The organism is Symbiopectobacterium purcellii (genome assembly GCF_019797845.1).
Taxonomy (GTDB): domain Bacteria; phylum Pseudomonadota; class Gammaproteobacteria; order Enterobacterales; family Enterobacteriaceae; genus Symbiopectobacterium; species Symbiopectobacterium purcellii.
The window spans coordinates 4660129-4775471 of sequence record NZ_CP081864.1 but is presented as its reverse complement, the minus strand read 5'-3'; the positions used below and the strand labels follow the sequence as shown (position 1 = coordinate 4775471).

The following is a 115343-nucleotide window of genomic DNA, read 5'->3' as shown; positions in this document are numbered from 1 at the left end:
CGCCGTTGCCAACAATGGCTGGAACACTATTCTGGCAGCAAGAAAGTGTTGTTAACCCCCTCCTGTACCGCATCATTGGAGATGGCGGCCATCCTGCTGGATATTCAGCCGGGTGATGAAGTGATCATGCCCAGCTACACTTTCGTTTCCACCGCCAATGCCTTTGTCCTGCGTGGCGCAACCATCGTTTATGTCGATGTGCGCCCGGATACGCTGAACATCGATGAAACCAAGATTGAAGCGGCGATTACCGACAAGACCCGTGCCATCGTGCCAGTGCACTATGCCGGTGTGGCGTGCGAGATGGATGCCATTATGGCGCTGGCAGAAAAGCACGACCTGTGGGTGGTGGAGGATGCCGCGCAAGGGGTGATGGCTCGCTATAAAGGGCGTCCGTTGGGGGCGATTGGTCATATTGGCTGCTTCAGCTTTCATGAAACCAAGAACTACACCTCCGGTGGTGAAGGCGGTGCCACACTGATCAACGACCCCGCATTGGTCGAGCGAGCGGAAATCATCCGCGAGAAAGGCACCAACCGTAGCCAGTTTTTCCGTGGTCAGGCCGATAAATATACCTGGCGCGATATCGGCTCCAGCTACCTGATGGCAGATATTCAAGCTGCCTACCTGTGGGGGCAGTTGGAAGCCGCTGGGCGCATCAACGAACGACGTTTACGCCTGTGGCATAACTATTATGATGCCTTCCGCCCACTGGCGGAGGCCGGGCGCGTTACGCTGCCCACGCTGCCCACGCTGCCGGCGCACTGCCAGCACAATGCACACCTGTTTTACCTCAAGCTGCGCGATATTGACGATCGCGCTGCGTTTATTCGCGACATGAAGGATGCGGAAATCCTGACGGTGTTTCACTATATTCCTCTGCATACGTCACCTGCGGGACTGCGCTTCGGGCGTTTTTCCGGGGAGGATCGTTACACCACGCGGGAAAGTGAGCGACTGGTCCGCTTGCCGCTGTTTTATAATTTGTCTGACGTGAATCAGCGCACGGTGATCAACACCATCCTGAGCTTCTTTTCCTGATATGTCATTGGCAAAAGCGTCCTTATGGACGGCGGGTTCGACGCTGGTCAAAATCGCCATTGGTCTGGTGGTTATCAAATTGCTGGCGGTGGCCTTCGGTCCGAGCGGCGTGGGGCTGGCGGGGAATTACCGCCAACTGATCACCGTGTTGGGCGTGCTGTCAGGTGTGGGAATATTTAATGGCGTGATCATGCTGGTGGCGCGCCATCAGCAGCAGCCTGAGTCATTGCAACAGGTTTTGGGGACGTCAGCGACGCTGATTGCGCTCTTTTCATCGGCGTTAGCGCTCCTGTTTGTGCTGGCGGCGGGGCCGATAGCCACGGTGCTGTTTGGCGACGATCGCTATCGTGATGTGATACGCCTGCTGGCGTTGCTGCAAATGGGTATTGCCTGCGCCAACTTCTTTTTGGCTATCCTGAAAGGGTATCGGGACGCACAGGGCAATGCGCTGGCGATGGTCGGGGGCAGCCTGATTGGGCTGGTGGCGTTTGTTGCCTGCTTTTTGCTGGGAGGCTACGCCGGTGCGCTGGTGGGATTGGCACTGGTACCGGCGTTGATTGCGCTGCCCGCCGGTATGTTGTTGTGGCGGCGCACCCCTGTGCGCTGGCAGCATTTGCGTCCGGTATGGGACCGCGCATTCGCCACGCAGTTAGGTAAATTTACGTTGATGGCGGTGATGACGGCGGTAACGGTGCCCGTCGCCTATATCATGATGCGTAACGTGCTCGCGGCGCATGCCGGGTGGGACGCGGTTGGCTTGTGGCAGGGAGTAAGTTCGATATCCGATGCTTACCTGCAATTTATCACCGCCGCATTTTCGGTCTATTTGCTGCCGACGTTGGCGCGATTGCAGGAAAAGCCGTCGATTGCGCGAGAGATCGGCCGCGCATTGCGGTTTGTTATCCCTGCGGTGGCGGCGGTCAGCCTCGCGATTTGGTTACTGCGCGATGTGGCTATCTGGCTGTTGTTTTCCCCGCAGTTTGTGCCGATGCGCGATCTCTTCGCCTGGCAACTGGTGGGTGATGTGATGAAAGTGGGGGCCTATGTCTTTGGTTATCTGGTGATTGCCAAAGCGGCGCTGCGCTTTTATCTACTGGCGGAACTGAGCCAGTTTCTGTTGCTGAGTGGTTTCTCCCAGTGGTTGATTCCGCGCCACGGTGCATTGGGGGCCACGCAAGCTTATATGCTGACCTATGTGGTTTACTTTTTACTGTGCTGTTGTGTTTTTCTTATTTACCGTAGGCGACCATGACGACACTGATTCACGTGCTGGGATCGGATATCCCGCATCATAACCAGACGCTGCTGCGCTTCTTCCACGATGTGCTGGCAACGCAACTGCCTGCGCCTGTGGTCACGCATTTTATGGTGGTCTCCGGTGATGAGGGATTGCCGCAGGCTTTTCCTGGGTTGACGTTAACCTGCTATGCCGATAAACGTGCGCTGGCGCAGGCGGTGGTGACGCGGGCAAGGGCCAATCGACAGACGCGGTTCTTTTTCCACGGGCAGTTCAACCCGTGGATTTGGCTGGCGCTGCTGGGTCGGCGTATCAAACCGGCCCAGGCCTATTGGCATGTGTGGGGCGCGGATCTGTATGAAGAGGCCACGCAGTGGAAGCATCGCCTGTTTTACCTGCTGCGTCGCATGGCGCAGGGGCGTATCGGTCATGTCTTTGCCACACGCGGCGATTTGGATTTCTATCGGCAGCGGTATGCTGATGTACCCGCTTCGTTGCTTTACTTCCCCACCAAAATGAACCCGGCGCTGACGGAAGAGACCGTAACCAAACCGCTGGCTGGGCCAATGACGGTGCTGGTGGGTAATTCCGGTGATAAGAGCAATCGGCATATCGAAGCGCTGCGGGCTATTCATCAGCATTTGGGGCCACAGGTTCGGGTGATTGTCCCCATGGGTTATCCCGCGCACAATGACGATTACATCAATCAGGTGGCGCAGGAAGGTGAAACACTGTTTGGCACGAAACAGTTTCAGTTGCTGCGCGAACAGTTGGCGTTCGACGATTACCTGAACATGCTGCGCAGCTGCGATCTCGGCGTCTTTATCTTCCCGCGTCAGCAAGGCATTGGCACGCTTTGCCTGCTGATTCAGTGCGGCGTGCCCTTTGTTATCAGCCGACAGAACCCCTTCTGGCAGGATCTGGCCGAACAGCATTTACCGGTGCTATTTTACGGCGATACGTTGACGGAAGCGGTGGTTCGTGAAGCGCAACGCCAGATCGCGAGCGTGGATCAGCGCCGCATCGCGTTCTTCCAGCCCAACTACCAGCGAGGATGGCTCGATGCTTTGACGTTGGCGGCGGAGACGAAGCGATGACACAGGGTGAATTCGGCGGCTTGGTGGTGGTGTATCTGTTTGCCGTCTCCTTTATTCTTTTTTTGACCTGGAAAGAGTTTCGTCGTGTACGCTTTAACTTTAACGTACTGTTCTCGATACTTTTTCTGCTGACGTTCTATTTCGGTTTTCCCTTTACCTGCCTGTTGGCGTTTAAATTCAATGTGGCGGTAGTGCCCGCGACTTATTTACTTCAGGCGCTGCTGTCGGCAACCGCGTTTTACGCCATCTATTACGTGACATATAAGACTCGCCTGCGAGCACAACGCCGGTCGACTGGCGAACCCTGGCTTGTGATGAATCGTGTTGAAACGCATCTGACGTGGCTATTGTTGGCGCTGGTGGCCGTGGTGACTGTGGCTATCTTCTTTATCAACAATGGTTTTTTGCTGTTCAAACTGCGCTCCTACAGCCAGATCTTTTCCAGCGAGGTCTCGGGCGTTGCCCTGAAGCGTTTCTTCTATTTTTTTATTCCCGCCATGCTGGTGGTTTATTTCCTGTACCAGACGCGCCGAGCCTGGTTGCTGTTTCTGGTGGGCACCGTTGGGTTCGGAATACTGACTTACCTGATTGTCGGCGGTACGCGGGCAAATATCATTATCGCTTTTGCCCTGTTCTTGTTTATTGGCATCCAGCGCGGTTGGATCACGCTGTGGATGTTGGTCGCTGCGGGGGCGGTGAGCGTTACTGCCATGTTCTGGCTGGCGTTAAAGCGCTACAGTCTGGACGTTAGCGGTGCGGAAGCGTTTTACACCTTCCTTTATCTGACGCGCGATACCTTCTCTCCGTGGGAAAATTTAGCGCTGCTGTGGCAACACTACGGTGACATCGACTTTAAGGGGTTGGCCCCCATCGCGCGTGATTTTTATGTCTTTATCCCGTCCTGGTTGTGGCCAGCACGTCCCAATCTGGTGCTCAACAGCGCTAACTATTTCACCTGGGAAGTGCTCAATAACCACTCTGGGTTGGCGATTTCACCTACGCTGCTGGGGTCGCTGGTGGTGATGGGCGGTGTGTTGTTTATCCCGCTCGGCGCCATTGTGGTGGGCCTCATCATCAAGTGGTTTGATGCCCTGTATGAATCGGGCCGTCGTAGCCAGAATCGCTATAGCGCGGCGGTTCTGCAAAGTTTCTGCTTTGGTGCCATCTTTAACCTGATAGTACTGGTGCGAGAAGGCGGCGATACTTTTGTGTCGCGCGTGGTGTTTTTTATCCTGGTGTTTGGGCTGTGCGTGCTGGCCGCGAAGTTGCTCTACTGGCTGTTAGAAGGTGCGGGCCTGATCCGCCAGCGTTGGGCTCGTTCGCCTACGGCACCGGCGACCTTGACGCCACATACTCCGGATACACCATAAGGAACCCCGATGGAAAATCCTGTTTCTGTCCCGCTTTATCGCATTCGTAATATCCCGCTGCATGGGTTTGCGGATCAAGCCGCCTGTCTGACGTACCTTTTCGCTGAGGGAGAGGTCAAAACCGGTACGTTAGTGGCAATCAACGCCGAGAAAGTGTTGACCGCCGAGCAGGATAAGTCGCTGTGGGACTTGATTGCCGAGGCTGAATACAAGTATGCCGACGGCATCAGTATTGTGCGCGCCATCAGGCGTAAATATCCGCAGGCGAAGGTGGCGCGTGTCGCCGGGGCTGATTTGTGGGAAGCGCTGATGCAAAAAGCCGGTGCGGAAGGCACCCCGGTTTTTTTGCTGGGCGGAAAACCGGCGATACTGCGCCAAACGGAAGAGAAACTGCGGGCGCAGTGGCAGGTGAATATCGTCGGCAGCCAGGATGGCTATTTCTCACCGGAACAGCGCGATGCGGTGTTTGAACGCGTGCGTGCCAGTGGGGCACGTATTGTTACGGTGGCGATGGGCTCTCCTCGCCAGGAGATACTGATGCGTGATTGCCGTCGTTACCATCCTCAGGCGCTGTATATGGGCGTGGGAGGCACTTACGACGTTTTCACCGGGCACGTGAAACGTGCGCCGCTGGCGTGGCAGCGCTTAGGGCTTGAATGGCTTTACCGCCTGTTGAGCCAACCCAGCCGCATTACGCGTCAGATTAAGCTATTAAAATTCCTTGCCTACTACTTCAGTGGACGCCTGTAACGGCGTTCCCCTTCTGTGTAGCCATCGTTATTTATTATGACAATTGGCTCTTAAAACAAAATTGTTATTCTCATTTGATTTTAAATGACTATTTGCTAATCAGGAAAAAATGCAGAAGGATATGCTGCCTAAAATGCACTAACCCGCTCGAAAGCGGGATGGGCACCATAAAACCCGGTATGAAACCGGGAGGAAAACACAACATTTAAGACTGAGGATCTATGGCAAACGAGGAAACGCAAGGCAAGCTCCACCGTGGGCTTGAGGCGCGTCACATTGAGCTGATCGCGCTTGGCGGAACGATTGGCGTTGGGTTGTTTATGGGCGCGGCGAGCGCATTGAAGTGGGCCGGGCCGTCTGTACTACTGGCGTATATCGTCGCCGGGATATTCGTCTTCTTTATCATGCGCTCAATGGGCGAAATGCTCTATATGGAACCGGTCACCGGTTCCTTTGCCGTGTATGCGCATAAATACATGAGCCCGTTCTTTGGCTATCTCACCGCGTGGGGCTACTGGTTTATGTGGATGGCGGTCGGGATCTCCGAAATCACCGCCATCGGCGTTTACGTGCAGTACTGGTTCCCAGAATTGCCGCAGTGGATCCCGGCTATCGTGTGCGTGGCGATGGTGGCGCTGGCCAACCTGGCCGCTGTGCGCCTGTACGGTGAAATCGAGTTCTGGTTTGCCATGATTAAAATCACCACCATTATTGTGATGATTGTGGTCGGTGTCGGCATTATCTTTTTTGGTATTGGTAACCACGGTCAGGCGACGGGCTTTGCCAATTTGACCGAGCACGGCGGCTTCCTGGCGGGTGGCTGGAAAGGGCTGTTGTTTGCGCTGTGTCTGGTGGTGGCCTCTTATCAGGGCGTGGAACTGGTTGGGATCACTGCGGGTGAAGCCAAGAACCCTAAAATTACCCTGCGGCGTGCAATTAATAACATACTGTGGCGTATTCTGATTTTCTACGTGGGTGCCATTTTTATCATCGTCACCATTTTCCCATGGAATGAAATTGGCACGGCTGGCAGCCCGTTTGTGCTGACCTTTGCTAAAATTGGGATTACTGCGGCGGCGGGTATTATCAACTTTGTGGTGTTGACCGCCGCGCTTTCCGGCTGCAATAGCGGGATGTACAGCTGCGGTCGTATGCTTTATTCACTGGCAAACAACCGTCAGCTGCCTGCCTGGATCGGTAAAGTCACGGCCAGCGGCGTGCCCGCGGCAGGTGTTGCCGTCTCTATCTTTTGTCTGCTGTTAGGTTCGGCGCTAAACTACGTTATTCCAAACCCGGAAAAAGTGTTCGTCTATGTCTACAGCGCCAGCGTGCTGCCGGGCATGGTGCCGTGGTTTGTCGTGCTGATAAGCCAAATACGTTTTCGTCAGCAGCATCAGGCACAATTAGCGGGACACCCGTTCAAGTCCGTGCTGTTTCCGTGGGTGAACTACCTGACCATGGCCTTCCTGCTGTGCGTATTGGTGGGCATGTACATTAATGAAGACACGCGGATGTCCTTGTTGGTGGGGATGGGGTTTCTTGCCGTGGTTAGCGTGATTTATGCTGTGTTGGAAGGGCGTAAAAAACAGGCATTAACCGCACCTGAAGCCTGATTAATGGGTGGGGATCGTCGCTGACTGTGTGTTTTCGGTACGAAATGCGCAAAGCATAAGCAAACGCATCATTTCGATAAAAAAAGCACTAGACAGGCAGAGATTAAATCCGTAATATCCCCACCCGCAACGGCGCTATGCGCCCGTAGCTCAGCTGGATAGAGCGCTGCCCTCCGGAGGCAGAGGTCTCAGGTTCGAATCCTGTCGGGCGCACCAATAACTTTGTTTTATAAGAATTGTGTGCAAGAGCTGCGGTGGTACAATTCACCGTAAGGGACGTACCGGTTTTATCGTTAGTTGTAAGCAGTACATTGGTGGCTATAGCTCAGTTGGTAGAGCCCTGGATTGTGATTCCAGTTGTCGTGGGTTCGAGTCCCATTAGCCACCCCAGATTCAGATGTTCGTGAATGTATGCGAAGGTGGCGGAATTGGTAGACGCGCTAGCTTCAGGTGTTAGTGTCCTTCGGACGTGAGGGTTCAAGTCCCTCTCTTCGCACCAACGAACGTCAGCAACAGTCAGTGTGATACACTGATAATGTTGAAAAAGTATTTCGGCGAGTAGCGCAGCTTGGTAGCGCAACTGGTTTGGGACCAGTGGGTCGGAGGTTCGAATCCTCTCTCGCCGACCACTTTCTGTGAAAAGCGGCTGTTCCTCAGGAACAGCCGCTTTTTGCTTTCTGGCATCCGTCTTTCCGGTATCCGCATCGCCTGTTTTGTGGAAAAACGCCCCCGCTGTGCAAGGGCGAAATCGTTTATTCCGCTTTACCGCCTTCCAGCACCTTATCACTACCGAAATACTTCTCTGCCAAGGCTTTTAATTGACCATTTTGACGCAGTTGTTGCAGCTTCTGATTGAATTCTGCCAGCAACTTATCGCCATCCGCCGTTTTGGCAAACGGGAAGGTGACCTGCTCGTTGGAGATGGGTTCGCCTACCAGCTTCAGCGGCAGATGGCGTTTATTAATCTCCGCCAGCAGGATGGGACGTGAATTGACATAGCCTTGAACGCGATTGTTAATCACATCATTCATCGCCCCGTCGCGGGTTTCATAGGTGCGAATGGTGACGTCATTGTTGGGAAAGGCGTTGCGCAGGTTGGTCACGTGGGTCGAGCCTAAAACGCCGGATACGGTTTTACCCTTGAGATCGTCCAGCGATTGAATGTCTTTATTCTCAACGCTGGTGACGATTTGCGTTGCATAAGTGAGGTAAGTGTCGGTGAAGTTGTATTTTTTCTGACGCTCGGTGGTTTTCACGAAATTATTGGCTACGGTATCCAGTTTCCCGGCCTCCAACTGGCCCATCAGGCCGCTAAAATCAGCCGTGGTCCAGGTGACCTGATAACCCAGTTCGCGGGCGATGGTTTCCACAACCTCGACATCGTAGCCGACCAGCGTGCCGTTCTCTTTATAGGAACCCGGGAAGCTTTGGCCCGTCGTGCCCACGCGCAATACCTTACTCTGTGTTTCCGCACTCTTGTTATTATCGCAGCCAGCCAGCGTCACGGCGGCAAGCAGGGTCAGCAGCGCGGCACTGACGTGGCGGGTCAATTGGATTTTCATCATGGGGTTCCTGTTTCAACATTCCTGGTTTATACCCGTGCAACTTCACGTTGCAGATGTGTTGGCTACGCTCGCTCACCCGAATCACTTACTTGAGTAAGCGCATCCGGCTTCCCTCACTTGCCGCCTTCCTGCAACTCGAATTATTTAGGGTTTAGAACGAAATCGGGTTAACGCTTTGCAACGCGCTCATCAGCTCCGAGGATAATGGCAGGCTAACAACAATGGGATGCGCATTGGGGGGACGTGAAGGAGCGTTGTTTGTTTGAAAACTATATCATTCAAAACAAACAGGAAATTATACCTTCCCGTTATATCTTATGACCATTTGCTCGGTTACAACCTGCTGGCAGGCTTTTATTATTGCACGTTATAGCCTGTGCATATGGGGTGGCGCAGCGTAAAGAAATCAAGGAATTACCGTGTTTGCTATCAAATCGCCCGGTGTCTATCACCACCAGTCTGGCCTGCTTTCACGTGTGGGTGAACGGATTGCCCCGTTTTCTCGTCACATTGCCGTGTTAACCAGCCCACGCGCCTGGGCAGCGGTAGAAAATGCACTTTCCACCAGTTTGACACAGTCCGACGTGCAGTTTGATGTGTACCTGTTGGAAGGGGAATGCACGCGCGAGGCCATTGCACACCATCGACGTGAAATTGCTCAACGCGGTGTGCATGTTGTCCTTGGTGTTGGCGGTGGACGTGTGATGGACTGCGCCAAAGCGGTCGCCGACGGGCTGGAGAACGGCCAGGCAATCACCTTACCGACCATTGCGGCTACCTGCGCGGCTTGGTCCCCGATCAGTATTCTGTATGATGAGCAGGGGGGACATCAGGGAACGCAGGTATTGCAACACATGCCGGTGATGGTGCTGGTTGACAGCGACGTGATTGCGCGCAGCGATGTGCGCTATCTGAAAGCCGGGATCGTCGATGCACTGGCTAAATGGTATGAATTTCAGCCCTATCTGGCGAAGAACGGGGATAATTTGGCGCTGAACCTCAAGGTTCAGGTGGCAACGCTCGCCCGCGATACCTTTGTACAGTGGGGCGAACAGGCATTAAGAGACAATGCCGAACAGCGGGTGACTGTGGCGCTGCAAAAGGTGATTGATGCCAATATCGCGCTGGCCGGATTGGCAAACAGCATGCGTGATGATTCCCCTTCACCCGGCGTGGCCCATGCGATTCATAATCGTATGACGCACGTTCCTGAACTGCATGACTGGTTGCACGGTGAGAAAGTGGGCTACGGCTTGCGGGTGCAGTCGCTAGTGGCGCGCGACGACGGATCGGTCGATCCCGATTTGTTGGCGCAGTTGCAGCGCTATGACGCCCCTGCGCGCTTACCGGTGTCGGAAGCCCGCTATGCCGAACTGGCCAATACGCTGTCCCAAACGTTTAAATTTCCTGCTGCCAGCGCCGCGCTGCTGCCATTTTCTCTGGCACCCGAGGCGATTCAACGGGCTGTATTGACAACGCAATACAGCAAGTGATGCGGTTTTACGGAATGTGATGGATATCAATATAGCGTTACGTCTGGATGTGTGGTAAACGATCTATCTTCTGAATATATACCCGTCATACTTCAAGTTGCTGGTGCGTTGGCTGCGTTCGCTCACCCGAATCACTTACCTGAGTAAGTTCATCGGGATTCGCGCACTTGCCGCCTTCCTGCAACTCGAATTATTTAGGGTATAAGATAGATCCAGAAGATATATGGGGGCCGATTTGTCGCATGCTATATTCCCAAGATTAGAACGACGACAAAAATCCCGCCTGACACATCCAACGAACGAGTAAGCTATGGCATCACATCTCATTGATTTTCTCCTCATCGGGAACAACTTTGGCACGCCCGAAATGCGTGCTGTCTGGTCAGAACATAACCGCCTGACGAAACAGGTTGACGTTGAAGTTGCGCTGGCGCTGGCCGAAGGCGAACTGGGTGTTATCCCGGCCGACGCCGCACAAACCATTGCCGCGAAAGCAGATGCAAGCGCACTGAATGTGGAAGAGATCGCGCAGGACGCGGTCCGTATGAAGCACTCCCTGATGCCCACCATCACCGCGATTCAGAAGCAGTGTGGCGACGCGGGCGAATACATTCACTATGGTGTGACCACGCAAGATATCGTGGATACCGCCACGGTACTGCAATTACAGCAGGCCTTCGCCATTGTCGAACGCGACACGCAATTGATGGCGGTTGAGTTGAAACGCCTGGCGAAAAAATATCAGCATACGCCGATGACGGGGCGCACTCACGGCATGCAGGCGTTGCCGACCACGTTTGGCTTTAAACTGGCTGTATGGCTGGATGAATTTGTTCGTCACCTGGAGCGTCTGAAAGAGATCAAAGCCCGCGTACTGGTGGGTAACGTGAACGGCGCGATTGGCACCTATGCCTCCTTTGGCGAACTGGGGCCGCAGATTGAGCGCCTGACGCTGGATAAATTGGGACTGGGTACGCCAAACATCGGCTGGCAGTCCGCGCGCGATCGTTTCTCCGAATATGCTTCCGTGGTGGTGCTGATCAGCGGTACGCTCGGCAAGATCGGCAACGAACTGTATAACCTGATGCGCACGGAAATCAACGAGGTTGAAGAACCCTTCTCAGCGGGAAAAATTGGCTCCACCACCATGCCGCACAAACGTAACCCGGCGGCATTGGAAGGGCTGGCTAGCCTGACCGCACCCATTTTCAAAAGCGCATCGCTGATTCATGAGTCCATGAAAGTGGAACATGAGCGTGACGCCATGAGCTGGCGCGCTGAGTGGATCGCTCTGCCGGAAGTGAACATTTACCTCTCTGCACAGTTGCAGAATGCGCTGGGTATCCTGCGTGGTATGTCGGTGAATGAAAAACAGATGCTGGCGAACCTGGAACTGCAAAACGGCCTGTTGCTCTCTGAGAAAGTGATGTTTGAAATTGGCAAACGTATGGGCAAACAAACCGCGCACCATTTGGTGTACGAGTGCTCCATGAAAGCGTTTGAACAGAACCGTCATTTCAAAGAGGTACTGCTGGAAGATCCGGTGCTGTCAGCGCAGGTTACCGCACAGGAGCTTGACGCGTGGCTGAACCCGGTCAACTATTTGGGTTGTGCACCGCAGAAAGTGGATGAAGTGATTCGTTATGCCGACAACTCCGGCCTGCTGCCAGCGTAAGTGAGCGTCAAACATGAGTACGGTTTTTCGCCAGCTCACGCTGGAAGATGACGAAGCGTTTCTGGTGTTGGCATTGGCGGCCTACGAACCAATTCGTCAACTGGGCATTCACTTTGCTGCGGCTGAGGCGGATATCAATATGGTGCGTCGCCATATTACGCGCCACGGTGTTTATGTGCTGGAAAAAGACGGTGTGATGGTGTCATCTTTTAGCATCCGTTACCCTTGGGGACCGGAGCCTGGCCCGTATGGTTTGCCGCATTTGGGCTGGTTCGCCACCCACCCAGATTACAAAGGTCAGGGGTTTGGCCGCCAGATGATGCAGTGGCTGGAAGAAACCGTGCTGATTGGACAACTCAAGGCACCCGCGGTTTCTTTGGGCACGGCACAGAGCCACCCCTGGCTTATCGAGATGTATAAGCATTACGGTTTTAACGAAGTCGGGCAGGCGAATCTGGGTAAAGGCCACCTGACGATTTATATGGAAAAAGTGTTAGACCAGGATGGTTATCACCAGTGGAAGAAGAAAAATTCCCAATGAGAGGCATGAACATGATAATGAAAAAACTGACTTTGTCTGCGTTAGCGCTTACCACTGCCTTTCTGATGGCGGGTTGTGACTCTCAGGACAAAAAAGCGGCGGCGGGCGGAGAAGCCAGCACAGTGCTGCGCGTAGGTTCTACCGGACAAAGCTACCCGAGCGGCTTTAAGCAAGATAACAAGCTGGTGGGTTTTGACGTTGAAGTCACGGAAACCATCGCGAAAGATCTGAATTACAAAATTGAGTGGGTTACCGCCGATTTCAGCGGCCTGATGGGGCAGTTGGAAGCGAACAAACTTGATACCGTGGCCAACGTTGTGGCGATCACGCCGGCGCGCAAAGAAAAGTATAACTTTGCCGATGTGTACAGCTACTACGGCAGCCAGATTGTTACGCACAAAGATAACACCAACATCAACACGCTGGATGATCTGAAAGGCAAAACCGTGGCGGGCGTATTGGGCTCTAACCACTTGAATAACCTGAAGAAAGCCTTTGCTGACGGCAGTGTGACCATCCGTACCTATGAAACCCGCGATGGCGCAATGAACGATGCATTGTCCAAGCGCGTGGAAGGTTATGTAAACTCCCGCCCAATTCTGTTGGCTGAAATCAACAAGCGTAACCTGCCGTTCAAACTGGTTGGCGATCCGCTGGTGATTGAAGAAGTCAGTTTCCCGTTCCACAAAGATGAAAAGGGCGACAAACTGCGTGAGCAGTTCAATGCCGAGCTGACGAAAATGCGTGCTGACGGCCGTCTGAAAGAGATCTCCGTGAAATATTTCGGTGAGGACATTACCGCCGCACCGCAAGCACACTAACCGACGCGCTTTTTGTTATCTCTTTTCCACCGGTGCTTGCGCCGGTGGAAGCATTAATGGTACTGCTCATGAATATCGATTTTGCTTACCTGCTGAAGGTGTTTCCTCAGGTTTTGCTCTATTTACCGACCACGCTGCTGTTAGCCGTGGTATCCATGATTTTCGCCATGATACTGGGTCTGGTGCTAGCGCTGCTGCGGGAAAGCAAGATCACGGTATTGGTGAAAGTGATCGAATTTTATATCTCGCTGTTTCGCGGCATTCCATCGCTGGTTCAGTTGTTTATTATCTACTTCGGTTTGCCGCAGCTGTTCCCGGCGCTCAGCGATCTGACCGCGATGTCGGCGGCGATTATCGGCTTTAGCCTGAAAACCTCGGCGTACATGGCGGAGATTTTCCGCGCTGCGCTGGCCTCGGTCGATTGGGGACAAACGGAAGCTGGGCTGTCGATCGGCATGAATCGTTCACAGATTTATCGCCGTATCGTACTGCCGCAGGCGATGCTTAACGCGCTGCCTGCCACAGGTAACACCTTTATCTCGCTGATCAAAGACACCTCGGTAGCCTTTGCGCTTGGCGTATCTGAACTGTTTGCTGAAGGTAAAATGATCGCCGCAGAATCGCTGCGTTTCTTTGAAACCTTCTTGGTGGTAGGGCTGATTTATTGGCTGGTCATCATCGTTTATTCCAGACTGCAAAACTGGCTGGAAAAGAAACTGAACCACTCATTACAGCGCTAAGGAGACGCCGCCATGATCAGTGTAAAAAACCTCTCAAAACGCTTTGGCGACAAAGTGGTGCTGGACAATATCAGTCTGGATATCGCACAGGGCGAAGTGGTGGCGATTATCGGCCCCTCAGGGTCAGGTAAATCCACCCTGCTGCGCTGCCTTAACCTGCTGGAAAAACCGGAGTCCGGCACGATTGAAATTGGCGATCGCGTATTGGATACGCGCCGGTATAGCACCAAGGAAGCCTACGCACTGCGTCAGCAGACCGCGATGGTGTTCCAGAACTACAACCTGTTCAAGAATAAAACCGCGCTGGAAAACATCACGGAAGCGTTGATCGTGGTGAAAAAAATGCCGAAGAAGCAGACGCAGGAGATCGGACTAAGGCTTATCGAGCAGGTTGGCCTGCTGCCGGAAGCCCATCAGTATCCGGTGACCTTGTCCGGCGGGCAGCAGCAGCGCGTGGGCATCGCGCGGGCGCTGGCCGTGGATCCGAAAGCCATTCTGTTTGATGAACCTACCTCGGCGCTGGATCCGGAGCGCGTGCACGAAGTGCTGCAAGTGATTCAAAATCTGGCGAAAAACAGTACCACTATGGTTATCGTGACCCATGAAATGCAGTTTGCCAAAGAGGTTGCTGACCGGGTGATTTTCATGGCCGACGGGCATATCGTCGAGCAGGGGCCGGCCGAGCAGGTGATCAGTTTCTCTGACAACCCGCAGACACAGCGTTTCTTACGTCAGATGACCAAGATGCCGGAACATACGGAATACGACATCTGACGATGCAGTGATAACAAGCTATTTGTACCCTAAATACTTCGAGTTGCAGGAGAGCGGCAAGCGAATGAATTCCGATGAGCTTACTCCGGTAAGTGATTCGGGTGAGTGAGCGCAGCCAACGCATCTGCAACGTGAAGTATGACGGGGATAGATAAAATACCCTGCGCGCCGCGGGTTTATGCTGCGGCGTTAAGCACGGACAGTGTGGAGAATACATCGTGAAAACAGCACCTCAGCATGCGCCGTTAGCGCAATTTATTCAGGCGTTCCGGCACGAATTGCACCAGAACCCCGAATTATCCAACCAGGAATTTGAAACCACCAAGAAAATCCGCGCCGCGCTGGAGAAGGAAGGCATTCGCATTCTGGATCTGCCGTTGAAAACCGGTCTGGTTGCCGAAGTCGGCGGCGTGCAGGATGGCCCGTTGGTTATCGTACGTTCAGATATCGACGCACTGCCGATTGAAGAAGAATCCGGCGTGGAGTTCACCTCTCTCAGCGTCAGGGCGTGATGCACGCTTGCGGGCACGACTTTCACTCATCTGCCGCGTTGGGTGCCGCCATTTTGCTCAAAGGCATCGAGTCAGAGCTAAAGGGCACGGTGCGCATTCTGTTCCAGGCGGCAGAAGAAACTGGGCTGGGCGCGCCAGAAGTGATCGCGACCGGTGCACTGGATAACGCGGCAGCCATCTTTGGCATTCACAACGACCCAACGCTGCCGGTTGGCGTGGTCGGTGGTAAAGATGGTGCGCTGACGGCAGGCGTGGATCGTTTTGAAATCAAGATCGCTGCCAAAGGCTGCCATGCGGCCAAACCCCATGAAGGTAACGATCCCATTATCATTCTCGGCCAGTTGATTAGTGCGGTGCAGACCATTATCAGCCGCACAGTGCCTGCGGATGATACCGCTGTGGTGTCAATCACTCAGGTACACAGTGGCAGTACCTGGAACGTGATCCCGGATACCGCCTACGTGGAAGGCACGGTACGCACCTTTAGTCAGGCAGCGCGCGATCTGATTGAACAGCGCTTTCGCCAGATTGTGGCAGGTATTGCCAGCACCTTTGGCGCTGAACTCGAGTTTATCTGGCACGCCGGGCCGCCGTCCGTGGTCAATACGCCGGAATGGGTGGATTTTGCCCTGCGCGTTGCCGATGAAGAAGGTTTTGAAGCGCGCCGCGTGGACGCCAGCCCGATTGGCGAGGATTTTGCCTTCTATCAGCAAAAACTGCCGGGTACCTTCATGATGGTCGGTTCGGGCGGGCCTTATGCACTGCATCATCCAAAATTCCGGGTTGATGACAGCGCACTGTTCCCTACCGCGCACTACCTCCATCAGTTGGCAAAGCAGAGTCTGGAACAACTGGCTTCTCGCTGATGTTTCCATCCGCGCCGCGATCACGGCGCGGATAATTCATTGATATATCCCTCATCTTTCATGTTGCGTTCGCTGGTGCGGTTCAATGCGTTAACGTGTTGTCTTGTACTGTAAGTTATTAAGGCTATCTCCCTGTTTTTATTTAGACAAAACAGCCAAATACTTTTCATTTTTTTTCGATATTTCTCTTTTTAATATTAAACACAAGTTAAATGATGTGTCATTGATCGTATAAATTGCTACGCAAGAAATGAACCAATAATATAATTTTATGCTGAAGGTAAGAAATCTGTATTAAAAGGAATCGAAATGAATATTAAGTTTACATTATTGTTTGCCACACTTCTGCTTTCTGGTTGTACGACGCAATGGGTGAAAAGCAGCGCAAACGCTGAGGATTTCACTATCTCGAAAGGTGCTTGTGAAACGCTGAGCGAAGAAAAATTCCCTGTGAAAAATGAAGTGGCGCAGCGAACGCAATATACGTCTTACTATTTGCCGTGTGGGAAAAAGGACGACTGTAAAAATGAAAAATATATCAGTGGGCAACGACCAGAAACACAAAGTTATGTGATGGATGTTAATAGTGGTAGCCGCCAGGCCCTTTTCAATCAGTGCATGAAATTGAGGGGATGGACATCGGAAACGAAATGGTTCCCATAAGGATGGTAATGTAAAAGGAATACCATGAATAACTTGCAACGTTTTGTTTTTATAATGATGTCTTTATGCTTAAGCTCCGCGTTTGCCATGGCATCACCGCCGTCAGTACCGGAACAGGCTCCGGCACCGAGTGATGTGATGGTGAGTGAAGGGCAAGTGAAACTTAACCAGGGTCTCCTTAATTATCGTGCCGAAGTGGGCGCATTAGCACTGAATACGGCCGATCCCGATGAACCCATCGCGACCTTGTCCTACGTAGCCTACTTCAAGTCAGTGAAGAAGACGGAGAAACCGGAGAATCGGCCGATCACGTTTATCTATAACGGTGGACCGGGTTCTTCTTCCGTGTGGCTGCATATGGGCGGCTTAGGGCCAAAACGGGTGGTCACCAGCACGCCAGATAAACCGGCATTGCCGCCTTATCCGGTTATCGATAATGCCTATTCTCTGCTTGATGTCAGCGATCTGGTCTTTATTGATGCGCCGGGCACCGGGTTTGGTCAGTTTATCAGCAATGCGGCCAATGCTCAGGAGCGGCAGGCGCAGAAGCGTCAAAAGGAGAATGACACCTACAGCATTAATGGAGACGCACACGCGTTTGCGCAATTTATCACGCAGTTTCTGAGCCGCTATCAGCGCTGGAATGCACCGCGTTACCTGCTTGGTGAGAGCTACGGCACGACGCGTACGGTGGCGCTGGCAAACCAACTGAAGGTGCAGCACAACGTTGATGTTAACGGTATTATTTTGCTGTCGCAGTATTTGAGCCAGGACATTGATATCGATCGTCCCGAATCCAACCCCGGCATCGATCAACCCTATTATCTGGCGCTGCCAACCTATGCGGCAATCGCCCATTATTATCAGCATCCGGAAAAGGTCGCAGAAAATCTGGATCATTTGCTGACTGAGGTTGAACAGTTTTCCCTGGGTCCTTATGCACAGGCGTTGGCTCAGGGCAATCTCTTGCCAGACGCGCAGAAAGCAGAGCTTGCTGAGCAACTCGCCCGCTACACCGGTATACCCGCACGGGAATGGGTTAAGGCCGATTTGCGCGTTTCAGGCCCGCTGTTTGTTAAAAAACTGCTGACAGAGCAGGGGGATACGGTCAGCCGTGCTGACGGCCGTTATCGAGGCGCCTCGTTGGATAAAATGGCTGCGCGCAGCGATTACGATCCGGTTATGACCATCGGCTCCGGGTTTATTTCCGCGTACCGCGACTACCTGGCAAAAGCATTGAACGTGAATACGGTGCAAGATTATGTTTCTGACTCGAATGCCATTTACTATTGGAATATGACGCCAGAAAACCGTTCTTTCAATCTGCTGCCTACATTGTCCGAAACCATGAAAATGAATCCGCGCATGAAAGTGATGGTGCTCGGGGGGATCTACGATCTGGCGACGCCTTACTTTGTCGCGCAATATCACCTCAACCACCTCTCTTTGCCTGAAAAACTGCGAGCTAATCTGCAATTTCATCGGTATGAGTCGGGGCATTTGCCTTATCTTGATGAAAAATCACTGCAACAGTTACATCAGGATCTGCGTGGCTTTATCGCGGGATAGTTCAGCAGACTGTTGGAAAATGGCGACAGAAGCCCTGTTTACATGTCTCCAAATGGAGACATGTAACTAACTGAAATAAATCATAAAAAAATTAAAGTCAATATTGTGTCTCTTTGTGGAGACAGTCAGAGCATTTCTGCCAGGCACTGGTTGTTAGCCGGGAGAAGGAATTGTGAAATGTATTTTTTTAAATTGTATAATTTTCAATGAATTATATTGTTTTTATTCTTTTGTTTTCAATGTAAGGACGATTTGGCACGGTTCCTGCTAATCTAACCCCGTAGATGCTCATTCCGCTTTCTATGTTTGCTTCGGCTTCATAATCCTGGGAATGATGCAGAGCCGTTTACAGGTGCCTATCGTCCACCTTCAGATGACGTTGTGAGTAGCCGTTTCACTGCGATTCATAACACCATCGGACTTTTCGGACATTACGTTGAGTGAGGCACTCTACTGTAGTCTTTTATGACCTGATCTTATTCAACGCTTGCCGTTTATTGGCAAGCGTTTTTTTTGCGCCATGTTTAGAGCGCAAGATCTTCGCCGTGGGTGGCAATGACCTTTTGATACCATGAGAAGGATTTTTTCTTGTGGCGATCGCCGCTGCCAGAGAGGGTGTCATCGAGATCGACATAGATAAACCCGTAGCGCTTGGACATTTCGCCCGTCGACATGCTGACCAGATCGATACAGCCCCAAGGGGTATAGCCCATCAGCGTCACACCGTCAGCAATGGCATCGGCCATCGCCTCAATATGTTGGCGCAGATAATTGATGCGGTAATCGTCCGCCACGTAGAGGTTGCTGTCGGGTTTATCGATGGCACCCAATCCGTTTTCGACCACAAACAGGGGCTTACCGTATCGGTCGTAAAGTTGGTTCAGTGCGATGCGCAGGCCGGTCGGGTCTATCTCCCATCCCCATTCACTGGCCTCGAGGAACGGGTTGCGCGTTCCGCCCAGTAAATTGCCTTCGGTATCTTCACCTTCAGCGTGGGTTTCGTTCACGGTGGTCAACATGTAGTAGCTGAAACCGATGTAATCGACGGTATTATTCGCCAGCAGTTCAAGATCGCAGGGTTCGATCGCCAGCGTGACGCCGAGTGAGTCCCACAATCGTGGCGCATAGTAGGGATATTTGCCGTTGGCTTGTACATCGGCACAATAGAAATTGAAGGATTGTGTACGTTGCATTGCCGCCAACTGATTCACCGGATTGCTGTCGTAGGCGTAGGTGGTGGCATAAATAATCATGCAGCCCATCTGGATGTTCGGATTAACCTCGCGGGCAATTTTGGTTGCCAGACTGCTGGCGACAAACTGGTGATGCCATGCCTGAAATTTCGCCTGTGCGTCCCGGGCGTCGGTTTTGACGACGAGCCCCTGGCTCATGATCGGAAAATGCGCCGCGCTGTTGATCTCGTTGAAGGTCATCCAATATTTGACCTTGTGCCCGAAACGCTCGAGCACCGTGCGAGAGAAACGCTCGAAAAAACCGACCAGTGCGCGATTTTTCCAGCCGCCATAAACGGTGGCCAGATGCAGCGGCATTTCGTAGTGAGAAAGGGTGATAACCGGTTCAATACCGTGGGCGAGGCAGGTATCAATTACCGCATCGTAGTGTGCCAGACCTGCTTCATTGGGCGTTTGTTCCACGCCGTTAGGGTAGATACGGGTCCAGGCGATAGAAAAGCGGTAACACTTGAAACCCATTTCAGCGAACAGCGCGATATCTTCCTTGAAGCGGTGATAGTGGTCGATGCCCTTGTGGTTTGGGTAAGTATAACGCGCGGTATCCAGCGAAAAATCGAAAGACTCAGACGCGACGATGGCTAAGCGTGCTTTGCCGCCTGGGAGGGTGTCCACAATCGACAGTCCCTTGCCCGCTTCATCGTATGCGCCTTCCACCTGATTGGCAGCGGTGGCCCCGCCCCAAAGGAATTCGCGAGGAAATCGTGTACTCATAGGCTGCTCCTTTTAGTATCCAAAATGAAACCGGTTTCATTTCTGCTTCTGGCAGAGTTGTCACTCTCTTGACGCCTTCCTGCCACTCGGATTATTTAGGGTATAGTGCGTAACGGTATAAAAGTGTGTCTCTTTCGCTGATGGGATAGCGCTGCCCCAGAATGTGGGGCAGCGGGGAGTGCGATTAAGACGGGGTTTGTAGTGTGAGTAACAGCCCTTCGCGACGCATCTGTGCCGCTTCTTCCGGTTGGCGCAGATGGTCAAAGGCATCGGCGCGCCACGCGTAATCAAAGGCATCCGGGCGCAGCGCCAACGCTGCCGCAAACGCATCGCAGGCCTGCTGCCACTCTCCTTGTTTCAGCATTAACTGTCCCAAGGTACTGTGCAGCAATGCGCTGTTATCGTGCTGTTTTAGCAACTGGCGCAGGAGTTTTTCCAATGAAGCCGGTTCGCCTGCGGCCAGACGCGGCATTAGCAGTACCAGACGTTCATCGTAGTGCCGTTTCAATCCGTCGATTACGATCTGCTGGGCGGTGTGGTGATCGTCACAGGCGATAAGGTGCTCCACCATCGCTACTTGCAAGGGCAAATCTTGTCGCACTTTGCGACTTTGTTCCTTCCACCACTGCTTCAGGCCGTCACTGCCGCCTTCTTCCATCGCTTGTTCCATCAGACCGAGCAGGGCGGATTGGCGCAATGCCTCCAACTCTTCCTCGGTACGAATCTGGGTTTTGCGCATGGCGGGCAGAATATCTAACAGCGCACTGTAAGCGTGGGTGCGCTGGAACGCCAGCTCCGCTAACCGTAATACTTCAGGATGGCGCGGTGCGTATGCCAGCAAACGATCGACGCCGTGGCGTGCGGCGTGATCCTCATTGCGTGCCAGTTGGATGCGCACGCGGGTGATGTCTACCGGTAACTGATCGGTGTCAGCCATTTCAGCCGCTCGCTCCAGATACTGCCGGGTGCGAAATTCATCACCGCGCTGCTGTGCGGCTTCGGCGGCCAGCAGATAGTTCACCACCGGTTGCTCTGCGTGATCCGCGTTACGCGTCAGGAGTTTTTCAACCTGAAGATAATCGCCTTCGGCCAGCTTAAGCAGAGCTGCTTTGGTCTGTTTTCTGGCACGGGTGCGTTTACGACCCAGGAACCAGCCGCGGGTGCGCGCGCCAGTACGAAATACGCGACGCAACAGCCACTCCAGCGCAAACAGCACGACCAACAGCAGTACCAGCATGATAACTAACCCGGTAACGCTGGTTTCGATATTGTAGGTGTCGGTTTGCACCAGTACATAGCCCTGACGCCCTGCGAGCATTGGGCCAAGCACTACGCCAGCAATAAGGATCAGGAACAAGAACAGCACTTTCAGCATGATCAGCCCTCCTGTTGCTGCGCAGGCGATTGCGCCAGCAGATTACGCACTCGCGTTTGCATCAGCTTTTCCAGCAGCGGCTGGCTTTGCAGCGTAGTAGGAACGTCCAGAGAGACGGGCTGCTGACTTAAGCTGTCAACCTGCTCCAAAAAGGCTTTAGTGCCGGGATCGCTGGTATCAAAATAGGCCCGCACCCAGGTGGATACCGCTTCCAGCGACTGTTTGAAGGTCTCGTTCTGATGACGCGGCACGGCCTGTGCGGCGGTCAGCAGGCGCGCTCGGATGTTTTCACGCAGGTAGAAATCCTGATTCGGCGCCAGCAGAGGTTCGGCATTGCTGTCCCGCCGGCGAATGGTAATAAAATCGGACATGAAGTTGTGCCAGCTTTTACTCAGATTCTGTCGCCATTCGCTGAGTGTGGCTGAAAGCTCGCCATCGGTTTCATCCATTGGCGCGTCATCGTCCTGAGTGTTATCGGCCAGACGCAGATTGTCGACCTGATCGGTTAACTGATTCACCCGCAAAATAATGCCGTCGAAATCCACCTGACCGACGGACGCCAGCGCGCTGATATCATTGGCAATGGCGCGGCGCAGCTCGAGCAGACTCGGGTCGTTCATGTCAGCCAGACTGCCATCGGCGCTTTTCAGCAACGCGCCCGCGGTCAGCACATCTTTATCACTCCACAGCTTGCGACCGGCCAGTTTGACCAGAAAATCCGCCTGCGCCAGTAGCCAGGTGCTGGTGTCGTGATTGGACAGCGCGGCCAGTTTCTGGCTGAGTTCGCTGGATTCACGCGTGACCCCGTTCAACTGGTGTGCGGTGCTGTCCTGCCACTGTTTTTGTTGTGCCAGTGCAGCCTGCCACGCCGTTTTATCCTGCTGGTACTGTTGCTGTAGCGCCGCCAACTCGCCCTTCATTTGCGCCATGGACGCGGCGTTTTGTTTCTCCTGCTGCTGTCCGAGGTAGTACACGCCCCCGCTTAACAGCAGCGCAATAGCAATAGCAACGCCACCCAGCACGCGGCCATGTCCCGCACGGTTCTGGCGCGGTTCATCCGCTGACGCGGTGTCAGAGGACGAAAACGTGGCATCAGGGCGTTCTGTCACCGTTTCCGATGGGGTTGAAGGGGTATGGTGTTCCGTCATAATGGGTCATCCCATGGTCTGGTTTGTTGTACGGTTGGCCGTGCAGTCACGATAGCAGACGCACAAGCGCGTCGTTATCGGCATTGTCCGCGATAAGCACGTCACGCCAGCCAAGCTGGCGCGCCTCTAGCGCCAACCGTTCGCTAACAACGATAACCTGGCAGTGGAGCAGCCAGGATTCGCGATAATAATGTGGCACCAGCGCATACAGCTGATGCAGCATATCGCCGCTGGTGATCACCAGACGATCGATACCGAGTTGTTGCCAATGTCGGCTCTGTTCCGGCCCATCATAATAGACTGGACTGCGCTGATAACATTCACAATAACTGACCTGTGCGCCGCGCTCTGCGAGCGTTGTTGCCAGCAGCTCTCTGCCGCCATTCCCCCGTAATAATAGCGCGTTTTTGCCACTAATATTTTGTAATTCTGGCAGTTGCAGCAGCATTTCGCTGGTTTCCCGCTCAGGAGGATAGGCAACGGCGCGAGAGGTCGCCTGATGCAGCGCCAGGGCGGTGGTGCGTCCGATGGCGTAATAGCGCGGGATGACGGGCCAGGATAAACCCGCTTGTGTGAGTGCGGCGGCGGCATAGCGCACGGCGTGCTGCGACAGCGCGAACAGCATATCGCCTTCGCGCAGCGCCGCCAGCCGTACTGGCAGGGAAGGCAATTCACTGCCAGGGGAAAAATCGATAAGCGGGCTGTGGCAAGCCGCGTGGCCGAGCTTACGCAGCCGTTCCACCAGGGCCTCTCCCGCGGGTGACGGGCGGGTCACCAGAATGGTCATGATGAGCCTGCGCCCTGATAAACGGCGTGCAGAATAGCGTTTGCGCCGTTGGCTAACAGCTCTTCAGCCAGATCGATGCCCATGCGTTCCGCCTCGCTGGCGGGGCCGATGCGCTCACCGCGAATCATCTTGCTGCCATCCGGTGCACCAACCAAGGCTCTTAGCCAGAGTTGTCCCGCATTGAGTTCTGCATAGCTGCCGATCGGGACTTGGCAGCCACCGTCGAGGCGAAGATTCATGGCGCGTTCAGCAAGAACGCGGCAGGCGGTCTGTTCATGGTTGAGCGGTGCCAGCAGTGCGCGCACGCGGACGTCATTTTCCCGACATTCGATACCAATCGCGCCCTGACCAACGGCGGGCAGCGACTCTTCCGGAGTGAGCGGCGTGCGAATGCGTTCTGACAGGTTCAGACGTGACAGCCCGGCGACGGCTAAAATAATGGCGTCATAGTCGCCGTTGTCCAACTTGCTCAGACGCGTTCCAACGTTACCGCGCAAATCACGGATAATCAGATCGGGTCGGCGAGCGCGCAATTGGCACTGGCGGCGCAGGCTGGAGGTGCCGACGCAGCTTTCGAACGGGAGATCGGCCACACTGGCATACTGGTTCGACACAAAGGCATCGCGCGGATCGTCACGCTCACAAATGGTATACAGGCCCAGGCCGTCGGGGAACGATACCGGCACATCTTTCATCGAATGCACGGCGATATCCGCACGGCCTTCCAGCAAAGCGCGTTCCAGTTCTTTAACAAACAGTCCTTTACCACCCACTTTCGCCAGCGGCGTGTCCAGAATGATGTCGCCGCGCGTCACCATGGGAACCAGTTCAACCTGCAACGTGGGGAAGTAATGCTGCAACTGTTGTTGCACATAACGCACTTGCCACAGAGCAAGTGGGCTTTGTCGGGTGGCAATTCTAAGGGTGTTGTCTACCATGCTTATTACCGTTTTTATCATTTCGCGCCATCGTATCACTGAGACGCTCAAGTGTCAGCGTTCTGGCGCTGAAGGTGCTGGATAGCGACGGGAAGGTGCGTGTTTTCACCATGAGGTGGGAGGATCGCGGCGTAATCATGCCAGAGAGCAAGGGGCAATAAGAGAAAGTAAGCTAATCGTGGCTAACTTTCTTTAGTTTCTTTACGCTCAATGAGCAAGGTGTTAAATTGATCACGTTTCCAGCACTATCTTATCAGTCACTCCTCTAATTCTATTGCTGATGAGTTTGGAACACGGGGTTTTTTCTAGGCACTGGGATAATCAGGCGGACCGTCTTGTACTTCTACATCGAGACTTTGAAGCAGAGACTGGACGCGATCAACCAACTGCGAGTTGACCGCGCTCTGGAAGCAATGAAACCCGCTTTTCAGCAGGTTTATCGCCTTCTGCCCGTATTATTGCACCACCATCATCCGCTCATGCCGGGCTACCTTGAAGGTAAGGTTCCGCACGGTGTGTGTACTTTTACGCCTGATGAAAACCAACAGCGCTACATCGACAGCATCGAACTGCGCTGGGGGGAGATCCCCGCCATCAATTCGCAGGGTGAACTGCCGATCACCGGCGTTTACTCTATGGGCAGCACCTCGTCCATCGGCCAGAGCTGCTCTTCCGATCTGGATATCTGGGTGTGCCACCAATCCTGGCTAGACCACGAAGAGCACCAGCGTTTACAGCAGAAATGTACCCTGCTGGAGCAATGGGCGGCGGCACAAGGGGTGGATGTCAGCTTCTTCCTGATTGACGAGAACCGTTTTCGCCACAATGAAAGTGGCAGCCTGGGCGGCGAAGATTGCGGTTCGACGCAGCATATTCTGTTGTTGGACGAATTTTATCGCACCGCTGTGCGCATGGCCGGTAAACGCCTGCTGTGGCATATGGTGCCGGTTGAAGAAGAAGAGCATTACGACGAATACGTTCTGTCGCTTTACGCGCAGGGCGCGCTTGCGCCCAACGAGTGGCTGGATCTGGGCGGATTGAGTTCGCTCTCGGCGGAAGAGTATTTCGGTGCCAGTCTGTGGCAACTGTATAAAAGTATCGATTCCCCGTACAAAGCGGTATTGAAAACCCTGCTGCTCGAAGCCTACTCCTGGCAATACCCTGACACGCGCTTGCTGTCGATGGATATCAAAGCCCGGCTGCACAAAGGCGAGATCGTCGCGTTTGGGCTCGACCCTTATTGTATGATGCTGGATCGGGTAACCGATTACCTCACGCAAATTGAAGACCCGACGCGCCTCGATCTGGCGCGGCGTTGTTTTTATCTCAAAGTCTGCGAAAAACTGTCGCGCGATAAAGCCTGCGTTGGCTGGCGGCGCCAGATCCTAAGTCAACTGGTGCAAGAGTGGGGCTGGAGCAGCGAACACCTTGCTATGCTGGATAATCGCGCCAACTGGAAAATCGAGCGCGTGCGTGAAGCGCACAATGAATTGCTCGATGCGATGATGCAAACCTATCGTAACCTGATCCGCTTTGCGCGACGCAACAACCTGAGCGTGAGCGCCAGCCCGCAGGATATCGGCGTACTGACGCGTAAGCTGTATGCCGCCTTTGAAGCGCTGCCGGGTAAAGTGACGCTGCTCAATCCACAGATTTCGCCGGACCTGTCCGAAGCGGATCTGACCTTTATCTACGTTCCAGCGGGCCGCGCCAACCGCTCTGGCTGGTATCTGTACAATCAGGCACCGTCTATGGATGCCATCATCAGCCATCAGCCGCTGGAATATAACCGCTACCTGAACAAGCTGGTGGCGTGGGCCTACTTCAACGGACTGCTGACGCCGAACACGCGTTTGTACATCAAAGGCAGCGAGCAGATCGATATTGCCCGCCTGCGCGAGTTGGTGGATGACGTCTCTTGCCATTTCCCGCTGCGTTTACCGGCACCCACGCCGAAGGCGCTGTACAGCCCGTGCGAAATTCGGCATCTGGCGATTATCGTCAATCTGGAGCACGATCCAACGGCGGCATTCCGCAATCAGGTGGTGCATTTTGATTTCCGCCACCTGGACGTGTTCAGTTTTGGCGAGCAGCAGCAGTGTCTGGTGGGCAGCATTGACCTGCTGTACCGCAACTCGTGGAATGAAGTACGAACCCTTCATTTCAACGGCGAACAGTCAGTGCTGGAAGCGCTGAAAACCATTTTGGGTAAAATGCATCAGGATGCGGCGCTGCCGGAATCGCTGGAAGTATTCTGCTACAGCCAGCACTTGCGCGGTTTGATCCGCACGCGCGTGCAGCAGTTGGTGTCCGAGTGCATTGAGCTGCGCCTGTCCAGCACCCGACAAGAGCCGGGCCGCTTCAAAGCGGTAAAAGTGGCAGGGCAGACCTGGGGCCTGTTCTTCGAACGCCTGAGCGTATCGGTGCAGAAGCTGGAAAATGCGGTGGAGTTCTATGGCGCGATTTCCAACAACAAACTGCAAGGGTTGCCCACGCAGGTGGAGACCAACCATATCCATCTGCCAGCGGTCATCGACGGCGTGGCGAGTGAAGGGATTATTCAGTTCTTCTTTGAGGATCTGTCGGAAGAGCAAGGGTTTAATATCTTTATTCTGGATGAGTCGAACCGCGTTGAGGTTTATCACCACTGTGAAGGCAGCAAGGAAGAGTTGGTGCGTGACGTGAGCCGTTTTTACTCCTCGTCCCATGACCGCTTTACCTACGGCTCCAGCTTTATCAATTTCAACCTGCCGCAGTTCTACCAGATTGTGCAGTTGGATGGCCGGGCGCAGGTGATCCCTTTTCGTAGCACGACGCTATCTCATTTGAACATATCGCCGGGCAAAGAAAGCGCCTCGCCCGCGATCAAACAGCGGCTGCACATGCTGTAACGCTCTGGTTGTCACTGGTGACAACAGAGCGTTTTCCCGCGTTAACCGAAAGAGACGGCCTCTCCGGCCTGTGCACTGCATGCCTGTGACAGCAGCGCAAAAAAGGCTTCGCCGCTGCGATCGCAGATCCACTGTTGGTGCTGACCCTTGTCTGGCTGATAGGTAAAGTGGTAGCCACCCGCTTTGGTCGCCAACCATACCTGATGCAGCGGTTCCTGACGGTTGATGACAATCTTGCTGCCATTTTCGAAACTCAGTGTCATCACGCCGCCGTTGGTTTCGTAATCGATATCGGCATCACCGTCGAAGTCGTCCAACGCTTCTTCGATCGTCAACATTAACGCATCCGCTAATTGATGAAACTCACTGTCGTTCATTTTCGATTCCTATTGCTTTTCATGATCCACCTGCGATTATAGAGAGCATGCATAGATGATTGACAGGTCTTAATGAGATGAAGCAGGTATTTCGTTCATTTTCTCTGGCGCTGACGCTGCTGGGATTGGTGGGTTGCGGGCTGAAAGGGCCGCTGTATATGCCGAACGGTGAGCCGACCAACGTTCCAGACTCACAGAAAAATACGCATCAAAAGCCGTCGATGCGTCCGTAACCGGCACAGTTGCCTTTTAATCACGGATAACAGGTCACGATAGTAATTACCGCGCCCGGTTACATGAGCGGAGTCAGTATAATGCAGTTCGCTAAAATGCACGGTTTGGGCAATGATTTTATGGTTGTCGATGCCGTTACACAAAATGTCTATTTCTCGCCGGAGTTGATCCGCCGTTTGTCGGATCGCCATCGCGGGGTGGGGTTTGATCAACTGCTGGTGGTTGAGCCACCCTACGATCCTGAGCTGGATTTTCACTACCGCATTTTCAATGCGGATGGCAGTGAAGTGGCCCAGTGCGGTAACGGCGCGCGCTGTTTCGCCCGTTTCGTGCGAATCAAAGGGCTGACCAACAAGCGCGAGATTGCGGTGAGTACCCATACCGGGCGCATGGTGCTCAGCGTCACGGATGATGAGCTGGTGCGGGTGAACATGGGCGAGCCGGATTTTGAACCGCAGCGCGTGCCGTTTCGGGCCGCCAAAGCGGAGAAAACCTATATCCTGCGCGCTAACGATCATACGGTGCTGTGCGGCGTGGTCTCAATGGGCAACCCCCACTGTGTGATTCAGGTTGACGATGTTGATACCGCCAATGTGGACACCCTTGGCCCGGTGCTGGAAAGCCACGAGCGTTTTCCTGAGCGCGTCAACGTCGGGTTTATGCAGATTGTTGATCGTAGCCACATACGCCTTCGGGTATATGAGCGCGGCGCGGGTGAAACGCAGGCCTGTGGCAGCGGTGCCTGTGCCGCCGTGGCGGTGGGCATTCAGCAAGGACTATTGGCGGATGAGGTTCGCGTCTCGTTACCGGGGGGCGATCTGGATATCCATTGGAAAGGAGTCGGGCATCCGCTTTATATGACCGGTCCTGCCACCCATGTCTATGATGGACTTATTCATTTATGAAGCAGGTCGAGGAACAGGCAGAACGCCAGAACGCACTGAGTGACGAACTGATTTTGCAGTTCCTGCAACAGAACCCTGATTTCTTTATCCGCAATGCGCGGCAGGTTGAGCAAATGCACATTCCGCACCCGGTGCGGGGAACTGTCTCGCTGGTTGAGTGGCAGTTAGCGCGTCAACGGCACCACATCGCGCAGTTGGAAGAAGAGATCACCTTGCTGATGGAGCAGGCGCGTGGCAACGAAGTGTTGTTCCGTCGTCTGCTGGCGTTACAGACCGATTTGTCTGCGGCTACCGGCCTGCATGACTTGCTTGAACGCCTACAGCACTGGGCGCGCCAACAAGAGTTGGTTGGCGCGGATATCCGCCTGTTCAGTGACAAATGGCGCATCAGCGCGCCTTCGCGTTTTACGCATTTGGCGCTGTCGCGTTCGTTGTTTGAACCGTTGCGCATACAACGTCTGCGTGACCGTAACCACTATCTTGGTAGCCTGAACGGGCCCGAGTTGCTGTTACTGCTGCCGCAGGCGCGGCAGGTGGGTTCTGTGGCGCTGTCGCTTCTGGGAAAACACGACGCGCTGGGCGTGGTGATTTTCAGCAGTCGTGACAGCCATCACTATCAAGACGGCATGGGCACCGTGCTGCTGCAACACTTGGCCAACCTGCTGCCGGATATGCTGGCACGCTGGGTTGAACGGGTATGAGCGCCCCCGCGCTGCCTTCGCCACTGTTGACCTCGGTCGCCGCGTTTTTACGTTATTTGAAAGCGGAACGCCAACTCAGCCCGCTGACGCAGGAAAATTACTGCCGCCAACTGGGCGCCATTGCCGCCATGCTGGATGAAATGGGCATCACCGAATGGCGTTCACTGGATGCCGCGGGCGTGCGCTCGGTGGCCGCTCGCAGCAAACGCGGCGGGTTGCAAGCGGCAAGTCTGGCGCTGCGTCTTTCGGCACTACGCAGTTTTCTTGATTGGCAGGTCGCGCAAGGGGCGTTAACCGCCAACCCGGCTCGCGGCATTTCTGCGCCCAAAGCGGGTCGGCATTTGCCGAAAAACATGGATGTGGATGAAGTAAATCGCCTGCTGGAGATCGATCTTAACGATCCGCTTGCGGTGCGCGATCGTGCCATGCTGGAAGTGATGTACGGTGCCGGTTTGCGTTTGGCAGAATTGGTCGGCATGGAGTGTCGTCACGTCGATTTGGACGGCGGCGAAGTGTGGGTCGTGGGTAAGGGCAGCAAAGAGCGCAAGCTGCCGCTGGGACGCACCGCCGTGCACTGGCTGCGCGAGTGGCTGGAACGGCGTGAGCTGTTTGGCCCGGAAGATGATGCCATCTTCATTACCCGGCAGGGCAAACGTATTTCGATGCGCAACGTGCAAAAGCGTTTTGCCGAATGGGGGATCAAGCAGGGGCTGAACAGCCACGTCCATCCGCATAAGCTACGTCACTCTTTTGCCACCCATATGTTGGAATCGAGTGGTGACCTGCGCGCGGTGCAGGAGCTGCTGGGGCATGCCAATCTTTCTACCACGCAAATTTATACCCATTTGGATTTTCAGCATTTGGCGACGGTGTACGATGCCGCACATCCGCGTGCCAAACGAGGGAAGACATGATGCATTTTTACCGTCCACTGGCACCGATAGCCGCCATGACGTTTGATTTAGACGATACGCTGTACGATAAACGTGAAGTGATTCAACGCACACAGCTGGAATCGGTGCGCTTTCTGCAAGCCTTTCACCCGGCGCTGGGCGCGGTGCAGTCAAGCGATTTACAGCGTATTCGTGAAGCACTGCGTGAGCAAGAGCCCGAGATATACCATGATGTTACGGAGTGGCGTCGGCGGGCGGTAGAGCAACTGCTGCGTGAGGCGGGGCTTGATGCGGTGACGGCCAGCCGCGGAGCCGCGCAAGCGATGGCGAATTTTGCCCACTGGCGTAGCCAGATTACCCCGACGCAAGAAACCCATGATACGTTGCACGCCTTATCCGAGCGCTGGCCGCTGGTGGCGATTACCAATGGCAATGCCGATCCCAGCCGCTTCGGGTTGGATCGCTACTTTCGGTTTATCCTGCGCGCGGGGCCGGACGGTCGTGCCAAACCCTTTGGTGATATGTACCATCGGGCGGCGCAGGCGCTGGACGTAGCGCCGGAGCAGATTCTGCATGTGGGTGACGACTTGACCACCGACGTGGCCGGTGCGGTGCGTAATGGCTTGCAAGCGTGCTGGATTAACCTGCATCAAGGCAACCTGATGAAGATTGACGATGCGCGGTTATTGCCGCATGTGGAAATTTCACGGTTGGCATTGCTCACAACGCTGCTATAATTCTGCTAATTTAGCTGTATAAATCACCAGTGAAGTAAGTGCCCCTGGGGTTACTGCTTGTCTGTTAACGGATAACTGTACCGATGGACGTTTCTCAACTTCTTGATGGCCTGAACAATAAACAGCGCGATGTGGTTGCCGCGCCGCGCGGAAATCTTCTGGTACTGGCGGGCGCCGGAAGTGGCAAAACGCGGGTGCTGGTGCACCGTATCGCCTGGTTGACGTCCGTTGAGCAGTGTTCGCCCTATTCCATCATGGCGGTGACGTTCACCAATAAGGCGGCGGCGGAGATGCGCCACCGCATCGAGCATTTGATCGGCACCAGCCAGGGTGGCATGTGGATCGGTACTTTCCATGGTCTGGCGCACCGTCTGCTGCGAGCGCACCATCTTGATGCCGGTTTGCCGCAGGATTTTCAGATTTTGGACAGTGAAGATCAACTGCGTTTGCTCAAGCGCCTGATTCGGGCGCTGAATCTGGATGAGAAACAGTGGCCTGCGCGCCAGGCGATGTGGTACATCAACGGCAAGAAAGACGAAGGGCTACGCCCACAGCATATCGAAAGCTATGGCAATCCCGTTGAGCAGACCTGGCTCAAGGTGTATCAGGCCTATCAGGAAGCGTGCGATCGCGCCGGACTGGTCGATTTTGCCGAACTGCTGCTGCGCGCCCACGAACTGTGGTTGAACAAACCCCATATTCTCAGTCACTACCGCGAGCGCTTTACCAATATTCTGGTGGACGAATTTCAGGATACCAACCGTATTCAGTACGCCTGGATCCGCATGCTGGCGGGAGACAGCGCTAGCGTGATGATCGTCGGTGATGACGATCAGTCAATTTATGGCTGGCGCGGGGCGCAGGTGGAAAACATCCAGCTGTTTTTAAATGACTTCCCCAAAGCCGAAACCATTCGTCTGGAGCAGAACTATCGCTCCACCGGCACTATTCTTACCGCAGCCAATGCGCTGATTGCGCATAACGGCGGGCGGTTGGGTAAAAACCTGTGGACGGATGATGCGCAGGGGGACCCCATCTCCCTGTACTGCGCGTTTAACGAATTGGATGAAGCCCGTTTTGTGGTTAATCGCATCAAGGTGTGGCAGGAAAATGGCGGTGCACTCAAGGAAAACGCCATCCTGTATCGCAGCAACGCCCAATCGCGCGTGCTGGAAGAGGCCTTGCTGCAACAGAGCATGCCGTACCGGATTTATGGCGGCATGCGCTTCTTCGAGCGTCAGGAAATCAAAGACGCGCTTGCCTATTTGCGCCTGATTGCCAACCGCAATGATGATGCGGCGTTCGAGCGCGTGGTGAATACCCCAACGCGCGGTATCGGCGATCGCACCTTGGACGTGGTACGTCAGACCGCGCGCGATCGGCAGGTGACGCTGTGGCAATCCAGCCGCGTGCTGTTGCAGGAAAAAGCGCTGGCAGGGCGTGCTGCTTCTGCGTTGCAGCGCTTCATCGAGTTGGTGGAAGCACTGGCTTATGAAACGGCCGATCTGCCGCTGCACGTGCAAACCGATCGCGCTATCAAAGATTCCGGCTTGTGGCAGATGTACGAGCAGGAAAACGGCGAGAAAGGGCAAGCGCGGGTTGAAAACCTGGAGGAACTGGTGACGGCGACGCGCCAGTTCAGCTATCAGGAAGAGGATATGGACCTGATGCCGTTGCAGGCATTTCTCTCTCACGCGGCGCTGGAAGCGGGTGAAGGACAGGCCGATGCTTATCAGGATGCGGTACAACTGATGACGCTGCACTCCGCTAAAGGGCTGGAGTTTCCTCAGGTGTTTATCGTTGGCATGGAAGAGGGCATGTTCCCGAGCCAAATGTCGCTGGATGAGGGTGGACGTCTTGAAGAAGAGCGCCGTCTGGCCTATGTCGGCGTAACGCGCGCCATGCAGAAACTCACCCTGACCTATGCCGAAAGCCGGCGGTTGTACGGCAAAGAAACCTATCATCGCCCATCGCGTTTTGTTGGTGAACTGCCTGTTGAGTGCGTGGAGGAAGTGCGACTGCGTGCCAGCGTGTCTCGCCCGGTCAACCACCAACGCTTGGGGACACCGGTGAGCCAAAGTGATAGCGGCTATGCCTTGGGCCAGCGGGTGCGCCACGAGAAATTTGGTGAAGGGACCATCATCAATCTGGAAGGCAGCGGTGAGCATTGCCGTTTGCAGGTTGCTTTTCAGGGACAGGGTATCAAGTGGCTGGTCGCCGCCTATGCGCGGTTGGAGACGGTATAACACAGGCATCAACACTGTCGCATTCATGGAAAAGGAGAGCAACCGGGATGACGTTAGACGAGATAATCACGGCCCTGCGTGGCAAGAAATGGGTAGACCTGACGCACAGCGTAACGGAATCGATCCCGATCTTCAGCGCGTTTCCCGGTGTGCAGCGCAACACGCTGTATACGGTTGAGCAGGATGGTTTTTTTGCCCAGCAGCTCACCTTTGTGACCCAGACGGGGACGCACATTGATGCCCCTGCGCATTTTTCTCTGGGCAAACGCTGTCTGGAGGGGCTTGCCAACAAGGAGTTGCTGTTGCCGCTGCGCGTGATCCACAAGCAGGAGGCAGTGGCTCAGGATGCGGACTACCGTCTCGGCGTGCAGGACATTGTGGATTTCGAGCAACAATACGGTCAGATCCCATCGGGTTGCTTTGTGGCGTTCGCCAGCGGTTGGAGCACGCGCTGGCCGGATGCGCAGGCCTTTGCCAACAACGATACGCAAGGCAATAGCCACACGCCGGGCTGGTCCATCGAGGCATTGCGCTTTTTGTTTGAACAGCGCCAGATTGCTGCCGTCGGCCATGAAACGCTGGATACCGATGCCGCCGTCGATTTTCGTCGCAACAATGGGCTGATTGGCGAATTCTATGTGCTCGATCGCGATGCCTGGCAGGTCGAGGTGATGAACAATCTTGATCAGGTGCCTGCGGTTGGGGCGTATCTTCAGGTCAGCTTTCCCAATTTCGCCGGTACGCCGGGCTTTCCGGTACGGGCGATTGCTTACCTGCTCGACGATGAACGCTAAACGGCATTAAGGCGGCGTGGGAAAGTCATCTTCGCCGCATGAGCTTATCGTTCGACGCAGAATTGAACAATTCGTGCATCTTTTAACTGTCACAGTTTAAAAGTTGACAGGCTTTTTCATCTCGGCGTAAGATGCGCCCATCATTATTCCCGGAGGGCCCCGCCTTGGACACACCCAGTCGATACTGGCTCATTAATCAATTGATTACTAACCATTTCTAAGGCTCTCCGCTGTTATATCGGTAGCCCTGGTGGTTATCGGTGATGTTGTATCCCTCCGTCATCATATTGAGTCAGCACCGTCGGTTCGAAACCTGTTGGTGCCCTGTCATCACCGTTTCTGTGCTTCATCGCGTCCGTCTTTCTCTGTTATCGCACTAGGAGCACATGGCCTATGCTGAGCGCATTTAAACTGGATAACTGCCGTTTATCCCGTCTGGAACTGGACGACACCGATGATATCGCCGCCTCTGTGTGGGTGGATTTGGTCGAGCCTGAAGATGAAGAGCGTGAACTGGTGCAAAACCGGTTGGGGCAGAGCCTGGCAACGCGCCCTGAACTGGAAGATATCGAAGCATCGGCTCGTTTCTTCGAAGACGAAGACGGCCTGCATATCCACTCCTTTTTCTTCTTCGAAGACGCGGACGACCACGCTGGAAACTCCACTGTGGCATTCACCATTCGCGACGGGCGTTTGTATACGCTGCGTGAGCGCGAGTTACCGGCCTTTCGTCTGTACCGGATGCGTGCGCGCAACCAGACGTTGGTGGACGGTAACGCCTACGAACTGTTGCTCGATCTGTTTGAAACCAAGATTGAACAGCTGGCCGATGAAATCGAAAACATCTACAGCGATTTGGAATCACTCAGCCGCGTGATCATGGAAGGGCGTCAGGGTGAAGAGTACGACGAAGCACTCTCGACGCTGGCAGAATTGGAAGACGTGGGTTGGAAGGTGCGCCTGTGTTTGATGGATACCCAGCGTGCGTTGAATTTCCTGGTACGTCGCGCGCGCCTGCCAGGCGGGCAACTGGAACAGGCACGCGAGATCCTGCGCGATATCGAATCCCTGTTGCCGCACAATGAATCTCTGTTTCAGAAGGTCAACTTCCTGATGCAGGCGGCGATGGGCTTTATCAATATCGAGCAGAGCCGCATTATCAAGATCTTCTCGGTGGTATCCGTGGTGTTCCTGCCGCCGACGTTGGTGGCATCCAGCTATGGGATGAACTTTGAGTTTATGCCGGAACTGCACTGGTCGTTTGGTTATCCGGGGGCTATCGTGCTGATGATCCTGGCGGGATTGGCACCGTACCTCTACTTCAAGCGCAAAAACTGGCTGTAACCCTGGCGCTTGCGCTGGCCCGAAGGGTGAATCTCAGGAATGAGATTCATGAATCCCGATAAGCTGACTCAGGTAAGCGATTCGGGTGAAAAATCTGCCGGGAGCAGATTTTAACGCCGCGTGCGGTGACCTCGTAAGAGGTGAGGCCCAGGGATGGGCCGAATAACGAGTGCAGCCAACGCACAGGCCGCTCGAAGTATGACGGGTATGCGATCATTTCCATATTCAATAGTCCCCCTTCTGTTTAGAATGAAACCTCTACAGGTATTGTCATATCAGGTTGTCGCTATGGGAAGGGTTTCGCCCTTGGCGCAGTGGGGAGTGCTGCTGGTTGCTTCTCTGCTGCTGGGGTTGGTATTGCAGTGGTTCCATGTTCCGGCCGCGTTTCTGCTAGGGCCGATGATGGTGGGTGTCGTCATGGGGCTGAAAGGGGCGACGATCCGTATGCCTCCTGCCTATTTTTGGGCCGCTAATGCCATCCTTGGCTGTCTGGTAGCGCAAAGCCTTTCCCTCTCTATTTTAAGTCCGCTGTTACAGGAATGGCCGTTAGTGCTGGGCATTCTGGTAGCGACCCTTGCCGCCAGCGGTTTTTCTGGTTGGTTACTGGTCAAATTCAGCGCCTTGCCCGGCACCACCGGAGCCTGGGGCGCCTCACCCGGCGGAGCCTCGGCCATGGTCGCCATGTCGAGCGAATTTGGTGCCGACGTACGTCTGGTGGCGTTTATGCAATACCTGCGCGTGCTGATGGTGACAGCTGCCGCCGCCTTTGTGGCGCGCTTGAGCCTTGGCGAAACGGCCGCGCATAACACCGCCGCGCTGATCTGGTTTCCTGCTCTCGACTGGCGTTTTTTTGCCACACTCGGTGTGGCATGCTGCGGCATGCTGTTCGGGCGCTGGCTGCGCCTGCCGTCCGGTGCACTGCTGGGGCCGATGATCCTCGGCGCCGCGCTGCACTCGACGGGGACGCTGACGCTGCAAACGCCGGAATGGATACTGGCATTGGCCTATGCGTTCATCGGTTGGAGTGTGGGCTTAAGTTTTACCCGCCCGATTTTCCTGCTGGCGATTCGCACCTTGCCACAGATGATGGCCTCTATCGTCGGCCTGATGGTGCTGTGCGGAGGGATGGCTTACGGGGTAACGCTGTTGCTACCGGTGGATATCCTTACCGCCTATCTGGCGACCAGCCCCGGCGGACTGGACTCCATTGCGGTTATAGCAGCGGGTAGCAACGTTGACATGGCCTTTGTGATTGCGATGCAAACCCTGAGGCTGTTTTCGACGCTGCTGTTTAGTCCGGTGTTGTCACGCTACATCTCACGCCACACGGCGCTGAACGCGACGTAATTTCCGCTGGGCGATGAGGGCATCGATGATAAACAGCGCCAGCGCCGCCCAGATAAAGCCAAATGCCACCATTTTGTCGCTGCCGAGCGGTTCGCCATAGAGCGTAACCGCGATGATAAACATCAGCGTTGGGCCGAGGTACTGGAAGAATCCGAGTGTAGACAGGCGCATTCTTACGGCGGCAGCGGTGAAAAACAGCAGCGGCACGGTGGTCACGATGCCTGCGCTGACCAGCAGCAGATTGAGCGTCGTACTGTTATTACCAAGGTGGCTGCTCGGGGTATCAGCGATAAAAAACAGATAGATAATTGCCGCAGGCAGCAGCCACAGGGTTTCAATCAGCATACCGGTCTGGCCGTCTACGCCGAGTTTTTTGCGCAACAGGCCATAGACAGCGAAGCTAAAGGCCAGCGCCAAAGCAATCACTGGCACCGAGCCAAACTGCCAGAGCTGAATCAACACGCCGCTGAAAGCCAACAGTACCGCACACCATTGCAGGCGGCGGAAACGCTCGCCGAGAAAAATCATTCCCAGCATCACGTTAACCAATGGGTTAATAAAATAGCCCAGGCTGGCTTCCAGAATGTGATTGTGGTTTACCGCCCAAATGTAGAGCAGCCAGTTACCCCCCACCAGCACGGCGGTCAGCGCCAGCAACAACAGCGTTTTGGGTGATCCCATGACGTGCTGTACCTGACGCCATTTGCGACTGACACTCACCAACACCAGCATAAAGAGAAACGACCAGATAATCCGGTGTGTAAGAATTTCTGTGGCAGGCACCGCGCCAATCAGCTTGAAGTAGACGGGGGCAATACCCCAAATGAAATAGGCACCAAGGGCGAATAACACACCCTGGCGTGATTGCTGTTCATTCATGTGGAAGGCTTACTCAACGGACTGAAGAGGGAGTACTGTACGCGAAACCGCAGTGACTTTCATCTTCTCCTCCCGTTTTGGTGCTTCGTTGGGGTAAATTCGGATTTCTCGTTTTTATATATCGTGATCCTGCGAATAATTCGCCGTTATCCGACAATATAAGTGGCTGTAGCGGTGGCGATATGTACCTGTGCCTCATTGTGCAACTCGGCGCGCGCCACGGCAATTTTATTGCCGCCACGCAGCAGCGTGCTGGTCAGCGTAAAGTGCTCGCCGCGGCCCGGGCGCAGATAGTCCACGCGCAGATCGATGGTGCCCATGCGCGCCAGCCGCTGGTGAAATTCCTGAGCGCTGATGCTATTGTGCCGTAACAGCGCGCTGCCGACGCAGACCAGTCCGGCGGCCACATCCAGCCCGGCGGCGATCACACCGCCGTGGAGAATTTTTTGCAGCGCATTACCCACCAATCGCTCCTGACGATCAAACACCAGAATGGCATGGTCGGCCTCAAACTCACGCAGCTCAAGCCCCAGTTCCCGGTTGAAGGGCATCTGATAGATGAAAATGTCGCTGACGCGCTGGCGCACGCTCCCTTGCGGCAGCATGGCATCAGGGGGAAGTGTGTCATCCTGTTGTACCCGCGGTAGTGACATAGCGATCGGCCCTCAGTAACGTTCGGAACAGAGAATAAGGATAGTTTAACGTTAAATTTTTGTTTTTTTTATGAGGTGTTTCTGTTTCTTTTCAGAAAAGCATGAATAAGTAGGAAGTGGATGATTCAATTACAGATTATGAAGCTAGAATAATAACGAGCGTGTCTATATCCGTCATACTTCACGTTGCTGATGCGTTGGCTGCACTCATCCACCCGAATCACTTACCTGAGTAAGCTCATCGGGATTCATTCGATTGCCGCCTTTCCGTAACTCGAATTATTTAGGGTATACATTTTTCCTTACTTTCATGTTGGTTGGAGATACCGTATGCGCAAAATTGCGGGCGTAGTGGCGCTCTTGTTGGCGGCACAAGTTCAGGCAGAAGAAGCAAAGGTTCAGGTTGTACACGACAGACCCGCAGTGCGTGGCAGCATTATTGCCAATTTGCTGCAAGACCACGATAACCCTTTTATCCTTTATCCTTACGAAAGCAACTATCTGCTTTATACCTATACCACCAACATCAACAAGCAGGCGATCAGCAGTTACGACTGGGCTAAGGAAGCGCGCAAGGATGAAGTGAATTTCCAGTTGAGTCTGGCCTTCCCCATCTGGCGCGGTATCATGGGCGAGAATTAGCTGTTGGGCGTGTCTTATACTCAGCAATCCTGGTGGCAGATGTCGAATGCCGATGAATCCTCACCGTTTCGTGAAACCAACTATGAACCGCAGATATTTCTTGGCTGGGCGACCGATTACAGCCTGGGCGGATGGACATTGCGTGATGTGGAAGTGGGGCTGAATCACCAATCCAACGGCAAGGCAGATCCAACCTCACGCAGTTGGGATCGCGCCTATATGCGCCTGATGGCGCAAAACGGCAACTGGAAGGCCGACCTCAAACCTTGGTTCCTGATCCCCGACCGCAAGGATGACAACCCGGATATCACCAAATACCTGGGGTATTATCGGGTTCGTGTCGGCTACGTGTGGGGCGACAGCATTTTCAGTGTCGCGGGTCATTACAACTGGAACAGCGGTTACGGCAACGCAGAGTTGGGGTGGAGCTACCCGATAACCAAGCATGTTCGCTTCTATACCAAGGTGTTTAGCGGCTACGGCGAGTCAATGATCGACTATAACCACCGGCAGACGCGTTACGGTGTCGGTGTGATGTTGAACGATATCTTTTGAGGCGCGTTTTCAGAAAAAATAATTCTCGTGGTCAAAAGATTGCAGTTTTTATCACAGGCGCTGAAAATAGCGCCTGTTTGATTTTATCGGCCACGGGCTGATGTGATGCAAAGAGGATCGGGGAACGCGTGTCTACGGCGGAAGTGTTAAATAAGGAAGCGTTAGCGGCTCAGGTTCTACGCGATACGTTCGGTTATCAGCAATTCCGTCCCGGTCAGGATGCGGTCATTCAGGCTGCGGTTAACGGTCAGGATTGTCTGGTGATCATGCCGACCGGGGGCGGGAAATCGCTGTGCTACCAGATTCCGGCATTGGTGTTGGATGGCCTGACGCTGGTGGTGTCTCCGCTGATCTCTTTGATGAAAGACCAGGTGGATCAGCTTCTTGCCTACGGCGTGACGGCCGCCTGCCTGAACTCGACCCAGACCCGTGAGCAGCAGTGGGACGTGATGACCCGCTGTCGCAGCGGTGACATCAAGCTGCTGTATATCGCGCCGGAGCGTTTAACCACGGACAGCTTTTTTGACCAGCTTGCCCAGTGGAATCCGGCACTGATTGCCATCGACGAAGCGCACTGTATCTCCCAGTGGGGGCATGATTTCCGCCCAGAATACCGCGCCCTTGGGCAAATCAAACAGCGTTTCCCCACGCTGCCAGTGGTTGCCTTAACGGCCACCGCCGACGACGCGACGCGCAGTGATATTGTGCGTCTGCTTGATCTGCGCGAACCGCATATTCATCTGAGCAGCTTCGATCGGCCCAATATCCGCTACACGCTGGTGGAAAAATTCAAACCGCTCGATCAACTGTGGATGTTTGTGCAGGGGCAGCGGGGTAAAAGCGGCATTATTTATTGTAACAGCCGGGCGAAGGTCGAGGATATCAGCGCGCGTCTGCAAAACCGTGGTCTCAGCGTGGCGGCCTATCATGCCGGTTTGGACAACGAGCGGCGCGCGCAGGTACAGGAAGCGTTCTTGCGTGACGATTTGCAGGTGGTGGTAGCCACTGTCGCCTTTGGGATGGGCATCAACAAACCCAACGTGCGCTTTGTGGTGCACTTTGATATCCCGCGCACGATCGAATCCTACTATCAAGAGACCGGGCGCGCCGGGCGTGATGGCCTGCCTGCGGAAGCCGCGCTGTTTTACGATCCTGCCGACATGGCGTGGTTGCGCCGCTGTCTTGAGGAAAAACCGCCGGGCCCACAGCAAGAAATTGAACGGCACAAGTTGAACGCGATGGGGGCGTTCGCGGAGGCGCAAACCTGCCGGCGCTTGGTGCTGCTTAACTATTTTGGTGAAGGGCGACACGCCCCCTGCGGTAACTGTGACATCTGCCTCGATCCGCCTAAGCGTTATGATGGTCTGGTGGATGCGCAAAAGGCGCTCTCCTGCGTATACCGAGTGGGGCAGCGCTTCGGCCTGGGCTATGTGGTGGAGGTGCTGCGCGGAGCCAATAACCAGCGTATTCGCGAATGGGGTCACGACAAGTTGCCAGTATACGGCATTGGCCGTGAGCAATCGCATGAGCATTGGGTCAGCGTGCTGCGCCAACTGATTCACCTGGGGTTCCTCACGCAAAATATTGCATTGCACTCAGCGGTACAGCTTACCGAATCGGCCCGTCCGGTGCTGCGCGGTGAGATACCGTTACAGTTGGCGGTGCCGCGCGTGGTTAACCTGAAACCGAAAGCGAACCAAAAATCGTATACTGGGCTTTACGATCGCAAGCTGTTTGCCAAACTGCGCAAATTACGCAAAGCCATTGCTGATGAGGGCGATATCCCGCCTTATGTGGTGTTCAGTGATGCCACGCTGCTGGAAATGGCCGATCGCTTGCCGGTGACAGCAAGCGAATTACTGACGATTAACGGCGTCGGGCAGCGTAAACTGGAGCGGTTTGGTACGCCATTTATGTCGCTGATCCGTGAGCATCTGGACGATGGCGAGGATGTGCGCTGATTGGACTTGAATTTCTAGACTCTGTGGTAAAAAAGGAAAATATCATGATGTTGTTTTTGACCGTGGCGATGGTGCATTTCGTGGCATTGATGAGCCCGGGGCCGGATTTCTTCTTTGTTTCCCAGACGGCGGCGAGTCGCTCGCGCAAAGAAGCGATGATGGGCGTGCTGGGGGTTTCTCTGGGTGTCATGGTGTGGGCGGCCATTGCGTTGATGGGTTTGCACCTGTTACTGCAAAAAATGGCGTGGTTGCATGATGCCATTACCATCGGCGGTGGATTGTATCTGTGCTGGATGGTATGGCACATGTTGCGTGCAGCGCGCCGCAAAGGGGAGGCGCAAACGGTTGAAACGGTAGAACTGCCTTCGAAAGGGAAAACCTTTATGCGCGGTCTGCTGACCAATCTGGCCAACCCGAAAGCGCTGATCTATTTCGGCAGCGTATTCTCTCTGTTTGTCGGCGACAGCGTAGGCACCAGCGAGCGCTGGGGGCTGTTTACGTTAATCTCACTGGAAACGCTGCTGTGGTTTAGCCTGGTGGCAATGGTGTTTGCTTTGCCTGCGATGCGTCGCGGCTATCAGCGTTTGGCTAAGTGGATCGACGGTCTGGCTGGGGTGCTGTTTACCGGTTTTGGGCTGCATCTGATTATTTCGCGTTAAGCCCGTGGTGTAGCACGTCCGCTGTTTTTTCCTCGCCGCCGGTTGGCGGCGAGTGACGGATTATACCTTACGCGCCGTTGCCAGTAGCGCGCCGACCAGCATAAACAACGAGCCAAACAGCCGGTTGAGCAGGCGGATTTGGCGCGGTCCTTTCAGCCATACCGCAATACGAGTGGCGAGCGTGGCATAACCGATCATCACCACGATATCGACCGCCACGGTGGTCACGCCTAAAATCAGATACTGAGCGACCTGCGGTTGGTGCGGCACGATAAACTGTGGGAACAGCGCCGCCAGAAAAACAATACTTTTCGGGTTGGTGAGGTTGACCAGCACGGCGCGACGAAACAGTTGGCGGCGTGGCAGGGTACCCGCCAGCGCATGCAGATCGAGTGAACCAGCGGCGCGCCATTGCTGGATGCCGAGCCAGATCAGATAAGCGGCACCGAGCCATTTCAGAATGTCAAAAGCCAGCAGCGATTGCGATAGCAGCGCGCCAAGACCGATACCCACCAATACGATATGGATAGCCAGCCCGACTTGCAGCCCGGCGATGGATGCCGCCGCTCCGCGATAGCCGTGACTGATGGCGGTACTCATGGTGTTAATCGCCCCCGACCCCGGAGAAAGGCTGAGAATAAGCGTTGTGAGAAGATAGGTTAACCACCAGTCGAGGGTCATAGCTGCTTCCTGATTGCATGTTGTTGCGTTGTTTGCGATGGCATTGCTGACGACGGTATTGTTTGCCGATGTGTTACGTGGTTAAACATTACGACCGAATGTGCCACAATACGCCATTGCTGATTGTTGTGCCAGCGATCACAAAACTCTCTTGTGGACACCTGCATTGCAGGTGTTTAGCGCGGTGCCGTGCATCAAGGAGAAACGCGATGTCACCCGAAATTTCCGGTCTTTTGTTAAGAGAAAAACAGTTTTCTGCTTTTGTCACCGGCACGCTGTTGGATTTCTGGCGTCAGCGTGAGGAGGGCGAATTTCCCGGCGTTGACGATGTGCCGATCCGCTTTGTGCGCTTTACCGCGCCACAGCACTCGCGTTTGGTGGTGGTGTTTCCTGGCCGCATTGAAAGCTATGTAAAGTATGGTGAAGTCGCCTACTATTTGTTCCAGGCGGGTTATGATGTGCTGATCATGGATCATCGCGGCCAAGGGCGCTCCGGGCGGATGCTTGAAGACGGCAATCGTGGCCATGTGGTACGCTTTGGCGATTACGTCGACGATGTCGAACAATTCTGGTTGCACCATGTGGATGCGGTGAAAACGGCCGAACCTGAGCGTTACAAGCGCTGTTTTGCGCTTGCCCACTCAATGGGCGGTGCGATCCTGGGGCATTTTTTGGCACGTCGGCCGGATGCATTCGATGCCGCGGTTCTATGTGCACCCATGTGTGGCATTAAATTGCCGATGCCGGGCTGGCTGGCCTCACGCATTGTTGCCTGGGCGGAGCTGCATCCGCGCATTCGCGATTATTATGCTATCGGCACCGGTCAATGGCGTCCGCTGCCTTATTTGATCAACGTGTTAACGCACAGCCGCGAGCGTTACCGCCGCAGCGTGCGCGCCTATGCTGATGAACCTGGCCTGCGCGTTGGTGGCCCGACCTATCATTGGATGCGGGAATCGATGGCCGCCGGGCGCGAACTGATGGCCTTGGCGGCGCACATTACCACCCCCTTGCTGCTGCTTCAGGCGCAGGAAGATATCGTGGTGGATAATCACAGTCAGGATGCGTTTTGTCAGGCGTTGGCTGAAGCGGGACACCCCTGTGCTGGCGGTACTCCGGTAGTGATAGCGGGGGCTCGCCATGAACTGTTATTCGAAGAAGATGGGATTCGGGCGCAGGTGTTTACCCATATTCTCAATCATTTTGCACAATATCCGTAAATGTTGCGGCCGACGCCGCGCCATTCCCCTTAAAGGTGAGAGTTCTCTGTTATGTATCACGTCGTTGCTTCCGATTTAGATGGCACGCTGCTGTCGCCAGACCACACGCTGTCTCCGTTAGCCAAAGAGACCCTGAAACTGCTGACTGCACAGGGCATCCACTTTGTGTTTGCCACCGGGCGGCATCATCTGGATGTGGCGCAGATTCGTGACGGACTGGGCATCAGCGCCTTTATGATCACCTCTAACGGCGCGCGCGTGCACAACACCCAGGGAGCGTTGATTTTCAGCCACAATCTGGATCAGGACATCGCACACGATCTCTACGGTATGGTGTACCACAACCCGGAGATGCTGACGCACGTCTACCGCGACGATGAATGGTTTATGAGCCGCTCCCGCCCGGAAGAGGAACGCTTTTTTCAGGAGTCGGTATTCAAATACAAACTGTTCGAACCGGGTCTGCTCGGCACCGACGGTGTGAGCAAAGTGTTCTTCACCTGTGACAGTCACGAGAAGCTGCTGCCGTTGGAAGAGGCAATCAATGCGCGCTGGGGCGATCGGGTTAACGTGAGCTTTTCCACGCTGAGCTGCCTGGAAGTGATGGCGGGCGGCGTATCAAAAGGCCATGCGTTGGAGCAAGTCGCCAAGCTGATGGGCCATACTCTGACATCGTGCATTGCGTTTGGCGATGGCATGAACGATTTTGAAATGCTGTCGATGGCCGGTAAAGGATGCATTATGCGCAATGCGCATCAGCGCCTGAAAGATTTACTGCCGCAGTTGGAGGTTATTGGCAGCAACGCAGAGGATGCGGTAGCGCAGGTGCTGCGTCGTTTGTTTCTCTCTGCGGAGTGACGGTGTTGCTGGCGGCCAAGGCCGCCAGCAGACAGAGGAATCTCGCGATTAGGCGCGTTTTTCCATTTCTGCCTTATGTTTCTTCTCATTAACCATGACAATAAACAGCAGCAGCACTGCGATGACGCTGCCGCCGATCATCACCATAAAGCCGCCGTCCCAGCCGAAGAAATCAACGGTGTAGCCAACAATGGCGCTGGCCGCAACGGACCCGCCGAGGTAACCGAACAGGCCGGTAAAGCCTGCTGCCGTGCCCGCCGCTTTTTTCGGTGCCAATTCCAACGCATGCAGACCGATCAGCATGACTGGGCCGTAAATCAGGAAGCCGATCACGATCATACAGGCCATATCGATGCCAGGGTTGCCGGCAGGGTTCAGCCAGTAAACCACGGTGGCGATGGTGACCAGTGTCATAAAGAACACCCCAGTGGCACCACGGTTGCCCTTGAACACCTTGTCAGACATCCAACCGCAAATCAGCGTGCCGGGGATCCCTGCATATTCGTACAGGAAGTAAGCCCAAGAGGATTTGTCCAACGCGAAGTGCTTCACTTCTTTCAGGTAGGTCGGTGACCAGTCGAGAATACCGTAACGCAGCAGGTAGACGAACACGTTAGCGATCGCGATATACCATAGCAGTTTGTTCGGGAACACGTACTGCATGAAGATCTCTTTTGCCGTCAGCTCCTTTTCTGAGGTTTCGGTGTAATCCGCAGGATAGTCATTTTTGTATTCTTCAATCGGCAGCAGGCCGCAGGATTGCGGGGTATCGCGCATCATCACGAAGGCAAACACCGCAATCAGGATCGCACCGAATGCCGGCATGTAGAGTGCCGCTCTCCAGTCATGGAACCAGGCCATCCCCAGCAGGAACAGTAACGGCGGGATGCCGCCCCCCACGTTGTGGGCGCAGTTCCAGACAGAAACAATACCGCCGCGCTCTTTCTGCGACCACCAGTGCACCATGGTACGTCCGCACGGCGGCCACCCCATGCCCTGGAACCAGCCGCACAGGAACAGCAGCACAAACATGATGGCGATGCTTGACGTTGCCCAAGGCACAAAGCCCATAAACAGCATCACTGCCGCGGCCAGAATCAACCCAGCGGGTAAGAATACGCGCGGGTTGGAACGGTCGGAGATGGAGCCCATGATAAATTTGGAAAAACCATAGGCGATAGAAATCCCTGACAACGCAAAGCCAAGGTCGCCGCGAGAGAACCCCTGTTCAATCAGGTACGGCATGGCGAGTGCGAAGTTTTTTCTTACCAGATAGTAAGCGGCATAACCGAAAAAGATCCCAAAAAAAATCTGCCAGCGCAGACGACGGTATAGCGGGTCGACCCGATCGTCGCTCACTCTGGGCTGGTGCTGGGCGGGTTTAAAGATACTCAGCATAACGTTCTCCAATACGCTTAAAAGCGATAATTATTTTGTGCTAAATCGCGCGTATGGTACCGAAATGGCGCAGGGTTTCAATGTGAGCCACCGCTAAAATGTTACATTTTTATGATGGTCGTGCAATTATTGTGCTTTGCTTAACAAAATGCTCCCCTATAGACCTCATATTGGTGTGACTTTTATCGCGAAACGGTTACATACTCGGTTCGTTATTTTCGTTTTTTGCTCGAATTTGCTCTTTATCAATCATTTTTTTTCTTTTCTGTGTCTGAATACCCTTAATGAAGATCCGGAAAGGTGACACCATCATGGAAAACAGCACAGCCTACCGCGAAACCGACGTTATCGTGATTGGCGGCGGCGCAACTGGCGCGGGAACCTTGCGTGACCTGGCACTCAGGGGACTGCGTTGCCTGCTGCTGGAGCGCTTTGACATCGCAACAGGGGCGACCGGGCGTAACCACGGGTTGCTGCACAGCGGGTCGCGTTATGCGGTAACCGACAGTGAATCCGCACGCGAATGTATTGAAGAAAACCAGATTTTACGCCGTATCGCCCGGCACTGTGTGGAACCTACTGACGGCCTGTTCCTGACATTGCCCGAAGACGATCTGGCCTATCAATCCCAGTTTATCGCGGCCTGCCATCAGGCGGGTATCAATGCGCAGGCGATTGATCCGCAGGAAGCGCTGCGCCTCGAGCCTGCTGCCAACCCGCAGCTGATTGGAGCGGTACGCGTGCCGGATGGCTCCGTTGATCCCTTTCGCCTCACCACTGCCAATATGGTGGATGCCTGTGAACACGGGGCGGAAGTATTGACCTATCACGAAGTGCTGGGACTGATACGGCAGGGCGATCGTGTCACCGGCGTGCGCGTTTTCGACCATAAACAACAACGCACTCTCGATCTCTACGCACAAGTGGTGATTAACGCCGCCGGCATTTGGGGACAGCGCATTGCCGAATATGTGGATCTGCGCGTGCGCATGTTCCCTGCCAAAGGCGCATTGCTGATTCTCGGCCACCGTATCAACAATATGGTGATCAACCGCTGCCGTAAGCCTGCCGATGCCGACATTTTGGTGCCAGGTGACACCATTTCGCTGATCGGCACTACCTCAACCCGCGTGGACTATGACCAGATAGACAACATGTCCGTCACGCCGCAAGAAGTCGAGATCCTGATGCGTGAAGGGGCGAAACTGGCTCCGATGATGGCGCAAACGCGCATTTTGCGTGCCTATGCGGGCGTGCGTCCGCTGGTGGCCAGCGACAATGACCCGAGTGGGCGCAGCGTAAGCCGCGGCATTGTGCTGCTTGACCACGCCAGCCGTGATGGGCTGGAAGGGTTTGTCACCATCACTGGCGGCAAATTAATGACGTATCGCCTGATTGCGGAGTGGGTCACCGACAAGGTGTGTGAAAAGCTGGGGCACAGTGCGCGCTGTACCACCGCAGAGCGGCCACTGCCCGGTTCAGCCAGTGAATCGGCGGCGCAACCCGCAACCGCAATGTCAGGCACACGCGCGTTTTCTGCGCCGCTGCGCGGCTCCGCCATTTATCGCCATGGCGACCGCGCTGCGCGCGTGTTGTCTGGTGAGTACGCCGATAGCAGTCTGGTGTGTGAATGCGAAGCGGTGACGGCGGGTGAAGTGCGCTATGCCGTGGACGCACTCAAGGTCAACAACCTGATCGATCTGCGGCGGCGTACCCGTGTCGGAATGGGAACCTGCCAGGGCGAGCTTTGTGCGTGCCGTGCCGCCGGATTGCTGTGCAAGCTGGGGCAATCGACACCGCCGCAAGCGTTGGCACAGTTGAGCCAGTTTTTAAACGAGCGCTGGAAAGGCGTTCGCCCCATCGCATGGGGTAACGCGCTGCGTGAAAGCGAATTCACCAGTTGGGTGTATCAAGGCTTGTGTGGGCTGAGTATTGAAGATCAGCAGGAGGAACAACATGCGGTATGACGTCGTCATTATCGGTGGCGGGTTAGCCGGGCTCACCTGCGGTATTCGTTTATCAGAGCAAGGAAAACACTGCGCCATTGTCAGTTCAGGGCAAAGCGCCCTGCATTTTTCTTCAGGATCGCTGGATCTGCTGTCTTTTCTGCCGGATGGTGAGCCGGTTCACCAGCCCCTTGAAGCGCTGTCAGCGCTGGCAAGTCAGGCTCCTGAGCATCCCTATTCGCTAATGGGGGAAGCCGCCGTACGCCGTTGGGTGCCAGAAGCAGAGGCTTTATTGGCGCGCTGTGGCGCGACCATGACGGGCAGCCATCAGCATAACCACCTACGCTTGACGCCGCTCGGCAAATATCGCCCATGCTGGCTGAGTCCACCGGAAATTGTTACGCGGGAACAGGGTAAACCGCTGGCGTGGCGCGCCCCGCTGATTGTGGGCATTGAAGGCTTTCTGGATTTCCAATCCTCTATCGTAGCGGATGCGCTGCAAGCGCAGGGCATTGCGGCAAAGAGTGCCGATTTACGCCTGCCCGCGTTGGATCGTCTGCGCGGTAACCCCAGCGAGTTCCGCGCGATAAATATCGCCCGCGTGTTGGATCTGCCGGAAAACGCCAGCGCATTGCTGGCGGAATTGACGCGGTTGAGCGCTGATCACGATGCCGTCATTTTACCGGCTTGCCTGGGATTGGACACGCCGGATGCTGTGGCGATGCTGCAAAGCGCCTTGGGCAAACCCGTCAGTCTGTTGCCGACGCTCCCGCCGTCGTTACCGGGCGTTCGCTTGCATCAGGCGATGGTGCGCCGTTTTCGCCAATTGGGTGGCATGGTGATGCCGGGTGATAAAGTCGAGCGTGCCGTTCTGGGGGAAACAGAAAAGGCACTTTATACCCGTAATCACGTCGATATCCCGCTGCGGGCTCAGCAGGTGGTACTTGCCAGCGGCAGTTTCTTTAACAATGGGTTGGTGGCAGAGTTTGATCGCGTTGTAGAACCGGTATTTGGTCTTGATGTGCACTATGCCGCTCTACGTAGCGACTGGAGCCGGGAACAGGTGCTGGCACCTCAGCCGTATCGCCTGTTCGGTGTGGAAACCGACGAGAAGCTGCGTCCGCGTATCAAGGGCGTTACGGTGCCCGGTGTCTATGCGATTGGCGCGGTATTGGCAGGGTTTGACCCTCTGGCGCAGGGCTGTGGCGCGGGGGTATCTTTATTGAGCGCGTTGTCGGTTGCCGATACGTTGCTGCAAGGGGAGGTCGCATGAGCCTGCTCAATGACACCAGTTTTGATAACTGTATCAAGTGTACCGTGTGTACCACTTACTGCCCGGTTTCCCGGGTGAATCCGCTTTATCCGGGGCCGAAGCAGGCTGGGCCAGACGGTGAACGTCTGCGTCTGAAAGATCCGGCGCTGTATGACGAGGCGCTGAAATATTGCACCAACTGCAAACGCTGCGAAGTGGCCTGTCCGTCGGATGTAAAAATTGGCGATATCATTCAGCGCGCCAAAGCACGTTATAGTCCGCATCGCCCTTCGCTGCGTGACACCATCCTTAGTCATACCGACCTGATGGGAACGGTATCCACGCCGTTTGCGCCGTTAGTGAACGCGGCGACCGGGCTGAAACCGGTGCGCCAGTTGTTGGATAAAGCACTGAAAATTGACCACCGCCGTCAGCTGCCAAAATACTCGTTCGGCACTTTTCGTCGTTGGTATCGTCAACAAGCCGAAGCGCAAAAACAGTTTAGCGAGCAAATCGCCTATTTCCACGGCTGCTACGTTAACTACAACCATCCACAGTTGGGCAAAGATCTGATCCGTGTATTCAATGCGATGGGGATTGGTGTGCAACTGTTGGAGAAAGAGAAGTGCTGCGGCGTGCCGCTGATTGCTAACGGTTTTCATGCCAAGGCGAGAAAGCAGGCGCAACAAAACGTGGGCTATCTGGAAGGCGCGGTTCAGGGTAAAAATCTCACGGTGGTGGCGACGTCATCAAGCTGCACGGCGACGCTACGTGACGAATACCCGCATTTGCTGGGGGTCGATAACCATGCGGTGCGCGATAGCATTACGCTGGTGACGCGTGAGCTGTATCGCCTGTTAGAGCAAGGTAAAACGCTGCCGCTTAATCCGTTGCGTGTGGCTTATCACACGCCGTGCCATATGGAGAAAATGGGATGGACTTCCTACACGCTGGATTTACTGCGCCGCATTCCTGGATTGGAGCTGGTGGTGCTGGAATCCCAGTGCTGTGGTATCGCCGGAACCTACGGATTTAAAAAGGAAAACTACACCACTTCGCAGGGAATTGGCGCGCCGCTGTTCCGCCAGATAGAGGAGAGTGGGGTGGACATGGTGATCACGGACTGTGAAACCTGCAAATGGCAGGTAGAGATGTCGACCAGTAAACCGTGTGAGCACCCGATCACGTTATTAGCACGCGCTCTGGCGACGGAAAAATAATCCTTTACAGACGCGAATGATAATGATTATTATTGTCATGCATTCCAGAGAGACGCACGCATGTGTTTTCATGCGCTGACTGACTCGCTGTGAAGGCACGACATTGCTCACATTGCTTCCAGTGTTTATTTAGCCAGCTCGGGTGCTGGCTTTTTTTTGCCCCATCCTCACCACCTCTTTTAAATTTTTTGAACTGAGCGATGAGTTTTTTACGCTTTCTTATTCGCCGCCTCCCGGTAGACTTAACATAACGACAACATTTGTGGAGGCGATATGATTTATTTACGACAGGCGCAGGCGCGTGGCCATGCAAACCACGGTTGGCTGGATAGCTGGCACAGTTTCTCCTTTGCAGACTATTACGATCCCAACTTTATGGGGTTCTCAGCGTTACGCGTGATCAACGAGGACCGCATTGAAGGTGGGCAAGGGTTTGGTACTCACCCGCATAAAGACATGGAAATCCTGACGTATGTGCTGTCCGGCACGGTGGAACATCAGGACAGCATGGGAAACAAGGAGCAGATTCCGGCGGGTGAATTTCAGATCATGAGCGCAGGCACCGGGATCCGCCATTCGGAATACAATGCCAGTCAGGATGCGCTGTTGCATCTGTATCAGATTTGGATCATTCCGGAAAAAGCGGGTATCACGCCGCGTTATGAGCAACGACGCTTTGACGCACCGCAGGGCCGTCAACTGGTGTTATCACCCGATGCGCGCGACGGTTCGTTGAAGGTGTATCAGGACATGACGCTGTCGCGTTGGGCGCTGGAAGCGCAAGAACAGTCGGTATATCAGGTGCCGGCGGGCCGTCGCGTGTGGATTCAGGTGGTACGGGGCGAGGTGGAAATCAACGGTCAGGCAGCTGGCGAAAGCGATGCGCTGGCGGTATGGGACGAAGAAACCCTCTCGATACGCGCCACGCAACAGAGTGAAATCTTGCTGTTCGATCTGCCGCCGGTATAACGAATAACGGTGCGTACCCGTGACGCACCGTTTTTTGCGCTTCTCAGGGGGCCTCTGCGGGGAGCAACGTGCAGAGCGCCGTACTGTCGGTCAACACGCTATCGACATCTTCATAGGATTGCGTAGTGACAACGGTTTTCTCTTCATGCCAGGTATAGAGCGGCACACCGGGGTCGTCGAGGCTTTCCTGCAACACGTAACGTTGCAGTTTAACCGGTTGTATATCGGTTAAATCCTCTCCCACCTTCTACGCGGTGATTAAACGCACCCCTTGCGGATAGCGCACCAGTTGAAAATCGAAAATCTTCTGCCGCGATCCGGCAATGCGATAATCAAACCAGATAAAGGCGTCGCTGTTGGGGACGGGGACTAATGAATAACCGTCCGGGGTTTTGATGTAAAAGCTCAAGCTTCGGTTGGGGTGTGAGGTGTTGTTTTCGAAGGTGGCGAGTACCGCGAAATCCGCTGAGGTCGAGTGTGCCAGCGCCAGATTATTCACACCCGGTTGCAGAGGCACCAGACTTAACCCCGTGGGGCTTGAACCCGCCGTAGTCGGACAGGCGGCTATCGTTGTACCGCTGTAAAACAGCAGAGCGGCGAGGAGGCGCCGAGCGTTGGTAAGCAAAAACATAGCGGTGATTATCCCTTTCATGCCCACACTGGGCGAAAACCGGTTAGTAACCGTCTTATTTCATCAGGTAAGTGCGGATGCCATCGAGGAACATCTGGGTCGACAGCATGACCAGAATCAGTCCCATCAGTCGCTCCAACGCGGCAACGCCTTTCTCACCCAGCAAGCGTAAAAAGAGATCCGACATCAGCAAGATGATAAATGAAATCCCCCAGGCGATACCGAGTGCGAGTGTTAAATGCGGCAACTGATCCGGATATTGATGCGATAACAGCATCAGCGCGGCCAGAATAGACGGTCCGGCGACCAGTGGGATCGCCATCGGTACTAGAAAGGGTTCTTCCCCAGCGGGCAGCCCACTGCTGTTGCTTTCCTGCGATGGGAATATCATACGGATAGCGATTAAAAACAGCACAATGCCACCAGAAATCGAGACGGTTTCGGTACGCAGATTGAGGAACGCCAGAATACGTTCGCCCGCAAACAGAAAAATCAGCATCAGCCCAAGGGCGATCACCATCTCACGAATCAGCACCACGCGTCGGCGTTTCGGATCCAGATGTTTCAGTACCGACATAAAGATGGGCAAATTGCCCAATGGATCCATAATTAACAGCAACAGAATGGTTGCTGAGATCATTTCGCTCATGGTGGTGGTGGACTCCTGTTATCCCTTAAATAATGGCACCGCATTAGCCTCATTGCTGAAAAAGCCGGTGTCATCGAATAAATTCACTTGCGGCTTCTGATACATTTTGTAAGGTTGATATATCCGTCATACTTCTCGTTGCATGTGCGTTGGCTGCTGTCAGTCACCCGAATCACTTACCTGAGTAAGCGCATCGGGACGCCTTCTTTTGCCGCGTTACGAGACTCATGAATGAGTCTCGTCCGAAAGGGCCAGCGCAAGCGCTGTTCAAAACGTAAACGTTTTGTCCCGCAACGCGAATTATTTAGGGTATAGTCATCACGTTATGTAATATTTGCTGAGTTTGGTGATAAACCGATTTTTATTACCCCTCGCTCTGCCGTCATGATAGTCCTGCCGCCACGGTTTGCACGCGTTTGCGTGTGATAAACCTATTGTTCTGCAAGACATTCACTTGACGACAACAGGGTAACAGAGTGTGTGTCGGCCGTCAGTACTGCCTGTGTGGCAGTCCAAATTCTTTGTGTCATCCCAAGGCAGGATTGTTACCATGAAAAATGTTGGTTTTATCGGCTGGCGCGGTATGGTGGGTTCCGTTCTGATGCAGCGTATGCAGGAAGAGCGTGATTTTGACCTGATTCGTCCGGTGTTCTTTTCCACGTCACAACACGGCCAAGCTGCTCCGGTGCTGGGTGGACAGCAGGGCACGTTACAGGATGCCTACAATCTGGATGCACTGCGCGCGCTGGATATTATCATCACTTGCCAGGGCGGCGATTACACCAATGAGGTTTACCCGAAGCTGCGTGAAAGCGGCTGGCAGGGGTATTGGATCGATGCGGCTTCCTCGCTGCGTATGCGTGATGACGCCATCATCATCCTCGATCCGGTCAACCATGCGGTGATTAAACAGGGTTTGGACAGCGGCATTAAAACGTTCGTTGGCGGCAACTGTACCGTCAGCTTGATGCTGATGTCGCTGGGTGGCCTGTTTGCACACGATCTGGTGGAATGGGCCTCTGTGGCGACCTATCAGGCGGCATCTGGCGGCGGTGCGCGTCATATGCGCGAATTGTTGGTACAAATGGGTCTGCTGCACAATGATGTGGCGAAAGAGTTGCAGGACCCCGCCTCTGCTATTTTGGATATCGAGCGCAAAGTCACCGCGCTGACGCGCAGTGGCACGCTGCCGACCGACAATTTCGGTGTGCCGTTGGCGGGCAGTTTGATCCCGTGGATCGATAAACAACTGGATAACGGCCAGAGCCGCGAAGAGTGGAAAGGCCAGGCAGAAACCAACAAGATTCTCGGCACCCAGTCCGTGATCCCGGTGGATGGTTTGTGCGTCCGCGTCGGGGCGTTACGCTGCCACAGCCAGGCGTTCACGCTGAAACTGAAGAAAGATGTTCCGGTATCTGAAATCGAACAACTGCTGGCAACCCATAACGATTGGGTGAAAGTGGTGCCAAACGATCGCGAGATCTCCATGCGTGAATTGACGCCTGCCGCAGTAACCGGCACGCTTTCCACGCCGGTGGGGCGTCTGCGTAAACTGAACATGGGGCCGCAGTATCTCTCCGCCTTTACGGTTGGTGACCAACTGTTGTGGGGCGCGGCAGAACCGCTGCGCCGTATGCTGCGCATCCTGCTGTAGTCCTTGCTGGATTGAATGCCCCGCGCGGTGCGGGGCATGTTCCCTTTCACTTCCTGCCGTTACTTTTTTGCGCTAGTGTCGCTTGTTACGCTCCCCCTCTTTTTAGCGGCATGCGGCATCAATTCCGTTGACCTTTCCTGTAACGTTTTGCCTGAGCATGTTTTCGATGTGGTGGGCAAAGTCATTTAATGTTAACCAGTGCCGCGTGAGTGCCTGGCGATTTCCTGCCATGAGTTGTATGCGTAGCGTCTCTTCTTCTTGCGCCAGCTGGGAGGCATGTTCAAGCAGGGAGGAAGCGAAGCCACAGTCGGAAAAATAATCGATAGCCTCGTTTCGGTGAGCGGGGTAGTGAAGGCTTTGCCACTGCTGCAGGGGGCGAAGGCAGCCGTGATCGGCCAGCTTTACCATCAGGCTCAACTGATAATGTGCCCGCTGGCCATAGCATCCGCTTACCAGATAGCTGCGTGCGACCTGGCGGATGCTATAGAGATTATTCAATATGGTGCTCACGGTATCTGACGGGCCGCTGGTCTGTGCAAAACAGAAGGGGCCGGCGAGGTGGCGCGCACCGTTGAGCAAGCCATGGCGGCGGAATGTGGGGTATTGTCGGATTGTGTTGAGGCTATAGACGGAGAGCGAGAGTTTCTCGAAGCGGTGCTGGATACGCCGGACCTGCTCCAGCGTGGGATGGTCGACACTGTCGAACACCGCCATAAGGTCAATATCCGAATCCGGTCTCATATCGCCGCGTGCCGCGCTGCCATACAGATAAAGCGATAGCAGACGGTCACCGAAGGCGGCGTTTAGCGCATTGACGATAGGTGCTGTCATGCCGTGAATCGCCGCAGGTGCTGTTTCCGCGCGTTGAGCGATCACGCTCTGTGTGTCTGGGTAGCCTGCGGCAATGTGTTGGGCATAACACTCGACGATAGCACTCAGTCGTGCGGCGGCGGTGCGAAAGGTATTCGCGTTTTCTAACAGTGAGCGTTCAAAGGGTTGCCAATGGCTGTTGGTATAGGTTAACCAGCGTAGGTCTTCTTTATTCATTCCCGCCACTGACAGCGGGCTATGATGACGCGTTTCCAACTGCCCCAGCAATTTGCTGAGTCCCTGCTCTGCATAGCGCATCGCCCAGCCCAATTGACGTACGCCCCAGGCATGCGTCTTTGCGGGCAAATCACGCAAATAGTAGAGGCGAGCGATATGGGTTGTGGCAAAAGCCGCCTGTCGCAGCGCATCCGGGTAATCGGGCTTGCAGGCGGCCAGCGCGTGTTCTATCGACGCGTTACGGTAGGGCCAGTGACAGGTGTGGAACGGCCAACGACCGTGAGCAGGATAGTCGGCCAATTCTCTTTCTGTAAGGTAATTCAGTGACAACTCGGGAAACTCGGCGTGCAGATACTGTGCTGCAAATGCCATTTTTTCTCCGCCGTCTTCGTGCACGATCAAATAATAATGGCCAACAGCACGTGATGAATAATCAGGCTGCCGTAAAAAGGCATCGGTCTCTGCAATGCCAGACAGGTTATCGCCAAACAGATATTTGGCAGTGATGCAGAAGTGCTGTGTACGGGCATCTGTTTTTTGATTCATGATGGCTATAGATCCATGTGTTTTATGTTGTTGACTAAAAAAGAGGGGCCTGTATTTACCTCGGTGATGTTTTTCATTCTCGGTAAATATATCTGTCGTACTTCACGTTGCAGGTGCGTTGGCGACACCCGTTCACCCAAATCACTTACTTGAGTACGCGCATTGGGATAAATGAACCTCATCCCTGAGCTTCACCCTAGGGACCCGCGCAGGTGCTGTTAAATTTTTCCGTCGTCCTGCAATTCGCATTATTTAGGGTATACATGCTTAACCCTGTTTTCAGTTTTTCGTTTCAATAATAATTGATGTCATTCGCTCTGAGAATTTGCTTGGCATTTCAGCGGGAATGGTGTTTGTGATAATTAGCCTGAGTCATTGAGTGTCATTTTTTCTAAAATAAGTGGATGTCTTGTTTAGTGATGACAGTCAATTGCTGTTTCGGCGATATGCGGTAAAAGGGTGTTATCATATTTTACGGGCATCTCTATTAAATGGGGTTGGTGTGTCTGGAATGCTTTCTCGAGCACATCAGGGAAATCGGCAATATCCAAAATTTTTGTCGCAGATACGCCATTGGCGCGAGCCAGCAGGGTGAAATCAACTGGGCCAAATTCGGTCAGATGACGCTGTGGGTCAGCATCATTGAGATGCGGGTAATACGTGATAAGGCCAAACGCTGAATCCGCCACAACAACGATAACCACCGGTAGCGAATACCGGACAAGGGTTTCAAGTTCCTGGCTGGTGGCGTGAAATCCGCCATCGCCGCAAAAGGCAAGCACGCGCGTTTCAGGATGGCATATCTGTGCCGCTATTGCCGCAGGCAGGCCAAAGCCGAAACTGCCGCAGACGTTGGAACACAAGAAGTGGTTTGAGTGGTATGTGGTGGCCAGCAGTCCGGCATACTGCGTGTGCAGTCCGACGTCGCTACAGAATATACCGTCACGCCCCAGCGCGGTGCTCACGGCAGCCACAATGCGTGGAATATCAGTGACGGCGTCTGGCTGTGCGGCGGGCTGGCGCTTGTCAAAAAAACGCTTCAATCGCTGGTGAGATGCCAGCCATTCCTGCTGAGGCAACCCGTGGTGGGCAAGTTGATCAAGGCTACGTGTCATATCGCCCAGGCAGAGAATATCCGGTTGGAAAATATCCCCCATGGGGACATCTACGCTGTTTATCACCAGCGTGGGTTTATCGTTGCCCCACAATGCCGGCTTCAGATCTTCACCGAAATCGTAGCCGATCAAAATCATCAAATCGACGCCCTCAAACAGCGGATGCAGAACGGAAGTGCGGTATACGCTATCCAGATATTGGTTGGCAGCAGTGAGAAACTGCGGGTGATCGTCGGGTACGGCACCTTTGGCCGCAAGGGAACAGATAATTGGCGCATTGATCTGTTTAGCGAAACGACACACGCTCGCCTGTGCGTTGTCGCGGATAACCTGATTACCAATGACAATCATCGGATGGGTTGCATCGGTAATGCTCTGGGCGGCGCGGATAATATCGGCGCGCGCAGGCTTGGTTTTCTTTCTCCGGGTAAGGGGCTGCACGGCTTGCAAGATTGCCAGTGCCTCCCGATCCGGCACCTCGGTTTTCAGCAGATCCAGCGGAATACTGAGATAGGCGGGGCCCGGCAAGCCATCCAGCGTGCGCTGCAATGCGGTTTGAACGTGAGAACCCAGTGCTTCCGCCTTTTCGAGTTGCAGGCTGGATTTAGTGATACCTGCCATCAATCCGACGTTATCAATACATTGGTGCGTCAGGTTAAACCTGATCTGTGGGCGCGGAATTTGCGCGGAGCAGGCGACCATGGGCGAGCGGTCCAACATGGCGGAACACACGCCCGTAGCCATATTGGTTAATCCAGGGCCAAATGTGGCCCAGCACATATGGGGGATTCCGGTGAGTCGCCCTGCGACGTCTGCCATAATGCCTGCCGCAAATTCATGTCGGGTTAAATAAAAAGTAATACCAAGCGCTTTATCAAAGCGTATCGCTTCCGCTTCACTGCCAATAATGCCGAAACACGTTGTTATGCCCATGCTGGACATCGCCCTAAGAAAAAGTGCATCAAATTGCATGTTCATCTCCTGTCCGTGAAGTGCGGTCAATAATTACGGCCCCGGATGTGCTAAATAGAGTAAATAACCCTGTGGAATGATTTCTGTTATCAGAATATGTATTTTTATCGTTTTATTTGTGAAAGCCACAGATTGTTATCTCTGTGAATGGCAGTGAGTGAAAGTACGAAGCTTGATGGGATGAAGTATAAAGGTTTTACATCAATAAAAAATAAACGTCAGGTGAAAAGAAAATAGTCAATAGCAATGCCAGGGTAAGTTTCGGTATTATTATTTTTTACGTTGTTACCGAGCTGTTTTACTGAATCGTTTGATTTCCTACATTAAATATATTCGACATGATGATGGTGTTCAATAGGTGTGTATGTTCAACGAATATGAAACTCACACGTTTCTCTCTGCAACTGAAGAAGAAAGATATCACTTAAGTCAACATCCTATTATAATGCTTTCATTATTAGTCCCAAAATGGGTTTTTCGAAACGAGAGCAACATGCAACGACTGACCATCTCTATGGATGACGAACTGGCACAGGACTTTGACGAGCTGATGCGTCGCAAAGGGTATGCCAACCGCTCTGAGGCGTTTCGCGATATGTTGCGGCGTGAGCTCGGCGAAATGACGCTGGAACAGGATAAGCAAGGCCCGTGTGTCGCGATATTGAGCTATATATACGACCATCATGAACGTCAGCTTTCCAGTCGTCTGGCGGAGATGCAGCACGACCACCATGGATTGACCGTGTCTACCATGCATGCTCACCTCAGCCACGATGAGTGCGTGGAAACGCTGATTCTGCGCGGCACTACGGCCCAGGTAGAAGTGTTTGCCGAATCGGTGATGGCGCAAACCGGCGTAAGACACGGCCGGCTCAACCTGATACCGTGCTGATATTCATTCGCTAATGTGGGCAGGAATTAAGCAAGATCAAGGAAGTATGATTTTTTTATAAAACTTCATACTCTGCGGTTAAACTGCCTGCATCAATCTGCTATAAATCGCCTCACAATAATAACCTCTTCCCCTTTGGGCTCGGTGCACCAAGCACGCTAGTCGACATCGTGTTGCCGCATTCGGCCTGAACGGTATTGAACAGGAATGACCGAGTGAGCTCGATACTTGCTGAAGATAATGACCTTGTCGTTAATGAAAACACCGCATTAAATCAGGACGTCCAACGTTATTGGACGCACCGCGCCGCCGAATATAGCCATATCAATGCCACCGAACTGGCGAATGCCAAGCGTGCCCGTTGGCTGAAAAAAATCATGGAATATGCCCCTGATGCGCCCTTGCTGCGCGTGTTGGATATTGGCACCGGTCCCGGTTTTTTTGCCGTAACCCTGGCGCTGGCCGGGCATCGGGTAACTGCTGTGGATATGACGGAAGCGATGCTCACCGAGGCTCGTGCCAATGCCGCGCATTACGCTGTTCACGTCGATTTTGTCTCCGCTGATGTGCATGCGATGCCGCTGGCGGACAACCAGTTCGACCTGATCGTCACGCGCAACGTAACCTGGAATCTGGCCGAACCGCTGCGCGCCTATCGGGAGTGGCACCGTCTGCTGGCCCCCGGCGGTCGCCTGCTTAATTTCGATGCCAACTGGTATCTGCAACTGTTTGATGAATCCTCACGTCTCGGCTATCTGGACGATCGTGCCAATGCGCGCTATCTCGGGCTGGACGATCACTACGTGAATACGGACACCAGCGCCATGGAGGCGATAGCACGCCAACTGCCGCTCAGCCGTGAGCACCGCCCTGAGTGGGATACCCAGGCGCTGCTTCAATGTGGCTACCATAAAATCATGCTGGATACCCGTGTTGGCGACACGCTGTGGGATGAGACCGAAAAAGTTAACTATGCCTCGACGCCGATGTTTATGGTGTGTGCAGAGAAATAGGGACATTGTATGCGAGCGATAGCAGGATTTTTTCTGGCAGCGCTGATGTTGCTGGGCGTGGCAAGTGCGACGGCGCAAACGTCCACGACGCTCAATTACGCCAGCACCAAGGAAATTCGTGATATCAACCCGAATCTCTACAGTGGTGAGATGGCGGCGCAGAATATGGTCTTTGAGTCTCTGGTGGTGAACACCGACAGCGGGGTACAACCCTGGCTGGCGGATCGTTGGGTGATTTCACCGGATGGCAAAACCTATACCTTCCATCTGCGACAAGGCGTCACCTTCAGCGACGGCGAACCGTTCAATGCCCAGGCGGTAAAACTGAATATCGATGCGGTGTTGGCTAATTATCAACGCCATGCCTGGCTGGAACTGGTGCGGCAGATCGAACGCGTTGAGGTTATTGACGATGCTACCGTCGTGCTGCATTTACGCCATCCCTACTACCCGACTTTGGTGGAACTGGGACTGACGCGGCCGTTTCGTTTTATCTCTCCGAAAAACTTTATCAACGGCCAAACCAAAGAGGGGGTGAGCGACTATGCGGGCACGGGGCCGTGGCTGCTCAGCGAACAGGTAAAAAATCAATATGCGATTTTCACTGCAAACCCGCACTACTGGGGCAAAGCGCCAGCGTTGCAGCGCGTGGTCTGGCGGGTGATCCCTGACAGGCAAAGCATGTTGATGGCCTTCGAGAAGGGCGATATTCAACTGATTTTCGGTGCCGATGGCGACATGCTGGACGGTGATAACTTTGCTGCACTGCAAGCGGCAGGTCGCTTTAACACGCTGCTCAGTGCGCCTATTGCCTCGCGCGCCTTGGTGTTGAATAGCAGTCGTCCTGCGTTATCTGACAGGCAGGTGCGCATCGCGTTGCAATATGCGGTGGACAAACAGGCGATTGCGCAAGGGGTGATGTCTGGCAGTGAAAGCGTGGCCGACACGCTGCTGGCGCGCACGGTGCCTTACGCTAATATTGCCGATTTGCCGATGTATACCTTTGACAGCGCACGGGCAGCGGCGCAGTTGGACGCCGCTGGCTGGGTGCTGCCTAAAGGTGCGGCGCAGCGAGAAAAGCAGGGCGTTGCGTTACGTCTGGTGTTCTCCTACAACAGCAATAACGCGGGTGAACGGCAGATTGCCGAGGTGGTGCAGAGTGATTTAAGACAGATAGGCGTCACTGTCGATCTGTTGGGCGAGGAAAAACAGGCGTATCTGGACAGGCAGAAGTCTGGCGATTTTGATATTCAGTATTCGCTTTCTTGGGGCACGCCTTACGATCCGCAATCCTATGTGTCGTCGTTTCGTATTCCGGCGCACGCAGATTATCAGGGGCAAAAAGGGCTACCGAATAAAGCGGAGATCGATACTGACATCGGTGCTGTGTTGATAGAGCCCGATGAGGTGAAACGCCAGGCGTTGTATCGCCAGATCTTTTTAACGCTGGCGCAGGAAGGGGTGTATATCCCACTGACCTACTCGCGTACCAAAGCGGTGTTTAGTCCTGCGTTACAGGGGGGGTCCTTTAATCCGTCGCAGTATGAAATCCCCTTTGAAAAGATGTACTTTCGATAGGTCTGGGCGAGCGTAATGGGGCGTTATGTGTTGCATCGGCTGCTGTTGATGGTGCCGCTGATGCTCCTGATTACCGTTGTCACTTTTTTGCTTATCCAATTATCACCTTCCGATCCGGCGGAGGTGGCCTTACGCGTCAATATGATCGTTCCGACGCCGGAGGCCATTGCTGCGCTACGTCTGGAGCTGGGGTTGGATGCACCGTTGTGGCAACAGTATCTGCGCTGGCTGGCGCGCTGTGTACAATTGGATTGGGGCACATCGTTTGTGACGCGTACGGCAGTCAGCCATGAATTGGCGCAGGCGCTGCCCGCAACGCTGTGGCTGGCGGCAACGGCGCTGGCGATGATTGTTACCTTATCGCTGGCGATTGCCTCACTGTGTGTGGTGAGCGCCGGGCATTGGCCAGACAAGCTGCTGCGCGCTGGCTTGTTTTTTCTGACAGCGATGCCGAATTACTGGGTGGGACTGCTGCTGCTCTGGCTGCTGGCGGTGAAATGGCAGTGGCTGCCCGTGGGGGGCATTGATGCACCGGGGGCGGTTATCCTGCCGGCATTAACGCTGGCATTGGGCTATCTGGGTACCTATGTACGGCTGCTGCGTGCCAATATGTTGGCTCACCTGCATCAACCTTATGTTGATTATGCGCGCGCGCGTGGTTTGAGTGCAGGCCGTATTTTGTGGCGTCACGTCCTGGTCAATGCACTGTACTCGCCGTTGGTCGCGCTCGGTATGAGTATTCCGAAGCTGTTTGCAGGTACGCTGATTATTGAGAACATTTTTTCCTGGCCGGGGTTAGGGCGTCTGTGTGTTTCGGCGATTTTTCAGCGTGATTACCCGATAATTCAAGCCTATGTGTTGCTAATGGCGTTGCTGTTTGTGGTGGGCAATTTTCTCATCGATATCCTACTGATGTGGCTCGATCCCCGTTTGCGTCGCGGGGTTGCGCTATGATTCGCCGCCTGTTGCGCAGTATTGCACACGATCCGCTGGCGCTGCTCAGTCTGGTTTTTCTGCTGGTTGTAGCGGCGGCGGGCCTATTCGCTCCCTGGCTGGCACCCCACGATCCGTTGCTGGTTTCCTGGCGCGATAAATATCACGGCATCAGTCTGAATTACCCGCTGGGGGCCGATCACCTTGGCCGCTGCGTCTTGTCGCGCTTGCTGTTTGGTATCCGGAATACCCTGTTTGTTGCCCTGTTGGCGATGTCCGTCACCATGCTGACCGGCACCGTGCTCGGCATGCTGGCGGGTTACCTGCGTGGGCGGATTGATGCGGCACTAATGCGTTTGTGCGATCTGATGCTCTCTTTTCCCGGTGAGGTGATGATCTTTGCGCTGGTCGGCATTTTGGGGCCGGGGCTGCAAAATATCCTGCTGGCGGTGGTGCTGGTGAAGTGGGCGTGGTATGCCCGCATGGTGCGTGGCATTGTGCTTCAGTATAGCGATAAACACTATATCCACTATGCTCGCCTGCTGGGGGCTTCTCCCGGCTATTTGATTCGGCGCCACCTGTTGCCCGTGACGGCGGCAGAACTGATTGTGCTGGCAACCACCGACAGCGGTGCGGTTATCCTGCTGCTCTCGGCACTTTCTTTTCTCGGGCTGGGCGTGCAGCCCCCTACCCCGGAGTGGGGGGCGATGCTGGGGGAAGCGAAAAACGTGATGATGGTGCACCCGGAACAGATGCTGCCTGCCGGGATCGCCATCGTGCTGGTGGTTGCTGCCTGCCAGTACCTCGGGGATAGCTTACGCGATGCGTTGGACGTTACCGGCGGGGAGGACGGCCGCGCGGCGTTTCCTGATACGTGAAATAGCCGAACAATCCCCTACGCCGCCCGCTCGATATCTGCCAGCGTCTTTTTCGGTTGAATCAGCGGAATCCGCACTTCCACGCGAGTAAAGGTATCGGGCTTGCTCTCAACGGTAATGCCGTAGCGGTTGCCGTAGCGCGCCTTGATGCGACGGTCGACCAGATTCATGCCCAGACCGTCACCCCCTGTCGGTGGCTGATAGGTGCCTGCATTATCCTCGACCATCAGTTCCAGCGTGTTGGCGCGGTAGCGGCCGCTGATGTGGATATGGCCGCTCTCTATCATCTGCGAAATACCGTGTTTAATGGCGTTCTCCACGATGGGTTGCAGCGAAAACGCAGGCAAACGCGCATCCATTAGTTCTTCCGGCAGCGTAATCTCTACCGTCATGTGGTCAGCAAAACGCGCCTTCTCGATTTCCAGATAGGCGTTAACGTGTTCCATCTCATCGCGCAGCGACACTTCATCGTTGCTGCGTTTCAGGTTTTTGCGAAAGAAGGTGGAAAGTGAGAGCACCAGTTGCCGCGCATGATCCGGGTTGCGCCGGATGACGGCGGAAAGCGTGTTGAGCGCGTTAAACAGAAAGTGCGGATTGACCTGTGCGTGCAACAGCTTGATTTCTGACTGTGCCAGCAGTTGTTTCTGCTGCTCGAAACGCCCGGCCAGAATCTGCGCTGACAGCAGATGCGCAATACCTTCTCCCAGCGTGCGGTTGATGCTGGAAAACAGCTTGTTCTTAGGCTCATACAGCTTGATGGTGCCAATCACCCGCTGCTCTTCGCCGCGCAGTGGGATCACCAGGGTCGAACCGAGCTTGCAGTGGGCCGAGACGGAACAGGTATAGGGCACTTCATTGCCGTCGGCGTACACCACCTGATTATTGTCGATGGCTCGGTGAGTGTGCAGCGAGGTAATCGGCGAGCCCACCTTGTGGTGATCGTCACCCAGGCCGATAAACGCCAGCAGCTTATCGCGATCGGTAATGGCAACGGCACCGACGCCCAGTTCCTCGTAAAGAATGCGCGCTACGCGCATGCTGTTTTGCTGATCGAACCCTTGGCGTAGCGCCCCCTCCGCGCGCGCGGCAATTTGCAGCGCCTTGGCAGAAAACGCCGAGGTGTATTTTTCAAAAATGGCGAGCCTGTCGAGCAGGATGCGCATAAACATGGCGGAGCCTACGGTGTTGGTGATCATCATCGGCAACGCAATGTCTTTGACCAGTTCAACCGCGCTGTCGAACGGGCGCGCCAGCAGCAGAATGATGATCATTTGCAGCAGTTCGGCGACCAGCGCCGTCAGCCCTACCACCAGCGGCTGGAACAGCATATCGATACGGTTACGCCGTAGCAGATAACGGTGCAGCAGGCCGCCGATCAACCCTTCCGTAATGGTTGACACCATGCAAGCCAGCGCCGTCATTCCCCCCATGGAATAACGGTGCAGTCCACCGGTCAAACCGACCAGAAAACCGACCGATGGTCCGCCTAGCATCCCGCCCAGCACGGCACCGGTGGCGCGCGTATTGGCGATGGAATCATCAATATGCAGGCCGAAATAGGTACCCATGATGCAAAACATGGAAAACACCAGATAGCACACCAGCTTGTGCGGCAAACGAATGGTGACCTGCATCAGCGGAATAAACAGCGGCGTTTTACTCAGCAAATAGGCAATCACCAGATAGACACACATCTGCTGGAGTAACGAGAGAATCAAATCGATTTGGCTGACCATGCAAAAAATACCTCACTGCGCATGCAAGGGGGACATGCATCGGCAATTGTAACGCGAACGACGCTGGATAAGCACGGACTGCGCAGAGAATTTGCACGTTTTTTCTGCCATTTCAGCCAGATTATCGCGCCGTATTGCAAAAAGCATTGGCGCACCGTGAAGAGAGGCAGAATAGAATCTTTAACAACTGTGTCATAACTTATTCATATAAAAAATAAAGGAAAATTTTAAGTTTCGGCCCGTGCTTTTTGTTTTATTGACTAGACTTATAAATAACGGCGTATGTGTTGTTGCCTTTCTCTTTACGTGATTACACCTCATTAGGGAATCTTGTGGATTTCCTATTAACATATTGTTTTTTTTATATATTTATACGAGGTGGTAAAAATACGGTATCGGACTGATAACGTGTTTGCATAATAAATTCAATCGGTTAATTAGAGGATGGATGCCATGTCGGAATTATCCGGTGCGATCAACTCGCTGATTGCTGGTCACTACGCCGATCCTTTCTCCCTGTTGGGTATGCATGAAACCGAAAACGGGCTCGAAGTGCGTGCGTTGCTGCCTGATGCGCTGGATGTTTGGGTGCTGGATGGTGCGACCGGACGTAAAGTCGGGCAGTTGCCGCGCATTGACGATCGCGGTTTTTTCTGCGCAACCCTGCCGCGTCGTAAGCGTCCTTTTCATTATCAACTGGCCGTCACCTGGGCGCATGCCGCTTTGGTTATCGACGATCCCTATCGGTTTGGTCCGCTGCTGGATGCCATGGATATCTGGCTGCTGGCGGAGGGGACCCACCTGCGCCCCTTCGAACGCCTTGGTGCGCATCTGGTCACGTTGGATGGCGTTGAAGGCACGCGATTTGCAGTGTGGGCTCCGAATGCGCGCCGGGTTTCTGTGGTGGGAGAATTCAATTTCTGGGACGGACGCCGCCACCCGATGCGCTTGCTGCGTGAAAACGGCATCTGGGAGATTTTTCTGCCGGCGGTGCATGCCGGGCAGCTTTACAAGTATGAAGTGGTCGATGTGCACGGCAATGTGCAGCTTAAAGCTGACCCTTACGCGTTTGAAGCGCAGATGCGCCCGGAAACCGCCTCCTGCGTGGTCCGGTTGCCGCCTAAAGTTGAACCCAACGCACAACGGCGACAGGCGAACAACTTCGATGCACCCATTTCGATTTATGAAGTCCATCTCGCCTCCTGGCGACGTCACACCGACAATAATTTTTGGCTGAGTTATCAGGATCTGGCAACCCAGTTGGCGGAATATGCCAATGAAATGGGGTTCACCCATATTGAGCTATTGCCCATCAACGAGCATCCGTTTGACGGTAGCTGGGGTTATCAGCCGCTCGGCCTTTATGCACCGACGCTACGCTTTGGCACGCCGCAGGATTTCCGCTGTTTTGTCGACACCCTGCACGAGGCTGGCATTAACGTGTTGCTGGATTGGGTGCCGGGGCATTTCCCGACCGATGCCTATGGTTTGGCACAGTTTGATGGCACCGCGCTGTATGAATATGCCGACCCGAAAGAGGGGTTTCATCAGGATTGGAACACCCTGATTTACAACTACGGCCGCCATGAGGTGCGTAACTATCTGGCGGGTAATGCGCTGTTTTGGATGGAACATTACGGTATCGACGGTCTGCGGGTAGACGCGGTTGCCTCGATGATTTACCGCGATTACAGCCGGGCACAGGGCGAATGGGTGCCCAATTATTACGGTGGTAAAGAGAATCTGGAGGCCATCGCCTTCCTGCGTTACACCAATAACATGTTGGGGCATGCGCGTCCCGATGCCATTACCGTGGCCGAAGAGTCTACCGACTATCCGGGGGTAACGCTGCCGCCGGGCTGCAACGGTTTAGGCTTCCATTACAAGTGGAACATGGGTTGGATGCACGACACGCTGAACTATATGCAGCAGGATCCGGTGCATCGCAAATACCACCACGACAAGATGACGTTTGGCATGCTCTACGCCTACAGCGAGAATTTTATTCTGCCGTTGTCACACGATGAAGTGGTACACGGCAAGCGTTCGCTGCTCGATCGTATGCCAGGCGATGTGTGGCAAAAATTTGCCAATCTGCGCGCTTATTACGGCTTTATGTGGGCATTCCCCGGAAAAAAACTGCTGTTTATGGGCGGTGAGTTCGCGCAGGGACGGGAATGGAATCACGATACCAGCCTGGACTGGCACCTGTTGGATGAGCCGGAAGGATGGCACCGTGGTGTACAGCAGCTTGTGAAGGATTTGAACCACTGCTATCGCGACCAGCCGCCGCTGTATCAGTTGGATTTTCAGCCGGAAGGTTTTGAATGGCGGGTGGTGGATGATCGGGAAAACTCGGTGTTCGCCTTTATACGCCGAGACAGGCAAGGCAATGAGGTGTTGGTGGTCAGCAATTTCACGCCAGTGCCACGCCAAGGTTACCGTATCGGTATCAATCAACCGGGGTGCTGGCGCGAAATCCTCAACACCGACTCCTGGCATTATCACGGCGGTAATCTGGGTAATGGCGGTGGACTGGAGAGCGAGGCCATCGGCAGCCACGGTCGCGCCCATTCGCTGGTATTGACGCTGCCGCCGTTGGCGACGCTCTATCTGGCGAAGGAGGTGCCATGACTGCACTGCTGCCGGGCAAGCCCGCGCCATTGGGCGCCAGCGTCGATCAACAGGGCATTAATTTTGCGCTGTTTTCCGCCCATGCCGAGCGGGTCGAACTGTGCCTGTTTGATGCGCACCAGCAGGAGCACCGTTTTACTCTGCCATCCCGTACGGGCGATATCTGGCACGGCTATTTGCCGCTTTCCGAGCAGGAGCCCATTGCGCGTCCTGGGCTACGCTATGGCTACCGTGTCTATGGCCCGTTCGCACCGCAACAGGGTCACCGTTTTAACCCGAATAAGCTGCTGCTCGATCCCTGTGCTCGCCAGTTAGATGGCTGGGTCGTTGATGACGAAAGTCTACAGGGCGGTGTCGATACGCCTGACGAGCGCGACAATGCTCAGGTGATGCCAAAAGCCGTGGTGGTGGATGAACGCTACGACTGGGACGATGATGTTCTCCCAGCCACCCCATGGGGGGAGAGCGTGATCTATGAGGCCCACGTGCGTGGGCTGACCCAGCTACACCCTGAGATTCCCGCTGAACTGCGCGGGACATACAGCGGTGTGGCACACCCGGTCATGATCAACTACCTGAAAAATCTGGGTATCACCGCCATTGAACTGTTGCCGGTGCAGCAGCACGCCGATGAGCCGCGCTTGCAAAAACTCGGGCTGCGCAACTATTGGGGCTACAACGTGCTGTTGCCGTTTGCCGTTGAAACCAGCCTGGCGGCACGTGATGACGCGCTTAATGAATTTCGCGATATGGTCAAGGCGCTGCATCGCGCGGGTATCGAAGTGATCCTTGATGTGGTGTTTAACCATTCGGCCGAGCTGGATGTTGAAGGGCCGACGCTGTCGCTGCGCGGTATCGACAATCAGAGCTATTACTGGCTGACCGAACAGGGCGAATACCACAACTGGACCGGCTGCGGTAATGCGCTGCGTCTCAACCACCCTGCGGTGATCGACTGGGTGATGCAGTCCCTGATTTTCTGGCGCGAAGCATGCCACGTGGATGGTTTCCGTTTCGATCTGGCCACCGTGTTGGGTAGAACACCGGCGTTTGACCCCGCTGCGCCGCTGCTCACCGCGCTGCGTGAGGCGCCGCGTTTGCACGGCGTGAAACTGATCGCCGAGCCTTGGGATATTGGTGACGGTGGCTATCAGCTCGGCCGTTTCCCTGCGCCCTTTGCTGAATGGAGTGACCGCTACCGCGATGATATGCGTCGTTTCTGGCTGTGCGGCGATATTTCCCTGGGCGGTTTTGCCCGCCGCTTTGCCGCCTCGAGCGATATCTTTCAACACCCTCCTCGTTTGCCGCATGCGTCGGTAAACAAGCTCACCGCGCACGACGGCTTTACGCTGCGCGATTTGGTCAGCTTCAACCATAAGCACAACCACGCCAACGGGGAAGATAACCGCGACGGCACCGACAGTAATTTCAGCAACAACCACGGCACCGAAGGTTTGGACGCGGATGAGGCTACGCTTGTACGCCGCGCGGCCAGTCAACGCGCGTTGCTGGCGACATTGCTGCTGTCGCAGGGCACGCCCATGCTGCTGGCGGGGGATGAACATAGCCATAGCCAGCAGGGGAATAACAACGCTTACTGTCAGGATAATGACTTGACCTGGCTTAACTGGGAAACGGCGGATACCGCCTTGAGTGCTTTTACCGCCGGGCTGATTCGGCTGCGACGCGCCATCCCAGCGTTACAGCAGGATGCCTGGTGGCAAGAAGGGGATGGCCGTGTGCAGTGGCTGAATGAACAGGCGCAGCCGCTCACGCCGTCGGCATGGGAGCAGGGAGCGCGCCGTTTACAAATCGTCCTGTCATCTGATTGGTTACTGCTGATTAATGCGAGTGCGTCGCCGTGCGAGATGTCGCTGCCCGCAGGAGATTGGCTGGTGTCGCCGCCGTTCGAGGCCTCGAAAGCGCTGCGCGGCGGTTGTTGGCAAGGGAATGCCCAATCGGTGTGTGTCTGTACACGCCGCAGTAAGGAGTAGGCCATGGTAAATAATGAGAAGCATGATCCCTTGATGCTCGCACGGCAGCTTCCACTGAAATCAGTGGCGCTGATTTTGGCAGCAAATTCCGCATCATCGATTTCGCCCTGTCGAACTGTCTGAATTCGGGGATTCGCCGCATCGGTGTGATCACCCAATATCAATCCCACACGTTGGTGCAGCACATCCAGCGTGGCTGGTCTTTCCTCAATGCTGAGATGAATGAATTTGTCGATCTGCTGCCTGCTCAGCAGCGGCAGGAGACCGATCACTGGTATCGCGGCACGGCGGATGCCGTCTGTCAAAACCTCGACATTATTCGGCGCTACCGTGCGGAGTATGTGGTGATCCTGGCGGGCGATCACATCTATAAAATGGACTATTCGCGTTTGCTCATCGATCACGTCGACAAACAGGCGCAGTGCACCGTGGCGTGCTTGCCGGTGCCGCTCAAAGAAGCGAATGCATTCGGCATCATGAGTGTGGATAAACAGCGGCGCATTTTGAGCTTTGATGAGAAGCCGGAACAGCCTACGCCGATGCCGGATGACCCCGAAATGGCGCTCGCCAGCATGGGCATCTATGTTTTTAATGCGGACTACCTCTATCGGTTATTGCAAGAGGACGTCAACCAGCCGGGCTCTTCACACGATTTCGGCAAAGATCTGATCCCGAAAATTGTTGCGCAACGCGATGCCTGGGCGCATCCGTTTTCGCTCTCCTGCGTTACTTCGGGTCAGGATGATTGCCATTACTGGCGCGACGTGGGAACGCTTGAGGCCTATTGGCGGGCTAACCTCGATTTGGCCTCGGTCACGCCCGATCTGGATATGTACGACAGAAACTGGCCAATACGCTCCGCCATGGATCAACTGCCACCGGCCAAGTTCGTACAGGATCGCTCGGGCAGCCACGGTATGACCATGAATTCGCTGGTGTCCGGCGGTTGTATCGTGTCGGGATCGGTGGTGACGCATTCGGTGCTGTTTCCGCGGGTGCGGGTGAACTCGTTTTGCAGCATCGATTCATCCGTGTTGCTGCCGGATGTGAACGTGGGGCGTTCGTGTCGCTTGCGGCGCTGCGTCATCGACCGTGCGTGTGTTCTGCCTGAAGGGACGGTGATCGGTGAAAATGCTGCTGAAGACAGCCGCCGTTTCTACCGCTCGGAAGAGGGGATTGTGCTGGTGACACGCGCCATGTTGGCGAAGCTGTAGTTCAAGAGGCCGTGGTTCACGATGATGTGGTGCACGACATCGCAGGTGAGGGGAAGGTGGGAGTAAGAATGCGGGTATTACATGTATGTTCAGAGCTGTTTCCGCTGCTGAAAACCGGCGGTTTGGCGGATACCGTTGCGGATTGCTCGCTGGAGAATCTGGCCGATGGTCTTGCCACGGGTTTTTCCTGCAGCGATTGCAATGTCGGCGCGCTTTCCCGAGCGATTCGCCGCGTGTTTGTGTTGTGGTCTCGTCCCACGCTGTGGCGTTATGTGCAACGTCAGGCGATGGCGATGGACTTTAGCTGGCAGGTAGCTGCGCAGGCATATCGTGCACTTTACCAGCGCTTATGACCCTGAATAATTCGAGTTGCGGGACAAAACGTTTACGTTTTGAACAGCGCTTGCGCTGGCCCCTTAGGGCGAGACGCATTTATGCGTCTCGTAACGCGGCAAGTGAAGGCATCCCGATGAACTTACACCGGTAAGTGATTCGGGTGAGAGAACGTAGCCAACGTCCCTGTAACTTGAAGGATGACGGGTATGACCGTGCGTTGCATGGTGAGGACAACATGCAGGGGCGTTAGCGATCTCGGTCAAACAACGCTTGTCGTAACACTCATGATTGGGAATAAACGTAATGAACTCTCCGTTTATCTACAACTCACCCACGCTTAGCGTGGACGCGCTAAAGCATTCCATTGCCTATAAGTTGATGTTCAGCATAGGTAAAGATCCCTCTATTGCCAACAAGCACGAGTGGCTGAACGCCACGCTGCTCGCGGTGCGCGACCGCATGGTGGAACGCTGGTTACGCTCCAACCGGGCGCAGCTCTCGCAGGATGTGCGACAGGTCTACTATCTCTCGATGGAGTTCCTACTGGGCCGAACGCTGTCGAATGCGCTGCTGGCGATGGGGCTGTACGACGATCTAAAGCAGGCGCTGGACGACATGGGGCTGGATCTGGATGAGCTGATCGAGGAAGAGAACGATCCTGGGCTGGGCAACGGTGGCCTCGGGCGTTTGGCGGCCTGCTTCCTGGATTCGCTGGCGACGATGGCGCTGCCCGGCCGCGGTTATGGCATTCGCTATGAATACGGCATGTTTGCGCAAAAGATTGTCAACGGTCAGCAGGCGGAATCCCCGGACTATTGGCTGGAATACGGTAACGCCTGGGAATTCCCGCGTCACAGTACGCGCTATACGGTGCGTTTTGGTGGGCGCGTACAGCAGGAAGGAAGCAAAGCGCGCTGGGTGGAAACCGAGGAGATCATTGCCAGCGCCTGCGACCAGATAATCCCCGGTTACGACACTGATGCGACCAACACGCTGCGGCTGTGGGGGGCGCAGGCCAGCAGTGAAATCAATCTGGGCAAGTTTAATCAGGGTGACTACTTTGCTGCGGTGGAAGACAAGAACCACTCGGAGAACGTGTCGCGGGTGCTTTATCCCGATGACTCCACCTACTCTGGGCGCGAGTTGCGCCTGCGTCAGGAGTACTTTCTGGTGTCTGCCACGGTGCAGGATATCCTCAGTCGTCACTGGATGATGCACAACACCTATGACAACCTGGCGGATAAATTTGCCATTCACCTTAACGACACCCATCCGGTGTTGGCGATCCCCGAATTGATGCGTTTGCTGATCGATGAACATAAATTTAAATGGCTGGATGCCTGGCAGGTGGTGACGAGCGTCTTCTCTTACACTAACCACACGCTGATGCAGGAAGCGCTGGAAACCTGGCCGGTGGAGATGTTGGGCAAGATTTTGCCACGCCATCTGCAACTGATTTTTGAAATCAACGAGCACTTTCTCGAAGAAGTGCAGAAAAAATTCCCGAAAGACAACGGCTTGCTGTCGCGTGTTTCCATCATTGATGAAACCAACGGCCGCCGGGTGCGTATGGCGTGGTTAGCGGTGGTGGCAAGCCACAAGGTGAATGGTGTGTCGGAATTGCACTCCGATTTGATGGTGCACTCACTGTTTGCGGATTTTGCGCGCATTTATACCGATCGTTTTTGCAACAAGACCAACGGTGTCACACCGCGACGCTGGCTGGCGCTGGCGAACCCGTCGTTGTCGAAAGTGCTGGATGACGCGATTGGTAAGAACTGGCGTACCAACCTCAGCCAGTTGGAAGATATCAAGCCACAGGCGGATTTCCCGGCGTTTGTGCAGAAGGTGCGTAAGGCGAAGCTGGCGAACAAGCAGCGTCTGGCGGAGTACGTGGCCGAGCATCTGGATGTGGTGATCGATCCTGAGGCGTTGTTCGATGTGCAGATCAAGCGCATTCATGAGTACAAACGGCAACTGCTCAATCTGCTACACATTATCACACTGTATAACCGCATTAAGGATGAACCCAAGGTCAAGCGCGTGCCGCGCGTGGCGATTTTTGCGGGCAAAGCGGCGTCGGCGTATTACATGGCGAAGCACATCATCAACCTGATCAACGATGTCGCAGCGGTGATCAACCACGATCCTGACATGCATGACAAGTTGAAGGTGGTGTTTATTCCCAACTACAGCGTCAGTCTGGCGCAGGTAATCATTCCTGCTGCCGATCTGTCTGAGCAGATCTCGCTGGCGGGAACCGAAGCCTCCGGCACCAGTAACATGAAATTTGCGCTCAATGGGGCACTGACCATCGGCACGCTCGATGGGGCCAACGTGGAAATGTTGGAGCACATTGGCGAAGAGAACATGTTTATTTTTGGCAACACCACGGAACAGGTCGAGGCGCTGCGAAAGAACGGTTACAACCCGCGTGAAATTTACGAGAAGGATGAGGAACTACGTCGGGTGCTGACACAGATTGCCACCGGTGTTTTCAGTCCGAACGATCCCAGACGCTACGGCGATCTGTTCGACTCGTTGGTGAATTTTGGTGACCACTGGCAACTGTTGGCGGATTATCGCAGCTATGTGGATACCCATGACCGGGTGGATGAGCTGTATCGCAACCCCGATGAATGGGCGCGCAGAAGCATCATTAATATCGCCAATATGGGTAACTTCTCATCTGACCGGACTATTCAGGAGTATGCCGACGATATCTGGGATATCAAACCGATACGGTTGTAGCTTCCCCACGTTATCCTCGGCGAAAGCCGGGGATCTCCGGCAGAAAGAACGCGTTTCCTCTGTAGGAGATTCCCGCTTTCGCGCTGAGGAATCCCCACAAATCCAGGCCAAGCCTTTTTGTTGGTGCAGTGGATGTTTCGTGCGCATTAACCAACACGGATTTCTGAAACCGTTGCAGCACGCGCCCGACACGAGGCGCTCAATCGCCGCCGCCTCGTGACTCCAGGCTTTTCGCGATAAATCACGCCGCTACGCGGTGCCTTCGGGGCCCGAGCCCACTGACGGGCCGCCAGCGACGCGTTCCCGACGCGGCGCTGACTTTCGCGGCGTCCTGCCGCTCACCCTGTGGTCTCGTTCCCCTCAGCGTTATTTTTTACGCGATATAACGTCAAATAATTCAACGCATTAAAACCATGCCGCTTTACGCTATTTGCTCTGGGGATTCCCGCTTTCGCGGGAATGACAGGTAGAGTACGCGATCACCCGTGTGATGACTCCCCAGTACCGTAATACAGTTTCCCGATTTTAATCAGCGGTCTGCCTTGCGATTTGCGGTGCAGATTGCTGTCGCGCAGGGAATACACGCAACCGCAGTATTCTTGCTGATAAAACTGCTCCCGCTTGCTGATCTCGATCATGCGCGCCGAGCCGCCCCCTTTCCGCCAGTTGTAATCCCAGTACACCATGCCCGGATAATGCGAGGCAGCCCGCTGGCCGCAATCATTAATTTGCTGCATGTTTTTCCAGCGCGAGATGCCGAGCGAACTGCTGATCACCGTAAAGCCGTTTTCTGCCGCGTACAGTGCGGTACGCTCGAAGCGCATATCAAAGCACATGGTGCAGCGCACGCCGCGCTCTGGCTCCCACTCCATCCCTTTTGCCCGTTCAAACCAGTTATTCATGTCGTAATCGGCATCAATAAAGGGCACCCCATGCTTCTGGGCGAAGCGAATATTCTCTTCCTTGCGGATGAGATACTCCTTCTGCGGGTGAATGTTAGGGTTGTAGAAGAAAATGGTGTAGTGAATCCCTGCTGCCTGAATGGCTTCCATCACCTCCCCTGAACACGGTGCGCAGCACGAATGCAGCAGGAGTTTGTTCGCCCCGTTAGGGAGCGTCAGTATCGGGCGTTTCAACGCTGTGTTGGTCATATATTCTGTTATGTGGCTGGCTACACTTGCCTGAAGTGTAGCATTGCAAACGCGCAAGATGGCTAACGGCCTCACCCGGTGCGTTTTCTTGCAATATCGATGCGCGTTTTTTGCACAAGGCAATTTTCATGATCTGTCTCATTTCCTGTGTAAATTCCCCCCCTTTTTCTGTGGAAATCGGTAGAATTTCCGGCCCTGATAATCCCCTGTGTTGAAGAGTTAACCGTGTCCACAAGCCTGATTGTTCCTGAACGTCATCTGTTTTCTTACCCTCGCTACTGGGCCGAGTGCTACGGCACAGCGCCATTTTTGCCCATGAGCCGCGCTGAGATGGATGAACTGGGCTGGGACAGCTGTGACATTGTGTTGGTGACAGGGGATGCCTATGTGGATCACCCTAGCTTCGGTATGGCGATCGTTGGCAGGATGCTAGAGTCTCAGGGATTTCGGGTTGGGATATTATTGCCCAGCCGGATTGGACGCAGAAAAACGACTTTATGCGTCTGGGCAAACCGAATCTGTTTTACGGCGTGACGGCGGGCAATATGGACTCGATGATCAACCATTACACCGCCGATCGCAAAGCGCGCCATGATGATGCGTATACGCCGGATAATGTTGCCGGTAAGCGCCCGGACCGCGCCACGCTGGTCTATACCCAGCGCTGCAAGGAAGCTTTTAGTGATGTGCCGGTGGTGCTGGGTGGCATTGAAGCCAGCCTGCGCCGCATCGCCCATTACGACTATTGGTCAGACAAGGTGCGCCGTTCGGTGCTGGTGGACGCCAAAGCCGATCTGTTGATCTATGGCAACGGTGAACGCCCGCTGGTGGAGATTGCACACCGCTTAGCGGCTGGAGAGCCCATTAGTTCGATTGTGGATGTGCGCAATACTGCCGTGCTGCGTAAAACCGCGCTGCCCGGTTGGACGGGCGTTGACTCTACGCGGCTGGATAGCCCCGGTCGCATCGAACCTATCCTTAATCCCTACGGTGAAGACTTGCCCTGTGTGGCGCATACGGTAAAAGGCTCCACCAGCGGCAAGCCCATTACCGTCCAGGCGCACAAGCCGAAGCCGTGGGAAAAAACCTACGTGTTGTTACCCTCGTTCGAGAAGGTGAATAACGACAAGGTGATGTACGCACACGCCTCGCGCATCCTGCACCACGAAACCAACCCGGGTAGCGCCCGTGCGTTGATGCAAAAACACGGCGATCGCTATGTGTGGATTAACCCACCGGCTATTCCGTTGCAAACGGATGAGATGGACGCAGTCTATGCCTTGCCGTATCAACGGGTGCCGCACCCCTCCTATGGCACATCGCGTATTCCGGCTTACGACATGATTCGCTTTTCCATCAACATTATGCGCGGCTGTTTTGGCGGATGTGCATTCTGTTCGATCACGGAGCATGAAGGACGCATCATTCAAAGCCGTTCGCAAGAGTCGATTGTGCAAGAGATTGAAGCGATCCGTGATGAAGTACCGGGATTTACCGGCATTATCTCCGATCTGGGTGGGCCCACGGCCAACATGTACATGCTGCGCTGCCAGTCGCCCAAAGCGGAGCAAACCTGCCGCCGCGCGTCTTGCGTCTACCCGGAAATTTGCGCGCACATGGATACCAACCATGAGCCGACCATTCAGCTCTATCGCCGTGCCAGAGCCCTTAAAGGCGTCAAGAAGGTGTTGATCGCTTCTGGGGTACGCTACGATCTGGCGGTAGAGGATCCGCGCTATATCAAGGAATTGGCCGAACACCACGTGGGTGGCTACTTGAAAATTGCCCCGGAGCACACGGAGCAGGGGCCGCTATCGAAGATGATGAAACCCGGCATGGGCAGCTATCACCGCTTCAAAGAGCTGTTTGACACCTATTCGCGTCAGGCGGGCAAAGAGCAGTATCTGATCCCGTACTTTATTGCCGCTCACCCCGGCACGCGCGATGAGGATATGGTCAACCTGGCGCTGTGGCTGAAAAAGAACCGCTTTCGGCTGGATCAGGTGCAAAATTTCTATCCTTCACCGCTCGCCAGTTCTACCACCATGTATTACAGCGGGAAAAATCCGCTCAGCAAGGTGGATTATCACAGTGAAGAGGTGGTGGTGCCGCGTGGCGATCGCCAGCGCCGTTTGCATAAGGCGCTGCTGCGCTATCACGATCCGGCTAACTGGGGGCTGATCCGCGAGGCGTTAACCGCGATGGGCATGAAGCACCTGATCGGTAATCGCCGTGAATGTCTGGTGCCAGTGGCAACGGTCGATGAGCGCCGCAATGCCAAACCCTATAACAAAAGAAATACGGCGCAGGATAAAACCGCGCAGCCTGCGCTCACCCGTTTCACCGGGGAAGGCCGGCGGCCAGCGGTGAAGAAAAGCGTTGGAAAAGCAAGCAATAAGCAGGGGCAGACCGGTAAGCGGTGAGTGGGCTGCCGCCTCAGGCTTGTGTCACGGCCTGAATAAAGCCACTGTAGCCGGACGCGCAGAAACTGCACGGCCTGATGCTTACGTGACAGCAGGGTTTCCACGGGGATGCCGGTTTCCTGCGCCAGTTGTTTGAAGCTGTAACCCTGCAACTCGGTTTTCTCAAAGGCTTCTCGTTGCAGCGCGGGCATCTCTTCCAGCGCTGCCGCCAACTCTTCCCACACCAGGTGGTACAGATAGGCATCTTCTGCGCTGTCAGGCGGACTGAACAAAATATCGGCCAGTTCATCGCCTTCCGGCCAGTTCTCCGTTGCCATTTCCGTGAGCGAGATGTCGCGCGGTTTGCGCGAGCGATCGACCAACTCGTTGCGCGCAGCGCGAAATAGCCAGGCAGAGACGTGCTCTATCGGATCAAGGTAGCTGTCGGCTTTGAGCAGCCGATAGCTGATTTCCTGAAAGATGTCTTCCGCCTCAGCCGTGCTGCGCGTGCGCCGAGAGATAAACGCACGCAGTCGTCGTTGACAGGCTTCCAGCGCGGTGAGCAGAACGTTTTGCCTTTGCATGGCGTCAGCCATTACTCCGTTTTTCCGCTTTGGTCGGCGGGTTTATCGCTTGCCACCGAGGTATCATGCTGCTGGTCATGGCACGCCTGATGCTTACCACGACGGTGCGCGAAAGGGCCGCGATGAAAACGGTGGCCGCAGTGGTCTCCGTGTGGACCAAATCCCCGCTGATGGAAAAAGGCATCGCGCTGTTCCTGACTCATGGATAACCAACGCTCACGCATTTCGCGCCCGTGCCGGCCAAAAAATCCGCGATAGCCGATGCCACCGAACAGTATCTTACACAGGATCAGCAGCCCCAGCGCCTGGAAAAAACCAATGCTTTGGACGCCAAAAATGGCGGGCAGCAAGGCATTCCACAGCAGCATGACCAGTGTGGCAATCGCCACCACCGCCAGCAAGCCAATACCCAGCATTTTAAATTTACGATCGTGCATGTCATCTACTCCGTGTTGTTCTGATAATGAGGTAGACGAATCAGGCAGAGAAATATTTGCCTCAGGCGGCAAATTTTTTAAAAAAAGGTGATAGCACCGAAAGCTGTGCGCCTCAGTAGTGAACTGATACCGCGACGGCGAGAGGCTTAGTCGTTGACGCAGTGGGCGGGAGTGAGGCGTTGATTTTCTGTGTTATCCGCGAGCGGCTCTATCTTGCCGTGCTCTGTCAGGCGATAGGGGACACCAGCAACAATGCCGTTTTCTCCTTCATAGACGGTGACAAAACGCAGGCGTTTACCGTCATGGTAGCTGAGTGCCGCACAGCCACCGACGCCCAGCGTGAACTGTTGCACACTGCCGCTAGAGCAAAACACGCTGTCGCTACCGCTGGCCTGTAGCGTGACGTTATCGCCACTGTTGGTGATACGGCTGCCCACGCCCTGCGTGTAGATGTGACTGCCGTCGCCGGCATTTGCCACGCGCGTTGAGGCGCCTTGGCTGGCGAGGTAATTGCGTCTGCCGCTGTTGGTGATGTGGGTGCCACGACCGGCACTGCTGATTTTTGTCGCATTGCCGCAGTTGGCAATGCGCGCGCGATCGCCCAACGCACTGATGCGGCAGTTCTGCCCGGTATTGCTCATTTTGGCGGCAAAGCCGCTGCTCACCAACTGGCAGCCGTAGCCTGCGCTGGCGATGCTGCCGTTATCGCCGGATTGACCGATAAAGTTGCCGTTACCGGTGGCAGCCAAATGGCTCTGAAAGCCGGAACAGCCGATATTCAACGCGTGATCGCCGCTGGCAAACTGCAAGGTGCACGACAGCACTGGCGTGAAGCGGCCACTGGCGTTGCCGCGCGGGGTGATGTGTAACTGCTCTGCCTGACAGCGTGTCAGCTGTGCGGCCAGGGTTCGCGCGCTGCCGATCTCCTGTTCCAGAAACGGCCGTGCGCCAAAGCTGTGTGCGTAAGCATAATCCACCAGGCTTTCCAGCCAGGCGCTGTGACCATCGCCAATCAGCGCCTCGTGAATTGCCTGATAGCTGCCGCCCGTTGGAAAATGTCGCAGGAACCAGCGATACAAGTCGCGGCTAACGTGCAGCGCGCGTAACTGTTCACGAGTGATGTGCGGTTCTCCGTGGGTCGGCATCATGGGCTCTCCGTCAGTGCCTGTGGTAGCCATCGACCATACTGCGGAAGGTCTGGGTCGGCGTGCGCCCGGTGGTGCACAGATAGAGATGCCCACAGATAAAGAACACGCTGAGTACCGCCAGCATAAAATGCACCGGCAGCAGCCAGGCTTTCACCAAGACCCATCCGGCGGGCAGCCACAGTGGGTTATGCAATACTACCCCTGAGAGCAGCAGTAGCGGCACCAGGCTGTACATCACCCCCAGATAAGCCACCTGCTGTAGCGGGTTGAACTTGGCGCGCGGCGTGGCCGGGAACGGATGGTCTTCACCCTTGATAATGCCGTAAAGATAAAAGCGCACTTGCAGAAAAGCCCGCTGACCCCATCCCTGTCGCTCGATAACGTAGTGGTGCCCGTTGCCGCCCAGCGCATTAATCAGCACAAACGCCAGCCAGCACACCAGCAACAGATAGAGTAGCCGCACAGGCTGTGCAGCGATACCAGCAGCGCGGTATCGTGCGTACCAAGCAGCGCAAAGTGGTTGATGAAACCGCTCGCCAGCAACAGGATAAGCAGCAGCGCGTTGCTCCAGTGCCACAAGCGTACCGCCCGTGAGTAGAGATACACCTTCTCCTCATGTCCGGCAGCATGCGGCGCGGCGAAGCGGTAACGCAGGAAACCGTGCAGCGCCAACACGCCCAGCATGCCGACAAACGCCACGCCAGCCAGAATCAGCCAGATAGGCCAATAGTCGGGGGTGTAGAGATAAACATACTGATACAGCTGGGACTGAAATTGCTCAGCGTTAGGCATGATATTCATGCGTTCACCTTCTTCACTTCATGGGGTCCCGGCCGACGATAGAGGTGCGGTTTACCCACATTTGGCAACTGATACTCATAGTAGTCGTGTGTTTTCAGCCAGTTCTGCACCACATCGCTGTCCTCTCGTCCGAAGATCAGCGCATTCTGTGGGCAGGCACTGACGCAAATGGGCGTGAATCCTTTCATCAGACGCGATTCCAGACAGAAGTCGCATTTATCCGCCACATGGGTAACCGGGTTCAGGTAGCGCACCTGATACGGGCACGCGGAGATGCAGTAGCTGCACCCAATGCACTTGGGCTTATCCACCCGCACGATCCCGTTGCTGTCGTCGCGGTAGGACGCGCCCGTCGGGCAGACGGTAATGCACGGTGCATCTTCGCACTGCTGGCAAGAGTGACGGAAAAAGTGATAGGTGTTACCGGATTCAGGCGGCGTCATCGCAATGTGCGCAATGCTCATGCGCGCCGCGCCGGTAGGTACCTTATTGACCTTATGACAGGCAACGGTACAGATATTACAGCCGTTGCACTTCACTTCATCATGGATCATGGCATAGCGCACGGGGGCGCCTTTTTCCGCTTTACCCAATGCCGAGAAAACCGGTGCGCTGAAAAAAATCACCGACCCCATGCCGAGGACAAATTTACGGCGTGAGCATGTCATCTTCCATGCCTCCCAGAAAGTACGTTATTCATTGTGATCCACGCATACCGGGCGCGCGGGCTAGGGGTTCTCATATTGTTCCACCTCAATCCATTCACAGAGCCCTTGGGCTTTGCCGACACTCATGTAGCGGTCGCTGTACAGATAGATGGCGCCGTTGGAGGCTTCCACCGGGTGAATATCCTGATAAGCCTCGGTGTCGGCGAGAAAGCGCAACGTGCTTGCTATCTTGTCGTCATCAAATCCATACGGGTGCAGCGCCAACATGCCGGCCTTGAACGGACGCGGATAGGTTTCACACTCAAAGCGGACGGTCTGCGCCAACGTCGCGCAGGCGTCCTGCTCATGCGTGAAGATCAAAATCCGCGCGTAGTTATGGCTCATGTAACGGTCGGAATAGTAGAAACAGGTGTCCTGCTGCGCTATCTCAACGATATCGCTGCCTTGTTCTTCGGCACGAATCTGCATTAACAGGACATCCAGTTCCTCTTCGGTTAACGCGTAGGGCGGCGCTAACAGGTCGCGCCGATCCACCACCGTGCCGTTGGCAGAGCAGCCACGCAGGTAATCCGCCAGAACCAGGTAAGGGGCTTTGGGCGCTTCCTCTGTCGGCGCGGTTTCCTGCGCTGCCGGTGCATCGCGCAGTGCGACGCTTAGCGGCAGCAACAACCTGCGTCGGCGCATATCCGGTGCATCGCTGTCTGCAACGCCCTCTGCGGCGGCAAGCGCCGCAGAGGGCAATTCATCAGGCGGCGTTGTTTGGTTATCCACAACAGTTTTCATGATTGATGCCTTGTACTCAGGCCGGCAACAGGTTGTGCGCCGCCAAATCGTCTGCCACCTCTTTCAGGTCAAGACGTTCCAAAACGGCACGCGTCGGGCAGCCCAGTTCAGGGTCCCAACCCATGGCGCTGTAGAACATCGTCAACGATTTCTGCACATCGTCGCGATCCATCTTGTCGGTGCCTTCACTGAACGCGGGCAGTTTCGGGTCCTTATCGAACACCCAGTCACAGATCTGATCGTGCTCACGGCGCATATCCATGGTGTTCATCAGCTTCACGGTGTAGGCGCGGTGTAACGTGAAGATACGCTCTGCCGCCAGATCGAGGCTGGCTTCGGTGGTATCTTCGCCGGTGACGGCAGCAAAGAATTTCGCTTCCATTGCCAGATCGCCGCGGTAGTTACGGCTTTTGTGCGGTGATACAGTCATCGGCCACACCCAGTTACACAGCGTCACGGCATCGTGCAGGCAGCTTCTCAGCAGCGTCCACTTGGCGTAATCAATCTTGTAGCGGTTGATTGGGGTGTAGCTTTTGGTTTCGTCAAAAGCGTCAGCAGAGCCGAACAGCTCAGCGGCGATCTCTTTTTGCAGCTTGAGCGGCAGGCCGCTGCCAATGTAGTTAATGTGGGTGTGCGTCATGGCATCACGGTTGAACATGCAGTTGACGATCGTCCCCACCTGCGCCGAGGCTTCGTTGGCATGGTGCACCGGGAAGCCCATGGGCGACCACAGCTTGTTCTTGGCGTAATTCCAATATTCTGGTCCCAGATTCCAGCGCTCTGCGATGAAGTAGGAGCCGTCGGACAAATGGCTGAATTCGCCGATACGGTGGGCCAGACGATGGTAGATGTCCTTGATAAAGTTAGGATCGCCTTCTTCCATCAGTTTCCAGGGAATAGACGCATACTCTTCGGCGGGCAAAACGCGTTTGAACACGCCGTGGGTATGGCAGTAGGTGAAGTCCCGGTGCAATTGACCGTAGTTACACCACAATCCCATGTCGTCGAAGATACTCAGACCGACCAGGTTTCCGACCACGTTGCCATCGCCTTTTTCAGCGATATCTTTGGGGCCGTTGGGGAAGATGGTGGTGTGCACAAAGTTGGCGACACAGGTGTTGCCGCCGGTGGTCGGTCCGCCAAACTGCTTGGCCTGCGGCACGTTAAGCTGCGACATACAGTGGATCGGGCAGGAGTGGCATCCGCCCATTTTCACCGTGTATTTTTCCGCGGCGGGTCCCAGATCGAAGGTGGATTTCATGGTGCGGAAACCAACGGTGTTCTGGTTGCCCGGCGGGATTTCGCCGGTTTCAATCGGGCCGCCTTCCGCCGCCTGCCAGTACAGGCCCTTGCGCGCGGTCCAGCGTGATTTCGGGTCAGAATATTCAGCCCATGCCTGCGGCGTGCTCGGGACAACGTGGTTATTGTTGGCACCGATGAGCTGCGTCATCATGTATTCGTTGAGCGCTTTGAGTTCTTCGCGGTTAGCGACGTTAACGCCGTGGCTACCCCACACCGCGATGGCTTTGAGATTTTTGGAACCAAGCACGGCCCCGACGCCCGCACCGCCGCTGTGGTTGCGGCTATTTAGAATGCCTGAGAGCGGTACCAGATTTTCCCCGGCCGGGCCGATAGCCGCGACGCAGGTTTCTTCACTGGTGGCGCGACAAATTTCTTCGGTGGTGGCTCGCGTGCTTTTTCCCCATAGGAAAGCGGCATTTTCAATTTTGACTTCATCGTTCTGAATATTAATCCAGACCGGTTTTTCTGCTTTGCCTTCAATAATAATGGCGTCGTAGCCCGCATATTTCATGTAGGCGGCAAAGAACCCCCCCATATTCGCATCAACAACCAGATGGCCCCGGGTAAAGGTCGACAGTGAGGTAATATTGACGCGCGAACTGCACGGTGCACCGGAGCCGGTCAGCGACCCGACGGCGAAAACAACTTTATTGCCCTCATCGAAAGGTTTGGTTCCGGCTGGCACCTCGTCATACATGATTTTATAGCCAAAGCCCATTCCGCCAACCATCTTTTTATATTGGCTGGAATCCTCTTTGCTGATGGTGCCGGTGCTCAAGTTGATACGTAATATATTACCTGTCCAACCGTTAATCATAATTTTTCTTCCTGCGTATGAAACGCCGCGTGAATAAGGGGATAAGGCCCATCGCCGTTATCAGACGGTAATCTCTTTCCATTCGATAATGGATAATGCCCCGGTCGGGCACGCCGTCGCGCATTCACCGCACAGAATGCATTTGCCCGATTTTTTGGTCTGCGGGTTAACGGTCGCCATCATCCAGGGACAGGCGGCGCAGCCGATGCAGCGCTTGGTGTCCACGGCGATGCTGCCATGCTCTTCATTGAAGGCGATCGCCTTGATAGGGCAGGCTTTCATGCATTCGGGATCTTTACACTGCCGACAGGTGTCAGTGGTGAAATTGAGATCGCCGTACAGGCCGCCGCCGGAGCCAAGTCCACCGTCGCCGTAGTAGAAATGGCGATGGATTTTGACGCGTGAGAAATAGGAACCAACGCTGCCGTCATTAAACGACGTACAGGCGGTTTCGCAGCGATGGCACCCGGTGCAGCGGGCGCGGTTTGTCACCAGCACGCCTTTGGGGGTGGTCGTCAGCCCGATAACGCCGCTGTCGATCTGTTCCTGTCGGCACCCCAACAGTGAAAGCAGCGCTGGCGCAATAGTGATCCCTGCCAGGCCTTTGCCTGAAATCCGCAGGAATTCGAGTCTTGTTAGTCCCAGATCCAATAAAGGACGCTCAACCTGATTAGGCATTTAATTTTCATCCTCCGCATACCCGAATACATGAGCACGGAAATCAACGCAGTACAAAACACGCAACAAGGCGGCAAGAAATAACGTGACAGTAAACACTAACCGTTGTATAAAATAGTTAATAACGATATCTCATCACAACGGCTTATTACCCGCGTCTGTTTTGCGAACTGACTTACGATGCAATGTTGAATAGGACGGAGGTCATGATTGGCTATCAGTACTAATAATAGAGTACTTGATATGCAATTTATTACTCCGTTAATCATTAATAAGAATGGGTATTTTATTATATTTATTCTGTGAGCTATATCGTAGAAAAATAAATAGCCATTTATTTTTTGTGGGTATTGATTATTATTCTTATTTACATCCTGCCTGATATTTATTTAATCCATCGTTTTCCTTCTTGATATAAATATATTCCTCGATTTTAAATTCCATTAACATAATAAATAACATTGTGCGCAATGTTTATTATCATTCGTTTATTATTTACTGTTACTGGCCCGGTTTATTTTCTTGAGATGACGCTGCTTTGACTTGCGTCTGTGAGAGCAGATTAGCCTGAAGAGGGGAAAAATGATTAACCATATTTTTTGAGTGGGTAATGGGCGTTGTATTCCGCGAAATGTTAACGTTTCTTTCGTGTAAAAAACGAACAGGTTACCTTTCGGCAACCTGTCGTGGGGGGAGCGGTCTGGCAGAAAAATTACTGTGCGGTAACTTTGGATTGGCGATAGGCACTCAGCCAGTCAGCGACGCGCTGTTTTTGCTCATCATTCAGCCACATGCCCAGCTTGGTACGACGCCAGATAGCATCCTCCACGCTGACAACCCACTCTTTGTCGGCCAGATAGCGCAATTCTGCTTCGTAGAGGTCGTGTCCGAAGTTTTCGCCGAGGTCATGAATGCCTGTGGCGTTCGTCAGGATCAGTTCGCTGTGGGAACCGTAGGTGCGGGCATAGCGACGCGCCAGAGATTCCGGCAGATTGAAACGACGGCGCAGCGCAGCGGCGTATTCGTCGCGCGTACCGGCCAAATCGCCGCCGGGCAGCACCGCGTTTTGCGTCCAGGCCTGACCGCTGTGCGGATAGTATTTTGCCAGTTTCTCCATCGCATGCTCTGCCAGCTTGCGGTAGGTGGTCAGCTTGCCGCCAAACACCGACAGCAGAGGCGCTTTACCGTGCTCGTCCGCCACCGACAGCGTGTAATCACGGGTAATGGCCTGCGGAGAATCCGACTCATCATCGCACAGCGGGCGCACGCCGGAATAGGTCCATACGATATCGTCTCGTGTCAGCGTCTTTTTGAAGTGATCGTTGTAGACATCCAGCAAGTAGGCCGTTTCTTTGTCGTCGATCTTCACGTCATGCGGATCGCCGTGGTATTCCACGTCGGTGGTGCCGATGATCGAGAACTCATCCTGCCACGGAATCACAAACACAATGCGGTTATCTTTGTTTTGCAGAATGTAGGACTGTGGTTCGTCGTGTACGCGAGGCACAACAATGTGGCTGCCTTTGATCAGACGAATGCCATAAGGGGATTTCAGCTCCAGCCCATGATCGAAGAACTCTTTCACCCAAGGGCCCGTGGCGTTGACCAGTCCTTTCGCCTGCCAGGTATGGGTTTCTCCGGTAACGCTGTCGACGGCATCGATGATCCACAGATCGCCTTCGCGACGCGCCCGCGTCACTTTGGTGCGGGTGCGCACTTCGCCGCCGCGTTTCACCACTTCCTGCGCGTTCAATACCACCAGACGCGCATCGTCTACCCAGCAGTCGGAATATTCGAAACCGCGCGTTAATTCGGGTTTCAGCACCGAGTCCTTGCCGAATTTCAGGCCGTGACTGGCGGGCAGGCTGACGCGTTTGCCCAGATTGTCATACATAAATAACCCGATACGAATCATCCAGGCCGGGCGCAGGTGCGGCTGATGGGGCAAACGGAAGCGCATTGGGAAGATGATGTGCGGTGCCATCTTCAGCAATTTTTCACGCTCGGAGAGCGCTTCGCTCACCAAACGAAACTCGTAATGTTCCAGGTAGCGCAGGCCGCCGTGGATCAATTTTGAACTGGCAGAGGAGGTCGCGCTGGCAAGATCCTGTGCTTCTAACAGCAGCACCGACAAGCCACGGCCCGCGGCATCGGCTGCAATGCCTGCGCCGTTGATGCCCCCACCGATCACGATAAGGTCTTTGGTTTCCACGCGTTCTCCTCCGTGTCCAAAAAAAGGTCAAAATGTTCGTTTTCGAGCATTATCATAATCGAAAACAAACACCACAGCCAAGGATTAACCAAATAAAAACATTTAGGCGTGATGCAGGTAACATATTGTTGAAGGTTGTCACATAAAGTATAGGGGATTGGTGCGAAGAAGGGCGCGTAATTGGCAGAGAATACGGTCATTTCTCGCGTTGGCAAGGAATGACCGTCGAGGCGTTATTTTTGCCCGTAGTAGGCGTTCGGGCCGTGTTTGCGATTAAAATGCTTGTGCTGCAATGCGCTGTCGAGCGCGCGCAGATGAGGGTTCAGCGTGCAAGCGAGCCAGGCCATGCGCGCCACTTCTTCCAGCACCACCGCATTGTGTACCGCTTCTTCCGCATCTTTGCCCCAGCAGAACGGCCCATGCTGGTAGGCAATCATGCCGGGGGTGTGCAGCGGATTGCGATCTCCCAACGTCTGGGCAATGACCACACCGGTATTTTTTTCGTACTCATGCTCCACTTCGTGCGCCGTCAGTGGACGGGTGCAGGGAATGTCGCCAAAAAAATAGTCGGCGTGCGTGGTGCCGAGCGCAGGAATGTCTAACCCGGCCTGTGCCCAGGCGGTGGCGTGGGTGGAGTGCGTGTGCACAATCCCCCCCATTTGCGGATAGCGGCGATACAGCTCCAGATGTGTGGGGGTATCTGAGGAAGGGCGATAATGCCCTTCAACCAGATTGCCCTGTACATCGACCACCACCATATCCTCGGCCCGCATCACTTCATAGGCGACGCCGCTGGGTTTGATAACCACCAGACCGCGTTCGCGGTCGATAGCACTCACATTCCCCCAGGTGTACGTCACCAGACCGTGCTGAGGCAGGGCCATATTGGCTTCAAAGACGCGTTGTTTCAGTTGCGCTATCATGCGGCTTCCTCCACGGGCAAACCGGCGCGTTCCATGCGCTGTTTCACCCAGTCGCGCGCTGCGAGCACTTCTTTGATCGGGTCGGGGGCATTCTCGCTCCACATCTCAATCAGATAAGGACCACGGTAGCCGCTCTCTTTCAGCGTGGTAAAACAGCGTTCGAAATCCACGACGCCAGTGCCGAAGGGCACGTTTTTGAAGACGCCGGGGCGGGTATCTTTCACGTGCACCGCGACAATGTGGCCTTGGCCTGCGCGCAACTCCATCTGCACATCATTATCCCAGGCCGAGAGGTTACCGATATCGGGATAGAGCTGGAACCACGGGTTGTTGAGGTAGTTGGCATAGCCTAGCGCTTTGCTGATGGAGTTCATCAGGGGGTAATCCATGATCTCCATCGCCAGTGTGACCTGTGCGCGGCTTGCCATTTCTACCGCGTGTTGCAGGCCGTCGCGAAAACGTTCACGTGTTATCTCATTGGCTTCCTGATAATAGACATCGTAACCGGCCAACTGAATCACGCGAATCCCCACATCCTGCGCCAGCGCAATCGCTTTATGCATGATGGTGAGTCCCTGCTCGCGAATGGCGTCATCCTGTGAGCCCAGTGGGAAGCGGCGGTGCGCGCTCAGGCACATGGAAGGCACCCGAATACCGGTAGCCGCAATGGCATTGACTAACGCCAGACGCTGTTCCCGATCCCAATCCAGCCGGGCTAAGCGCTCGTCGGTTTCATCCAGCGACATTTCGACGAAATCAAAGCCCAGTTCGCGCGCCAGTTGTAAGCGTGCCAGCCAATCCTCGCCGGGAGGTAACGCTTTTTCGTAGATGCCCAGCGGCACCGCTTTTGTCAGCATGTGACTTCCCTTAGCCCCACAGTTGGGCAATACGGCGTTTAAACTCACGGGCAGCATCGACCGTGCTTGCCGCATCGCGGATACTGCGTCCGGCGATAAAGACGTGAATCGGGATGCCCTGAAATAGCGGCAGATCGTCCAGCGCCAGACCACCGGTGACGGTGACTTTAAAGCCCATTTCTGCCAGGCGCTTGATGGCGCTGATGTCGGTTTCGCTCCAGGCGACGCCCGCGGCCTGTGCATCCCGGCTGCGGTGATACACCACTTGCTGAATCCCAGCCGCACGCCAGGCTTCCGCTTGCTCCCAGGTCCAAAAGCCGGTCAATTCGATCTGTACATCGCCGTCGAATTCGCGCGCTACCGCCAGGGCGCCGGCGGCAGTGTTAATGTCCGCGCAGCAGATCACCGTGACCCAGTCGGCATTGGCTTCAAAACACATGCGTGACAGGATTTTCCCCGCGTCGGCAATCTTGGCATCGGCCAGCACGATCTTGTGCGGATAGAGCGCTTTCAGATCGCGCACGGCACGCACCCCTTCGCCCACGCATAGAATGGTGCCGACTTCGATAATGTCCACCTCTTCGGCGATCAGACGTGTGGTGTTGTAGGCATCGGACAGCGTCTGGTTATCCAGCGCAACTTGTAACATCGGTAACTGTGGCATTGGGGACTCCTTATTCCGTCGCAGCCAGCGTGGCGCGATCAATCAGATCTAAAACATCCTGCTCGGTGCGGCAGGCGCGCAGGCGATCGAAATTCGCCTCATCTTCAAACAGATTAACGATCTGCATAATGCCCACCTCTTGGTGTGCGGTAGCATCTTCGGCGGCCAGCGTGATCAGCAGATCTACCGGATCGTTATCTTCATGGTTGAACGGCAGTGGGGTTTTTAGTGTTACCAGCGCGAAGCCGGTTTTTTTCACCCCTTCCTCCGGGCGGCCATGGGGCATGGCAAGCCCGGGCGCTATCACAAAGTAGGTACCAAAACGTTCTACGCCATCGAGAATCGCCTGGTAGTAGCGCGGCTCGACCACATCAGCGGCTACCAACAGATCGACACCGATTTTGACCGCTTCTTGCCAGGTGGCGGCCTCCGCTTGCAGGCGGATTGACCGGTTTTCCAGTAGAGAATCGCGCAGCTTCATGGAAACTCCTTACGCTTTAGCATCCTGAGGGAAGTGGGCATTGATCACCTCCATCAGCTTGGGACCAAACTCAGCGGCAGAGAGCATATTGCGCACGCCGACGACATATTTGTTGCCGCTTACGGTTATCTCATCCGCCACGTGGGTTGAGGCGATAATGATGTCCGCGCCGCTCAGCTCTGCTTTGTATTCTCCGACGGCACAGCTGTTGACGGTGTGTGCCACCCCTTGTTGGGTCAGGAATTGATCCACCTTCATCTTCATGATCATGGAACTGCCTTGCCCACAGCCGCATACGGCCAGAATCCGAACTGTCATGGTGCTTTCTCCAGCGTCATTGCGCGGTGGTTTGCGCGAGTTGTTTTTCTGCATCTTCTTCAGCCCGCAAGGTGCGGCTGGCAAAGTACATGTAGGCCACCGCGATGAGGATCACCACGCCCATAAACCACAGACCCAGCGTCATGCCTTGCATCAGTGGCGGAGCCAGAATTGACCAGTCCGCCATGCCCATCCAGGCCGACAGTCCGGTGAGTTTTACCGCCCATACGCAGCCAAAAATCTCAATCATCCCCATCACCAGACAAATTTTCAGCGCTGCGCGCCAGCCGCCAAAGTGGTTGGCAAACACGCCGATGGTGGCGTTGGAGAAGAACATCGGGATAAAGCCGGGGATGATCATGATGGGCGAGCCGATCCCAATCAAAATGCCAACGGCGATCAGTTGGCCGATAGTGCCCCACATAAAGCCCCATACCACGGCATTCGGGGCAAAGCTGTAGATGGCGGCGCAGTCGATCGCCAGCACGGCACCGGGGATAAGACGTTGAGAGATGCCGTTAAAGGCTTCGGACAGCTCGGCAACGAACATGCGCACGCCCTGCACGATGATGAAAATGGCAACGGCGAACTGGAAACCGGTTTGCAGGATATAGACGGTCCAGTGGGTTTTTCCTGCCATCTTCTGCACCGTATCGATACCGAATGACAGTAGGATTGCGCCAAAGAACACGGTCATCACGATGGCAGTAGAGACAATGTTGTCATGGAAGATATTAAGCCAGCCGGGCAGCTTCAGATCTTCGACGCTCTCTTCTTTTTTACCCAGATAGGGGGCGAGTTTGTAGGCTAACCATGAGGCGAACTGCTGCTGGTGGCCGATGGAAAAACCACAGCCGTCGGTCACTTCTTGCGTCGGTTTGTACATCATGTTGGAGGTAATCCCCCATTAGAGCGACACCAGCACAGCGCTGCACAGGATGGTGGTCCACATTGGGTAACCGAGAATATAGAAGAACACCGCCAGCAAACCCGCCTGCTGAAACATGATATGGCCGGTGAGCATAATGGTGCGAATGCCGGTAATACGGCGCAGCAGGACATAAACAATGTTCAGCGCCAGCGCCAGCAGCACCGCATAGCCGACCCAACTGTAGGCGTCTCCCATGCGTTCGATAGTGGCCATCATCGAGGCGTAAGTGTCAGAGATAGCACCATTAATCTGATACACCTCGGACATCTTGGCGACCACGGGTTTGAAGGTGCCGGTCAGGATGCCGGAGCCCGCCTGCAACAGCATAAAGCCGATGATCGTCTTGATGGTGCCTTTGATGATCACCGTTGCGCTTTTGCGCAACAGCAGGTAGCCGAGAAAGGTCACAATGCCCAGCAGCAAGGGGGCATTGGTCATGACCTGATTAAAGAAAATGGTGAAGATGTTGTAGAGAGTTTCCATGGAACACTCCAATCGATTTTTATTGTTACCGTTTTACTGCTCTTGCCTGCCATCACGGCGGCTTACAGGGAGTGACGCGATGGCTGACATAACCGGGCGTAGAGACTTCAGTAATCACTAGTAATCGTATTGAGATTTTTTTTGATTTTTTGTGATTAAACTCACAATTCTCATGGTGCTTAAGATCATTCAACAAGTATGTTTTATTTTTTACATATTATTCAATGCATTGTGTTTTTTGTGTTTCGCGTTATTTGATCTCTATGTGAATTTTCATGATTTTTTTATCACTTCAAGTGATTGTCAGTGCGATTTAACGGTGATAGATTGACATAAAGTTATCGTTTTTAATCTTTTTATGATTACTTGTGATTTTTTAATTGCCGATTAATGATGAGGTCACGCCATGAGCAAGATAGAAACCATTACCCGCGAATCCTGGATCCTGAGTACCTTCCCGGAATGGGGCACCTGGTTGAATGAAGAGATCGAACAAGAGCAGGTTGCCGCTGGCACCTTCGCCATGTGGTGGCTGGGTTGTACCGGGATTTGGTTGAAATCAGAGGGGGGTGCCAATATTTGTGTCGATTTCTGGTGCGGCACCGGCAAGCAGAGTCACGGTAACCCTTTGATGAAAAACGGGCACCAGATGCAGCGCATGGCGGGGGTGAAAAAATTGCAACCTAACTTGCGCACCACGCCGTTTGTGCTGGATCCGTTCGCTATCCGCCAGGTGGATGCTATTTTGGCGACGCACGACCACAACGACCACATTGACGTCAATGTCGCCGCTGCGGTGCTGAAAAATTGCAGCGCAGAAGTGCCCTTTATTGGTCCACAGAGCTGCGTGGATCTCTGGGTGGGCTGGGGGGTGCCGCGCGAGCGTTGCATTGTGGTGAAACCGGGCTCGGTGATCCGCATTAAAGATATTGAAATCCATGCGTTAGATGCGTTCGACCGCACCGCATTGATCACCTTACCGGTGGAGCAAAAAGCGGCAGGCGTGTTGCCGGATGGCATGGATCTGCGCGCGGTGAACTACCTGTTCAAAACCCCGGGTGGCAATTTGTATCACAGCGGTGATTCCCACTACTCCAACTACTACGCGAAACACGGCAATGAGTATGACATTGACGTGGCGTTGGGCTCATACGGAGAAAACCCGCGTGGTATTACCGACAAGATGACCAGTGCGGATATGCTACGCATGGCCGAGGCGTTGAATGCCAAGGTGGTTATTCCCTTCCACCATGATATCTGGTCGAATTTTCAAGCCGATCCGCAGGAAATTCGCGTGCTGTGGGAGATGAAAAAAGACCGTCTGCAATACGGCTTTAAACCCTTTATCTGGCAAGTCGGTGGCAAGTTTACCTGGCCGTTGGACAAAGATAATCTGGAATATCACTATCCGCGCGGCTTTGACGACTGCTTTACCACGGAACCCGATCTGCCGTTCAAATCTTTCCTGTAGTTCGTTATGTAGCTTGCGATGTAGTACGCGACGTGGCAAACACGTCGCGCTATGCCTGTCATACTTCGACGCGAATTATTGCGGGCATATGATGATTGATGCGCATTTATGATAAATTATGATGTAAACTTTTCACGTCGACGCCATGACGCGCCGCTTCTTGTTACCGGACGACCTATGACTGAATCTCAGCGCCATCATGCCATCATTGATTTTCTGCAACGTCAGGGGCAACTCACCGTCTCCGATCTGATCGTGAATTTTGACGTTTCTCCCGCCACTGCGCGACGCGACATCAACAAACTCAATGAATTGGGCAAACTGCGCAAAGTGCGCAACGGCGCTGAGGCCGTTAACCTGCCGCGCCCGGCCTGGACGCCCCTTAATATCTATCAGGCGCAGAATCTGGATGAGAAGATGCGCATCGCGCAGGCGGCTGCCGCGCTGTGCAACCCCGGTGAAAGCGTGGTGATTAACTGTGGGTCAACGGCGTTTTTGCTGGGGCGGGAGATTGTCGGGCGTGATATTCAGGTGATCACCAACTATCTGCCATTGGCGAATTTCCTGATTGAGCAAGAGCACGAAAGCGTAGTGATCATGGGCGGGCAGTACAACAAGAGCCAGTCGATCACCTTGGCACCTCAGGAAGGGGATGCAAGCTTGTATGCCGGTCACTGGATGTTCACCAGCGGTAAAGGGCTGACGACGGAAGGACTGTATAAAACCGATATGCTGACGGCGATGGCGGAACAAAAGATTCTGAGCTACGTCGGCAAACTGGCGGTAGTCGTGGACAGCAGCAAAGTGGGTCAACGTGCGGGCATGCTGTTTAGCCGTGCCGATCAGATTGACGTGGTGATCACTGGGAAGCATGCTGACGCCACTATCGTAGAGCAACTGCGAGCGCAAGGTGTTGAGGTGATACTGGTATAACAAGTCTTATACTGGGACACTGAATTATCCTTGTGTTTCTGTCAGTCGCGTGAGTGTTTCGTGCGCGTTTACCAACGCCAGTTTCTGCAACCATTGTTGCGCGCCCGACACGAGGCGCTCAATCGCCGCCGCCTCGTGGCTCCAGGCTTTTCGCGATAAATCACGCCGCTGCGCGGTGCCTTCGGCGTTCGTGTCCGCGGATCGGGCCGTTCCCGACGCGTTCCAGACGCGGCGGGAACTTTCGCCGCATCCATGCGGCTCACCCGGCGGCCACGCGCGCCTCAGCGTGATTCTTTACGCGAGCAAAAGACCAAACCCCATCTTCTGCATCGGCCACTACCAGGATCGTTACTGAGTTAGCGCCTTGGTAATTTTCTCGAAATCGTCGAACGAACAGAATCCCTTGTCGTTAGTCGGACACTCGCTGAGTGCTAGCGTCACGCGCTGCGGCGGGTTGGCGCGGTTCAATGGTGCCAGCGTAGCGAGCTGTTCGGTCGATTGATACACGTATTCCACTTTCAACAGCGCCTTGTTACTGGCGTTATCGCGCCAGCGTTGGAACACCACCTTGCCGCCGATCGGCGTGGTTTCCAATTGGTGCGGTAGATGGTACGGTTTCACGCCCAGTGCGGAGAACAGCGACGCGACGTTTGAATCGTGGCCGACCAGGAAGGTGAATTTGGGCTGCTGCTCGCCAAACGAACCGGCCAGCGCTTTGACCAGGTTGGCCGAGACGGCTTTGGCAACCACCGGGGCACTGAACACTACGCTGTTGTAGTACTCTTTGATCGACACCAAATCAGCCAGTTGCTTCTCATCTTTAATGCGTCCCCAGCCGATCTGGTTAATCGGTGTGCCTTCGTAGTATTGCAGAATAAAGGCATCAGCAATCGAGGTGCCGGTTCTCAGCGGACCCACCACACCCGGCTCTTTACCTGCCTCAATCTTCACGTCAGTTTCCTGTGCCATCAGGTCGCACTGTTTATCCTGCTTGCAGTTGGCGGAATCCTTGTAGCGAATGATCTCGGCCATCTGCTGATACACCGGTTTCAGCCGTTCATTGAGCCCTTTCACCCCACCTTCACCGGCTTTTTGATTAATGGAGTCGATGGCCTGTTGTTTAAACGTGGCACTGTCATTGCGGATGATGGGGGTTAAAGGTGGCATCCATCGTCCCCAATTTTTCTTTGTGCACAACTGGCACCAGACAACCGGGGAACGCGCCCACGGCGAAATATTGTGCGGTTGAGATGGTGCGTTGCAGGCTGTTGGCATAAAACGAGACGTCTTTATCCGTCGGACAGGTATCGGCAGCCAGCAGGCGGTTATCTACCAGCCATTCGCTAAAATAGTGGCCGAAATAGGCTTCCAGCACGCCGCCGCGCGTGGTCAGGTAACTGCTGGGGGTATCCCACTGTGGCCAGGCATCGGGCGTGACCTTGCCGAGCGCGCTGCTCGGGCTGGCTAACGGAGCGCGCAAGCCGTGACGACTAAACACCACGACCTGTTCGAGCGTGTAGCCATCCTGTGCGGCGGCTGGGAAAGTGAGCGCTGCGGGCAGTAACAGCGGGAGACAAAACAGTACTTTTCGTTGTAAAGACATAGCGATGCTCCTGGTGAGTGAATAGCATGTGTGCGCCTGACTCGCGTAACGGATGCGTGAAAACGCGATCTTTCTCATCATGGCTCTTTTTTTTGCATAACGAAAAATGTTTTATTACAGAAATGTGACGATTGACTTACCTTACTGAAACAGTAGCATCTCTGTCACAGTGGCGTGCGCTGTGCCGTAATGCCTTTTTTCTTTGTCCCGAGGTGGTATTTGTATGGAACAGTTTGAGTGTCTCAGCATTGAGCAAGCCCATGAGCGCTGGCAGAAACACGGCGTGATGGTGGATATCCGCGATGCGCAAAGTTACGCCACCGGGCATGTGCCGCAGGCGCTGCACCTGACGAATGAAACGCTGTCTGATTTTGTGCGTGACGCTGAACTCGATCAGCCGGTGATGGTGATGTGTTATCACGGGATTAGCAGCCGCAATGCGGCACAATATCTGTTGAGCCTGGGATTTGAGGCGGTATACAGCGTGGATGGCGGCTATGACGCCTGGCAGCGTGATTTTCCGCAAGATGTGGCATCAGCGTCGGACAACGCGTGAAGTGGGACATCCCGACGCCATGACGCGTCGGGATAGTGCAAGGTTAAACCGCCGCCTGAATCGGCTTTTTCACAAAGAAGCCGTAGCTGATGGCCCCCAGCATGAGCAGGAAGGCGCCAAACAGGAAGACGTTGGTAAAGGTGCCCGTGGCATCAAGAATAATCCCCGTGACGATCGGCGCACTGGCCGCGCCGAGGAATCCGCCGAAGTTCTGGATAGCACCCAGTGAAGCCACCTGCGATTTCGGGGCGATATCCGTCGCCAGCTTCCAGATAACCCCTGACGGCATCTGAGAACAGAAATAGCCCAGCGACAGCAGTGCGATACACAAGGTGGTGTCGTGTACGAAGGGGATCGGTGCCACGAAGCAGGCGGCCAGTGCAGCACCGCACACAATCGGGATTTTACGTGCGGTAATGGTGTTGGTACCGCGACGAATCAACCGGTCGGAAATTACACCCCCCACCAACACACCCATGATCCCGGCAAAGAACGGGATGGACGCCACCCAGCCGGTTTTCATCAGGCTGAAGCCGAGCGATCTCTCCAGATAACTTGGCAACCAGGTCAGGTACACCCAAATGGTGAACATGATGGAGAAGTTCCCCAGAATCATGAACCAGGTGGTTTTGTGTTTAAACAGAGAGCCCCAGCTCGCTTTGGGTTGATTCGCTTGTTGCGTCTCAGCGGCTTCCGCGTCGCCGTGGATCTGCACTTCTTCTGCGGGCGTCGGGTTACGGTACAACTTCAGCCACACCAGCAGAATCGGAATACCCGCCAAACCGATGGCGATAAACATGCCGCGCCAGCCCATCGTCAGCAACAGGATAGTCAGGATCGGCGGCGCAACGGCGTTGGCGATCTGTGAGCCGGTATTGATGATGGCGGTGGGAAGTCCGCGTTCATTGCTCGGGAACCAGCGATGGGTGATCTTGATGCCGGAGGTAAAAAACGGTGATTCAGAGATGCCCAGCATCATGCGCAGGCCATAGAACATGGAATAGCCGTTAACGAAACCCGCGAGGATAGTGAACCCTGACCACAAGCCGAGCGCCCAGGAAAACATTTTTTTCGGCCCGAATTTATCGACCAGCCAGCCCGCAGGCAGATTGGCGAGCGCATAGGGCCACAGAAAGGCCGAAAACAGCAGGCCCATCTGGGTGGCGCTAAAGCCGAACTCTTTCGAAATCGTGGTGTTGGCGATACTGAGGTTGGCGCGGTCCAGGTAGTTCACCACGGCGGCGATCAGTAACACCAGAATAATGCTCCAACGCAAACGGGATATTTTTTGCATTGGCGGTGCAACAGCAGCAGGTTGAGATAACGATATTGTCTCTTTCATTTTATTTATTTTCCGTGAGCAGGCTGAGAGGAATCTGCGAATAAACGATTCGCCGTGAGTCTGGCTGTAAGGACGTTGATGTAGGATGCAGGGCGTGCAGTTCTTGCGCCCAATCAGATTGGTCACACACGATCATGCTGAAAATCCACTGGTTTTTTATTTTTCATCGCGGGAATCACAACGTGTTCCCGCGCATTGTTGTTATTTTTTATTGCGCAATTTTTTTCTGATAATGCGCGGTGCCGTGGCGAATCTGGTCGAGGATCACGGTCAATCCCCAGAATTTCTCCAGCACGTCATCCTTGTTGACCCGGCAGTGAATGCTGTCAAAGGTGCCGCGGCGTTGATGGTAAATCTTGGCGTTTTTCGGATAGCCCAACGTTTCAGTGACGGCGGCCAGTGACAGGAAATCGGCCAGTTCATCTGCCAGCGCAGGGTTTTCCTGATGGTGGTGATACAGCCACACGTACAGTTCCGGGTGGAAGTTGGTGAACACGCCGCTGAAACCGCGTGAGCCCGCTTTCATCGCCGGGAAGGCAATGGCGGCATTGGCGTTGATGATATTAAGCGGGGTGTCCTGCACCAGCTTGACGCGACGGGTTACGGTGTCCAGGTCGCAGCTTACGTCTTTCAACACCACGAAACGGCCGGTGTTGGCGCAATAGGTCAGTTCTTCGTCACTCAGCAGGCGGCGATACGGTGCCGGGCACTCATACAGGCCCAGCGGCAGCGAGGCTGGCAGTGCTTCCAGCAGGCTGTTCAGCGTACTGAAGAAGGTGTCGCTGCCGGTTTTCTGCGGATCGAGGTGGTTAGTCACCAGTACCAGCGCATCGATACCGGTTTGCGCCATGGCAGACAGCTCTTCAATTTGTGCGCCGAGGTCGTCACTGATGTGGCCGGAGGCGATCACCGGCACGCGGCCTTTCACATGGTCGACAACGAAACGGGCTACCGCCACGCGTTCTTCCAGCGTCAGGAATTGCATTTCACTGGACTGGCACACGGCAAACAGCGCATCGACCTTGTTTTCCAGATACCAGTCAATCAGGTTGGCCAGGCCGGGATAGTCTACGTCGTTCTGTTCGGTGAACGGTGTAAGCATGACAGGGACGATACCATCGATTTTTTTCATTTTTTATTTCTCCGAATACAGACTGTGCGGGCACGGGCCCGCAGGCATTAACGTTGTGATAAACGCGCGATAACCTGTTGATGTTCTGGCATGTTTGAGGCACCTTCCCGTTCGACTGCCAAAGACGCAAAGGCCGAGGCGTAGGTCGCGGCCTGCACCATGCTTTGTCCGTTAGCCAGTGCGGCGGCAAAGGCACCGTTAAAGGCATCCCCTGCGCCGGTGGTATCCACGCCGAGCGCCGGAAAGGCCGGAATATGTTGGAACTGGTGGCCGTCATACAGCAGCGCACCGCGCGATCCCATGGTAATGATGACGCGCTTGGCACCCATACGTGCAATTTTCAGCGCGGCCTCTTTGGTGCTGTCAAAATCCTGAATGTCGATACCCGACAGCAGTGACGCTTCCGTTTCGTTGGACGTGATCACGTCCAGATAATCCAGATAGGGCAGTATCTCGCTGGAATAGGGGGCCGGATTGAGGATTACTTTTTTGCCCAGCGCATGCGCCAGCTTGATGACGTTCAGGGTGGCGGAGAAGTTATTCTCCAACTGCACCAACTGCACCAACTGCACCAACTGCACCAACTGCACCAACTGCACCAACTGCACCAACAGCACGTCTGACGTTGTTAATTCCGGGGCGATGGCCGCCACTTCATCATCTGTGATGGTTTGGTTGGCACCGGGATATATGGCGATCATGTTCTCGCCGTTTTGCTGTGAGACATAGATGATGGCGTTGCCAGTGGGTTCGGTATCGGATTGATACAGCTTGAAGGCGTGAATATCCGATGACGACAAATGGTCATAGGCAAACTGGCTGAACTGATCGGTGCCGACCTTGGTGACAAAATAGACCTGTGAACCAGCCCGACTGGCGGCCATCGCCTGATTGGCGCCTTTGCCGCCGGGGCCGAGCGCGCTGCCCTGCGCCATGATCGATTCACCGCCTTTGGGAAAACGCGCCACCTTGGCGACGATATCGACGTTGAACGATCCTAAAATACACACCTTGCCGTTCATCTTGTTTCCTTTCTGTTTGCTGGTTTGATGCCGGGTCTGCTTTTCCAGTCGCTTGAGCAGCACTTCAAAATTTTCACTGCGAGGGGCAATCAGTTCAGACTGCAAGCTGCGCCGCACAATAATGGCACCGCCGTAGCAGCGTTGAACCAGATTCAAGCGCGCCAACTCGTTCAAGTCGCTGCGGATCGTCTCTTTGCTCACGGCAAATGCGGTGGCCAGATAATCAACACCGGCACGTTCGTGTTTGGTTAAATAGGCCAGAATTTGATTACGTCTTTCTTCCAGGAACATGGTCACCTCGCTGCTGGATATGAGCCTAAAGGAGCGGCTATGGTTAAAAAGTGACTATTGTCATAGGATAATGGGCAAAACGGAAGCAAACGGAAGTGTGTATGTGGATGATGTTTAGCGAATTACCCACGCCAGCGGTGCTCGTGGTGCGGGCGTCAGGGTAAACCGCCTGTTTATCAGAACAATATTTCAACCCTCTTAATAAAACGATGTGATATTTTTATGACAAATCAATTTGCTAACGGATAAACCACGATGGCAATTCGCCTAACAGCCTTATCTCAGCCACGCTTGGCACAGGCGTTTGTCGACTATATGCAAACGCAGAGTATTCAACTGGAGTTACGCTTCTCTGGGCAGGAAGCAGAGCTCTGGCTGGACGATGAGTCGCGATTGACTGAAGTACAGCAGGCGCTCGACGTGTTCATTCAGAACCCGATGCACCCGCGTTATCAAGCGGCCAGTTGGCAGGCGGGATCAACGTCTTCGCCCCTGCGCTATGCACGTTTCTCCTATTTGCAGACGTTACAGCAGCGCGCCGGACCGCTGACGCTGGGTGTGATGATTACCTGCATTGTCGTTTATCTGTGGATGACGATATTCGGTAACGATCGTGCCATGATGTGGCTCTCTTACCCGGATGTAGGGCAAAAAGGTCAGCTATGGCGCTGGGTTAGCCATGCCTTCCTGCATTTTTCCTTGCTGCACATTTTGTTTAACCTGATGTGGTGGTGGTATCTCGGCGGACCGGTAGAGAAAATTTTGGGGACGCGCAAGCTACTGACCTTGGCGCTGCTCTCTGCGGTTGCCAGTGGTTGGATACAATCATTCTTCAGCGGTATCTATTTCGGTGGCCTGTCCGGCGTGGTGTACGCGTTGATGGGCTATGTCTGGCTATACGGTGAACGCGTGCCGTCGGGCCCGCTGTTCATGCAGCGTGGATTGATGGCCTTTGCATTGTTGTGGTTGATCGCCGGATATTTCGATATTTTAGGTCTACGCATTGCTAATGCCGCGCACGTCGTGGGTCTGGTTATTGGGTTGGTGCTGGCTTTTTGGGATACGCAGCAGAAAAAAGCATGATCGCAACCCGGTAGCATCACGGGGTAAGCGTTGCCAGCAGCACAGAGAAGTCTCAACCTGAGGGTTGAGTGGAAACCTGTTTTAGGGGAACAACGTGAGGCAAACACAGCGGCACGACGCCATCATTGAACTGGTGCGTCGGCAGGGATATGTCAGTACCGAAGAGTTGGTCGAGCATTTTGCGGTCAGCCCGCAAACGATTCGCCGGGATCTGAACGATCTGGCGGAGCAGAACAAAATCCATCGCCACCACGGTGGTGCGGCACTGCCTTCCAGCTCGGTGAATACGGCTTACCACGATCGCAAAATGATGTGGTCAGATGAAAAAGCACGTATTGCACGTAAAGTCGCCAGCCAAATCCCGGATGGTGCTACGCTGTTTATAGATATCGGGACAACGCCAGAAGCGGTTGCCTATGCGTTGTTGCAGCCTAAGGATCTGCGGGTCGTCACCAACAACTTGAATGTGGCGACGCTGTTGATGGGAAAAGAGGATTGCAGGCTGATTCTGGCTGGCGGTGAAGTGCGCACCCGGGACGGCGGCATTATGGGTGAAGCGACGCTGGATTTCATTTCTCAGTTTCGTCTGGATTTTGGCATCCTCGGTATCAGCGGCATTGACATGGATGGCTCCTTGCTGGAGTTTGACTACCATGAAGTGCGCACCAAACGGGCCATTATCGAGAATTCCCGCTGCGTCATGTTGGTCACCGATCACTCCAAATTCGGTCGCAATGCGATGGTGAATCTGGGCAATATGGACCTGATCGACTATCTTTTTACCGATCAGCTACCACCACCCAGCGTAATGAAAATCATTGAACAACATAAGGTGCAGTTGGAGTTGTGCTGAGCCAGACGTGCCTTTTTCTGATTGATAACAGGGGAGAGGCACGATGGGAAAGCTGTCATTGAACCGCACGCTGTTTATTGCTGCATTGCACCGCCAACGACAATACTATGGCGTGGCGGCGCTGACCTGTCTCAGCGCCCAGCAGCAGTGGCATGCTGTCAGTACTGCACTGGCGGAGCAGCTTGCCGCTCACCCGATAACCCCTCCCGATTCGCCGCCAGGCCGTCATGTTAACTACCTCTCCATGGAATTTTTACCGGGTCGTCTCACCGGCAATAACCTGATTAACCTGGGATGGCACTCTGCCGTATCAGAGGTTCTGGCAGAGCAGGGGCTTAACCTTAGCGATGTACTGGAAGGCGAGACTGACCCGGCATTGGGTAACGGAGGATTAGGGCGTCTGGCTTCCTGTTTTCTGGATGCCATGGCGACGGTGGGGCAGCCGGCGATGGGCTACGGGCTGGACTATCAGTACGGCCTGTTCCGCCAACGTTTCGAAGCATGCCAGCAGCATGAGTACCCTGATGATTGGCAGCGCGATGCGTACCCCTGGGGGCGACCGCAGCCTGAACTGAGCGTGAAGGTCGGTTTCGGGGGAGCTATCGAACAGCGCGATGGAGAGGAAGAAAAATGGCAGCCCGCCTTTTATTTTCGCGGTGAGGCGCGTGACGTGCCGGTGCTAGGCTATCAAAACGGCGTGGTGCAGGTGTTGCGGCTCTGGCACTCTACGGCGGAAACTCCTTTTGATCTCACGGCATTCAACGCCGGGCGCTATCTGGACGCGGAGCGCGCCGGTGTGTCAGCGGCGAGCCTGACGAAAGTGCTTTACCCGAATGACAATCATGCCGCTGGCAGGCGTTTGCGTCTGATGCAGCAATATTTTCAGTGTGCCTGCGCTGTCGCAGACATTGTGCGGCGGCACCTTCAGGCCGGGTGGGCGTTGTCAGCGCTGCCGGAACGGGAGGTGATTCAGCTCAACGACACACACCCGACGCTGGCTATTCCGTAATTGTTGCGCGTGTTGTTGGATGAACATCATCTGGGTTGGGACGAGGCGTGGGACATTACCCGACGTATGTTTGCCTATACCAACCATACCTTGATGCCAGAAGCGCTTGAGCGCTGGCATGACGGCTTGTTCCGTCGCCTGCTGCCGCGCCATTTTGATCTTATCAACACCATTGATACGCATTTCAAAGCGCAGGTGGAACAGCGGTGGGGCGCACAGACACAGCATATCTGGCCGCGTGTCGCGATTCGCTATCAGCGTCAGGTGCGTATGGCAAACCTGTGCGTGGTGGTTTGCTTTGCCGTTAATGGGGTGGCAGCACTGCATTCACGTCTGGTCGTGAGCGATCTGTTTCCTGAATACCATCAACTCTGGCCGCAAAAATTTCATAACGTGACGAATGGCATTACGCCACGCCGCTGGCTAAAGCAGTGCAACCCGGTGCTGTCGGCGCTGCTGGATGACACCGTTGGAACGGCCTGGGCCACGAATTTACCCGTCTTGCGCGCGCTCGAACCGTACGCCAATGACAGTGCGTTTCGGGCGCGTTACCGTGCCATCAAGCAGCAAAATAAAGAAAATCTGACAAACTGGGTACGCCAGAATTTGGCGGTGAAACTGGATCCTCACGCCCTGTTTGACGTGCAGATCAAACGCTTGCATGAGTACAAACGCCAGCACCTGAATGTGCTCCATATTCTTTCACTTTATCGCCAATTGCGTGATAACCCGCATCTGGATATAGTTCCGCGCGTCTTTTTATTCGGGGCTAAGGCTGCACCTGGATATGTGCTGGCAAAAAACATTATCTACGCCATTAATAGCATAGCGGAGAAGATTAATCGGGATAAACATATTAGAGATCGTTTGCGTATACTGTTTATTCCAGATTATCGTGTGTCGCTGGCGGAGCGAATTATTCCCGCTGCCGATGTGTCGGAGCAAATCTCCACCGCGGGGAAAGAGGCCTCTGGCACCGGCAACATGAAGCTGGCATTAAACGGTGCGCTGACAGTGGGGACGCTGGACGGTGCCAATGTGGAAATGGCGCAGGAAGTCGGGGAAGAAAACCTGTTTATTTTCGGGCATACGGTGGATGAGGTTAAAAGCGTGCTGTCACAGGGTTACGATCCACGTGAGGTGCTCAAGCAGGAGCCACAGTTGACCTCATTGTTGGATGAACTGGGCAGCGGTGCGTTTAGCCACGGTGACAAAACGGCGTTTGCGCCGCTACTTGAAAGCCTGCTGGATAAGGGCGATCCCTATCTGTTGTTGGCCGATTTTGCGCCTTATTGCCAGGCGCAGCAGCGTGTGGATGCGCTGTATCGTGAAACGGAGGAATGGACGCGACGGTGTGTGTTGAATACCGCGCGAATGGGTTTTTTCAGTGCCGATCGGGCGATTCATGATTATCAGACGCGCATCTGGCACGCGCGCTGTTGAGGAAAGGAAGATGTCATTCAAGGTAGATAACCCGAAGTTCGCTCCTGTCGGCGTTGCCGATACCTATACCGATGCATACGGTAAAACGCACCTTGTCGATATGGCGGTGAAAAAACAACTGCTGACCATGATGGCGACGAACGGGTGCGAAAAGGCACCGCTGCCCTCGGTTCGGGTTTTTCGTCAGGGCAAGGCGGCGCTGATTCCCCTCTCAGGTGACGGCGAGTTTGGTTGGACGCTGATGTATGAAAACGGGGGGCAGGTTCAGGGCAGCATCACGGGCGGCAGCGAACTGCTGCTGCCGGACGCTTTACCACTGGGGTACCACGAGCTGATATTGATGCGCGGTGAACAGCGCTGGACCTGCCGCGTGATTGTTGCGCCGCAGCGTGGCTATGAGCCGGAACCCTTAACCCAGGGGAAACGCTGGTGGGGCGTTAACGTGCAGCTTTATACGCTGCGCTCGCAGGATAATTGGGGGATTGGCGATTTCGGCGATCTGCGCCAACTGGTAGAGCAAGTGGCGCGGCGCGGCGGTGCTTTTATCGGCGTAAATCCCCTGCATGCGCTTTACCCTGCCGATCCTGAGGCCGCCAGTCCTTACAGTCCTTCTTCCCGCCACTGGCTGAACATCATTTATATCAACGTCAATCGTATTGATGATTTTCAACAGAGCAAAGAGGCGCAAGCCTGGTGGCGACGGGACGACACGCAGCGTCAACTCGCGGCACTGCGTGCCGGACGTTGGGTCGACTACAGCGGTGTGATGGCGCAAAAACTGGCTGCGCTACGCTTGGCCTACGACTATTTCAAGACGCGCAGCGTGCTCGATCCGCGCGTCAGTGCATGTCGCCAATTTGTGGTCAGCTGCGGACAAAGCCTGCAACGGCAAGCGACCTTTGATGCGTTGCAAACCTGGCTCAAACGTCAGGGCGAGAATTATGGCGATTGGCAGCAGTGGCCAACCTGTTATCACGATGTGCATGGCGACACGGTGAAAGCGTTTTGTCAGGAAAATGAGCACGAGATTGCGTTTTACTGCTGGCTGCAATGGGTGGCCAGTGAGCAACTGGCAGAGTGTTTCGCGCACAGTAAACAGCTCGGGATGCCTATTGGCCTATACCGGGACATGGCCGTGGGCGTGGCGCAGGGCGGAGCGGAAACCTGGGATGAGCGTCGGCTCTACTGCCTGGACGCTGCCATCGGTGCACCGCCCGACCCGCTAGGGCCGCAGGGGCAAAACTGGTCGCTGCCACCGATGAACCCGCACGTGATGCAGGCGCAGGGATATCAGCCGTTTATCGATGTGCTGCGCAGTAATATGGCGCACTGTGGCGCATTGCGTATCGACCACGTGATGGGTCTGCTGCGCCTGTGGTGGATACCCAAGGCTGAGCCCGCTACGCGCGGTGCCTATGTACATTACCCGCTGGATGATTTGCTGGCCGTCCTGGCGCTGGAGAGCCAACGTCAGCGCTGTCTGGTCGTGGGGGAAGATCTGGGGACGGTGCCGGCCGAAATTGTGGATAAACTGCGCGACAGCGGTGTTTATTCTTACAAGGTGCTGTTTTTTGAACAGGATGAGCACCATCACTTTCGGGCTCCGCTCGATTATCCGCGCCAATCGATGGCGACTATTACCACTCACGATCTGCCCACGTTACGCGGCTTTTGGCAAAACGTCGATTTGTCATTGGGCAAAGAGCTTGGCCTTTATCCTGATGAACGCACGTTGCAGCAACAGATTGAACAGCGTGATAACGCCAAGCAGGGCTTGCTCGACGCGCTGCATCAGTATCAGCTATTACCGCAGCGCGTGGGGCGCAATGCCGCGCTAACCGCGATGGGTACGCAACTGAGTCGTGGCGTGCAGCGTTACATGGCGGACAGCCGCAGTGCCTTGCTGGGGCTGCAACTCGAAGATTGGTTGGACATGGCGACACCGGTCAATATTCCCGGCACCACGCGCGAATATCCCAATTGGCGGCGCAAGCTGAGCAGAACGGTGACATCCATATTCAGCGATCGTCATCTGGAACGCTTGATTCGCGATCTCGATCTACGACGTGGTTTGGCGTTGCCGCCTGAAACGGCGAGTGGGGCTAGTGAGCGTTGATAGACTAAGAAGTACTCCCCACGGGGACGTGGGGAGTAGGGCGATCGGTGGATCAATAGTATGAATGTTCGCCGCGCTGGTGTTCCGTTAAATCGCGCACACCTTTCAGCTCAGGGAATTTTTCTAACAGTTCTTTCTCGATCCCTTCTTTCAGCGTGTAATCGACCATTGAACAGCCGTTGCAACCGCCGCCGAATTGCAGGATAGCCAAGCCATCATCGGTGATTTCCATCAGCGTTACGCGGCCACCGTGCCCGGCCAACTGGGGGTTGATCTGGGATTGCAGCACATATTCCACGCGTTCCATCAACGGCGCATTGTCACCCACTTTGCGCATTTTTGCGTTGGGTGCTTTCAGCGTCAGTTGAGAACCTAACTGATCGGTAACGAAGTCGATTTCAGCATCTTCCAGGTACGGTGCGCTTAGTTCATCCACGTAGGCAGAAAGCTTCTCGAACTTCAGTTCAGTGTCGGAGGCTTCCACCGCATCCGGCGGACAATAGGAAACGCCACACTCAGCGTTGGGTGTGCCCGGATTGATAACGAAGACGCGAATTTGCGTGCCTTCTTCTTGTTTTACCAGCAGTTTGACAAAGTGGTCTTGTGCAGAGTCGGTAATACGGATCATAGTGGGTTAACTCAATTGTTGACTACGCTTATCGGTCATAATACGCCCATCGTGGCGTTAACTCCAATTCATTCACGGTAAATGCCATTTATGGCAACAAAGGCGTTCACGCATCGAGCAGCGTGCGACACAGGCACCACACCTGAATATGCACGGCACCCTGCGCCAGTAACACGCGGCAGATCTCCGTCATCGTATTGCCGGTAGTCACTACGTCATCCACTAGCGCAACCCGCAGTCCGGAGAGATCCTGGTCGCAGGAAAACGCACGACGCAGGTTGTAGCGCCGCTTAGAGGCGCACAGGTGCTGTTGCAGCGGCGTATGCCGCACACGCGTGAGCGCGTGAGGATGATAGCGGCAGCGTAACCAACGCGCTAAATGCTGCGCCATCAACTCGGTTTGATTGAAGCCGCGCCGCCAGCGCTGACGGCGGTGCAGCGGTACGGTGAGCAGCACATCGGGTTTCTTAACCTGTTCTGGAGCAAGGCGATATGCGTTAAGCCAGCGCAGTAACATCTGTCGTGCGAGTACTTGTCCGAGTTCGATACGCCCGCGGAATTTGAACTGTTTCAATAGCGTAGTGAATGGCGGACGGTAATCGGAGACAAAAACCAGACTGTGCCAGCGTGGCGGGCGATACAGGCAGCGGCCGCACGGCAACGTGGCATTGCCCGCAGGTAACCCGCAGCGCGGGCAGCATACGGGTGGCGCGGGAAGATGACGCTGACAGTAGCAGCAAATACCGTGGTGATAATGATAAAGCGGCTGTTGGCATAGCCAGCAGCTAGCACTGATGGTTAACATAGTAGCCTCGCAACAAAATATCGAACGACTAGCAGGAAGATAATCGATGACAACGCTCTACTGGCACACCGAAGGGGAAGGGAAACGCGATCTTGTGCTACTGCACGGATGGGGGTTGAACGCGCAGGTATGGCAGGGCATTGCAGCGCGATTGGCTCCGCATTTTCGGCTGCACTGTGTGGATCTCCCTGGTTATGGCCGCAGCGGGGGATATGGGGCGTTATCGCTTGCTGATATGGCTGACATCGTGCTGGCACAGGCTCCCGAGCAGGCTGTCTGGTTGGGATGGTCGCTGGGCGGACTGGTTGCCAGTCAGGCGGCACTCAGTGAGCCTGCGCGTGTCAGTGCTTTGGTCACGGTCGCGTCCTCCCCCTGTTTCAGCGCCCACGAGGCGTGGCCCGGCATTAAACCTACGGTGTTGCAGGGTTTTCAGCAGCAGCTTAGCGAAGATTTTCAGCGCACCGTCGAGCGTTTCCTGGCATTACAAACCCTGGGCACAGGCAGCGCGCGTCAGGATGCGCGTCTGCTAAAAAGTGTGGTGCTGGAGCAGCCGATGCCGAGCATTGAGGTGCTTGAGGGGGGCTTGGACATCTTGCGCCAGACCGACTTGCGCGAGGCGATGGCGTCGTTGACGTTGCCGATGCTGCGTATTTACGGGGCGCTGGACGGGCTGGTACCGCGTAAAGTGGCGAGTCTGCTTGATGAACGCTGGCCCGATACTGACTCGGTGGTGATGGCGCAGGCGGCGCATGCACCGTTTATTTCCCACCCGGACACCTTTGCCGAAAAGGTTTGTTCGTTTGCTGGCGTCTAACGCGTTGTTGAGTGAAGGCTCAAAAAATGTGTCACCAACGTTAATTTACATATTCTCCTCATTTTCTCCACGATGTTGCGCGTAGTGGCAGGGTAAAGTAGTGCGTTATTTAAGATACCTATAAATAATCAACAATATGCGCCACGTATAAAATAGTCTGAAGGAGCGTTGTTTCGATGGCGAATTTTTTTATTGATCGCCCGATCTTTGCCTGGGTACTGGCCATCCTGCTGAGTCTGGGTGGCATGATGGCGATCGCCTCGTTGGCGGTTGAGCAATATCCCGATTTGGCACCGCCCAATGTGCGTATCACCGCTTCCTATCCGGGCGCTTCTGCGCAGACGATGGAAAACACCGTGACGCAGATTATCGAGCAGAGCATGACCGGGCTCGATCACCTGATGTACATGTCATCGCAAAGCAGCTCCGGTCAGACGCGCATTACCTTAAGTTTTGATGCGGGTACCGATCCGGATAACGCGCGTCAGCAGGTGCAGAACCAGTTGCAATCGGCGATGCGAAAATTGCCGCAGGATGTGCAACAACAAGGGGTTACCGTTAACAAGACGGGTGACACCAATATCTTGATGATTGCATTCGTTTCGACCGACGGCAGCATGGAGAAACAGGATATCTCCGACTATGTCGCCAGTAACGTGCAGGAACCGCTTAGCCGCATCAACGGGGTGGGCAGCGTCGATATTTTTGGTTCGCAGTATGCCATGCGCATCTGGCTCGATCCGTCCAAACTCAAATCCTTTTCCCTGACGGCCAGCGATGTGGTGAGCGCCATTCAATCGCAAAACAGTCAGGTGTCAGTCGGTCAGGTAGGCGGCACGCCATCTGTAGACTATCAGTCACTAAATGCCACGGTAAACGCGCGCTCACTGTTGCAAACGCCCGAACAGTTCCGTGCCATTACCCTGCGTGTGAACCAGGATGGCTCTGCGGTGACGTTGGGTGACGTGGCGAAAATTGAACAGGGTGCAGAAAACTATGACTCGCTGAGCCGCTTTAACGGCCAGTCTGCCTCCGGGCTTGGCATCAAGTTGGCGTCCGGGGCCAATGAAATTGAAACCGATAAGCTGGTGCGTGCACGGTTGGCCGAGCTGGCTCCGTTTTTCCCGCACGGGCTGGAAGCGAAAATCGCGTTCGAGACCTCCCCCTTTGTAAAGGCTTCGATTGAGGATGTGGTCAAAACGCTGCTGGAAGCGGTACTGCTGGTGTTTTTGGTGATGTACCTGTTCTTGCAAAATTTCCGCGCTACGCTCATCCCCACTATCGCCGTTCCCGTGGTGCTGCTGGGGACGTTTGCCGTGCTCTATGCCTTTGGCTTTAGCCTCAATACGTTGACCATGTTTGCAATGGTGCTTGCCATCGGGCTGCTGGTGGATGATGCCATCGTGGTGGTGGAAAACGTTGAGCGCGTAATGAGTGAGGAAGGGCTGAGCCCCAGAGCTGCGACGCGCAAATCGATGCAACAGGTGCAAAGCGCATTGGTGGGTATTGCGCTGGTGCTCTCTGCGGTGTTTGTTCCCATGGCGTTTTTTGGTGGCACGACCGGTGCTATTTACCGCCAGTTCTCCATTACCATCGTTTCAGCGATGGTGCTGTCGGTGTTGGTGGCGTTGATTTTAACCCCCGCACTGTGCGCCACGCTGCTGAAACCGCTGGCGAAAGGTGAACACCATGGCAAACGCGGCTTCTTTGGCTGGTTTAACCGTCAGTTTAATCAGCTCTCTGAACGTTACGAGCACGGTGTTGGCAAGATCGTGGTCAAAAGTGGCCGCTGGTTTGTACTTTACCTCGCGATTATTGGCGTGATGGCGTTCCTGTTTCGCACCTTGCCTACCTCGTTTTTACCGCAGGAGGATCGCGGCGTCTTTATGACGCAGATCCAGCTACCGCCCGGCTCGACACAGCAGCAAACGCTGAAAGTGGTCGAAAAGGTGGAAGCCTATTACATGACGCAAGAAAAAGAGAACGTGGTGTCGGTGTTTACCGCTGTCGGTAACGGCCAGAACGTGGCACAACTGTTTGTGCGTCTGAAAGATTGGGATGAACGTCCCGGTGCACAAAACAGCGCAGGTGCCATCGTTGAACGGGCAACGCGAGCCTTTCGCCGTATCAATGAGGCGCGGGTTTTCGCCAGCACACCACCGGCGATTTCCGGTTTGGGTAACGCATCCGGGTTTGATATGGAATTGCAGGATCGCGCAGGGTTAGGGCATGACGCCTTAATGGCGGCGCGTGACACGCTGCTGGCGCAGGCGGCGGGGGACGCGCGTTTGACCCGGGTTCGCCACAATGGTCTGGACGACAGTCCGCAAATGCAAATCACCATCGATCAGCGCAAGGCAGAATCGTTGGGGGTTTCCATCAGCAACATCAACAGCACGCTGAAGATTGGCTGGGGTTCCACTTACGTGAACGATTTTATCGATCGTGGACGGGTGAAAAAGGTGTATGTGCAGGCGGCCGCGCCCTACCGTATGCTGCCAGACGATCTCAACAAATGGTATGTGCGCAACGACAGCGGGGGCATGGTGCCGTTCTCCGCCTTTGCGCAAACCTCGTGGATGACTGGCTCGCCGCGTCTGGAACGCTATAACGGTTTTTCCGCGTTGGAGATCCTTGGGGAATCTGCGCCGGGCGTCAGCACCGGTACGGCCATGGATGTGATGGAACAACTGGTAGCCAAGTTGCCAGACGGGTTTGGGCTGGAATGGACCGGCATGTCGTTGCAAGAGCGCATGACCGGGGCGCAGGCTCCGGCGCTTTATGCCATCTCCCTGTTGGTGGTGTTCTTGTGTCTGGCGGCGCTGTATGAAAGCTGGTCCGTGCCGTTCTCTGTGATGCTGGTGGTGCCGCTGGGCGTACTGGGCGCATTAATCGCAACTTGGGCGCGCGGGCTGGAAAACGATGTTTATTTTCAGGTCGGCCTGCTGACAGTGATCGGGCTCTCAGCCAAAAACGCCATATTGATTGTAGAGTTTGCCAACGATATGAACCACAAAGGCGTGGATATCGTTAAAGCCACGCTGGAAGCCTCCCGCCAACGCTTGCGCCCTATCCTGATGACGTCACTGGCCTTTGTTTTTGGTGTGTTGCCGATGGCAACCAGCACCGGTGCGGGCTCAGCCAGCCAGCACGCGGTGGGCACCGGCGTGATTGGCGGCATGGTAGCTGCCACCGTGCTGGCGATTTTCTTTGTTCCCCTGTTCTTCGTCGTAGTACGACGCCGCTTCCCATTGAGAGAGAAAACGGAGTAGTGCTTATTGGTCTCTCTTTCCTTATCCCCGTGGGAGTCACGGGGATTTTTTTCCTCGCTATAAACTAACGCGTTACGCTATATCACTCCCACCTGATTATGTGAGGTAGTCTGCGTGATATTATTAGCGATCAAATGATAATGATTGCTATTCATATTTAATGCTTAATTATCTGTATTTATGAGCATAACCTGTTGAATTGAGACACGAACCGGTTTTTTGATAGCCGCCTGCCGTTATTAAAGGTAAAAATGCGCCGAATTGTAAATTAACGTAAGTATTACGTTTGTTTTGCGTAGGCCTCTTTCCCTTATCTGCCTGTTTTCGTTCGGTATATGCTCTGCTGTAAGCCACGCAGAGCGCATGACGCCAGCCGTTCGGGCATTGATTGAACACATAAGATGAGTGGCAAGCACCAAGTGAAGATCTCTGGTTTTATGGGGAAGATGGTCCTGGTGGCATAGTCTGGGTCTACGCAAGCGGATACGCAGACTGGGCCTGCTCAATGCTTTTTCGCTAACGGCCGTTGCGAGTCGTTAGCGGCCAATATGATTATTTTTTCAAGGATGGTTTATGAGAGTGCTGATTTTTTTGATGATTGGCTTTACGTTGTCAGGATGCGCAATAAAGTTCGGCGATGTTAAAAAGGGCGGTGCTATAGAGTACTTTGAAACGCATTATACGACAAAAATGAGAGGCTCAATGCCGGGTGGCGCTGTACTTCTGACCATGGATACTTATCTTTCACCAATGGTTGTTCAGTATTGTTCATTACGCCAGGGTGAGATTGTTTCAGTATGGTGTGTTGATAAAAACAAATACCCTTTATTTAAAGTCAAATACAGCGGCCCTAGTGATGTGCCGTTGATGGTGAATGGAAAAATAACCATGTTTTCGCCCTATCCGTTGCTGGAAATTATTGAAAGGAATAACACTATTTCCGATCAAGCGTGGCTGGATTCAGCGAAAACGCGTTGGGGATTCTCTCCCGATACGTTAACGGAAGTGCGCTAACCGCGTCGCAGTGAATGGTGATGGACACACAAATATCACCATTCCTGTCAACATTCATCAAACTGTAAAAAAAGGTAACTAGGTTATGTCCTGATTATATTATCGCTCAAGGACATGACCATGAACGCTCGTTGGCTACTGCCGTTGCTGTTTGCTTCCACCCTGCCGGGGTTCGCGCAGGCTCAAGCGATTTACCCTATCGACCGCGCCACCATGCTGGCAGGCGGTAAATTTGATTTCAAAGTCGAGTTTTACGCTGTACTGAAACCCGCGGATGTTCGCATTCTGATCAACGGCAAGGATTACCAGCAGGTACTGGGTAAATCCGCTACCTTTGTTGAGCGCGAAGATGGGCAGGATGTCTCTGCCGTGTGGATCCGCGATGTGTTCCTGCCACAAGCAGGCAAGTATGACGTGGAAGTGCAGGCTAATGGCAAAACGTCGAAAGTGACCTGGGAGGTTTACCCCAGTGCTGAAAAACGTAAAGCGAAGAACGTCATTCTGTTTATCGGCGATGGCCTCTCTGTAGCGCACCGCACTGGCGCGCGTATCCTTTCCAAAGGTGTGACCGAAGGGAAAGCCGATGGTCGTCTGGCGATTGACGATCTGCAATACATGGCGTTTGCCGGTACCTCCAGTACTGACTCTATCGCGGCAGACAGCGCCAACACCATGAGCGCCTACATGACGGGGCACAAATCCGGCGTGAATGCGCTGGGTGTTTACGTGAGCCGCAGCAAGAATTCGCTGGAGCACCCGAAACAGGAAACGCTGGGTGAGCTTATCACCCGCTCTTCCAAGATGTCGGTTGGTGTGGTTAGCGACGCTGAACTGGAAGATGCCACGCCAGCGGCGGTGGTGTCTCACACCCGCCGTCGCGCTGATAAAGCGGAAATCGTTGAGATGTTCTACAACGTGAAACCGACGGTTATGCTGGGTGGCGGTTCTGCCTACTTCCTGCCGAAGAGCACTGCTGGCTCTAAACGTAAGGATGACACCAACTACGTTGAGAAATTCCAGCAAGCCGGCTATACGCTGGTCACTGACGCAGACGGGCTGAAGAAGAATGCTGAGCAGGCCACCAAACTGCTGGGGCTGTTCCACACCGGCAATATGGACGGTGTGCTGGATCGCCGTTTCCTGAAAAATGACGTGACCAAGAAATTCCCCAATCAGCCGGATCTGACTGACATGACGCAGGCAGCGCTGGACGTGCTGTCGAAAAACAAAGAGGGCTTCTTCCTGATGGTGGAATCGGCGCTGATCGACAAAGCCTCTCACCCGCTGGATTGGGAACGCGCCTTTACCAACACCATCATGCTGGATCAGTCAGTGGCAATCGCCAAGAAATTTGCTGAGAAAAATCCGGATACGCTGATCATCGTCACCGGTGACCATACGCACGGCTTGTCGATTATTGGTACGGTGGATGATGATAAACCGGGTACCGAGATGCGTGAAAAAGTGGGCGTGTATGAAGATGCGGGCTTCCCGAACTACAAAGATGCCAACAAAGACGGCTACCCGGATGACATCAATGTCTCCAAACGGTTAGCGGTGTTCTTCAACAACTATCCCGATTACTACGAAACCTTCCGTCCGAAACTGGACAATCAGTTCGTTCCAGCCATCAAGAACGAAAAAGACCAGTATGTGGCGAACAAGGCCTATGAAAACGTCCCAGGTGCGGTGTTCCGTGAAGGCATTCTGCCGCGTTCTTCGGATACCGGTGTTCACGCCGTGGATGACATGGTGATTCAGGCCAGTGGCCCTGGCGGTGAAAAGATTCGCGGGTACATGGAAAACACCGAGCTGTTCCGCGTGATGGTTGATGCGCTGGCG

85 protein-coding genes, 4 tRNA genes and 10 pseudogenes (2 of these 99 only partly in view) are annotated in these 115343 nt (G+C 54.6%); 61 read left to right on the top strand and 38 right to left on the bottom strand.

The features are described from left to right. The 10 genes from rffA to K6K13_RS22185 all read left to right on the top strand — a co-directional run. On the top strand, nucleotides 1–1041 hold the 3' portion of the coding sequence (rffA, locus tag K6K13_RS22230; RefSeq protein ID WP_222158884.1) for a dTDP-4-amino-4,6-dideoxygalactose transaminase. 99 nt of this gene lie to the left of the window's left edge; 1041 of the gene's 1140 nt are visible here — the last part of the coding sequence; its start codon lies off the left edge, out of view; the stop codon is at nucleotides 1039–1041. Between the two features lies 1 nt (nucleotide 1042). Further along, nucleotides 1043–2293, top strand: coding sequence for a lipid III flippase WzxE (wzxE, locus tag K6K13_RS22225; RefSeq protein WP_222158883.1), 1251 nt, complete (start codon nucleotides 1043–1045; stop codon nucleotides 2291–2293). Further along, nucleotides 2290–3375, top strand: coding sequence for a TDP-N-acetylfucosamine:lipid II N-acetylfucosaminyltransferase (locus tag K6K13_RS22220; protein ID WP_222158882.1), 1086 nt, complete (start codon nucleotides 2290–2292; stop codon nucleotides 3373–3375). Before wzxE ends, K6K13_RS22220 begins: the two co-directional genes overlap by 4 nt. Then, the gene (wzyE, locus tag K6K13_RS22215; protein WP_222158881.1) at nucleotides 3372–4745 is read left to right on the top strand and encodes an ECA oligosaccharide polymerase; all 1374 of its coding nucleotides are present in this window, start codon (nucleotides 3372–3374) and stop codon (nucleotides 4743–4745) included. Before K6K13_RS22220 ends, wzyE begins: the two co-directional genes overlap by 4 nt. Before the next feature lie 9 nt (nucleotides 4746–4754). Next, nucleotides 4755–5495: a lipopolysaccharide N-acetylmannosaminouronosyltransferase gene (wecG, locus tag K6K13_RS22210; protein ID WP_222158880.1), complete on the top strand. Its 741-nt coding sequence runs from the start codon at nucleotides 4755–4757 to the stop codon at nucleotides 5493–5495. 221 nt (nucleotides 5496–5716) lie between these two features. Beyond that, nucleotides 5717–7108 (top strand): bifunctional threonine/serine APC transporter ThrP, encoded by a 1392-nt coding sequence (gene thrP / locus K6K13_RS22205; protein ID WP_222158879.1) that lies wholly within the window; start codon nucleotides 5717–5719, stop codon nucleotides 7106–7108. 139 nt (nucleotides 7109–7247) lie between these two features. Then, nucleotides 7248–7324: transfer RNA gene (locus tag K6K13_RS22200), tRNA-Arg, on the top strand. A 98-nt stretch (nucleotides 7325–7422) separates the two neighbouring features. Continuing rightward, nucleotides 7423–7498 (top strand) — tRNA-His (locus K6K13_RS22195). Nucleotides 7499–7521: 23 nt separating this feature from the next. Beyond that, nucleotides 7522–7607: transfer RNA gene (locus K6K13_RS22190), tRNA-Leu, on the top strand. 53 nt (nucleotides 7608–7660) lie between these two features. Then, nucleotides 7661–7737, top strand: a tRNA-Pro gene (locus tag K6K13_RS22185). A gap of 123 nt (nucleotides 7738–7860) precedes the next feature. On the opposite strand, the gene K6K13_RS22180 is transcribed toward K6K13_RS22185, so the two are convergent. Next, complete coding sequence (locus K6K13_RS22180; protein ID WP_222161226.1) at nucleotides 7861–8670, bottom strand: amino acid ABC transporter substrate-binding protein; 810 nt, start codon at nucleotides 8668–8670, stop codon at nucleotides 7861–7863. A 422-nt stretch (nucleotides 8671–9092) separates the two neighbouring features. On the opposite strand from K6K13_RS22180, the gene K6K13_RS22175 reads away from it, so the two are divergent. From K6K13_RS22175 to K6K13_RS22135, 9 genes and pseudogenes are all read left to right on the top strand, one after another. Further along, nucleotides 9093–10166: an iron-containing alcohol dehydrogenase family protein gene (locus tag K6K13_RS22175; RefSeq protein ID WP_222158878.1), complete on the top strand. Its 1074-nt coding sequence runs from the start codon at nucleotides 9093–9095 to the stop codon at nucleotides 10164–10166. Between the two features lie 310 nt (nucleotides 10167–10476). Then, on the top strand, nucleotides 10477–11841 hold the full coding sequence (gene purB, locus K6K13_RS22170) for an adenylosuccinate lyase (protein WP_222158877.1): 1365 nt from the start codon (nucleotides 10477–10479) through the stop codon (nucleotides 11839–11841). Between the two features lie 13 nt (nucleotides 11842–11854). After that, complete coding sequence (locus K6K13_RS22165; protein ID WP_222158876.1) at nucleotides 11855–12382, top strand: GNAT family N-acetyltransferase; 528 nt, start codon at nucleotides 11855–11857, stop codon at nucleotides 12380–12382. Nucleotides 12383–12393: 11 nt separating this feature from the next. After that, the gene (locus K6K13_RS22160; RefSeq protein ID WP_222158875.1) at nucleotides 12394–13203 is read left to right on the top strand and encodes an amino acid ABC transporter substrate-binding protein; all 810 of its coding nucleotides are present in this window, start codon (nucleotides 12394–12396) and stop codon (nucleotides 13201–13203) included. A gap of 68 nt (nucleotides 13204–13271) precedes the next feature. After that, entirely contained in the window at nucleotides 13272–13943 is a 672-nt protein-coding gene (locus tag K6K13_RS22155) for an amino acid ABC transporter permease (RefSeq protein ID WP_222161225.1), read from the top strand. A gap of 12 nt (nucleotides 13944–13955) precedes the next feature. Then, on the top strand, nucleotides 13956–14717 hold the full coding sequence (locus tag K6K13_RS22150) for an amino acid ABC transporter ATP-binding protein (RefSeq protein WP_222158874.1): 762 nt from the start codon (nucleotides 13956–13958) through the stop codon (nucleotides 14715–14717). 218 nt (nucleotides 14718–14935) lie between these two features. Beyond that, nucleotides 14936–16095, top strand: a pseudogene (locus K6K13_RS22145) (M20 peptidase aminoacylase family protein). 309 nt (nucleotides 16096–16404) lie between these two features. Then, the gene (locus K6K13_RS22140) at nucleotides 16405–16758 is read left to right on the top strand and encodes a hypothetical protein (protein WP_222158873.1); all 354 of its coding nucleotides are present in this window, start codon (nucleotides 16405–16407) and stop codon (nucleotides 16756–16758) included. A 54-nt stretch (nucleotides 16759–16812) separates the two neighbouring features. Beyond that, complete coding sequence (locus K6K13_RS22135; protein ID WP_222158872.1) at nucleotides 16813–18327, top strand: S10 family peptidase; 1515 nt, start codon at nucleotides 16813–16815, stop codon at nucleotides 18325–18327. 524 nt (nucleotides 18328–18851) lie between these two features. Here K6K13_RS22135 and K6K13_RS22130 read toward each other — a convergent pair. The 5 genes from K6K13_RS22130 to hemC form a co-directional block, all read right to left on the bottom strand. Beyond that, complete coding sequence (locus K6K13_RS22130; protein WP_222158871.1) at nucleotides 18852–20291, bottom strand: glycoside hydrolase family 1 protein; 1440 nt, start codon at nucleotides 20289–20291, stop codon at nucleotides 18852–18854. Nucleotides 20292–20475: 184 nt separating this feature from the next. Then, complete coding sequence (hemY, locus tag K6K13_RS22125; RefSeq protein WP_222158870.1) at nucleotides 20476–21666, bottom strand: protoheme IX biogenesis protein HemY; 1191 nt, start codon at nucleotides 21664–21666, stop codon at nucleotides 20476–20478. Nucleotides 21667–21668: 2 nt separating this feature from the next. Next, nucleotides 21669–22814: a uroporphyrinogen-III C-methyltransferase gene (gene hemX, locus K6K13_RS22120; protein WP_222158869.1), complete on the bottom strand. Its 1146-nt coding sequence runs from the start codon at nucleotides 22812–22814 to the stop codon at nucleotides 21669–21671. 46 nt (nucleotides 22815–22860) lie between these two features. Beyond that, nucleotides 22861–23601, bottom strand: a complete 741-nt coding sequence (gene hemD, locus K6K13_RS22115) for a uroporphyrinogen-III synthase (RefSeq protein ID WP_222158868.1) — start codon at nucleotides 23599–23601, stop codon at nucleotides 22861–22863. Beyond that, nucleotides 23598–24539, bottom strand: coding sequence for a hydroxymethylbilane synthase (hemC, locus tag K6K13_RS22110; RefSeq protein ID WP_222158867.1), 942 nt, complete (start codon nucleotides 24537–24539; stop codon nucleotides 23598–23600). Before hemC ends, hemD begins: the two co-directional genes overlap by 4 nt. Nucleotides 24540–24874: 335 nt before the next feature. Here hemC and K6K13_RS22105 point away from each other — a divergent pair, with 335 nt between their 5' ends. Next, entirely contained in the window at nucleotides 24875–27430 is a 2556-nt protein-coding gene (locus K6K13_RS22105) for a class I adenylate cyclase (protein WP_222158866.1), read from the top strand. A gap of 41 nt (nucleotides 27431–27471) precedes the next feature. Here K6K13_RS22105 and cyaY read toward each other — a convergent pair whose 3' ends face one another. Then, complete coding sequence (cyaY, locus tag K6K13_RS22100; protein ID WP_222158865.1) at nucleotides 27472–27807, bottom strand: iron donor protein CyaY; 336 nt, start codon at nucleotides 27805–27807, stop codon at nucleotides 27472–27474. A 77-nt stretch (nucleotides 27808–27884) separates the two neighbouring features. Between cyaY and lptM the strand changes: the two genes are divergently transcribed. The 9 genes from lptM to K6K13_RS22055 all read left to right on the top strand — a co-directional run bounded on the left by lptM (nucleotide 27885) and on the right by K6K13_RS22055 (nucleotide 37008). Next, nucleotides 27885–28040 (top strand): LPS translocon maturation chaperone LptM, encoded by a 156-nt coding sequence (lptM, locus tag K6K13_RS22095; protein WP_286206777.1) that lies wholly within the window; start codon nucleotides 27885–27887, stop codon nucleotides 28038–28040. Nucleotides 28041–28121: 81 nt separating this feature from the next. Next, nucleotides 28122–28946, top strand: a complete 825-nt coding sequence (gene dapF, locus K6K13_RS22090; RefSeq protein WP_222158863.1) for a diaminopimelate epimerase — start codon at nucleotides 28122–28124, stop codon at nucleotides 28944–28946. Further along, nucleotides 28943–29647: a DUF484 domain-containing protein gene (locus tag K6K13_RS22085; RefSeq protein ID WP_222158862.1), complete on the top strand. Its 705-nt coding sequence runs from the start codon at nucleotides 28943–28945 to the stop codon at nucleotides 29645–29647. The genes dapF and K6K13_RS22085 overlap by 4 nt, the downstream gene beginning before the upstream one ends. Further along, entirely contained in the window at nucleotides 29644–30561 is a 918-nt protein-coding gene (xerC, locus tag K6K13_RS22080) for a tyrosine recombinase XerC (RefSeq protein ID WP_222158861.1), read from the top strand. Before K6K13_RS22085 ends, xerC begins: the two co-directional genes overlap by 4 nt. Continuing rightward, nucleotides 30561–31277 (top strand): 5-amino-6-(5-phospho-D-ribitylamino)uracil phosphatase YigB, encoded by a 717-nt coding sequence (gene yigB / locus K6K13_RS22075; RefSeq protein WP_222161224.1) that lies wholly within the window; start codon nucleotides 30561–30563, stop codon nucleotides 31275–31277. The genes xerC and yigB overlap by 1 nt, the downstream gene beginning before the upstream one ends. Before the next feature lie 83 nt (nucleotides 31278–31360). Further along, complete coding sequence (gene uvrD, locus K6K13_RS22070) at nucleotides 31361–33523, top strand: DNA helicase II (RefSeq protein ID WP_222158860.1); 2163 nt, start codon at nucleotides 31361–31363, stop codon at nucleotides 33521–33523. 47 nt (nucleotides 33524–33570) lie between these two features. Beyond that, nucleotides 33571–34317, top strand: coding sequence for a cyclase family protein (locus tag K6K13_RS22065; protein WP_222158859.1), 747 nt, complete (start codon nucleotides 33571–33573; stop codon nucleotides 34315–34317). A gap of 393 nt (nucleotides 34318–34710) precedes the next feature. Further along, a complete protein-coding gene (gene corA / locus K6K13_RS22060; RefSeq protein ID WP_222158858.1) occupies nucleotides 34711–35661 on the top strand; it encodes a magnesium/cobalt transporter CorA in 951 nt (316 codons plus the stop codon). Between the two features lie 288 nt (nucleotides 35662–35949). Beyond that, nucleotides 35950–37008: an AbrB family transcriptional regulator gene (locus K6K13_RS22055; protein WP_222158857.1), complete on the top strand. Its 1059-nt coding sequence runs from the start codon at nucleotides 35950–35952 to the stop codon at nucleotides 37006–37008. Here the strand turns inward: K6K13_RS22055 and rarD are convergent. Beyond that, nucleotides 36979–37887 (bottom strand): EamA family transporter RarD, encoded by a 909-nt coding sequence (gene rarD, locus K6K13_RS22050; protein ID WP_222158856.1) that lies wholly within the window; start codon nucleotides 37885–37887, stop codon nucleotides 36979–36981. The two genes, K6K13_RS22055 and rarD, sit on opposite strands and share 30 nt — an antisense overlap. A 146-nt stretch (nucleotides 37888–38033) precedes the next feature. Then, nucleotides 38034–38540: a thioesterase family protein gene (locus K6K13_RS22045; protein ID WP_434064589.1), complete on the bottom strand. Its 507-nt coding sequence runs from the start codon at nucleotides 38538–38540 to the stop codon at nucleotides 38034–38036. A 330-nt stretch (nucleotides 38541–38870) separates the two neighbouring features. Between K6K13_RS22045 and pldA the strand changes: the two are divergent. The 3 genes and pseudogenes from pldA (at nucleotide 38871) to rhtC (ending at nucleotide 42357) form a co-directional block, all read left to right on the top strand. Beyond that, nucleotides 38871–39737: pseudogene (gene pldA, locus K6K13_RS22040) on the top strand (phospholipase A). Nucleotides 39738–39865: 128 nt separating this feature from the next. Continuing rightward, on the top strand, nucleotides 39866–41698 hold the full coding sequence (gene recQ, locus K6K13_RS22035; protein ID WP_222158855.1) for an ATP-dependent DNA helicase RecQ: 1833 nt from the start codon (nucleotides 39866–39868) through the stop codon (nucleotides 41696–41698). Nucleotides 41699–41739: 41 nt separating this feature from the next. Then, nucleotides 41740–42357 (top strand): threonine export protein RhtC, encoded by a 618-nt coding sequence (rhtC, locus tag K6K13_RS22030; RefSeq protein WP_222161222.1) that lies wholly within the window; start codon nucleotides 41740–41742, stop codon nucleotides 42355–42357. Between the two features lie 60 nt (nucleotides 42358–42417). Here the strand turns inward: rhtC and rhtB are convergent, their stop codons facing one another. Next, complete coding sequence (rhtB, locus tag K6K13_RS22025; protein ID WP_222158854.1) at nucleotides 42418–43038, bottom strand: homoserine/homoserine lactone efflux protein; 621 nt, start codon at nucleotides 43036–43038, stop codon at nucleotides 42418–42420. A 209-nt stretch (nucleotides 43039–43247) separates the two neighbouring features. On the opposite strand from rhtB, the gene pldB reads away from it, so the two are divergent. Beyond that, nucleotides 43248–44258, top strand: a complete 1011-nt coding sequence (gene pldB, locus K6K13_RS22020) for a lysophospholipase L2 (protein WP_222158853.1) — start codon at nucleotides 43248–43250, stop codon at nucleotides 44256–44258. Between the two features lie 51 nt (nucleotides 44259–44309). Beyond that, a complete protein-coding gene (gene yigL, locus K6K13_RS22015) occupies nucleotides 44310–45116 on the top strand; it encodes a sugar/pyridoxal phosphate phosphatase YigL (protein WP_222158852.1) in 807 nt (268 codons plus the stop codon). Nucleotides 45117–45164: 48 nt separating this feature from the next. Here yigL and glpT read toward each other — a convergent pair whose 3' ends face one another. Then, nucleotides 45165–46514 carry a glycerol-3-phosphate transporter gene (gene glpT, locus K6K13_RS22010; protein WP_222158851.1) on the bottom strand — a complete coding sequence of 450 codons (1350 nt, stop codon included), beginning with the start codon at nucleotides 46512–46514 and terminating at the stop codon, nucleotides 45165–45167. Between the two features lie 311 nt (nucleotides 46515–46825). Between glpT and glpA the strand changes: the two genes are divergently transcribed. From glpA to K6K13_RS21990, 4 genes are all read left to right on the top strand, one after another. Then, the gene (glpA, locus tag K6K13_RS22005; RefSeq protein ID WP_222158850.1) at nucleotides 46826–48481 is read left to right on the top strand and encodes an anaerobic glycerol-3-phosphate dehydrogenase subunit A; all 1656 of its coding nucleotides are present in this window, start codon (nucleotides 46826–46828) and stop codon (nucleotides 48479–48481) included. Then, nucleotides 48471–49733, top strand: a complete 1263-nt coding sequence (glpB, locus tag K6K13_RS22000) for a glycerol-3-phosphate dehydrogenase subunit GlpB (RefSeq protein WP_222158849.1) — start codon at nucleotides 48471–48473, stop codon at nucleotides 49731–49733. Before glpA ends, glpB begins: the two co-directional genes overlap by 11 nt. Further along, nucleotides 49730–50932 carry an anaerobic glycerol-3-phosphate dehydrogenase subunit GlpC gene (gene glpC / locus K6K13_RS21995; RefSeq protein WP_222158848.1) on the top strand — a complete coding sequence of 401 codons (1203 nt, stop codon included), beginning with the start codon at nucleotides 49730–49732 and terminating at the stop codon, nucleotides 50930–50932. The genes glpB and glpC overlap by 4 nt, the downstream gene beginning before the upstream one ends. Nucleotides 50933–51205: 273 nt before the next feature. Further along, complete coding sequence (locus K6K13_RS21990; protein ID WP_222158847.1) at nucleotides 51206–51901, top strand: pirin family protein; 696 nt, start codon at nucleotides 51206–51208, stop codon at nucleotides 51899–51901. Between the two features lie 43 nt (nucleotides 51902–51944). Here K6K13_RS21990 and K6K13_RS21980 read toward each other — a convergent pair. Both K6K13_RS21980 and K6K13_RS21975 read right to left on the bottom strand, forming a co-directional pair. After that, nucleotides 51945–52532 (bottom strand): annotated as a pseudogene (locus tag K6K13_RS21980) (carbapenem self-resistance protein CarG family protein). A 55-nt stretch (nucleotides 52533–52587) separates the two neighbouring features. Next, on the bottom strand, nucleotides 52588–53181 hold the full coding sequence (locus K6K13_RS21975; protein ID WP_222158844.1) for a YhgN family NAAT transporter: 594 nt from the start codon (nucleotides 53179–53181) through the stop codon (nucleotides 52588–52590). Nucleotides 53182–53731: 550 nt separating this feature from the next. Here K6K13_RS21975 and asd point away from each other — a divergent pair. After that, nucleotides 53732–54835: an aspartate-semialdehyde dehydrogenase gene (gene asd, locus K6K13_RS21970; protein WP_222158843.1), complete on the top strand. Its 1104-nt coding sequence runs from the start codon at nucleotides 53732–53734 to the stop codon at nucleotides 54833–54835. Nucleotides 54836–54937: 102 nt separating this feature from the next. On the opposite strand, the gene K6K13_RS21965 is transcribed toward asd, so the two are convergent. Both K6K13_RS21965 and K6K13_RS21960 read right to left on the bottom strand, forming a co-directional pair. Further along, nucleotides 54938–56428: a nucleotidyltransferase domain-containing protein gene (locus K6K13_RS21965; RefSeq protein ID WP_222158842.1), complete on the bottom strand. Its 1491-nt coding sequence runs from the start codon at nucleotides 56426–56428 to the stop codon at nucleotides 54938–54940. Between the two features lie 413 nt (nucleotides 56429–56841). Next, nucleotides 56842–58515, bottom strand: coding sequence for a thiamine pyrophosphate-binding protein (locus K6K13_RS21960; RefSeq protein WP_222158841.1), 1674 nt, complete (start codon nucleotides 58513–58515; stop codon nucleotides 56842–56844). 493 nt (nucleotides 58516–59008) lie between these two features. Between K6K13_RS21960 and nikR the strand changes: the two genes are divergently transcribed. The 5 genes from nikR to opp1C all read left to right on the top strand — a co-directional run bounded on the left by nikR (nucleotide 59009) and on the right by opp1C (nucleotide 63809). Next, the gene (gene nikR, locus K6K13_RS21955) at nucleotides 59009–59407 is read left to right on the top strand and encodes a nickel-responsive transcriptional regulator NikR (RefSeq protein WP_222158840.1); all 399 of its coding nucleotides are present in this window, start codon (nucleotides 59009–59011) and stop codon (nucleotides 59405–59407) included. Between the two features lie 215 nt (nucleotides 59408–59622). After that, entirely contained in the window at nucleotides 59623–60420 is a 798-nt protein-coding gene (locus K6K13_RS21950; RefSeq protein ID WP_222158839.1) for a class I SAM-dependent methyltransferase, read from the top strand. A 45-nt stretch (nucleotides 60421–60465) separates the two neighbouring features. Continuing rightward, a complete protein-coding gene (nikA, locus tag K6K13_RS21945; RefSeq protein ID WP_252120552.1) occupies nucleotides 60466–61998 on the top strand; it encodes a nickel ABC transporter substrate-binding protein in 1533 nt (510 codons plus the stop codon). Between the two features lie 15 nt (nucleotides 61999–62013). Next, on the top strand, nucleotides 62014–62952 hold the full coding sequence (gene opp1B / locus K6K13_RS21940; protein WP_222158837.1) for a nickel/cobalt ABC transporter permease: 939 nt from the start codon (nucleotides 62014–62016) through the stop codon (nucleotides 62950–62952). Next, nucleotides 62949–63809, top strand: a complete 861-nt coding sequence (opp1C, locus tag K6K13_RS21935; RefSeq protein ID WP_222158836.1) for a nickel/cobalt ABC transporter permease — start codon at nucleotides 62949–62951, stop codon at nucleotides 63807–63809. The genes opp1B and opp1C overlap by 4 nt, the downstream gene beginning before the upstream one ends. A gap of 17 nt (nucleotides 63810–63826) precedes the next feature. On the opposite strand, the gene K6K13_RS21930 is transcribed toward opp1C, so the two are convergent. Beyond that, the gene (locus K6K13_RS21930) at nucleotides 63827–65545 is read right to left on the bottom strand and encodes a sensor histidine kinase (RefSeq protein ID WP_222158835.1); all 1719 of its coding nucleotides are present in this window, start codon (nucleotides 65543–65545) and stop codon (nucleotides 63827–63829) included. A 453-nt stretch (nucleotides 65546–65998) separates the two neighbouring features. Here K6K13_RS21930 and glgB point away from each other — a divergent pair, with 453 nt between their 5' ends. The 5 genes and pseudogenes from glgB to glgP all read left to right on the top strand — a co-directional run bounded on the left by glgB (nucleotide 65999) and on the right by glgP (nucleotide 74474). Beyond that, nucleotides 65999–68179 carry a 1,4-alpha-glucan branching protein GlgB gene (glgB, locus tag K6K13_RS21925; protein ID WP_222158834.1) on the top strand — a complete coding sequence of 727 codons (2181 nt, stop codon included), beginning with the start codon at nucleotides 65999–66001 and terminating at the stop codon, nucleotides 68177–68179. Further along, a complete protein-coding gene (gene glgX, locus K6K13_RS21920) occupies nucleotides 68176–70173 on the top strand; it encodes a glycogen debranching protein GlgX (protein ID WP_222158833.1) in 1998 nt (665 codons plus the stop codon). The genes glgB and glgX overlap by 4 nt, the downstream gene beginning before the upstream one ends. A gap of 3 nt (nucleotides 70174–70176) precedes the next feature. Continuing rightward, nucleotides 70177–71387, top strand: a pseudogene (glgC, locus tag K6K13_RS21915) (glucose-1-phosphate adenylyltransferase). Nucleotides 71388–71488: 101 nt separating this feature from the next. Next, a pseudogene (gene glgA, locus K6K13_RS21910) lies at nucleotides 71489–71740 on the top strand (glycogen synthase GlgA); the annotation flags it as partial. A gap of 286 nt (nucleotides 71741–72026) precedes the next feature. Next, nucleotides 72027–74474, top strand: coding sequence for a glycogen phosphorylase (gene glgP / locus K6K13_RS21905; protein ID WP_222158832.1), 2448 nt, complete (start codon nucleotides 72027–72029; stop codon nucleotides 74472–74474). A gap of 479 nt (nucleotides 74475–74953) precedes the next feature. On the opposite strand, the gene K6K13_RS21900 is transcribed toward glgP, so the two are convergent. Further along, complete coding sequence (locus K6K13_RS21900) at nucleotides 74954–75625, bottom strand: epoxyqueuosine reductase QueH (protein WP_222158831.1); 672 nt, start codon at nucleotides 75623–75625, stop codon at nucleotides 74954–74956. Nucleotides 75626–75850: 225 nt separating this feature from the next. On the opposite strand from K6K13_RS21900, the pseudogene K6K13_RS21895 reads away from it, so the two are divergent. Further along, nucleotides 75851–77970, top strand: a pseudogene (locus K6K13_RS21895) (YgiQ family radical SAM protein); the annotation flags it as partial. On the opposite strand, the gene K6K13_RS21890 reads toward K6K13_RS21895, so the two are convergent. From K6K13_RS21890 to K6K13_RS21820, 15 genes and pseudogenes are all read right to left on the bottom strand, one after another. After that, nucleotides 77910–78611: an RNA polymerase sigma factor gene (locus K6K13_RS21890; RefSeq protein ID WP_350338163.1), complete on the bottom strand. Its 702-nt coding sequence runs from the start codon at nucleotides 78609–78611 to the stop codon at nucleotides 77910–77912. The pseudogene K6K13_RS21895 and the gene K6K13_RS21890 overlap by 61 nt on opposite strands. An 11-nt stretch (nucleotides 78612–78622) precedes the next feature. After that, the gene (locus K6K13_RS21885; protein WP_222158830.1) at nucleotides 78623–79048 is read right to left on the bottom strand and encodes a hypothetical protein; all 426 of its coding nucleotides are present in this window, start codon (nucleotides 79046–79048) and stop codon (nucleotides 78623–78625) included. Nucleotides 79049–79194: 146 nt separating this feature from the next. Beyond that, entirely contained in the window at nucleotides 79195–80196 is a 1002-nt protein-coding gene (ydhT, locus tag K6K13_RS21880) for a protein YdhT (protein ID WP_222158829.1), read from the bottom strand. Between the two features lie 10 nt (nucleotides 80197–80206). Continuing rightward, a pseudogene (phsC, locus tag K6K13_RS21875) lies at nucleotides 80207–80997 on the bottom strand (thiosulfate reductase cytochrome B subunit). Beyond that, nucleotides 80994–81665 (bottom strand): 4Fe-4S dicluster domain-containing protein, encoded by a 672-nt coding sequence (locus K6K13_RS21870; RefSeq protein WP_222158828.1) that lies wholly within the window; start codon nucleotides 81663–81665, stop codon nucleotides 80994–80996. The pseudogene phsC and the gene K6K13_RS21870 overlap by 4 nt, the downstream one beginning before the upstream one ends. Before the next feature lie 60 nt (nucleotides 81666–81725). Further along, on the bottom strand, nucleotides 81726–82448 hold the full coding sequence (locus K6K13_RS21865) for a YdhW family putative oxidoreductase system protein (RefSeq protein ID WP_222158827.1): 723 nt from the start codon (nucleotides 82446–82448) through the stop codon (nucleotides 81726–81728). 16 nt (nucleotides 82449–82464) lie between these two features. After that, entirely contained in the window at nucleotides 82465–84567 is a 2103-nt protein-coding gene (locus K6K13_RS21860) for an aldehyde ferredoxin oxidoreductase (RefSeq protein WP_222158826.1), read from the bottom strand. A gap of 60 nt (nucleotides 84568–84627) precedes the next feature. Then, nucleotides 84628–85245 carry a ferredoxin-like protein gene (locus K6K13_RS21855; RefSeq protein ID WP_222158825.1) on the bottom strand — a complete coding sequence of 206 codons (618 nt, stop codon included), beginning with the start codon at nucleotides 85243–85245 and terminating at the stop codon, nucleotides 84628–84630. A gap of 712 nt (nucleotides 85246–85957) precedes the next feature. Continuing rightward, nucleotides 85958–87457, bottom strand: a complete 1500-nt coding sequence (gene glpD / locus K6K13_RS21850; protein ID WP_222158824.1) for a glycerol-3-phosphate dehydrogenase — start codon at nucleotides 87455–87457, stop codon at nucleotides 85958–85960. Nucleotides 87458–87690: 233 nt separating this feature from the next. Continuing rightward, nucleotides 87691–88377: an L-ribulose-5-phosphate 4-epimerase gene (locus K6K13_RS21845; protein WP_222161221.1), complete on the bottom strand. Its 687-nt coding sequence runs from the start codon at nucleotides 88375–88377 to the stop codon at nucleotides 87691–87693. Then, complete coding sequence (locus K6K13_RS21840; protein WP_222158823.1) at nucleotides 88377–89237, bottom strand: L-ribulose-5-phosphate 3-epimerase; 861 nt, start codon at nucleotides 89235–89237, stop codon at nucleotides 88377–88379. The genes K6K13_RS21845 and K6K13_RS21840 overlap by 1 nt, the downstream gene beginning before the upstream one ends. Before the next feature lie 10 nt (nucleotides 89238–89247). Further along, the gene (locus K6K13_RS21835) at nucleotides 89248–89901 is read right to left on the bottom strand and encodes a 3-keto-L-gulonate-6-phosphate decarboxylase UlaD (protein ID WP_222158822.1); all 654 of its coding nucleotides are present in this window, start codon (nucleotides 89899–89901) and stop codon (nucleotides 89248–89250) included. Between the two features lie 10 nt (nucleotides 89902–89911). Then, the gene (ulaC, locus tag K6K13_RS21830; RefSeq protein WP_222158821.1) at nucleotides 89912–90382 is read right to left on the bottom strand and encodes a PTS ascorbate transporter subunit IIA; all 471 of its coding nucleotides are present in this window, start codon (nucleotides 90380–90382) and stop codon (nucleotides 89912–89914) included. Between the two features lie 9 nt (nucleotides 90383–90391). Beyond that, entirely contained in the window at nucleotides 90392–90700 is a 309-nt protein-coding gene (gene ulaB, locus K6K13_RS21825; protein ID WP_222158820.1) for a PTS ascorbate transporter subunit IIB, read from the bottom strand. Nucleotides 90701–90716: 16 nt separating this feature from the next. Further along, nucleotides 90717–92114 (bottom strand): annotated as a pseudogene (locus K6K13_RS21820) (PTS ascorbate-specific subunit IIBC). Nucleotides 92115–92520: 406 nt separating this feature from the next. Here K6K13_RS21820 and ulaG point away from each other — a divergent pair. Beyond that, a complete protein-coding gene (gene ulaG / locus K6K13_RS21815; RefSeq protein ID WP_222158819.1) occupies nucleotides 92521–93585 on the top strand; it encodes an L-ascorbate 6-phosphate lactonase in 1065 nt (354 codons plus the stop codon). A 177-nt stretch (nucleotides 93586–93762) separates the two neighbouring features. Further along, entirely contained in the window at nucleotides 93763–94518 is a 756-nt protein-coding gene (gene ulaR / locus K6K13_RS21810; protein WP_222158818.1) for an HTH-type transcriptional regulator UlaR, read from the top strand. 348 nt (nucleotides 94519–94866) lie between these two features. Here ulaR and agp read toward each other — a convergent pair. After that, nucleotides 94867–96121, bottom strand: a pseudogene (gene agp, locus K6K13_RS21805) (bifunctional glucose-1-phosphatase/inositol phosphatase). A 223-nt stretch (nucleotides 96122–96344) separates the two neighbouring features. Here agp and glpE point away from each other — a divergent pair. Continuing rightward, complete coding sequence (glpE, locus tag K6K13_RS21800; RefSeq protein ID WP_222158817.1) at nucleotides 96345–96677, top strand: thiosulfate sulfurtransferase GlpE; 333 nt, start codon at nucleotides 96345–96347, stop codon at nucleotides 96675–96677. Between the two features lie 43 nt (nucleotides 96678–96720). Here glpE and K6K13_RS21795 read toward each other — a convergent pair whose 3' ends face one another. The 3 genes from K6K13_RS21795 to K6K13_RS21785 all read right to left on the bottom strand — a co-directional run bounded on the left by K6K13_RS21795 (nucleotide 96721) and on the right by K6K13_RS21785 (nucleotide 100464). Then, complete coding sequence (locus tag K6K13_RS21795; protein ID WP_222158816.1) at nucleotides 96721–98019, bottom strand: MFS transporter; 1299 nt, start codon at nucleotides 98017–98019, stop codon at nucleotides 96721–96723. A gap of 208 nt (nucleotides 98020–98227) precedes the next feature. Beyond that, nucleotides 98228–99151 carry a dihydrodipicolinate synthase family protein gene (locus tag K6K13_RS21790; protein ID WP_222158815.1) on the bottom strand — a complete coding sequence of 308 codons (924 nt, stop codon included), beginning with the start codon at nucleotides 99149–99151 and terminating at the stop codon, nucleotides 98228–98230. A 47-nt stretch (nucleotides 99152–99198) separates the two neighbouring features. Continuing rightward, complete coding sequence (locus tag K6K13_RS21785) at nucleotides 99199–100464, bottom strand: PfkB family carbohydrate kinase (protein ID WP_222158814.1); 1266 nt, start codon at nucleotides 100462–100464, stop codon at nucleotides 99199–99201. A 255-nt stretch (nucleotides 100465–100719) separates the two neighbouring features. On the opposite strand from K6K13_RS21785, the gene glpG reads away from it, so the two are divergent. The 4 genes and pseudogenes from glpG (at nucleotide 100720) to malQ (ending at nucleotide 106968) form a co-directional block, all read left to right on the top strand. Continuing rightward, nucleotides 100720–101547 (top strand): rhomboid family intramembrane serine protease GlpG, encoded by an 828-nt coding sequence (gene glpG / locus K6K13_RS21780; RefSeq protein ID WP_222158813.1) that lies wholly within the window; start codon nucleotides 100720–100722, stop codon nucleotides 101545–101547. A 94-nt stretch (nucleotides 101548–101641) separates the two neighbouring features. Then, complete coding sequence (locus tag K6K13_RS21775; RefSeq protein ID WP_222158812.1) at nucleotides 101642–102400, top strand: DeoR/GlpR family transcriptional regulator; 759 nt, start codon at nucleotides 101642–101644, stop codon at nucleotides 102398–102400. 43 nt (nucleotides 102401–102443) lie between these two features. Beyond that, nucleotides 102444–104852 (top strand): annotated as a pseudogene (gene malP / locus K6K13_RS21770) (maltodextrin phosphorylase). Nucleotides 104853–104862: 10 nt separating this feature from the next. After that, nucleotides 104863–106968, top strand: coding sequence for a 4-alpha-glucanotransferase (gene malQ, locus K6K13_RS21765; RefSeq protein ID WP_222158811.1), 2106 nt, complete (start codon nucleotides 104863–104865; stop codon nucleotides 106966–106968). Between the two features lie 52 nt (nucleotides 106969–107020). On the opposite strand, the gene nfuA is transcribed toward malQ, so the two are convergent. After that, on the bottom strand, nucleotides 107021–107596 hold the full coding sequence (gene nfuA, locus K6K13_RS21760) for a Fe-S biogenesis protein NfuA (RefSeq protein WP_222158810.1): 576 nt from the start codon (nucleotides 107594–107596) through the stop codon (nucleotides 107021–107023). 106 nt (nucleotides 107597–107702) lie between these two features. Then, nucleotides 107703–108401, bottom strand: coding sequence for a DNA utilization protein GntX (gene gntX / locus K6K13_RS21755; RefSeq protein WP_222158809.1), 699 nt, complete (start codon nucleotides 108399–108401; stop codon nucleotides 107703–107705). A 46-nt stretch (nucleotides 108402–108447) separates the two neighbouring features. Here gntX and bioH point away from each other — a divergent pair, with 46 nt between their 5' ends. The 4 genes from bioH to K6K13_RS21735 all read left to right on the top strand — a co-directional run. After that, complete coding sequence (gene bioH / locus K6K13_RS21750) at nucleotides 108448–109215, top strand: pimeloyl-ACP methyl ester esterase BioH (protein WP_222158808.1); 768 nt, start codon at nucleotides 108448–108450, stop codon at nucleotides 109213–109215. A gap of 176 nt (nucleotides 109216–109391) precedes the next feature. Further along, a complete protein-coding gene (gene acrD / locus K6K13_RS21745) occupies nucleotides 109392–112487 on the top strand; it encodes a multidrug efflux RND transporter permease AcrD (RefSeq protein WP_222158807.1) in 3096 nt (1031 codons plus the stop codon). Between the two features lie 573 nt (nucleotides 112488–113060). After that, the gene (locus tag K6K13_RS21740) at nucleotides 113061–113501 is read left to right on the top strand and encodes a hypothetical protein (RefSeq protein ID WP_222158806.1); all 441 of its coding nucleotides are present in this window, start codon (nucleotides 113061–113063) and stop codon (nucleotides 113499–113501) included. 120 nt (nucleotides 113502–113621) lie between these two features. After that, nucleotides 113622–115343 carry the 5' portion of an alkaline phosphatase gene (locus K6K13_RS21735; RefSeq protein WP_222158805.1) on the top strand. It continues 24 nt past the right edge of the window, so the window shows 1722 of its 1746 coding nt (coding positions 1–1722); the start codon lies at nucleotides 113622–113624; the stop codon falls past the right edge of the window.

Coding starts and splice junctions, on each gene's coding strand:
- wzxE (WP_222158883.1), top strand. CDS start 1,043: ATGTCATTGGCAAAAGCGTCCTTATGGACGGCGGGTTCGACGCTGGTC.
- K6K13_RS22220 (WP_222158882.1), top strand. CDS start 2,290: ATGACGACACTGATTCACGTGCTGGGATCGGATATCCCGCATCATAAC.
- wzyE (WP_222158881.1), top strand. CDS start 3,372: ATGACACAGGGTGAATTCGGCGGCTTGGTGGTGGTGTATCTGTTTGCC.
- wecG (WP_222158880.1), top strand. CDS start 4,755: ATGGAAAATCCTGTTTCTGTCCCGCTTTATCGCATTCGTAATATCCCG.
- thrP (WP_222158879.1), top strand. CDS start 5,717: ATGGCAAACGAGGAAACGCAAGGCAAGCTCCACCGTGGGCTTGAGGCG.
- K6K13_RS22180 (WP_222161226.1), bottom strand. CDS start 8,670: ATGAAAATCCAATTGACCCGCCACGTCAGTGCCGCGCTGCTGACCCTG.
- purB (WP_222158877.1), top strand. CDS start 10,477: ATGGCATCACATCTCATTGATTTTCTCCTCATCGGGAACAACTTTGGC.
- K6K13_RS22165 (WP_222158876.1), top strand. CDS start 11,855: ATGAGTACGGTTTTTCGCCAGCTCACGCTGGAAGATGACGAAGCGTTT.
- K6K13_RS22160 (WP_222158875.1), top strand. CDS start 12,394: ATGATAATGAAAAAACTGACTTTGTCTGCGTTAGCGCTTACCACTGCC.
- K6K13_RS22155 (WP_222161225.1), top strand. CDS start 13,272: ATGAATATCGATTTTGCTTACCTGCTGAAGGTGTTTCCTCAGGTTTTG.
- K6K13_RS22150 (WP_222158874.1), top strand. CDS start 13,956: ATGATCAGTGTAAAAAACCTCTCAAAACGCTTTGGCGACAAAGTGGTG.
- K6K13_RS22140 (WP_222158873.1), top strand. CDS start 16,405: ATGAATATTAAGTTTACATTATTGTTTGCCACACTTCTGCTTTCTGGT.
- K6K13_RS22135 (WP_222158872.1), top strand. CDS start 16,813: ATGATGTCTTTATGCTTAAGCTCCGCGTTTGCCATGGCATCACCGCCG.
- K6K13_RS22130 (WP_222158871.1), bottom strand. CDS start 20,291: ATGAGTACACGATTTCCTCGCGAATTCCTTTGGGGCGGGGCCACCGCT.
- hemY (WP_222158870.1), bottom strand. CDS start 21,666: ATGCTGAAAGTGCTGTTCTTGTTCCTGATCCTTATTGCTGGCGTAGTG.
- hemX (WP_222158869.1), bottom strand. CDS start 22,814: ATGACGGAACACCATACCCCTTCAACCCCATCGGAAACGGTGACAGAA.
- hemD (WP_222158868.1), bottom strand. CDS start 23,601: ATGACCATTCTGGTGACCCGCCCGTCACCCGCGGGAGAGGCCCTGGTG.
- hemC (WP_222158867.1), bottom strand. CDS start 24,539: ATGGTAGACAACACCCTTAGAATTGCCACCCGACAAAGCCCACTTGCT.
- cyaY (WP_222158865.1), bottom strand. CDS start 27,807: ATGAACGACAGTGAGTTTCATCAATTAGCGGATGCGTTAATGTTGACG.
- lptM (WP_286206777.1), top strand. CDS start 27,885: ATGAAGCAGGTATTTCGTTCATTTTCTCTGGCGCTGACGCTGCTGGGA.
- dapF (WP_222158863.1), top strand. CDS start 28,122: ATGCAGTTCGCTAAAATGCACGGTTTGGGCAATGATTTTATGGTTGTC.
- K6K13_RS22085 (WP_222158862.1), top strand. CDS start 28,943: ATGAAGCAGGTCGAGGAACAGGCAGAACGCCAGAACGCACTGAGTGAC.
- xerC (WP_222158861.1), top strand. CDS start 29,644: ATGAGCGCCCCCGCGCTGCCTTCGCCACTGTTGACCTCGGTCGCCGCG.
- yigB (WP_222161224.1), top strand. CDS start 30,561: ATGCATTTTTACCGTCCACTGGCACCGATAGCCGCCATGACGTTTGAT.
- uvrD (WP_222158860.1), top strand. CDS start 31,361: ATGGACGTTTCTCAACTTCTTGATGGCCTGAACAATAAACAGCGCGAT.
- K6K13_RS22065 (WP_222158859.1), top strand. CDS start 33,571: ATGACGTTAGACGAGATAATCACGGCCCTGCGTGGCAAGAAATGGGTA.
- corA (WP_222158858.1), top strand. CDS start 34,711: ATGCTGAGCGCATTTAAACTGGATAACTGCCGTTTATCCCGTCTGGAA.
- K6K13_RS22055 (WP_222158857.1), top strand. CDS start 35,950: ATGGGAAGGGTTTCGCCCTTGGCGCAGTGGGGAGTGCTGCTGGTTGCT.
- rarD (WP_222158856.1), bottom strand. CDS start 37,887: ATGAATGAACAGCAATCACGCCAGGGTGTGTTATTCGCCCTTGGTGCC.
- K6K13_RS22045 (WP_434064589.1), bottom strand. CDS start 38,540: ATGTCACTACCGCGGGTACAACAGGATGACACACTTCCCCCTGATGCC.
- rhtB (WP_222158854.1), bottom strand. CDS start 43,038: ATGACCCTCGACTGGTGGTTAACCTATCTTCTCACAACGCTTATTCTC.
- pldB (WP_222158853.1), top strand. CDS start 43,248: ATGTCACCCGAAATTTCCGGTCTTTTGTTAAGAGAAAAACAGTTTTCT.
- yigL (WP_222158852.1), top strand. CDS start 44,310: ATGTATCACGTCGTTGCTTCCGATTTAGATGGCACGCTGCTGTCGCCA.
- glpT (WP_222158851.1), bottom strand. CDS start 46,514: ATGCTGAGTATCTTTAAACCCGCCCAGCACCAGCCCAGAGTGAGCGAC.
- glpA (WP_222158850.1), top strand. CDS start 46,826: ATGGAAAACAGCACAGCCTACCGCGAAACCGACGTTATCGTGATTGGC.
- glpB (WP_222158849.1), top strand. CDS start 48,471: ATGCGGTATGACGTCGTCATTATCGGTGGCGGGTTAGCCGGGCTCACC.
- glpC (WP_222158848.1), top strand. CDS start 49,730: ATGAGCCTGCTCAATGACACCAGTTTTGATAACTGTATCAAGTGTACC.
- K6K13_RS21990 (WP_222158847.1), top strand. CDS start 51,206: ATGATTTATTTACGACAGGCGCAGGCGCGTGGCCATGCAAACCACGGT.
- K6K13_RS21975 (WP_222158844.1), bottom strand. CDS start 53,181: ATGAGCGAAATGATCTCAGCAACCATTCTGTTGCTGTTAATTATGGAT.
- asd (WP_222158843.1), top strand. CDS start 53,732: ATGAAAAATGTTGGTTTTATCGGCTGGCGCGGTATGGTGGGTTCCGTT.
- K6K13_RS21965 (WP_222158842.1), bottom strand. CDS start 56,428: ATGAATCAAAAAACAGATGCCCGTACACAGCACTTCTGCATCACTGCC.
- K6K13_RS21960 (WP_222158841.1), bottom strand. CDS start 58,515: ATGCAATTTGATGCACTTTTTCTTAGGGCGATGTCCAGCATGGGCATA.
- nikR (WP_222158840.1), top strand. CDS start 59,009: ATGCAACGACTGACCATCTCTATGGATGACGAACTGGCACAGGACTTT.
- nikA (WP_252120552.1), top strand. CDS start 60,466: ATGTTGCTGGGCGTGGCAAGTGCGACGGCGCAAACGTCCACGACGCTC.
- opp1B (WP_222158837.1), top strand. CDS start 62,014: ATGGGGCGTTATGTGTTGCATCGGCTGCTGTTGATGGTGCCGCTGATG.
- opp1C (WP_222158836.1), top strand. CDS start 62,949: ATGATTCGCCGCCTGTTGCGCAGTATTGCACACGATCCGCTGGCGCTG.
- K6K13_RS21930 (WP_222158835.1), bottom strand. CDS start 65,545: ATGGTCAGCCAAATCGATTTGATTCTCTCGTTACTCCAGCAGATGTGT.
- glgB (WP_222158834.1), top strand. CDS start 65,999: ATGTCGGAATTATCCGGTGCGATCAACTCGCTGATTGCTGGTCACTAC.
- glgX (WP_222158833.1), top strand. CDS start 68,176: ATGACTGCACTGCTGCCGGGCAAGCCCGCGCCATTGGGCGCCAGCGTC.
- glgP (WP_222158832.1), top strand. CDS start 72,027: ATGAACTCTCCGTTTATCTACAACTCACCCACGCTTAGCGTGGACGCG.
- K6K13_RS21900 (WP_222158831.1), bottom strand. CDS start 75,625: ATGACCAACACAGCGTTGAAACGCCCGATACTGACGCTCCCTAACGGG.
- K6K13_RS21890 (WP_350338163.1), bottom strand. CDS start 78,611: ATGCAAAGGCAAAACGTTCTGCTCACCGCGCTGGAAGCCTGTCAACGA.
- K6K13_RS21885 (WP_222158830.1), bottom strand. CDS start 79,048: ATGCACGATCGTAAATTTAAAATGCTGGGTATTGGCTTGCTGGCGGTG.
- ydhT (WP_222158829.1), bottom strand. CDS start 80,196: ATGATGCCGACCCACGGAGAACCGCACATCACTCGTGAACAGTTACGC.
- K6K13_RS21870 (WP_222158828.1), bottom strand. CDS start 81,665: ATGACATGCTCACGCCGTAAATTTGTCCTCGGCATGGGGTCGGTGATT.
- K6K13_RS21865 (WP_222158827.1), bottom strand. CDS start 82,448: ATGAAAACTGTTGTGGATAACCAAACAACGCCGCCTGATGAATTGCCC.
- K6K13_RS21860 (WP_222158826.1), bottom strand. CDS start 84,567: ATGATTAACGGTTGGACAGGTAATATATTACGTATCAACTTGAGCACC.
- K6K13_RS21855 (WP_222158825.1), bottom strand. CDS start 85,245: ATGCCTAATCAGGTTGAGCGTCCTTTATTGGATCTGGGACTAACAAGA.
- K6K13_RS21840 (WP_222158823.1), bottom strand. CDS start 89,237: ATGCTGACAAAAGCGGTGCCGCTGGGCATCTACGAAAAAGCGTTACCT.
- K6K13_RS21835 (WP_222158822.1), bottom strand. CDS start 89,901: ATGCCACAGTTACCGATGTTACAAGTTGCGCTGGATAACCAGACGCTG.
- ulaC (WP_222158821.1), bottom strand. CDS start 90,382: ATGAAGCTGCGCGATTCTCTACTGGAAAACCGGTCAATCCGCCTGCAA.
- ulaB (WP_222158820.1), bottom strand. CDS start 90,700: ATGACAGTTCGGATTCTGGCCGTATGCGGCTGTGGGCAAGGCAGTTCC.
- ulaG (WP_222158819.1), top strand. CDS start 92,521: ATGAGCAAGATAGAAACCATTACCCGCGAATCCTGGATCCTGAGTACC.
- ulaR (WP_222158818.1), top strand. CDS start 93,763: ATGACTGAATCTCAGCGCCATCATGCCATCATTGATTTTCTGCAACGT.
- glpE (WP_222158817.1), top strand. CDS start 96,345: ATGGAACAGTTTGAGTGTCTCAGCATTGAGCAAGCCCATGAGCGCTGG.
- K6K13_RS21795 (WP_222158816.1), bottom strand. CDS start 98,019: ATGAAAGAGACAATATCGTTATCTCAACCTGCTGCTGTTGCACCGCCA.
- K6K13_RS21790 (WP_222158815.1), bottom strand. CDS start 99,151: ATGAAAAAAATCGATGGTATCGTCCCTGTCATGCTTACACCGTTCACC.
- K6K13_RS21785 (WP_222158814.1), bottom strand. CDS start 100,464: ATGTTCCTGGAAGAAAGACGTAATCAAATTCTGGCCTATTTAACCAAA.
- glpG (WP_222158813.1), top strand. CDS start 100,720: ATGGCAATTCGCCTAACAGCCTTATCTCAGCCACGCTTGGCACAGGCG.
- malQ (WP_222158811.1), top strand. CDS start 104,863: ATGTCATTCAAGGTAGATAACCCGAAGTTCGCTCCTGTCGGCGTTGCC.
- nfuA (WP_222158810.1), bottom strand. CDS start 107,596: ATGATCCGTATTACCGACTCTGCACAAGACCACTTTGTCAAACTGCTG.
- gntX (WP_222158809.1), bottom strand. CDS start 108,401: ATGTTAACCATCAGTGCTAGCTGCTGGCTATGCCAACAGCCGCTTTAT.
- bioH (WP_222158808.1), top strand. CDS start 108,448: ATGACAACGCTCTACTGGCACACCGAAGGGGAAGGGAAACGCGATCTT.
- acrD (WP_222158807.1), top strand. CDS start 109,392: ATGGCGAATTTTTTTATTGATCGCCCGATCTTTGCCTGGGTACTGGCC.
- K6K13_RS21740 (WP_222158806.1), top strand. CDS start 113,061: ATGAGAGTGCTGATTTTTTTGATGATTGGCTTTACGTTGTCAGGATGC.